This is a genomic window from Bacillus sp. DNRA2 (assembly GCF_012843265.1).
GTDB lineage: Bacteria > Bacillota > Bacilli > Bacillales > Cytobacillaceae > Bacillus_BU.
In genome coordinates this window covers 1-84,926 of the sequence record NZ_JABAIT010000020.1, presented here as the reverse complement: position 1 = coordinate 84,926, position 84,926 = coordinate 1, and the positions used below count along the sequence as shown (strand labels likewise).

92 protein-coding genes, 1 pseudogene, 2 riboswitches and 1 other annotated feature are annotated in these 84,926 nt (G+C 38.4%); of the genes and pseudogenes, 77 read left to right on the top strand and 16 right to left on the bottom strand.

From position 1 onward, the window contains the following. The first annotated feature begins 237 nt into the window (after positions 1–237). The 13 genes from HHO41_RS16440 (at position 238) to HHO41_RS16380 (ending at position 12,584) form a co-directional block, all read left to right on the top strand. Positions 238–702: a cytidine deaminase gene (locus tag HHO41_RS16440; RefSeq protein WP_169100608.1), complete on the top strand. Its 465-nt coding sequence runs from the start codon at positions 238–240 to the stop codon at positions 700–702. Then, on the top strand, positions 695–1,615 hold the full coding sequence (gene era, locus HHO41_RS16435; RefSeq protein WP_169100606.1) for a GTPase Era: 921 nt from the start codon (positions 695–697) through the stop codon (positions 1,613–1,615). The genes HHO41_RS16440 and era overlap by 8 nt, the downstream gene beginning before the upstream one ends. A 200-nt stretch (positions 1,616–1,815) precedes the next feature. After that, positions 1,816–1,959, top strand: coding sequence for a YqzL family protein (locus HHO41_RS16430; RefSeq protein WP_169100596.1), 144 nt, complete (start codon positions 1,816–1,818; stop codon positions 1,957–1,959). A gap of 32 nt (positions 1,960–1,991) precedes the next feature. After that, entirely contained in the window at positions 1,992–2,750 is a 759-nt protein-coding gene (recO, locus tag HHO41_RS16425) for a DNA repair protein RecO (protein ID WP_169100595.1), read from the top strand. A gap of 39 nt (positions 2,751–2,789) precedes the next feature. After that, positions 2,790–2,960, top strand: a binding site (T-box leader). Positions 2,961–3,021: 61 nt separating this feature from the next. After that, a complete protein-coding gene (locus HHO41_RS16420; RefSeq protein ID WP_169100594.1) occupies positions 3,022–4,404 on the top strand; it encodes a glycine--tRNA ligase in 1,383 nt (460 codons plus the stop codon). 243 nt (positions 4,405–4,647) lie between these two features. Next, on the top strand, positions 4,648–5,280 hold the full coding sequence (gene ccpN, locus HHO41_RS16415) for a transcriptional regulator CcpN (RefSeq protein ID WP_169100628.1): 633 nt from the start codon (positions 4,648–4,650) through the stop codon (positions 5,278–5,280). 29 nt (positions 5,281–5,309) lie between these two features. Further along, entirely contained in the window at positions 5,310–6,128 is an 819-nt protein-coding gene (locus HHO41_RS16410; RefSeq protein ID WP_169100593.1) for a pyruvate, water dikinase regulatory protein, read from the top strand. 345 nt (positions 6,129–6,473) lie between these two features. Further along, positions 6,474–6,944: a YaiI/YqxD family protein gene (locus tag HHO41_RS16405; protein WP_169100626.1), complete on the top strand. Its 471-nt coding sequence runs from the start codon at positions 6,474–6,476 to the stop codon at positions 6,942–6,944. A 20-nt stretch (positions 6,945–6,964) separates the two neighbouring features. Continuing rightward, positions 6,965–8,773, top strand: a complete 1,809-nt coding sequence (gene dnaG, locus HHO41_RS16400) for a DNA primase (RefSeq protein WP_169100592.1) — start codon at positions 6,965–6,967, stop codon at positions 8,771–8,773. A 37-nt stretch (positions 8,774–8,810) separates the two neighbouring features. Next, positions 8,811–9,938, top strand: a complete 1,128-nt coding sequence (rpoD, locus tag HHO41_RS16395) for an RNA polymerase sigma factor RpoD (RefSeq protein WP_169100591.1) — start codon at positions 8,811–8,813, stop codon at positions 9,936–9,938. Positions 9,939–10,294: 356 nt separating this feature from the next. Then, positions 10,295–10,654 carry a cytochrome c550 gene (gene cccA, locus HHO41_RS16390; RefSeq protein WP_169100590.1) on the top strand — a complete coding sequence of 120 codons (360 nt, stop codon included), beginning with the start codon at positions 10,295–10,297 and terminating at the stop codon, positions 10,652–10,654. Positions 10,655–10,759: 105 nt separating this feature from the next. Continuing rightward, a complete protein-coding gene (locus HHO41_RS16385; RefSeq protein ID WP_169100589.1) occupies positions 10,760–11,482 on the top strand; it encodes a tRNA (adenine(22)-N(1))-methyltransferase in 723 nt (240 codons plus the stop codon). After that, the gene (locus tag HHO41_RS16380; protein ID WP_169100588.1) at positions 11,469–12,584 is read left to right on the top strand and encodes a Nif3-like dinuclear metal center hexameric protein; all 1,116 of its coding nucleotides are present in this window, start codon (positions 11,469–11,471) and stop codon (positions 12,582–12,584) included. The genes HHO41_RS16385 and HHO41_RS16380 overlap by 14 nt, the downstream gene beginning before the upstream one ends. 42 nt (positions 12,585–12,626) lie before the next feature. Here the strand turns inward: HHO41_RS16380 and HHO41_RS16375 are convergent, their stop codons facing one another. Together HHO41_RS16375 and HHO41_RS16370 are read right to left on the bottom strand one after the other, a co-directional pair. Continuing rightward, on the bottom strand, positions 12,627–13,565 hold the full coding sequence (locus HHO41_RS16375; protein WP_169100585.1) for a 4-hydroxy-3-methylbut-2-enyl diphosphate reductase: 939 nt from the start codon (positions 13,563–13,565) through the stop codon (positions 12,627–12,629). A gap of 81 nt (positions 13,566–13,646) precedes the next feature. Then, entirely contained in the window at positions 13,647–14,393 is a 747-nt protein-coding gene (locus tag HHO41_RS16370) for a YqfQ family protein (protein WP_248278507.1), read from the bottom strand. 187 nt (positions 14,394–14,580) lie between these two features. Between HHO41_RS16370 and HHO41_RS16365 the strand changes: the two genes are divergently transcribed. Next, on the top strand, positions 14,581–15,900 hold the full coding sequence (locus tag HHO41_RS16365) for a DEAD/DEAH box helicase (RefSeq protein WP_169100584.1): 1,320 nt from the start codon (positions 14,581–14,583) through the stop codon (positions 15,898–15,900). A gap of 27 nt (positions 15,901–15,927) precedes the next feature. Beyond that, positions 15,928–16,821 carry a deoxyribonuclease IV gene (locus tag HHO41_RS16360; RefSeq protein WP_169100583.1) on the top strand — a complete coding sequence of 298 codons (894 nt, stop codon included), beginning with the start codon at positions 15,928–15,930 and terminating at the stop codon, positions 16,819–16,821. 44 nt (positions 16,822–16,865) lie between these two features. Here the strand turns inward: HHO41_RS16360 and HHO41_RS16355 are convergent, their stop codons facing one another. Next, positions 16,866–17,126, bottom strand: coding sequence for a DUF2624 domain-containing protein (locus tag HHO41_RS16355; RefSeq protein ID WP_169100582.1), 261 nt, complete (start codon positions 17,124–17,126; stop codon positions 16,866–16,868). A 168-nt stretch (positions 17,127–17,294) separates the two neighbouring features. On the opposite strand from HHO41_RS16355, the gene HHO41_RS16350 reads away from it, so the two are divergent. Genes HHO41_RS16350 through zur form a run of 3 tightly spaced genes read left to right on the top strand, consistent with a single transcriptional unit; the run spans position 17,295 to position 19,344 of the window. Continuing rightward, positions 17,295–18,080, top strand: coding sequence for a metal ABC transporter ATP-binding protein (locus HHO41_RS16350; RefSeq protein ID WP_169100581.1), 786 nt, complete (start codon positions 17,295–17,297; stop codon positions 18,078–18,080). After that, the gene (locus HHO41_RS16345; RefSeq protein ID WP_169100580.1) at positions 18,077–18,919 is read left to right on the top strand and encodes a metal ABC transporter permease; all 843 of its coding nucleotides are present in this window, start codon (positions 18,077–18,079) and stop codon (positions 18,917–18,919) included. Before HHO41_RS16350 ends, HHO41_RS16345 begins: the two co-directional genes overlap by 4 nt. 14 nt (positions 18,920–18,933) lie before the next feature. Further along, positions 18,934–19,344, top strand: coding sequence for a zinc uptake transcriptional repressor Zur (zur, locus tag HHO41_RS16340; protein WP_169100579.1), 411 nt, complete (start codon positions 18,934–18,936; stop codon positions 19,342–19,344). A gap of 68 nt (positions 19,345–19,412) precedes the next feature. Here zur and HHO41_RS16335 read toward each other — a convergent pair whose 3' ends face one another. Next, positions 19,413–19,985 carry a 5' nucleotidase, NT5C type gene (locus HHO41_RS16335; protein WP_169100622.1) on the bottom strand — a complete coding sequence of 191 codons (573 nt, stop codon included), beginning with the start codon at positions 19,983–19,985 and terminating at the stop codon, positions 19,413–19,415. A gap of 151 nt (positions 19,986–20,136) precedes the next feature. Here HHO41_RS16335 and HHO41_RS16330 point away from each other — a divergent pair, with 151 nt between their 5' ends. Then, entirely contained in the window at positions 20,137–20,520 is a 384-nt protein-coding gene (locus tag HHO41_RS16330; protein ID WP_248278506.1) for a hypothetical protein, read from the top strand. A gap of 62 nt (positions 20,521–20,582) precedes the next feature. On the opposite strand, the gene ispG is transcribed toward HHO41_RS16330, so the two are convergent. From ispG to HHO41_RS16315, 3 genes are all read right to left on the bottom strand, one after another. Beyond that, a complete protein-coding gene (ispG, locus tag HHO41_RS16325) occupies positions 20,583–21,680 on the bottom strand; it encodes a flavodoxin-dependent (E)-4-hydroxy-3-methylbut-2-enyl-diphosphate synthase (RefSeq protein ID WP_348981303.1) in 1,098 nt (365 codons plus the stop codon). A gap of 120 nt (positions 21,681–21,800) precedes the next feature. Further along, a complete protein-coding gene (locus HHO41_RS16320; RefSeq protein ID WP_169100576.1) occupies positions 21,801–22,136 on the bottom strand; it encodes a hypothetical protein in 336 nt (111 codons plus the stop codon). A gap of 89 nt (positions 22,137–22,225) precedes the next feature. Further along, positions 22,226–22,996, bottom strand: a complete 771-nt coding sequence (locus HHO41_RS16315; RefSeq protein WP_169100574.1) for a DUF1189 domain-containing protein — start codon at positions 22,994–22,996, stop codon at positions 22,226–22,228. A gap of 173 nt (positions 22,997–23,169) precedes the next feature. On the opposite strand from HHO41_RS16315, the gene HHO41_RS16310 reads away from it, so the two are divergent. After that, entirely contained in the window at positions 23,170–23,652 is a 483-nt protein-coding gene (locus HHO41_RS16310; protein ID WP_169100571.1) for a DUF456 domain-containing protein, read from the top strand. A gap of 50 nt (positions 23,653–23,702) precedes the next feature. Here the strand turns inward: HHO41_RS16310 and HHO41_RS16305 are convergent, their stop codons facing one another. Beyond that, positions 23,703–24,398, bottom strand: a complete 696-nt coding sequence (locus HHO41_RS16305) for a Crp/Fnr family transcriptional regulator (protein ID WP_169100569.1) — start codon at positions 24,396–24,398, stop codon at positions 23,703–23,705. 355 nt (positions 24,399–24,753) lie between these two features. Between HHO41_RS16305 and HHO41_RS16300 the strand changes: the two genes are divergently transcribed. From HHO41_RS16300 to HHO41_RS16190, 23 genes and pseudogenes are all read left to right on the top strand, one after another. Beyond that, positions 24,754–25,362, top strand: coding sequence for a superoxide dismutase (locus HHO41_RS16300; protein WP_169100567.1), 609 nt, complete (start codon positions 24,754–24,756; stop codon positions 25,360–25,362). A gap of 120 nt (positions 25,363–25,482) precedes the next feature. After that, positions 25,483–26,709: an MFS transporter gene (locus HHO41_RS16295; protein WP_169100564.1), complete on the top strand. Its 1,227-nt coding sequence runs from the start codon at positions 25,483–25,485 to the stop codon at positions 26,707–26,709. A gap of 163 nt (positions 26,710–26,872) precedes the next feature. Continuing rightward, a complete protein-coding gene (locus HHO41_RS16290) occupies positions 26,873–29,014 on the top strand; it encodes a peptidoglycan D,D-transpeptidase FtsI family protein (RefSeq protein WP_169100562.1) in 2,142 nt (713 codons plus the stop codon). A 222-nt stretch (positions 29,015–29,236) separates the two neighbouring features. Continuing rightward, positions 29,237–30,196, top strand: coding sequence for a PstS family phosphate ABC transporter substrate-binding protein (locus HHO41_RS16285; protein WP_169100560.1), 960 nt, complete (start codon positions 29,237–29,239; stop codon positions 30,194–30,196). Positions 30,197–30,321: 125 nt separating this feature from the next. Further along, positions 30,322–31,278 (top strand): phosphate ABC transporter permease subunit PstC, encoded by a 957-nt coding sequence (gene pstC / locus HHO41_RS16280; protein ID WP_169100558.1) that lies wholly within the window; start codon positions 30,322–30,324, stop codon positions 31,276–31,278. A 3-nt stretch (positions 31,279–31,281) separates the two neighbouring features. Beyond that, positions 31,282–32,166, top strand: a complete 885-nt coding sequence (pstA, locus tag HHO41_RS16275; protein WP_169100556.1) for a phosphate ABC transporter permease PstA — start codon at positions 31,282–31,284, stop codon at positions 32,164–32,166. 77 nt (positions 32,167–32,243) lie between these two features. Then, a complete protein-coding gene (pstB, locus tag HHO41_RS16270) occupies positions 32,244–33,017 on the top strand; it encodes a phosphate ABC transporter ATP-binding protein PstB (RefSeq protein WP_248278511.1) in 774 nt (257 codons plus the stop codon). 50 nt (positions 33,018–33,067) lie between these two features. Then, complete coding sequence (gene phoU / locus HHO41_RS16265) at positions 33,068–33,727, top strand: phosphate signaling complex protein PhoU (protein WP_169100552.1); 660 nt, start codon at positions 33,068–33,070, stop codon at positions 33,725–33,727. Positions 33,728–33,923: 196 nt separating this feature from the next. After that, entirely contained in the window at positions 33,924–34,397 is a 474-nt protein-coding gene (locus HHO41_RS16260) for a DUF4912 domain-containing protein (RefSeq protein ID WP_169100550.1), read from the top strand. Further along, positions 34,394–35,671, top strand: coding sequence for a glycosyltransferase family 4 protein (locus tag HHO41_RS16255; protein ID WP_169100548.1), 1,278 nt, complete (start codon positions 34,394–34,396; stop codon positions 35,669–35,671). Before HHO41_RS16260 ends, HHO41_RS16255 begins: the two co-directional genes overlap by 4 nt. Before the next feature lie 21 nt (positions 35,672–35,692). After that, on the top strand, positions 35,693–36,334 hold the full coding sequence (locus HHO41_RS16250) for a hypothetical protein (RefSeq protein ID WP_169100546.1): 642 nt from the start codon (positions 35,693–35,695) through the stop codon (positions 36,332–36,334). A gap of 61 nt (positions 36,335–36,395) precedes the next feature. Further along, entirely contained in the window at positions 36,396–36,545 is a 150-nt protein-coding gene (gene rpmG, locus HHO41_RS16245) for a 50S ribosomal protein L33 (protein WP_015594975.1), read from the top strand. A gap of 65 nt (positions 36,546–36,610) precedes the next feature. Further along, complete coding sequence (locus tag HHO41_RS16240) at positions 36,611–37,177, top strand: 5-formyltetrahydrofolate cyclo-ligase (RefSeq protein ID WP_169100544.1); 567 nt, start codon at positions 36,611–36,613, stop codon at positions 37,175–37,177. Beyond that, entirely contained in the window at positions 37,119–37,955 is an 837-nt protein-coding gene (locus tag HHO41_RS16235; protein ID WP_248278505.1) for a DUF92 domain-containing protein, read from the top strand. Before HHO41_RS16240 ends, HHO41_RS16235 begins: the two co-directional genes overlap by 59 nt. 71 nt (positions 37,956–38,026) lie before the next feature. Then, positions 38,027–38,983, top strand: a complete 957-nt coding sequence (locus tag HHO41_RS16230) for an L-lactate dehydrogenase (protein WP_169100542.1) — start codon at positions 38,027–38,029, stop codon at positions 38,981–38,983. Between the two features lie 100 nt (positions 38,984–39,083). Then, the gene (locus HHO41_RS16225) at positions 39,084–39,275 is read left to right on the top strand and encodes a hypothetical protein (RefSeq protein WP_169100540.1); all 192 of its coding nucleotides are present in this window, start codon (positions 39,084–39,086) and stop codon (positions 39,273–39,275) included. A 297-nt stretch (positions 39,276–39,572) separates the two neighbouring features. Further along, positions 39,573–41,117, top strand: coding sequence for a rhomboid family intramembrane serine protease (locus HHO41_RS16220; protein ID WP_169100538.1), 1,545 nt, complete (start codon positions 39,573–39,575; stop codon positions 41,115–41,117). 397 nt (positions 41,118–41,514) lie between these two features. Then, on the top strand, positions 41,515–42,963 hold the full coding sequence (locus tag HHO41_RS16215; protein WP_481747101.1) for a spore germination protein: 1,449 nt from the start codon (positions 41,515–41,517) through the stop codon (positions 42,961–42,963). 113 nt (positions 42,964–43,076) lie between these two features. Further along, positions 43,077–43,289 (top strand): YqgQ family protein, encoded by a 213-nt coding sequence (locus HHO41_RS16210; protein WP_169100535.1) that lies wholly within the window; start codon positions 43,077–43,079, stop codon positions 43,287–43,289. Positions 43,290–43,294: 5 nt separating this feature from the next. Continuing rightward, positions 43,295–44,266, top strand: coding sequence for an ROK family glucokinase (locus HHO41_RS16205; RefSeq protein ID WP_169100533.1), 972 nt, complete (start codon positions 43,295–43,297; stop codon positions 44,264–44,266). A gap of 155 nt (positions 44,267–44,421) precedes the next feature. After that, entirely contained in the window at positions 44,422–46,275 is a 1,854-nt protein-coding gene (locus tag HHO41_RS16200; RefSeq protein ID WP_169100531.1) for an LTA synthase family protein, read from the top strand. 53 nt (positions 46,276–46,328) lie between these two features. Continuing rightward, positions 46,329–47,213, top strand: a pseudogene (locus tag HHO41_RS16195) (M14 family metallopeptidase); the annotation flags it as partial. 193 nt (positions 47,214–47,406) lie between these two features. Further along, on the top strand, positions 47,407–48,552 hold the full coding sequence (locus HHO41_RS16190) for a YqgU-like beta propeller domain-containing protein (RefSeq protein ID WP_169100529.1): 1,146 nt from the start codon (positions 47,407–47,409) through the stop codon (positions 48,550–48,552). Between the two features lie 80 nt (positions 48,553–48,632). Here the strand turns inward: HHO41_RS16190 and HHO41_RS16185 are convergent, their stop codons facing one another. After that, positions 48,633–48,809, bottom strand: coding sequence for a DUF2759 domain-containing protein (locus HHO41_RS16185; protein ID WP_169100527.1), 177 nt, complete (start codon positions 48,807–48,809; stop codon positions 48,633–48,635). A gap of 272 nt (positions 48,810–49,081) precedes the next feature. On the opposite strand from HHO41_RS16185, the gene HHO41_RS16180 reads away from it, so the two are divergent. Then, a complete protein-coding gene (locus HHO41_RS16180) occupies positions 49,082–49,714 on the top strand; it encodes an MBL fold metallo-hydrolase (RefSeq protein WP_169100525.1) in 633 nt (210 codons plus the stop codon). Positions 49,715–49,870: 156 nt separating this feature from the next. Further along, positions 49,871–50,971 carry a class I SAM-dependent methyltransferase gene (locus HHO41_RS16175; protein ID WP_211171193.1) on the top strand — a complete coding sequence of 367 codons (1,101 nt, stop codon included), beginning with the start codon at positions 49,871–49,873 and terminating at the stop codon, positions 50,969–50,971. Positions 50,972–51,011: 40 nt separating this feature from the next. Here the strand turns inward: HHO41_RS16175 and HHO41_RS16170 are convergent, their stop codons facing one another. Together HHO41_RS16170 and HHO41_RS16165 are read right to left on the bottom strand one after the other, a co-directional pair. Then, a complete protein-coding gene (locus tag HHO41_RS16170) occupies positions 51,012–51,254 on the bottom strand; it encodes a DUF2626 domain-containing protein (RefSeq protein ID WP_169100523.1) in 243 nt (80 codons plus the stop codon). Between the two features lie 226 nt (positions 51,255–51,480). After that, positions 51,481–52,182 carry a helix-turn-helix transcriptional regulator gene (locus HHO41_RS16165; RefSeq protein ID WP_169100521.1) on the bottom strand — a complete coding sequence of 234 codons (702 nt, stop codon included), beginning with the start codon at positions 52,180–52,182 and terminating at the stop codon, positions 51,481–51,483. A 414-nt stretch (positions 52,183–52,596) separates the two neighbouring features. On the opposite strand from HHO41_RS16165, the gene comGA reads away from it, so the two are divergent. From comGA to HHO41_RS16120, 9 genes are read left to right on the top strand one after another with little or no spacing between them, the layout of a single operon-like run. Continuing rightward, positions 52,597–53,667, top strand: coding sequence for a competence type IV pilus ATPase ComGA (comGA, locus tag HHO41_RS16160; protein WP_169100519.1), 1,071 nt, complete (start codon positions 52,597–52,599; stop codon positions 53,665–53,667). Beyond that, complete coding sequence (gene comGB / locus HHO41_RS16155; RefSeq protein WP_169100517.1) at positions 53,660–54,688, top strand: competence type IV pilus assembly protein ComGB; 1,029 nt, start codon at positions 53,660–53,662, stop codon at positions 54,686–54,688. Before comGA ends, comGB begins: the two co-directional genes overlap by 8 nt. Positions 54,689–54,712: 24 nt before the next feature. Further along, positions 54,713–55,018, top strand: a complete 306-nt coding sequence (gene comGC, locus HHO41_RS16150; RefSeq protein ID WP_169100515.1) for a competence type IV pilus major pilin ComGC — start codon at positions 54,713–54,715, stop codon at positions 55,016–55,018. Continuing rightward, a complete protein-coding gene (gene comGD, locus HHO41_RS22665; RefSeq protein WP_169100513.1) occupies positions 55,018–55,458 on the top strand; it encodes a competence type IV pilus minor pilin ComGD in 441 nt (146 codons plus the stop codon). Before comGC ends, comGD begins: the two co-directional genes overlap by 1 nt. 31 nt (positions 55,459–55,489) lie before the next feature. Further along, positions 55,490–55,771 (top strand): hypothetical protein, encoded by a 282-nt coding sequence (locus HHO41_RS16140; RefSeq protein WP_169100511.1) that lies wholly within the window; start codon positions 55,490–55,492, stop codon positions 55,769–55,771. Continuing rightward, positions 55,722–56,192, top strand: coding sequence for a competence type IV pilus minor pilin ComGF (comGF, locus tag HHO41_RS16135; RefSeq protein WP_248278502.1), 471 nt, complete (start codon positions 55,722–55,724; stop codon positions 56,190–56,192). The genes HHO41_RS16140 and comGF overlap by 50 nt, the downstream gene beginning before the upstream one ends. Further along, positions 56,192–56,572 carry a competence type IV pilus minor pilin ComGG gene (gene comGG, locus HHO41_RS16130; protein ID WP_169100509.1) on the top strand — a complete coding sequence of 127 codons (381 nt, stop codon included), beginning with the start codon at positions 56,192–56,194 and terminating at the stop codon, positions 56,570–56,572. The genes comGF and comGG overlap by 1 nt, the downstream gene beginning before the upstream one ends. Before the next feature lie 15 nt (positions 56,573–56,587). Then, on the top strand, positions 56,588–57,082 hold the full coding sequence (locus tag HHO41_RS16125; protein ID WP_169100507.1) for a shikimate kinase: 495 nt from the start codon (positions 56,588–56,590) through the stop codon (positions 57,080–57,082). Positions 57,083–57,135: 53 nt separating this feature from the next. Further along, a complete protein-coding gene (locus HHO41_RS16120) occupies positions 57,136–57,315 on the top strand; it encodes a YqzE family protein (protein WP_169100506.1) in 180 nt (59 codons plus the stop codon). Between the two features lie 61 nt (positions 57,316–57,376). Here the strand turns inward: HHO41_RS16120 and HHO41_RS16115 are convergent, their stop codons facing one another. Continuing rightward, entirely contained in the window at positions 57,377–58,186 is an 810-nt protein-coding gene (locus HHO41_RS16115; protein WP_169100504.1) for a YqhG family protein, read from the bottom strand. Beyond that, on the bottom strand, positions 58,164–59,852 hold the full coding sequence (locus HHO41_RS16110) for a DEAD/DEAH box helicase (RefSeq protein WP_169100502.1): 1,689 nt from the start codon (positions 59,850–59,852) through the stop codon (positions 58,164–58,166). The genes HHO41_RS16115 and HHO41_RS16110 overlap by 23 nt, the downstream gene beginning before the upstream one ends. Positions 59,853–60,025: 173 nt before the next feature. Then, positions 60,026–60,116: riboswitch (glycine riboswitch) on the top strand. A gap of 3 nt (positions 60,117–60,119) precedes the next feature. After that, positions 60,120–60,204, top strand: a riboswitch (glycine riboswitch). 111 nt (positions 60,205–60,315) lie between these two features. Between HHO41_RS16110 and gcvT the strand changes: the two genes are divergently transcribed. From gcvT to gcvPB, 3 genes are read left to right on the top strand one after another with little or no spacing between them, the layout of a single operon-like run. Then, positions 60,316–61,422 (top strand): glycine cleavage system aminomethyltransferase GcvT, encoded by a 1,107-nt coding sequence (gcvT, locus tag HHO41_RS16105; RefSeq protein WP_169100500.1) that lies wholly within the window; start codon positions 60,316–60,318, stop codon positions 61,420–61,422. A gap of 22 nt (positions 61,423–61,444) precedes the next feature. Beyond that, on the top strand, positions 61,445–62,791 hold the full coding sequence (gene gcvPA / locus HHO41_RS16100) for an aminomethyl-transferring glycine dehydrogenase subunit GcvPA (RefSeq protein WP_169100498.1): 1,347 nt from the start codon (positions 61,445–61,447) through the stop codon (positions 62,789–62,791). Further along, positions 62,784–64,244 (top strand): aminomethyl-transferring glycine dehydrogenase subunit GcvPB, encoded by a 1,461-nt coding sequence (gene gcvPB / locus HHO41_RS16095; protein WP_169100496.1) that lies wholly within the window; start codon positions 62,784–62,786, stop codon positions 64,242–64,244. The genes gcvPA and gcvPB overlap by 8 nt, the downstream gene beginning before the upstream one ends. 132 nt (positions 64,245–64,376) lie before the next feature. Here gcvPB and HHO41_RS16090 read toward each other — a convergent pair whose 3' ends face one another. Both HHO41_RS16090 and HHO41_RS16085 read right to left on the bottom strand, forming a co-directional pair. Next, a complete protein-coding gene (locus tag HHO41_RS16090; protein ID WP_169100494.1) occupies positions 64,377–64,523 on the bottom strand; it encodes an FbpB family small basic protein in 147 nt (48 codons plus the stop codon). 216 nt (positions 64,524–64,739) lie between these two features. Further along, positions 64,740–65,120, bottom strand: coding sequence for a rhodanese-like domain-containing protein (locus HHO41_RS16085; RefSeq protein ID WP_169100492.1), 381 nt, complete (start codon positions 65,118–65,120; stop codon positions 64,740–64,742). A 187-nt stretch (positions 65,121–65,307) separates the two neighbouring features. On the opposite strand from HHO41_RS16085, the gene HHO41_RS16080 reads away from it, so the two are divergent. The 4 genes from HHO41_RS16080 (at position 65,308) to HHO41_RS16065 (ending at position 71,434) form a co-directional block, all read left to right on the top strand. Then, a complete protein-coding gene (locus tag HHO41_RS16080) occupies positions 65,308–66,144 on the top strand; it encodes a lipoyl protein ligase domain-containing protein (protein ID WP_169100490.1) in 837 nt (278 codons plus the stop codon). Positions 66,145–66,488: 344 nt separating this feature from the next. Next, positions 66,489–69,053 (top strand): vitamin B12-dependent ribonucleotide reductase, encoded by a 2,565-nt coding sequence (locus HHO41_RS16075; protein WP_169100488.1) that lies wholly within the window; start codon positions 66,489–66,491, stop codon positions 69,051–69,053. A gap of 395 nt (positions 69,054–69,448) precedes the next feature. Next, entirely contained in the window at positions 69,449–70,474 is a 1,026-nt protein-coding gene (gene splB, locus HHO41_RS16070; protein ID WP_169100486.1) for a spore photoproduct lyase, read from the top strand. A 75-nt stretch (positions 70,475–70,549) separates the two neighbouring features. Next, a complete protein-coding gene (locus tag HHO41_RS16065) occupies positions 70,550–71,434 on the top strand; it encodes a patatin-like phospholipase family protein (protein WP_169100484.1) in 885 nt (294 codons plus the stop codon). A 23-nt stretch (positions 71,435–71,457) separates the two neighbouring features. Here HHO41_RS16065 and HHO41_RS16060 read toward each other — a convergent pair whose 3' ends face one another. After that, the gene (locus HHO41_RS16060; RefSeq protein ID WP_348981301.1) at positions 71,458–71,847 is read right to left on the bottom strand and encodes an SA1362 family protein; all 390 of its coding nucleotides are present in this window, start codon (positions 71,845–71,847) and stop codon (positions 71,458–71,460) included. A 475-nt stretch (positions 71,848–72,322) separates the two neighbouring features. Between HHO41_RS16060 and HHO41_RS16055 the strand changes: the two genes are divergently transcribed. The 16 genes from HHO41_RS16055 to HHO41_RS15975 all read left to right on the top strand — a co-directional run bounded on the left by HHO41_RS16055 (position 72,323) and on the right by HHO41_RS15975 (position 84,605). Next, entirely contained in the window at positions 72,323–72,838 is a 516-nt protein-coding gene (locus tag HHO41_RS16055; RefSeq protein ID WP_169100480.1) for a YqhR family membrane protein, read from the top strand. A gap of 84 nt (positions 72,839–72,922) precedes the next feature. Then, positions 72,923–73,984, top strand: a complete 1,062-nt coding sequence (locus HHO41_RS16050) for a M24 family metallopeptidase (protein ID WP_169100478.1) — start codon at positions 72,923–72,925, stop codon at positions 73,982–73,984. A 23-nt stretch (positions 73,985–74,007) separates the two neighbouring features. After that, complete coding sequence (efp, locus tag HHO41_RS16045; RefSeq protein ID WP_169100476.1) at positions 74,008–74,565, top strand: elongation factor P; 558 nt, start codon at positions 74,008–74,010, stop codon at positions 74,563–74,565. Between the two features lie 256 nt (positions 74,566–74,821). Then, the gene (locus HHO41_RS22435) at positions 74,822–75,259 is read left to right on the top strand and encodes a PCYCGC motif-containing (lipo)protein (RefSeq protein ID WP_348981300.1); all 438 of its coding nucleotides are present in this window, start codon (positions 74,822–74,824) and stop codon (positions 75,257–75,259) included. Between the two features lie 10 nt (positions 75,260–75,269). Next, positions 75,270–75,923, top strand: a complete 654-nt coding sequence (locus tag HHO41_RS16030; RefSeq protein WP_169100470.1) for a c-type cytochrome — start codon at positions 75,270–75,272, stop codon at positions 75,921–75,923. 415 nt (positions 75,924–76,338) lie between these two features. Further along, the gene (locus tag HHO41_RS16025; RefSeq protein ID WP_169100468.1) at positions 76,339–77,388 is read left to right on the top strand and encodes a hypothetical protein; all 1,050 of its coding nucleotides are present in this window, start codon (positions 76,339–76,341) and stop codon (positions 77,386–77,388) included. A gap of 14 nt (positions 77,389–77,402) precedes the next feature. After that, positions 77,403–77,861, top strand: a complete 459-nt coding sequence (locus tag HHO41_RS16020; protein WP_169100466.1) for a cytochrome c maturation protein CcmE — start codon at positions 77,403–77,405, stop codon at positions 77,859–77,861. Positions 77,862–77,883: 22 nt separating this feature from the next. Continuing rightward, positions 77,884–79,866 (top strand): heme lyase CcmF/NrfE family subunit, encoded by a 1,983-nt coding sequence (locus tag HHO41_RS16015; RefSeq protein ID WP_169100464.1) that lies wholly within the window; start codon positions 77,884–77,886, stop codon positions 79,864–79,866. A 1-nt stretch (position 79,867) separates the two neighbouring features. Continuing rightward, a complete protein-coding gene (locus tag HHO41_RS16010) occupies positions 79,868–80,377 on the top strand; it encodes a cytochrome c-type biogenesis protein (protein WP_169100462.1) in 510 nt (169 codons plus the stop codon). An 11-nt stretch (positions 80,378–80,388) separates the two neighbouring features. Beyond that, positions 80,389–80,760 carry a hypothetical protein gene (locus tag HHO41_RS16005; RefSeq protein ID WP_248278501.1) on the top strand — a complete coding sequence of 124 codons (372 nt, stop codon included), beginning with the start codon at positions 80,389–80,391 and terminating at the stop codon, positions 80,758–80,760. After that, on the top strand, positions 80,757–81,773 hold the full coding sequence (locus HHO41_RS16000; RefSeq protein WP_169100460.1) for a hypothetical protein: 1,017 nt from the start codon (positions 80,757–80,759) through the stop codon (positions 81,771–81,773). Before HHO41_RS16005 ends, HHO41_RS16000 begins: the two co-directional genes overlap by 4 nt. 25 nt (positions 81,774–81,798) lie before the next feature. Then, positions 81,799–82,503 (top strand): ATP-binding cassette domain-containing protein, encoded by a 705-nt coding sequence (locus tag HHO41_RS15995; RefSeq protein WP_169100458.1) that lies wholly within the window; start codon positions 81,799–81,801, stop codon positions 82,501–82,503. Continuing rightward, on the top strand, positions 82,500–83,180 hold the full coding sequence (locus tag HHO41_RS15990) for a heme exporter protein CcmB (protein ID WP_169100456.1): 681 nt from the start codon (positions 82,500–82,502) through the stop codon (positions 83,178–83,180). Before HHO41_RS15995 ends, HHO41_RS15990 begins: the two co-directional genes overlap by 4 nt. A 2-nt stretch (positions 83,181–83,182) precedes the next feature. Then, complete coding sequence (locus tag HHO41_RS15985; protein WP_169100454.1) at positions 83,183–83,941, top strand: cytochrome c biogenesis protein; 759 nt, start codon at positions 83,183–83,185, stop codon at positions 83,939–83,941. A 12-nt stretch (positions 83,942–83,953) separates the two neighbouring features. Further along, positions 83,954–84,076, top strand: coding sequence for a CcmD family protein (locus HHO41_RS15980; protein WP_169100452.1), 123 nt, complete (start codon positions 83,954–83,956; stop codon positions 84,074–84,076). Between the two features lie 22 nt (positions 84,077–84,098). Further along, positions 84,099–84,605, top strand: coding sequence for a TlpA family protein disulfide reductase (locus HHO41_RS15975; protein WP_169100450.1), 507 nt, complete (start codon positions 84,099–84,101; stop codon positions 84,603–84,605). The last annotated feature ends 321 nt before the right edge of the window (positions 84,606–84,926 follow it).

The window sequence follows — 84,926 nt, the reverse complement described above, 5'->3', positions numbered from 1 at the left end:
TCTTGATAAACATTGTAACATTTGGTAAGCCGTATGCCTTAATAGGGCACGTACGGTTTGATAAGGGGGAAGCCTCGAGAGAGGTTTCCCTACTTTATTCTTGTGTTAAGATTTTTAGGCGATATTTGAAATGCGATGTGAATTTAGATAAAATAACAGAACAAAGTAGTGCATAAAGTAGAATGGATAAATTTTTGGAAAATTCAAATTTTTTGTAAAGAATTTTGCCAACAAACGATGAAAAGATTAATAAAATACGCTAAAATAAAAAGACAGCATTCCTGTTATGAAAGGAAAATGGTTGTGAATCAAAAACAATTAATTGAAGAAGCAAAAGTAGCAAGAGAAAAAGCGTATGTTCCCTACTCCAAATTTAAAGTAGGGGCAGCCCTTTTAACAGAAGATGGTAAAGTTTATCACGGCTGCAATATTGAGAACGCTGCGTATAGTGTTACAAACTGTGCTGAGCGTACAGCTTTGTTTAAGGCGTACTCAGAAGGTGACACGAAGTTTAGTAAGCTTGTTGTCATCGCTGATACTGAGCGCCCTGTCTCTCCATGTGGTGCTTGCCGACAAGTGATTTCAGAGCTTTGCCCTAAAGACATGGTTGTCGTTTTGACCAACTTAAAGGGAGACATCCACGAGATAACTGTTGAGAACTTGTTACCGGGAGCTTTTTCATCGGAGGATTTACATGATTAATGAAGTAGAAAGTAAGGAATTCAAATCTGGGTTTGTCTCTATTATTGGCAGACCGAATGTAGGGAAATCAACATTTTTAAACCGTGTGATTGGGCAGAAAATTGCCATCATGAGCGACAAGCCGCAAACAACGAGAAATAAAGTTCAAGGGGTCTTAACCACTGACGATGCCCAATTAATTTTCATTGATACACCTGGAATTCATAAGCCTAAGCATAAGCTTGGTGATTTTATGATGAAAGTGGCAATTAATACGCTTAAAGAAGTCGACTTAGTGTTGTTTATGGTAAATGCGGAGGAGGGCTTTGGACGCGGAGAAGAATTTATCCTTGAGAAGTTTCAAGGGGTCAAGACACCGGTTTTTCTAGTCATTAATAAAATTGATCTGATTCATCCTGATAAGCTATTAGAAGTCATTCAATCTTACAGTGAGAAATTTAGCTTTACGGAAATTGTGCCGATTTCGGCATTACAGGGAAATAATATAGAGCGAATCCTTGAACAAATTAAAAAGTATTTGCCTGTTGGACCTCAGTATTATCCCGCTGACCAAGTGACAGATCATCCAGAACGCTTTATTATTACAGAATTGATTAGAGAAAAGGCTCTTCATTTAACACACGAAGAGATTCCACATTCCCTTGCTGTTGTAATGGAAAAGCTGGATCGATCATCGGAAAAGAACATGATCCATGTCATGGCGACGATTATTGTTGAGCGAGATTCACAAAAGGGGATCATTATTGGCAAACAAGGAAAAATGCTTAAGGAAATTGGAAAACGTGCAAGAGGCGATATCGAAAATCTTCTAGGTTCTAAAGTGTACCTTGAACTCTGGGTAAAAGTTCAAAAAGACTGGCGCAATAAAATGGGTCAACTTAGAGACTTTGGTTTTAGAGAAGATGAGTACTAAATCACTGCAATTGCATAAGTTAAATATTAGACAACTAAGCTAACAACAATATTTACATTATTAGCAACGAAAGGAATTTATGCATTGTACCGTTTTACAATATTTTCGTCTCATGATTTTTGAATGTAAGGCTAAGATAATTGTAAAGGATTTGGGATTAAAAACTGTGCTAGTTGACAATTTGAAAGGTGGGGTTTTCGATGTTGGAATTTACCTGGAAAGTATTTTCGAATACAGGTAATATTGACACCTATCTTCTTTTCAAGGAGCTTGAAAAAGATAACCAAGAAATACCCGGTGAACAGGATGACGAGCTAGCAGAATTAGATTTTCCCATCTCATAGGTTTGTTTCGTTGCGATGGATGGTGACTGTACATGCTTCAAAAATGTGAGGGCATCGTCATTAGAACAACGGATTATGGTGAAACCAACAAAGTGGTCACTTTATATACACGTGAATGGGGAAAAGTCGGAGTGATGGCACGAGGAGCAAAAAAGCCGAATAGTAGGCTTTCGGCTGTCACCCAACTTTTTACATATGGATACTTCTTAATCCAAAAAGGTAAGGGACTTGGAAGTCTCGAGCAAGGTGAGATGATTTCTTCATTGCGTTCGATTCGCGAGGATATCTTTCTCACTGCTTACGCGAGTTATATTGTTGATTTAACAGATAAAGCCACGGCTGATGAAAAAAAACCTAATCCTTTTCTATTTGAATTGTTATACCAGACATTGACGTTAATTAATGAGGGTTATGATTTAGAGATATTAACCAATATTTATGAAATGAAAATGCTTGATCTGTTTGGATTGCATCCATGCATAGATCACTGTTCAGTTTGTGGTAATACAAACGGGCAATTTTCATTTTCAGTCCGAGAAGGCGGTTTTATTTGTCATCTTTGCGTAGAACGCGATCCTTATGCGATAAAGATTTCTCAAGCAACAGTGAAGTTGCTAAGAATTTTCTATTACTTTGATTTATCCAGATTAGGAACAATTGATGTGAAGTCAGAGACAAAGTTGCAATTAAAAAAGGTGATTTCAGCGTACTATGATGAATATTCAGGCCTCCATTTAAAAACGAAGAAATTTCTCGATCAAATGGATAAAATGCGTGATATGTTAACTTGACAACGTTACAACTATCGATTAACATCTAAATTAAATTTAATAGTTGTTGAGAAGGAAAGGAGTACTTAACTTTCTTTATTGAAGCGAGTCTAGGATGGTGTGAGCTAGATATAAAGCGTTAAGGAAGGGCATTCTGGAGCAACTGATTAGAAAGTGGCTGCGAATATGCAGCAAATAGGGTGGAACCGCGGGTTAACTCTCGTCCCTATGCATTCATGCATAGCGACGAGAGTTTTTTATTTGACTAAAAATTTGTAAAGGAGTACATACGATGAGCGTTTCTATGGAACAAATTGTTTCACATGCAAAGCACAGAGGTTTTATTTTCCCAGGGTCTGAAATATACGGAGGCTTAGCAAATACTTGGGATTACGGTCCGCTAGGTGTTGAACTAAAAAACAATATTAAACAAGCATGGTGGAAAAAATTCATCCACCAATCTCCTTATAACGTAGGTTTAGACTCAGCTATCCTAATGAACCCAAGAACATGGGAAGCATCAGGCCACATTGGTAATTTTAACGATCCGATGATTGACTGCAAAAAATGTAAAGCGAGACACCGCGCTGATAAACTTATTGAAAATGCACTTGATGAAAAAGGAATTGAAATGGTGGTTGACGGCCTTCCGTTTGAAAAAATGGAAGAACTCATCGCTGAGCACCAAATCGCTTGTCCTGATTGTGGAGCCCAAGATTATACAGGAATCCGCCAATTCAATCTAATGTTTAAAACACATCAAGGTGTTACGGAAACTAGTGCAAATGAAATTTTCCTTCGTCCAGAAACTGCACAAGGTATTTTTGTTAACTTTAAAAATGTGCAAAGGACCATGCGTAAAAAGCTTCCATTCGGTATTGCTCAAATCGGAAAAAGCTTCCGTAATGAGATCACTCCAGGAAACTTTACTTTCCGCACTAGAGAATTTGAACAAATGGAACTTGAATTCTTCTGTAAACCAGGTGAAGAACTGCAATGGTTTGATTATTGGAAGCAATTTGCTGAGAAGTGGTTAATGTCCTTAGGTATGACTAAAGAAAATTTGCGACTTCGCGATCACAACGAAGATGAACTTTCGCATTACAGCAATGGAACAACTGATTTCGAATACAAATTCCCATTTGGATGGGGCGAGCTTTGGGGTGTTGCGTCTCGGACAGATTATGATTTAAAGCAACATATGGAATTTTCCGGAGAAGATTTCCACTACTTAGATCAGGAAACAAACGAGCGCTATATCCCTTATTGTATCGAACCATCATTGGGCGCTGACCGCGTAACATTGGCATTCTTAATTGATGCTTATGATGAGGAGCAACTTGAGGATGGTACTTCAAGAACAGTGATGCACCTACATCCAGCTTTGGCACCATTTAAGGCGGCAATTTTACCGTTGTCGAAAAAGCTGTCTGAAGAGGCTAAAGAGGTTTATAATATGCTTGCTGAGCACTTTTTAGTGGATTATGATGAGGCTGGTTCGATTGGTAAACGATATCGTCGTCATGATGAAATTGGTACACCATACTGCATTACCTTTGACTTTGATTCTAAAGAAGACAAAATGGTGACAGTTCGTGATCGTGATACAATGGAACAATCACGAATTCCAATTGCTGAATTGGTTCAATTTATCCAAAATAAAGTGTCATTTTAATATTAAAAAGCGGTTTTTTGCTCATCCACATGAGCAAGCCGCTTTTACTCTTTTCAAAATAGCGTGACATTTTCTTTACTACCTTATACTTGAGTGAAAAAGTGAGGAAACTCGTACTTTTTCGTTAATATTTAAGCTAAACCCTTGTTTCTTAACTCTTCATGTCCGATAATTAGTATATAATATTTTTAATTAGTATAACCTTTAATCATTATGGATACTTATATGGTTTTAAACAGGGTGGTGAGGACAATCGAACTGAATAATCGTCAAGAACAAATACTTCAGATTGTAAAAGAAAATGGACCAATAACTGGTGAAAATATCGCAGAACGGTTAAATTTAACTAGAGCAACACTAAGACCTGATTTAGCCATTTTGACAATGGCTGGATATTTAGATGCCAGACCAAGAGTAGGTTACTTTTATACAGGAAAATCAGGAGTACAATTACTTACTGAGAATTTAAAAAATATATATGTGAAGGATTATCAATCGATCCCAGTTGTAATCAATGAGAGCGTCTCAGTTTATGATGCGATTGTTACAATGTTCTTAGAAGATGTCGGAACATTGTTTGTTGTCGATCAAAATACGATTTTGGTAGGAGTGTTATCGCGCAAAGATTTGCTTCGCGCAAGTCTTGGGAAACAGGAATTAGCTGCGCTCCCGGTTAATATCATTATGACTAGAATGCCGAACATTACCGTATGCCAAAAAGAGGATTTATTAATCGATATTGCGGTCAAACTAATAGAAAAACAAATTGATGCCCTTCCAGTTGTTAAAGAGACAGAGAAAGGCTATGAAGTAATTGGCCGAGTGACAAAAACAAATATTGCAAAGGCCTTTGTCGCTCTTGCATCTGGTGAATAAGGTCTACCCTTAGGAGTTGGTATAGAGGAATGAGTAGGTTACCGATCATATACGTCGTATCCGATTCGGTCGGGGAAACGGCCGAGCTTGTTACAAAAGCGGCAATCAGCCAGTTTAATGGCACAAGTGTAGCGATAAAGCGATTTCCTTATGTAGAGGACTTTGCCCATATAGATGAAGTGATTTCATTAGTGAAATTGGACCGTGGTATGATTGCTTACACATTGGTAAAGCCTGATATGCGCAAATATATGAAAGAGGTATCAGAGCGTGAGGGAATAGCCGCTTCTGATTTAATTGGGCCTTTAATGGACCAAATTGAAGAATATAGTGGGAAAACTCCGCTTCATGAACCAGGCCTTGTTCGAAAATTGGATGAGGATTATTTTAAAAAAATAGAAGCAATTGAGTTTGCGGTTAAATATGATGATGGACGTGACCCTCGCGGGATTATTAAAGCCGATATCGTACTGTTGGGAGTTTCACGAACGTCTAAAACCCCGCTATCACAGTATTTAGCCCATAAACGGTTAAAGGTAGCGAATGTTCCAATTGTCCCTGAAGTGGAGCCGCCAGATGAAATTTTCCATCAGGCCCCGCATAAATGCTTTGCATTAAAAATAAGTCCGGATAAATTAAACCAAATCCGCCGTGAACGTTTAATCTCGCTTGGACTAAATGACAATGCGAGCTATGCCAATATTGAACGCATTAAAGAGGAACTAGCCTTTTTTGAAAAAGTAATTGAAAAAATTGGCTGTCCAGTCATTGATGTAACCAATAAAGCAGTGGAAGAAACAGCAAATGTATTATTGAACCTGTACCAAAAGAAGGTACAAGGACAATAAATGTAGAATATATATTAAGGGCTGACCCAAACCGGTGTCAGTCCTTTACATTTTAGGATGAATACGATTTAGAGAATATGTCGATAATCAAAATGTTTAAAGTAAATATTTTTCAATTATAACTTTTTTTCAAAAAAGCGATGGAAAAATCGGAAATGATGTACTATAATAAAAAATTGTGATAAAAAGTATTGGAAATAGGTTTAGACTTGATTGTGAACGAATAAACTATTTATTGTGATATGTCAAGGGAGCTACTCTGAAAAAAATCGACATGATTCTCTGTTTAAAAGTTATTGCTAAAAGAAGGAATATGTGGAGTGATGTAGAATAATTAGTAATAATATTAACAAACCGACTGTTTTTGTCGATGCTGATTCCTGTCCTGTCAAACAAGAAATTCTTCACATTGCTAATCATTTTCAGATTCAAGTCATATTTGTTGCATCGTATGCTCATATGTCCAATCATCCACCAGAGGAGTGTTGGGTTTATGTTGATAATGAGAAAGAAGCAGCAGATTTATATATCCAAAATCATATAAGCAAACGGGATTTCGTCGTTACTCAGGATATTGGACTTGCGTCAACACTTCTGCCGAAGGAGGTTTCAGTGCTTTCCCCTAAAGGGTTGGTGTATAAAGAAAAAGATATGGACTCTGCTTTACAAATGAGATTTCTTTCTGCAAAAGCACGCCGACAAGGACAATATGGGAAAGGACCAAAGCCTTTTTCTAATGATGATCGGCAAAGATTTATTAATCAATTTACCGAGCTCTTAACTGCTAGTAGCTCATTAGGATTTTATCATTCCTAAACAAGGGATGGAGTTGTAATATGGCAGAAATGATTGCCGAAGAAAAAATTAATCAGATTCGTCAAACTGTTGATATTGTTGATGTTATTAGTGAATATATTCAATTGAAGAAGCAGGGACGAAATTATTTTGGATTATGCCCGTTCCATGGTGAAAATTCACCATCCTTTTCTGTGTCGCCTGATAAACAAATTTTTCATTGCTTCGGCTGTGGTGCAGGTGGTAATGTATTCACCTTTCTTATGGAAAAGGAAGGATTAACCTTTGTTGAAGCAGCTGTAAGACTGGCTGCCCGTGCAAAGATTGATTTAGAAATTGAAACAAATTCACAGATAAAATCCATTCCGAAAGATTTACAGTTAATGTTGGATGCTCACGAGCTATTACGTAAATTTTACCATCATTTGCTTGTAAATACAAAGGAAGGTCAGGAAGCTCTGGAATATTTAATGCAGCGTGGTTTTACGAGGGACTCAATTGATAAATTTCAAATTGGTTATGCGCTTGCCTCGTGGGATTACACCGTAAAGCTATTATCAAGCAAAGGTTACTCAATTGAATTGCTTGAAAAAGCTGGCTTAATTACCAGACGAGAACGGGATGGCTCAGCACTTGATCGTTTTCGAAATCGGATTATGTTTCCGATTTTTGATCGAAATGGAAATACGATTGCTTTTTCCGGGAGATCACTCGGGGGCGATGACCCCAAATATCTAAATAGTCCTGAGACGGCAATCTTTAATAAAAGTAAAACTTTATATAATTATCATTTAGCAAGGTCACCGATGCGAAAACTGCAGCATGCTGTTCTTTTTGAAGGCTTTGCTGATGTTATCGCGGCCGACCGTTCCGATGTAGTTAACGGCGTTGCCACAATGGGTACGTCATTGACAGAAGATCATGTTGAAATGCTCCGCCGCAATTGTCAAACGATTACGATTTGTTATGACTCTGATAACGCCGGAATCGAAGCTGCATTTCGGGCGGGGACGATGCTTTCAAACGCTGGATTGAATGTTTTAGTCGCCATGATGCCAGATGGATTTGACCCTGATGACTACATCAAAAAGTTCGGAGGAGAAAAATTTTCCAATGATGTAATAGGGGCAAGTGTGACGTTCATGTCCTTCAAATTTCTTTATTTCCGGCGCGGAAAAAATCTGCAACATGAAGGAGAACGACTCCTTTACATCGAAGAAGTATTAAGAGAAATAAGCAAATTAGAAAAAGCTGTGGAACGAGATATTTATGTCCGACAGATTGCTAACGAGTTCTCATTATCCCTTGATGCATTGATCCAACAATTGGACTCATACCGGGGGCGAAATAATCGAGAGAATAGTGGCAATCAGGCCCAACCAGTACGACAACAGCAGCTAATGGTTAAACGACCAACTCAACAATTGAAGCCTGCTTACCATAATGCTGAAAGGCATCTTCTTGCTCATATGTTAAAAGATAATGAGCTGGCATTTAAAGTTCAATCACTTCTTTCAGGAAACACGTTAAACATTGATGAGCATCAAGCAATATTTACCTACTTACTGGGCTATTATGAAGAAGGAAATCCGCCTGATTCTAGTCTATTTATTAATTTTATCCAGGATGAACGATTGCGGCGAATTGTAACTGATATTGAGATGATGTTAATCAATGATGAATTAACGGAAAAGGAATTATCTGATTATATTAAACAGGTGTTGAATTATCAAAAAATGTTAAAGATAAAAGAAAAAGAGGCAGAAAGAACGGAAGCAGAGCGTCAAAACGATTTTCTTAAAGCAGCACGCTTAGCAATGGATATCATCCAACTGCGTAAGTCGCTATAGATTGTAAGATCTTTGATTTTTGGAAGGAGGGGGACATATGGCTGAAAAACCAGCCCGTTCAAAAGAGGTCGATACTGAGATGACCCTAGAACAGATAAAAGACCAGTTAACTGCAACTGGTAAAAAAATAGGTGTCCTTAATTATGATGACATAGCTGAAAAATTAGCTCAGTTTGAATTAGATTCTCATCAAATGGATGAGTTTTATGAATTTTTGGGAGACCAAGGTGTAGAATTAGTTGGAGATAGTGATGATGAGGATCCTAGTCTTCCTGACCTTTCCAAGGGAGATGAGGAAGAATTCGATCTTAATGATCTCAGTGTCCCTCCAGGTGTTAAAATTAACGATCCAGTTCGTATGTATTTAAAAGAAATTGGTCGGGTTGATCTTCTTTCCGCAGAAGAAGAAATCAAATTAGCAACACGTATTGAGGAAGGTGACGAAGAGGCGAAGAGACGCCTTGCTGAAGCAAACCTTCGTCTAGTAGTTAGTATTGCTAAACGTTATGTTGGTCGTGGTATGCTATTCCTTGATTTGATTCAAGAAGGAAACATGGGTCTGATTAAAGCTGTTGAAAAGTTTGATTACCGCAAAGGCTTTAAGTTTAGTACGTATGCAACTTGGTGGATCCGTCAAGCAATTACCCGAGCAATTGCAGACCAAGCCCGAACCATTCGGATTCCAGTTCATATGGTCGAAACAATCAACAAATTAATCCGTGTTCAGCGTCAATTATTGCAAGATCTTGGTCGCGAACCGACTCCAGAAGAAATCGCAGAAGATATGGATTTAACTCCTGATAAAGTTCGTGAAATCTTAAAAATTGCCCAAGAACCAGTATCTCTCGAAACGCCAATAGGGGAAGAGGATGATTCCCATCTTGGAGATTTTATCGAGGATCAGGATGCAACTTCACCATCAGAGCATGCTGCGTACGAATTATTAAAAGAACAGCTAGAAGATGTTCTTGATACCTTAACAGATCGTGAAGAAAATGTACTTCGTCTCCGTTTTGGTTTGGATGATGGGCGCACTCGTACACTTGAAGAAGTAGGAAAAGTGTTCGGTGTTACTCGTGAGCGTATTCGGCAAATTGAAGCCAAAGCGCTTCGTAAATTAAGACATCCAAGTCGTAGCAAACGTCTCAAGGACTTTTTAGAATAGAAGCTAAAATAGTTTACTTCGATAAGAAGTAAGCTATTTTTTTTAGTAAAAGGAAACTCTTTTCATCCCTTTCCATTATTTTACTGAATTGTCTTATTGTTTGCAAATGGGTTCGAGAAAAGATTATTTAACAAAATATTTTGAATATTTAAATAATAATTTCTTCTTTATTATAAACCTAAATGTAAGCGTATTCAACATCGAAGATTGCTGAATAAATCAGATTATTTTCAGATTATTTGTCATTTCCTGTGATAAAGTTAACTTTAGGGCTTTTCCTATTTTGAATTTTCAAGTAAAATAATAGTTGCTTGTAATATTTATTTATTGATTGTTATTACATAGGAGGGGTTAAGATGAATCGTAATCCGATCATCCCATTTGTGGTCATCATGGTTTTTGGAATTGGCCTCATGTTTTTACTTTCATTCAAAGGGTTGGGGGACCAAAAAGAAGTTGCGAAAGAAGCTGCTAACGGCGGCAAAACAGAAGAAGTGGCAGCAGCAACTCCAGAAGACCTCTACAAGAAAAGCTGTGTAGCCTGTCACGGAGCTGATTACAGTGGTGGAGTAGGACCAACTTTAAAAGGGGTAAGCAAGAAACGAGATGATGCTTATATTAAAGACATCATTACTAATGGTAAGAATAATATGCCACCTGGATTAGTTAAAGCTGATCAAGCTGACGACATGGTTAAATGGTTAAAGAAACTTTAATAACAATGAGAAAGTCCTTTGCATATGCAAAGGACTTTTTCTATACTTAGGAGAGTGAATGGCGTACATAATCGAATATGGTAAATGAAAGTGTGGGAACAGTTAATGAATACAGAAACATTATCGCAGCGCTTGCAAGCGGTTGTTAAATACATACCTGAGGGATTTAAAGTAGCTGATATTGGCTCAGATCATGCATATCTTCCTTGTAATGTAGTCAAGCGGGGGATCAGTCCATTTGCCATCGCTGGTGAAGTTGTCAAGGGACCGTTTCAATCTGCAGTTAAACAGGTTAAGCTGGAAGGACTTGAGTCACAAATATCGGTACGCATGGGCAATGGCCTTGAAGTTATCAATACCGGGGAAGTAGACTGCATTACAATTTGCGGAATGGGTGGAACGCTTATTTCAACTATTTTAGAGGCTGGGAAACAAAAGCTTCATTCTGTTAAACGCTTAATCCTTCAACCAAATGTTGGTTCAAAAGCTGTCCGATTTTGGTTGTATGAAAATGGTTGGAGCTTAATCGCCGAAGAAATTCTTGAAGAAGACGGAAAAATATATGAGGTCCTTGTTGCAGAGCAAGGCGATCCAAAATTCGGATATAATGAAGATCTTGATGCAGGTTTCTTGTTTGGTCCATATTTAATGAAAAATCAATCTGGTCCATTTAAACTAAAATGGCAAGGTGAACTAACAAATTGGCTCAGAATTCTCACGCAATTGGAGCAAGGCGCAGCAAATTCTGAAATTGAAAATAAAAAACAAGAAATCCTTATGAAAATAAATTTGGTGAAGGGGGCGCTAAACATCAATGAAGAAAGTTAATGGTTTTGAAATCATTCAGTTATTTGAACAATTTTCCCCTAAGGAATATGCGATGGAGGGTGATAAAATCGGCCTCCAGATTGGTCGTCTCAATAAGCCAGTCGAAAATGTTATGATTACCTTGGACGTTTTGGAAGACGTTGTCGATGAAGCGATAGCAAAAAACGTTCAATTAATTATTGCTCATCATCCACCGATTTTTCGTCCAATACAAAAGCTAGTGACGGATACACCGCAAGGTAGAATGCTGGAAAAATTAATCAAGCATGATATTGCCGTTTATGCAGCTCACACAAACTTAGATGTTACCCCTGGTGGCGTTAATGATTTATTAGCAGAAGCACTTGGGCTGGAAAATGTGGAGTTACTCGCCCCTACATATGAAGCGAAGCTGAAAAAGTTAGTCGTTTTTGTACCAAAAACACATAGTGAGATAGTTAGAGAGGCACTTGGGAATGCTGGTGCAGGCGCAATTGGAAACTATAGCCATTGTTCATTTTCAGCAGAAGGCACAGGTTACTTTTTGCCAGGTGAACATACAAATCCTTTCATTGGGAAAACAGGGGAAATCGAGGCTGTTAGTGAGGAGCGAATCGAGACGATATTCCCTTCTGCCCATGAGAAACGTATCTTGACGGCAATGTTAAAAGCCCATCCATATGAAGAAGTGGCATTTGATATATACCCATTGGCCAATAAGGGATTAGAACTAGGGCTTGGCAGAATTGGGACAATTTCGGAGATGACGCTTAGCCAATTTGCGCAGCTTGTAAAACAAACATTTGGTGTAAGTGGAGTCAGGGTGATTGGCGACCTAAATGCAACCGTTAAGAAGGTGGCTGTTTTAGGTGGTGACGGAGGCAAATACTGGCCTCAGGCGAAGTTTAAAGGAGCAGATGTATATGTGACCGGAGATATGTATTATCATGTTGCCCATGATGCTATGGTTGCAGGCTTGAATATCGTTGACCCTGGACATCACGTTGAGATGGTCATGAAGCAAGGGGTTACCAAGGTCCTTACAAATAAGTGTGCCGATAAAGGGTACAAAGTTAACGTTTTTCCATCTGAGTTGGTAACCGACCCGTTTCAATTTTTATAATATACCAAAAGAGGCTACCCGAGGGTCAGCCTCTTTTTAAGTTTAATTTTTAATTTTTGGTAAAATTTTATTTAATGGCACCTTTTTTTCTTTTTGCCATGTTGATTTGTTCTCCGGATCGAACTGTTCAAGAAAGGTAATAACCTCTTTTGTAATCGGTGTTGGTGTTGAGGCTCCTGAAGTTACCGCGACCGTCTTGGCGTCCTTAATCCAGTCAATATCTAATTCAGAAATATCCGCAATTCGATAGGATTTGGTATTAGCTATTTCTTCTGATACTTGTGCAAGGCGATTAGAGTTATTACTTTTTGGATCGCCAACTACAATCGTCACATCCGCTTCACCTGCTTGCTGGGCTACAGCCTCTTGGCGAACTTGGGTTGCCATACATATTTCATTATGAATTTCTGCATGAGGATATTTTTCCTTCACTTTTTCCATGATGTGCTTGACATCCCACTGGCTCATTGTCGTTTGATTGGTTACGATGATTTTATCGGAATCAAGGTCCAATGCTTCGACATCCGCTACTGTTTCAACTAAATGAACAGCTTGTGGAGCTACTCCGACTGCACCCTCTGGCTCTGGATGCCCTTTTTTACCGATATAAATAATTTTGTAGCCTTCTTTTTCTTTTTCTAAAATGAGTGTATGAGTCTTTGTGACATCTGGACATGTTGCATCAATCGTTACTAAGCCTTTTTTCTTAGCTAGCACCCGTACTTCAGGTGAGATGCCGTGAGCTGTAAAAATAACAGTTCCTTGATCAACCTTTTCCAAGATTTCCAAGCGGTTTTTTCCATCAAGTGTGATGATTCCTTCCTCGGCAAATGCATCTGTGACGTGCTTGTTATGAACAATCATGCCGAGAATATAAATCGGACGAGGTAATGATTTATCTAAAGCAGCATTGCGTGCAACGACCATAGCATCAACAACGCCGTAACAATATCCGCGTGGTGAGATTTTGATGACTTTCATGAATTAGTTCCCCCTATTAACTTGTTCTATTTCTACGAAATATTATAAAGGACTATTTAGGAGAATTCAAAATCTCAAGGCCTAAATATACATTCTTGGAAAAGAACGTCGCTCTCTAAGCCCATCCGAACTGCTAGATTCTTCTATTTCCTCTGATTCATTCCAATCATTAGACTTGGAATTTCTCGAACCATCTGCATCTCTACTGCTGCTTGAAGTCGTTATCATTTCTTTGCTTGAAGCATTATTGCTGCTCTCTAAATCATCAGAACTACTGCTTTCCTCAACTTCACCAAGACTGGATGATTCCTCAATTTCTATCGTACGATCTTCCTCTACTTCATCATTTGTTGAAGTGTCACCCTTTAACCCACGATAGAGGCGCCACATCGCCGGTAGATTTTTAACAATTGGCCCGTATTGTGATACAAGTGGGCTGATTTGTTGAATGGCACTTAAAATCTGCTGTGTATTATTAAGAAAGCCTGAAATGGCTGTGGGGTTCGTTAATGATTGTAATATTGACCCACCTGAGGCCGCTTTTCCCGCCATACCACTCACTGCACTTGGCCCCATGCCAAGCATGCCGCCACCCATTTGCGGTGCTGTTTTACCAAACAGTTTTGCTAATAGACCTCCGCCACCTCTAGTTTGCATTTGTCCTTGTGGTCCCATTGGTCCCATTTGCCTGAATCTTCTCATTTGCATCGAAGGATACGATGGATTCATTTGTTGATTCATCATAGGTCTATACATCGGCCGGGGAAACTGATTAGCTGGAGTGCGGGGATTTCCCCAGTTCTGAGGCATTTGATATCTATTCACCATCGATTTTCCTCCTTTCTTACAGACGCTTTTCTTTACTTTATGCAACGAACCCAGTTTAGGTTAGGCAGATAGAAAAAATAAATAATCATGAGAGGATGAAGGAGCTTTTTAGTGATAAGTGGTGTTTTATTGAAAACTTTATTATAATTACATGATGGAAGTTTTAGCGAAGATGAAGGAGAAAAGTATGAAAAAATCAAAATTTGATCGTTATGAATTAAAACCGTTTATTATGGATGCGATACATGACTTAGGATTTCAGGAGCCAACCGAAATCCAAGAGCGGATTATCCCGTTAATTTTAAAAGAAGAAAGCACAATTGGCCAATCACAAACGGGTACGGGTAAAACTCATGCCTATATCTTGCCAATCCTGCAAAAAATTAACCCAGCTCGCCGGGAGGTTCAAGCGGTTATTACCGCACCCACGCGTGAATTGGCAGACCAAATCTACCGTGAAATTCTTAAAGTAACGGCTCATTGTCACCCAAATGAAGAGATTGTCACAAAAGTATACATGGGTGGAACCGATAAGCAAAGAACAATCGAAAAGCTGAAGGTGCAACCACATATTGTTGTTGGGACACCAGGCAGAATTAATGATTTGATTAAAGAACAAGCACTTGTCGTGTTCACTGCTGATATCCTTGTTGTGGACGAGGCGGATTTAGTGTTGGATATGGGCTTCGTTGAAGATGTTGATATGATCGCTTCAAGAATGGCTGAAAGACTCAACATGTATGTATTTTCGGCAACGATTCCAGAGAAACTTAAGCCATTCTTAAAGAAATATATGGAAAATCCAAAGTATGTCCATATTGCACCTAAGCATATTGCCGCAGAGAAGATTGAGCATCTCTTGCTCCCATCACGCCATCGCAATAAAATCGAATTAACTTATACAGCATTAAAACAATTAAATCCATACTTGGCGATTGTTTTTACCAATACGAAAAGGACAGCTGATGAAGTTGCTGATGCCCTGTTGCAAAAAGGGATGAAGGTTGGCCGCATCCACGGCGATTTAACACCACGTGAGCGGAAAAAAGTGATGAAGCAGATTAAAGACCTGGAATTTCAATACATCGTGGCGACAGACCTTGCAGCACGCGGAATTGATATTGAAGGCGTTAGCCATGTGATGAACTATGAGCTTCCAGATGATCTTGATTTTTACGTTCACCGAGTAGGAAGAACAGCTCGTGCCAGCTTTTCCGGGATAGCATTAACAATCTATGAACTATCTGATGAGGATGCGTTAAACAAGCTTGAAAAAATCGGAATCAAGTTTAAAAATATCGACTTGCAAAAGGGTGAATTTATCGATATTGGCGAGCGCAACAAGCGTAAAAATCGCCAAAAGAAAGCTGACGAGGTTGCCGGTAAGGCGAAAGCATTTGTCCGTAAGCCTAAAAAGGTTAAGCCAGGCTATAAAAAGAGAATTCAAGCTGAAGTTGAAAAAATAGAGAAGCGCGAAAGACGACTTAATCGCGGCAAGAAAAAATAAAGCACAAGAAAGGGAGAGACAGGTTTAATGTTGAAAATTGGATCACATGTATCAATGAGCGGCAGTAAAATGCTGCTTGCAGCAAGTCAAGAAGCAGTTTCTTACGGTGCCAATACTTTTATGATTTATACCGGTGCTCCGCAAAATACGAGACGTAAGAAAATCGAAGACCTGAATATTGAAGAAGGTCGAAGACATATGGAAATCAATGGTATCGATGAAATCGTTGTTCATGCCCCGTATATTATCAATATCGGTAATACAACCAATAGTTCAACGTTTGAGCTCGGTGTTAATTTTCTCAGAACGGAAATTGAGCGGACTGAAGCGTTAGGGGCAAAACAAATCGTTCTCCATCCAGGTGCCCATGTTGGCGCAGGTACTGAAGAGGGCATTAAGAAGATTGTCGAGGGATTAAACGAGGTTTTGACCGGGAATGAAAAGCTGCAAATTGCCCTTGAGACAATGGCGGGCAAGGGGAGCGAATGCGGTAGGAATTTTGAAGAATTGGCAATGATCATCGATGGTGTGAACTATAGTGATCGTCTATCCGTTTGCTTTGATACTTGTCATACTCATGATGCAGGATATGATATCGTTAATGACTTTGATGGAGTGTTAAATCAATTTGATAAAATCATTGGAATCGAACGGTTGAAGGTACTTCATATCAATGATAGTAAAAACGAGCGTGGCAGTCACAAGGACCGCCATGAAAACATCGGGTTTGGTAAAATTGGTTTTGAGGCTCTGAACTATATTGTTCATCATCCACAGCTAGCAGTTGTACCAAAGATTCTTGAAACGCCGTTTGTTGGTGAAGATAAAAACAATAAAAAAGCCCCATACAAGCATGAAATAGCGATGCTTAGAGGCAAGCAGTTCAATGAAAACCTGCTTAATGACATTATCCAGGACTAGTAAACAAGCAAAAAGCTGTGAAATTCACTTCACAGCTTTTTTTATTATTTGGTAAACGTTATAAATAGCTTGTTGATTTCCTTTGCGGTTTCTGGCCCGGCAATTTTGGCGATTTCCTTTATGACCTGAGCACGTTCAGTATCATTGAAAATATTTAGCGTTGTACTTCTTAAGTATTGGGCGATTAATTCAGCCTGGTTTTTTGAAAGATTGACGTTAAATTGATTTGCATACTTTAATAACTCATCTCGAGTAATCGTTTTAAGTTTATAATTGATGATGTTTTCAAAAATTTTCACTTGCATCACTCCCCCTTTATTAGCCTATGAAAGAGTCAGTGAAATTGTGCCAATATTCTCTCGTGTTCGCTTATATGTTCCAGCTTTACAGTTAATAATGGTTTACAAGCAACAGGTGTTATTGTATACTACAACATGTTAAATCGGAATGATTCTGATATACGGGTGGTCATAATGAGTCAACAACAATCTATTGTAAATATACAGCATGTTTCCTATCGTTATGAAAAGGAAAACGTCCTTGAGGATATAAGTTTATCAATATATAAAGGTGCCTTTTTGGGGATTGTCGGTCCCAATGGTTCTGGAAAATCAACTCTGTTAAAGCTCATTCTTGGGCTTATTAAGCCACAGTTAGGTGAAATACAGTTATTTGGTGAACAAATTAATCGCTTTAAAGATTGGCACAAAATCGGCTACGTTTCACAAAAAGCCAATTCCTTCAATACCGGATTTCCAGCAACGATTTTTGAGGTGGTAGCTAGTGGCCTAACAAAGAAAATTGGCATGTTTCGTCGCCTCTCAAAACAAGATCGGGAGAAAGTCATATCGGCTATCCGTATGGTTGGGATGGAGGCGTTTCTTCGTCAAAATATAGGCGAGTTATCCGGTGGCCAACAGCAAAGAATCTTTATTGCTAGAGCTTTAGTTAGTGAACCAGAAATGCTCATTTTAGACGAACCTACAGTAGGTGTTGATGCAAAGAATGTTGCTTCTTTTTATGAGTTGCTAAATCAATTAAATAAAGAGCAAGGCATTACAATGCTAATGGTTACCCATGATATTGGGGCAATTTCTGACAAGGTAACCCATGTTGCTTGCTTGAATAAAAATCTTCATTTTCATGGTAATACTCGGGAGTTTGAACAGCTTAAATTAGGTGAGATGACCGAATTTTATGGACACGATATTCATGTTCTTTCCCATGACCATGCGCATACTGGGGGAACAAGTAGATGATTTCGGGATTATTACATTATGAGTTTTTACAGAATGCGTTTTTTACAGGAATTATTATTGGAGTAATGGCTCCGCTTTTAGGCGTGTTTATTGTTGTGCGCCGATTATCACTTATAGCTGATGCATTGAGTCATGTGACTTTAGCTGGAATCGCTGCCAGCTTGTTTATTTCAAAACAATTTGTAGGCCTTGCCAATTTAAATCCGCTTTATATGGGGATTGCATTTTCGGTTACAGGTTCGCTGTTTATTGAAAAATTACGGAGTGTATATAAGCACTATCAGGAATTGGCTATTCCGATTATTTTGTCAGGTGGTATTGGTTTAGGGGTTATTTTTATATCATTGGCTGACGGTTTTAATACAGATCTGTATAGTTATTTATTCGGGAGTGTTAGCGCAGTTAGCCGTTCTGATTTGTGGACCATTCTCATTATTAGTATTTTTGTCATCGCGATAGTGATTTTTTTATACAAAGAATTGTTTTTGCTATCATTTGATGAAGAGTACGCGAAAGCATCGGGAATTGCTTCCAAAAGCGTTCATTTTATTTTTATCGTCATGGTGGCTTTAGTGATAGCCGCATCGATGCGAATAGTTGGTATCCTGCTAGTTTCATCTTTAATGACTTTGCCAGTGGCGGCGAGTATTCGCATTGCTAAGGGCTTTAAACAAACGATTTTTTATTCAATTCTGTTCGGAGAAATCGCTGTTTTGGGTGGTTTATTTAGCTCCTATTATTTAGATTTAGCACCGGGTGGAACCATTGTTGTGTTAGCAGTATTCATTTTAATTTTAACCATTATGATAAAAAAACTAACAAATTTACGTCCTGCTTAATTGGGGTGATTTATATGAATGTAACAGAAGCATTAGATTTACTGAAGGAACAGGGCTTTAAGCATACGGGCAAGAGGCAAGAGATGCTCCAACTTTTTGCGGAGCATAATAAATACTTGACCGCCAAAGATGTTCTTGATGCTATGAAGGATCGATATCCAGGCTTAAGCTTCGATACGATTTATCGAAATTTATCATTGTTTGTGGACCTAGGCATTTTTGAAATGACTGAGCTTTCTGGGGAAAAGCATTTCCGCTTCACTTGCTCCCATGAACATCACCATCACCATTTTATTTGTTTGGAATGTGGAAAAACAAAGGAAATCGCTGCTTGTCCAATGGTAGGTATCATGGAAGATTTAAAGGATTATGATATTTCGGGTCATAAATTTGAAATATATGGACGCTGTCCTGATTGTCATTAACGAAAAAACAAAAACACGGCAATTCTCCTAGTAGAGGAATTGGCGTGTTTTTTTGTTTGAAGAAATGGTTAGCGGTTATCCTTAAGCCAGTTTTCGACCCAAGCATAGGCCTCTTGCCAATGATTTACTCTGATAACACCGCTTGGAATCGGTTCTTGATTATAAGGGGTATTAAAAAGAATGACCGGGATTTGACACTCCTCATGAATCATGACTGCATTATCATGCTTATCCTCAAAAAACAAATCCACTTTGTACTGCTTTGCTGCTTTGATTTTATCGTGTGACCCGATTAAATCAATGTGATCAAACCGTAGGCCATTATCGATAAACCACTCCTTGGTTATGTCCAACAAAGAGGTTCGTCTTGCGCTTATGAAAAACATTTCATGCTGCTGCTCCCATTTGTGTAATACCTCTTTTGCGCCTTTGGCAAGAGGGGAGTTAGCATAAATTTCTGGCTCAGTTTCGTAAAACCATTGTGCAAGGTGCTCGCCTGGAACATTTACGAACGGGGTCAAGTCATATTGGGTAATATCATCAAGCGTCAATTGTAAATTAAAGGATGAATTAAGATAAGGCAGTAAGGCCGCCGGGCAGGTGACGGTACCATCAATATCTATTCCAAAACGTTTTTTAATGTTTCTCACTCCCATTTTTTAAAAATGAATCTTTTGTTTTTCCTATATAGTAAAAAATTCTACAATAAAGTTAAACATTGTCATAGTGAAACTTTCAAAAATCGCAAACAATATAACTGCTCCATTAATGAAAGCGAGGGATCAGCTCAATATGGCAGATGGAAGATTATTTGGAACTCAAACACAAGGGGCCATTGATGACAACACTGTTGATATACAGCATCGTCTACCAGCACCTGATTATATTGAAGAAACCTCAGCAGAAATTGCAGCACCCGTTTCATTTGGAAATACGTTCACAGACCGTAGCACAAACGAGCGAGGAGATACACAGACAGCTGGAAAAGGAATTGGTATCGCTGCCTTAGCTTTATCAATTATTTCCTTGTTTGTATTACCGATTCTCTTTGGTGCAGCAGGAATCATCTTAGGGTTTGTTGCGCGTCGAAGGGGAGCAGAAGGCATGGGAAATTGGGCAATCGGGATTGGAGCCATTTCAATCATTGTCGGTATGTTCATTCTCCCGTTCTTTTAAAATTTCTTCATTGTGGAGCAACAAAAAAAACGCTTGGCACAAGTGCCAAGCGTTTTTTTATATTAGCTTTGAGCTGCTTCAGTGGCTTTTTTGGCAAAATATTCTTCCGCTACTTGATCGATTTCTTTTTTCAATTCTTCGACCATAATCTCTTCTGGAACTTTACGAACGATTTTCCCTTTGCGGAACAATAAGCCCTCACCTCTGGCTCCAGCGATGCCTATATCAGCTTCACGTGCTTCGCCTGGTCCGTTTACCGCACAACCAAGTACCGCGACTTTAATTGGTGCTTTGATTTTTTGGATATATTCTTCTACTTCGTTTGCAATACTAATCAAATCAATCTCAATTCTACCGCAAGTTGGACAGGAAATCAGCGTTGCTGCATTAGAAGATAGACCAAATACCTTTAATAGCTCACGAGCCACTTTCACTTCCTCAACAGGATCTGCGCTTAAAGAAATTCTTAGTGTATTTCCGATGCCTTTGCTTAATATTGCTCCTAAGCCGGCGGCGCTTTTTACCGTTCCAGCGAACAATGTACCGGATTCAGTAATCCCTAAATGGAGCGGATAATCAAAGGCTTTTGCAGCTTTTTCGTATGCTTCAATCGCCAAAGGTACATCGGATGCCTTCATTGAAACAATAATATCGTGGAAATCAAGATCCTCCAGGATTTTGATATGATGGAGTGCACTTTCAACCATACCATCTGCCGTTGGATATCCGTATTTATCTAATATCCGCTTTTCCAAGGAACCGGCATTGACACCGATGCGAATCGGAATACCGCGTTCTTTGGCTGCTTTTACTACAGCCTCAACCTTTTCGCGTTTTCCAATGTTACCTGGATTAATGCGAATTTTGTCCGCACCACCCTCAATTGCTTTTAATGCTAATTTATAATCGAAGTGGATATCAACAACTAAAGGGATATTAATGCGCTTTTTGATTTCTGCAATCGCATTGGCTGCACGCTCATCAGGACAAGCTACGCGGACGATTTGACATCCTGCTTCCTCAAGCCGTTTAATCTCCGCCACAGTTGCTTCAACATCATGTGTTTTTGTCGTGGTCATACTTTGAATCACGAGCTCATTATTGCCACCGATCGTTAAATTCCCAACTCGAATTGGACGTGTTTTTGTACGATGTATTATTTCACTCAATAGTGGTCGCTCCTTTAAATAATTGAATGTTTTATAAGAACATTCTAGTTAAGTTCACTTAATTATTGTATCAATGAATGCCTATCAATGACAACAATTTGCAAATACTCATCAGTCAGATTCCTGATAAGTTGGAAATTTATAGGCTTTACCAATTTGGATTTCTTCAGGTGGGATTCCGTCATTTAGTTTTTTAAAATCAGAAATGACCTTTGAAATTGAAACAGGAAGAGGTCCATCTGATGTTTTTTCGACAATAGTCAGAACGGTGTCTCCGGGTTTTACCTTTTTTTCTTGATATGGAATATTGATTTTTGGTGAGGTTGAGGCAGGGATTGCATCTTCCTCGGATGTTTTTTCTGGTAAAGCTACGGTCCCCTTAGTCAAATCGTAATAAATTGCGTACAGGACTAGAACAGCGATGAGTGCGATGACGAGTCGTTTCATTATTAGGACACCTCTCCATAATGGAAGTTTGTCCCATATATATGTGTGTTTCAGAAATTTTAGAACAAAAAAGCGCCACTCCGGCGCTTTTAAGCATTTTTTGATTGAGGTATTTCTTTTACCGCTAAAAATAATACCAGATAACCAACTATCCAATTCAAGAAAAAGCCACCAGGTACAGTTGTGTGTAAAGCATTCATGATGGTAAAGAATAAGGTTGGTAATGTTACGCTATAAGCTGACATCCGCCAAAGTTGTCCATAGTTTAGTCTTCTTCTCGTCATGTTTTTGATGAAGAGCCCAAATACCGCTAAAATTGAAATTTCGATAAATTTTACACCCGATGCAAAAATATAATTCATTAATACCATCAAAGGAATAATGATGAACAGGGACGAATCGACCTTTTCAATTAAGTCAAGCACGTCACCTTTGCTAAGGGTAAAACTTTCAAACATTGAATATGGATAGGTTTGGGTATTTTCTGCCTGTACCAGGACAAATTCATCCTTTAAAATACCTATTCCAAACTCAATATTCTTTAAATCATTTGCATTGGCATCGCCAGTTGAATCAAACAAGATCACAAAATCATCTTTTGTGACTGTTATCGGTTTATCAGCATCTGATTTGAGTTGTCCATTTTTAATAGTAAAATCGGGTATGTCAGATTGGACAGTATTTTTTACTTCACCTAGAACGTTAGTCATAGATGCGCTTAAAAAGTAAATCGAAGGTATAATCGAGACAAGCGTTAGCAGAAATACAAACAATATTGTTTTTCCGATTCCTTGAAATCGGGTTATCGCTATATCCTTTGGGGAATAGCAGCTTTTAATTAATTGCATAAAAACATTCATTATGTATCCACCTCTTTAATATTCAACCTCTATTTTAGACTCCACGCTACTGATTGTACAAGAAAACTGCAATTTTTAGCTAATAAATGCTTATTCAAAAGCGGTATGTTTCTATCTTTGGTGCTAGCCAAGTGGTAGAATAAGACAAGAATAACTTTCTTTTGGAGGTTTCTATGTCAATTTTTATTTGGTCTGTCATTATTGCCTTGTTTGCAATTGCCTTTGTAGGCTTAATCTATCCCGTAATTCCAAGCGTGTTATTTATTTTGGCCGGATTTATCCTTTATGGCTTTTCAGTTTCATTTGAACCGTTTAACTGGTTGTTTTGGGTGATTGAAGCACTCTTTGTCGTTCTGCTTTTTGGAGCAGATTATCTTTCCAATTTGATTGGTGTGAAGAAGTTTGGCGGAAGTAAAGCTGGTGTGTGGGGCAGTACAATTGGGTTGTTGGTCGGGCCATTTATTATTCCAGTGGTCGGTATTATCCTTGGGCCATTTATTGGTGCGGTGATAGCGGAATTACTTGTTCATAAGAAGGGGTTTAAGGAAGCGCTAAAAATTGGCTTCGGTTCGGTTGTCGGCTTTGTCAGCAGCATCATTACAAAAGGAATTGTCCAAGCGGTCATGATTGCCTATTTTCTATTTTTGGTGTTATAAAAAAATGTGCCCTTGCATTATGACAGGGCACATTTTTGTAAAACAGAATGCTAATTTACACCGCAAATTTCATACGGACAATTTTGACAATCAACGTGATTTTTCAAATAAGCCAAGTCCTTAACCGTAAATTTCTGTTGGCGGTAAACAAGTACATCCTTTTCGCGAAGTTCTTTTAGTAAACGCTGGATGACTTCTCGGGTACCGTAGGTTAAGTTGGCAAGTTCCTGATGGGTTAGCGGAAGATCGATTAAAATCCCCTCGTCTGTCATGACTCCATATGAATTACATAGGCGGATTAAGATTGAATATAAACCACCTTTTTTACCGTGCATAATGAGGTCTTGGCATTTCATTTGGGCTTTTAAATATCTTGTGCTCATCCAATGACTAAAGGTTTGAAGGGCGACTACATCCTTCTCAATCATTTCCTCGAATTGTTCACGCTTTATCATTAGCATTTCACAATCTGAAATTGTCTTTGCGAAGAAATGGTAGCGTGGAGACGGATTGAAAATTTGATATTCAATTAATAATTCTTCACCGCTGAGTATCTTTAAAATGAATTCTTTTCCTTTTAAATGTACTCTTCCAACGGCGATAGTCCCTTTTAACATAATATATACGTGTTGGACAGGATCCTTTTCTTGAAAAAGCATGGTGCCGGCTTTTATTTTTTGGACAGTTTCTTTGTTGCTGAAATTTCTAATCATGACTTGATAAAGACTATTACTTGTTTTTATCATTATCCTCACCTCTAAGAATGCCTTCACCTTGATTTAAAAGAAAAGTAAGCATCATGTCAATAATGAGTAAAGGTGCAAAAGACTGCATAAGGCAGCAAAATTATGCGAAAGCGACAAAAATCATAGGCAGTTCAAGGATTCTAACAATCGTGACAAATTTCCGAATCATTGTATTGTTGTCGTATAAAATTGGTAGATTCGGAAAATATAGTGAAGGTTGATGAGCTTATCATTTGCCTGGAGTTTTTAACTTTGGTAAATTGTAAATGTAGTGCTTTTAAAAATATTCTTATTTAATAATTCATTAAGAATATTGTAAAAGTAATTTTATTGTTACATAAGGAGGAAATTAAAAATGGCTTTTGAATTACCACAATTACCTTATGCATATGATGCATTAGAACCACACATTGACAAAGAAACAATGAACATTCACCACACAAAACATCACAACACATATGTGACTAATCTTAATAACGCTTTAGCAGGAAATGAAGAACTTCTTAGCAAAACTGTTGAAGAAGTAATTGCTAACCTTGATGCAGTTCCTGAAGCGATTCGCACTGCAGTGCGCAACAATGGTGGCGGACATGCTAACCATTCACTATTCTGGCAGCTTCTTTCTCCAAACGGTGGCGGTGCACCAGCTGGTGAACTAGCTGATTCAATTAACGCTAAATTTGGTAGCTTCGAAGCCTTTAAAGATGAGTTCACTAAAGCGGCTACAACCCGCTTCGGTTCTGGTTGGGCATGGCTTTCTGTGAGCAACGGTGAGTTAGAAGTTTCCAGCACTGCTAACCAAGATTCTCCAGTAATGGAGGGCAAAACGCCAATCCTTGGATTAGACGTTTGGGAGCATGCTTACTACTTACATTACCAAAACCGTCGCCCTGATTACATCGGTGCGTTCTGGAATGTTGTAAACTGGGATGAAGTAGCAAAACGTTACGCTGCTGCGAAATAAGCTAATAACGGATGAGAGCAGTACTCCACCAAGTGGGGTACTGTTTTTTTGTATGATTATTTCGTATATCTCGATTGTTTTTGTGAAAACTACCCTTAAGGTAAAAGGGGAGTTTTTTTTATGAGTAAATTAAAACAATTGATTGGTGATCTGGAACTGACACGTGATTTTAAATTCTTGCTGATTATTGGTGGCTTATATGCAATCAGTACTTCACTTTCAAACACATTTGTAAATATTTATTTATGGAAGCAGTCAGGCCAATTTTCTGATATCGGATTGTACAATCTGGCTGTGGTTGTGCTCCAGCCGATTACATTTATTTTAGCAGGCAGGTGGGCCAAGAAAATCGATAGGGTTATCGTGCTTCGAATAGGGGTTTCCTTTTTAGCTCTATTTTATTTGGCTGTATTGTTTTCTGGTAAAAACGCCTCAGCCTTATTACTTGTTTTAGGTAGCCTATTAGGAATTGGCTATGGATTTTATTGGCTTGCTTATAACGTATTAACCTTTGAAATTACCGAGCCGGAAACGAGAGATTTTTTTAATGGCTTTCTAGGGGTGCTCACTTCAGTAGGTGGTATGATTGGTCCGATTGCTGCTGGATTTATCATTTCTCGTTTAAAAAACACGATTGGTTATACGACTGTGTTCGGGCTTTCGCTAGGCTTGTTTTCATTGGCGGTTTTTTTAAGTTTCTTTTTAAAACGGCGACCATCGCAAGGCAGCTATTGCTTCCTAAGAATTTTAACTGAGCGAAAGAACAATGTTCATTGGCGCTTGATTACCAATGCCCACTTTTTCCAAGGCTTTCGTGAAGGGACCTTTGTGTTTATTATTTCGGTATTTGTATTTATTTCGACAGGGAGCGAATTGGCGTTAGGGACGTTTGGGCTGCTCAATTCAGGTGTATCCTTTCTTGCCTATTTTTTTGTGTCACGATTTATCAAAGAGCAACATCGAAAAAAATCAATTCTGATTGGCGGAATTATCCTCTACGCCTCAATCTTTCTCATTGTCTTTGAGATTACTTACCCTAAACTTTTGGTATATGCAGCAACGATTGCGGTTGCCTATCCGTTGTTATTGGTCCCGTATATGTCAATGACGTATGATATCATTGGTCGTGCCTGGAAGGCCGCTGAAATGCGAATTGAGTACATAGTTGTGAGGGAGATTTTTCTGAATTTAGGGAGATTTGTCTCGATCGGGTTATTTTTAGTCGCAGTAACATTTTTTAATGAGGAAAAAAGCATTCCGATTTTGCTGTTAATTATTGGTGCCGGGCATAGTTGTATTTACTTTTTTATTCGTAAAATAAATCTATCTCAGATGCGAAAGGCATAAAAAACGGACGATTAACCTCGGTCCGTTTTTTTTGTATGGAAATAAAAATTGTCAGGAAATTACAAGAGAAGCATAGCAAAAAAAACGTTTTTCTTTTACAATGGTAGGAGACTTATTTCGACTACGATCTTGAACGTTTTTATATAAAAGGAAGTGCTTGATTTTGAAAAAACAAAAAAAGAAAAAAACACATGTGCCATTTCGCTTAAATGTAATGTTTTTTGTTGTATTTATCTTATTTTCGGCATTAATACTGCGGCTTGGCGTTGTCCAAATCGTTTATGGTGATGATTTTAAACGTGAAATTGAACGAACAGAGGATGTCACAATCAATAATCCAGTCCCACGAGGGAAAATGTTTGATACCAGTGGAAAAATCATTGTTGATAATATCCCGTTAAATGCGATTACTTACACAAAATATCAAGGTACTGATACGAAGGAAATGCTTAAAGTCGCTGAGAAATTAGCAACTTTAATTCAAAAAGACACAAATAAAATCCAGGAGCGCGATAAAAAAGACTTTTGGATTATGAAGCACCCGAATCTGGCCAAAAAGAAAATTACCAAAAAAGAATGGGACAAGTTTGAAGCAAAAGAGTTAACAGATAAAGAAATTTATAAACTTCAACTTGAAAGAATCACTCCTGAAGAAATCAACAGCTTCTCTAACGAAGAACTTGAGGTTTTGGCAATTTTCCGTGAGTTCAATAGCGGTTATGCCCTAACACCGCAAATCGTTAAAAATGAAGGGGTAACTGCTGAGGAATTTGCTGCTGTTAGTGAAAACTTAGAATCACTTCCTGGGGTTGATACAACAACGGATTGGAAGCGGACATATGCATCTGATACGTTAATTTCTGTACTGGGTAAGGTTACAACGTCTGATGAAGGACTACCGTCCGAGCAACTTGATTATTATTTATCGAGAGATTATAACCGTAATGATCGAGTTGGAAAGAGTTATATTGAAATGCAGTATGAGGATGTGCTTTCTGGACAAAAGGCAAAGGTTCGTAATAAAACCGATAAAGCTGGTAATGTGCTAAGCGCTGAAGTCGTTTCTGAGGGGAAACGAGGGAAGGATCTTGTTTTATCGATTGATATGGAACTGCAGTTAGCAGTTGAGAAAATTATTGAAGAAAACCTGAAGTCAACAAAAGGAATGGCCGGGACTGGTTTTCTCGATCGGGCTTACGTTGTATTAATGGATCCAAATACTGGTGAAATCTTAACGATGGCCGGAAAGCGAATAGTAAAGGATCCTGAAACCGGAAAAACAGAAATGCAGGATGATGCACTTGGTACGTTTACGACTTCTTACAACGTGGGTTCAGCAGTCAAAGGAGCAACAGTCCTAACTGGCTATCAAACCGGTGCCATTTCACCAGGTACAGTTTTACACGATGGTCCTTTGCAAATTAAAGGTACACCGGTGAAAAAATCTTGGACAAACATGGGTTCCGTTAATGATCTAAAGGCACTGGAGCGTTCATCAAACGTCTATATGTTTAGAACAGCGATTGCGATTGGGAAAGGTAAGTATGTTCAAAATGGCCCATTATCACTGGATTCTAACGCTTTTAATACAATCCGTGATTCGTTCAGTCAATTTGGACTCGGAGTGAGAACGGGAATTGATTTACCGAATGAGACTGCCGGCTTTAAGGGACAAGATAAACGGCCAGGTTTCTTACTTGACTTAGCGATAGGTCAGTATGATACGTATTCAGCGATGCAATTGGCACAGTATGTTTCGACAATTGCTAATAACGGTTATCGAATTCAACCACACATTGTGAAAGAGATTCGTGAGCCTGTATTAGATCAAACTGAGTTAGGGCCAATCACGAAAGCGATCACGCCAAATATTTTAAATCGTGTTGATATGAAGGAAGATTGGATAAAACGTGTTCAGCAAGGATTTCATTTAGTTATGCATGGGGCCCAAGGAACAGCAAGAGGATTCTTTGCAGGAAAACCATATGATCCAGCGGGGAAAACCGGTACCGCACAGGCCTTTTATGATGGTCCTGACCGTAAAAAATATGGGAAAGAGCCACCAGAAGTAATGAATTTAAGTCTAGTCGGTTATGCACCGTTTAATAGTCCTGAGATTGCGATGTCTGTACTTGTGCCTTGGGCCTACACACCAAGCGCAACTGATACCAGAACGAACTTAAACATCGGTCAGCAAGTTATGGATACGTATTTTAACTTAAAAGCAGCACGTCAAGCAGCTGCTCAGCAAAATCCAGACCCTAACCAAAATGTCACTCAAGAAAATCAAAATGCAGCACAGTAATCCTTTAATAAGAAATTGTCTCAATTTGAGGCAATTTCTTTTTTTTGGGGAATTATAAGACAAGTATCATTCTTAAAAATCGTGATTTGATATTTTTTGACAGAATCACCCAAAAATCGTTGGAATTTACAAAACCTTTACAGTGGGTTAAAACCAGATTTACAGTGGAAAGGTATATTCGATATAGAGGTTAGATAAACAAATACCTTAGGGGGATAAATAATGAAAAGCTTTAAAAAAATTAGCTTATTTATGTTAATTGCATCGGTAATGATTTTTACAGCTGCGTGTGGTGGGAACGATTCAGCTGATAAAGGAAATAAAAAAGAATTAGAAGGTAGTGTAATGATTGACGGTTCGGGTACTGTTTATCCGTTTATGGCTAAAATGGCTGAAAACTATATGACAAATGAGCAAGAGGGCGTTTCAGTTGAAGTGAGTCGGGCAGGAACATCAGCTGGTTTCAAAAAATTCCTGACAGAAAACGGGACAGACTTTAACAACGCCTCACGTGTCATCAAAGATGAAGAAAAATCTGAAGCTGACAAATTAGGCATTGATGTTCAAGAAATGAAGGTTGCTTTAGATGGGATTACCATCGTTATAAATAAAGATAATGATTGGGCTACTGAACTTACAAAGGAAGAAGTTATCGACATCTTTCTGGCTAGCAAGAACAAGAAAAAATGGTCAGATGTAAGACCAGACTTCCCAAATGAGCCAATTAAAACCTATGGTCCAAATGAAAATCATGGGACGTATGAATTTTTCTATGAAACCATCCTTGGTGAACAGGACTTAGTTAAAGGAATCAATCTACAGCAGGATTATTCAACATTAGTCGATCTTGTTTCTAAAGATAAAAATGCAATTGGTTTCTTCGGATATGGATATTATGCAAGTAATAAGAATAAGCTTGCTGCCGTGAAAGTGGATTTTGGTAAGGGTCCGGTTGAACCATCACTTGATACAATTGCGGAAGATGGAGAATATGCACCATTTACTCGTGCGGTGTACACATATTTGAATTTGAATAATGCGAAGGAAAAGCCTGAGGTACTAGATTATGCAATTTACACGATGGAAAACGCTCAGGATGTTGCTAAAGAAACAGGCTTTGCGCCATTAGCTGATCAAGATGTAGAGAATACTCTTTCAACACTTAAAGGTCTTAAAAAATAGACATCTGGTTTAATCGGCGAAGATGAGAAGTGAATTCTTCTCATCTTCTGTATGTTTTTGATGATGTACGGCTTAATAATTACATCCTTCGAAACACCATAAATAGATTGAAGGGAGTTTAGGAGATGGAACAAACTCTGATTGATGAAAAACACAAAAGCCTCAATGTTCAACAAATGATACAAGAAAAGAAAAAATCTTCTAGTGTAACGAATACAACTGAAAAGCTAATTCCAGGGATATTATTTGGTATTTCGGCAATATCTGTTTTAACAACGATTGGAATTCTGATTACCCTTTTAACCGAAACAGTTCATTTCTTTGCGAAAGTATCTTTTTTAGATTTTTTCACAGGAACAGAACTCAAGCCGCTTGGTGACCATGCTGTTTTTGGTGTGTTGCCACTATTAACGGGAACTTTACTGTCGACCTTAATCGCCATGCTTGTTGCGATTCCTATTGGTTTAATGACAGCCATTTTTTTAAGCGAGTATGCGTCAGAACGACTTAGAAAAATATTAAAACCAATCTTAGAAATTCTTGCTGGAATTCCAACTATTGTTTATGGATTCTTTGCTTTTACATTTGTAACGCCACTATTACGATCGTTTATTCCTGGTTTAGAACCAACGAATATTTTAAGTCCAGGTTTAGTGATGGGAATTATGATTATTCCATTAGTCGCTTCACTTTCGGAGGATGCGATGAGCTCTGTTCCAAATTCGATGCGTGAAGGTGCTCTTGCACTAGGTGCTACTAAGCTTGAAGTAACGTGGAAAGTGGTTGTCCCAGCTGCTATTTCTGGAATTATTGCCTCTTTTGTTCTAGGTATTTCTCGGGCAATAGGAGAAACGATGATTGTTGCTATTGCAAGCGGAAGTTCGAAAGTTTTCACTTTTGATATTACCCAATCTATGCAAACGATGACTGCTTATATTGTTGAGGTAACAGGTGGAGAAGCTCCAGCTGGATCAACACTCTATTATAGCCTTTATGCTGTAGCGATGACGTTGTTTGTGTTTACGTTAATCATGAATATGATTGCCCAGTATATTTCCCGTAAGTTTAGGGAGGAATATTAAATTATGAAGTATATTGACGATGTAAAAACTCATAAAAGAATGGAGTCACGCCTAGTTACAAACAACGTGGCTAAGGGTTTATTCTTTCTATCGACTCTTTTAGGTCTAGTTGTTTTGGTCATCTTAATTTATCGTGTCATTGATCAAAGTGCTGGCTGGATTAGCCTGGATTTTTTGACGAATAAATTATCTACTGATCCCCAAAAAGCAGGGATTATGGGAGCGATATTAGGTACTGTCTGGTTGATGCTTGTCGTTGCACCAGTCACGATGATTTTAGGAGTAGGAACCGCTATATATCTAGAGGAATATGCCAAAAAAGGAAAATTGCAATCTTTCATCCAAACCAATATCTCAAATTTAGCTGGTGTTCCTTCCGTAGTATTTGGAATTCTTGGTTTAACAGTATTTGCTAGAGGAATGGAATTAGGTTCTGTTGTATTAGCAGGAGGATTAACAATGGCATTATTAGTACTTCCTGTTGTTGTTGTATCAAGTCAAGAAGCAATCCGGGCAGTCCCTCAGTTTTTACGGGAAGCATCCTATGGGATGGGGGCAACGAAATGGCAAACGATTAAAAATGTCGTACTGCCAGCGTCAATTCCTGGAATATTAACAGGCGTTATTTTAGCGCTTTCAAGAGCAATTGGTGAGACAGCACCGCTCGTTGTTATTGGAATACCTGCATTGCTTATTCCACTTCCAGATGGGATATTTGATCGATTTACGATTCTTCCGGTACAAATTTATTACTGGACAACAGATTCTGCGCTGGTTGCAGAATATGCGAATCTGGCCGCAGCAACGATCGTTATTCTGTTAATCGTTTTATTTGCCATGAATTCAATCGCGATATTAATTAGAAATAAATTTCAGAAACGCTATTAAGTTTAGGAGGGTTAATGATGGTAGTTGTTGTAGGTAATGAGAAAATAGACGAAAAGTCTCCTAAACAAGGGGGCATTATGTCAAGGAATGAAGATAAGAAGATTGTTTATCATACAAAGGATTTAAATCTTTGGTATGGAGAAGGTCATGCATTAAAGAACATTAATCTCCCGATATATGAAAACGAAGTGACGGCGATCATCGGTCCTTCTGGTTGTGGAAAATCAACCTATATTAAAACTTTGAATAGAATGGTTGAACTGGTTCCTGGTGTTCGTGTCTCTGGGGAAATACTATACCGAGAGCGCAATATTTTTGATAGGGATTTTCAAGTTGAAGAATTAAGAACTCGTGTTGGTATGGTGTTTCAAAAGCCAAATCCGTTTCCAAAATCTATTTATGAAAATATTGCTTATGGGCCGAAAATCCATGGGATTAAAAGTAAAAAAGTCTTAGATGAAATCGTTGAGCAGAGTCTTCGCGGTGCGGCAATTTGGGATGAGGTAAAGGACCGGCTACATCAAAATGCATACGGCCTGTCAGGTGGACAACAGCAGCGGATATGCATTGCTCGATGCTTGGCGATCGAACCTGATGTCATCCTTATGGATGAGCCTACAAGTGCGCTAGATCCCATTTCAACGCTCAAAGTGGAAGAGCTTGTTCAGGAGTTGAAAAAGAATTTCAGTATTATTATTGTGACTCACAATATGCAGCAAGCTGCGCGTATTTCTGATAAAACAGCCTTCTTCTTAAATGGGGAAGTCATTGAATACGATGATACAAATAAAATCTTCTCAACCCCTTCTGACAAGCGCACCGAAGATTATATTACTGGACGATTTGGATAATTTATTATCTATCAATCGAAGCTTCAACTGAACTAAGGGGGTACAACATAATGGTTGTTAGGGAAAGATTTAACGAGGATTTAAAGGAACTGCAAAATAAATTACTAGAAATTGGGAGATTTTCGATCGATGCTCTTGGAAAATCGCTCGAGGCTTTGGAGACCGCAAATGTCGAATTAGCCTTGAAAATCATGGAGGATGATACAGACGCTGATTTGATGGAAGAAGAAATCAATGATTTTGCGATTTTGTTAATTGCCAAACAGCAGCCAGTCGCAATTGATTTAAGACGAATTATCGTGGCGATAAAAATTGCCAATGACATAGAACGGATTGCTGATTTTGCCACTAATATTGCCAAGTCGGCGATTCGCATAGGCAATGAGCCGCTGATCAAGCCGCTTGAGCACATTAAGCAAATGCATGAAATTACCGCGAAAATGTTGCTGCTTGCTCTTGAGGCATTTAATGAGGAAGACATTAATAAAGCAAAACAGGTTGCTGAAATGGATGATCAGGTTGATGACTTATATGGTCAAGCTATCCGTGATTTGCTTGAAATTAATCAAAAGCACCCTGAACATATGGCACAGGTGAACAATCTTTCATTTGTGTGCAGATTCTTAGAGCGAGCAGCCGATCACGTTACCAATATCGGTGAGCATGTCTTTTACCTCGTAAAAGGAAGACGATACGATCTAAATAAATAACAACCAAGACCAACTTGAAAAAGTTGGTCTTCTTTTTGCTTCGAAATTTTCTACAGAGAAATAAAAAATCCACAATCCGACAAAAAGCGTTTATTGAGAAGGTTTACTAACAGTGTTAACATTAAAATGTAAGAAAATATTCATAATTTAAAACATTCAATTATATTCTAATAGGTTAAGAAAAGAGGAACATACCATGATGACCGAGGATGAACTATCCGTAACGATTCTTACAGAAGAAAAGATTACTGTTGCCTGGAGGCTGTCAGAGCAGCGGATGAACTTTGTTGCTTCTTACTTTGGAAAGCCTTATGATAGCTTTCGCACGGCGCTTCGTATATACGATATTACAGACATTGACTTTAACGGAAATAACGCTCATCTTTTTCATGAGTTTATGATGAAAAAAGGCCAGAATGATTGGAAAATTAAAGGACTTAACGCTAATCGCCATTACTGCCTTGAATGGGGGATTCATTTGTCTGAGACAGAATTTTTCCCACTACTACGTTCTGTTCCGTTTCAGACACAGTTTGACAGTAACGTTGATTTGCCAGTCTCAAAAAATCCTCTTAATAAACAAAGCAATCATGCTCTTCCGCAGTGGTCTGAACATGTTAGTACCTATAGCTACTATGAGACCGCGGCTCTTAAGGGGGATGGAAAATGATTGATCAAAATGGAGTAAATGGTCTTACAAAACTAGAGACCGATTTACTTATTCCCAGTGAAACGATTCATCCTGATAACTCAAAAAGGCAAAAGATTCTTATTTTAACTTGGGAATTTCCTCCAAATGTCATTGGGGGTCTTGCACGCCATTGCCACGGACTTGCACGAAGCCTCGTTAAGGCAAATTATGAAGTCCATGTTCTGACGACCAAGCTTTCAACTACCCCAAATTTTGAAATAGTAGATGGAATAAAGGTTTTTCGTATTACCCCATTACATGAACAAGAAGCAAATTTTCTTACCTGGATTGCCGGCCTTAATCTAGCGATGATCGACAAAGTAAAGGAGTTAGCCCGCGAGCATCAATACGGTTTGATACATGCTCATGATTGGCTTGTCGGGACGGCTGGAATCTTGTTGAAAAGTGAATTAAGCATTCCACTTATCACAACGATTCATTCGCTAGAGCAAGGACGGAATGATGGGATCTATACTGAAACACAAAAATTTATTGATGATAAGGAACGCCAATTAATTCACGGGTCTGATCAGATAATTGTATGTAGTGAATTTATGAAAGATGCCTTGCTTCAGCAATTTTCTGCAAAAGAAGATCGTTTATCGGTTATTGCAAATGGAATTGATCCAGACTCAGCAGAAATTAACGAATTAACCATCTTAAGTAAAAACATACCGCTAAATTCTAATAAACGTTTGATTTTTTCAATTGGAAGACTTGTAAAAGAAAAGGGATTTGATGTGCTGATAGAAGCAGCTCCAGAGCTTTTAAAACAATATCCTGATTTGTATTTTATTATTGCAGGAAAAGGGCCGATGGAAAACGAGTATCAAAGACTCATACGAGATAGAGGCCTAGAAAACATCGTATTTTTAATCGGCTATGTGGATGATAGCAACCGCAATCTATTATTTAACCAATGCGAAATTGCCATTTTTCCAAGTCTGTATGAGCCATTTGGGATTGTCACTTTGGAAGCGATGATTTTTGGAAAGCCGACGATTGTTTCGAATACTGGGGGTTTAAAAGGAATCATCGATCATGGAAATACTGGACTGTTAATGAATCCTGGTGATAAACGTAGTTTAGTTAAACAGGTTCAAGAGATACTAGACAATCCTCCTAAAGCAAAACAACTTGGCGAGAATGGTAAGAAAATCGTCCAGCAATTATTTAGTTGGAAACGAATTGGTTTAGAAACGAAACGCGTATATGAGGAAACCATTATGAAAAGTAAATATTTCCAATCATAATCAAAGAGAGGGTGACAATTCGTGAGACCGAAAATAACAAGCAGTTTTTCGATCCGACTAAAACGGAATTCCAGCCCACATTCACGACTTCAAACCATCTTAATACCGAAAATCGGTTTATGGATTGATGGGAAAACCTTTTGGATTAAAAGCGGAAATGAAAAACTAATTCCAGAAAAGCAAATTTCAGTTCGTGTTAATCAACGGGCCATTCATTCTAAAATAAAACTATTTGATATATTTGTGACAAATCATAATGAAAAGATGCGGAAATTAAAGATTATTGTCATGCATAGCTTTGAACGTTTTTCTCAAGATGATTTGACGTTCTTTTCACCGATTGAAAAAGTCATTTATCATTTGGCCAAGCGGACCATGTATTTAGTTAATGGACATATGAACGGAAATGTGATTAAGGATTATACAGTTCAACCAATATGGAATGTGTATAGTGATAAATTTTGGAAATGTCCTAATAGTGGAACCTTGAATTTTCAACCGATGGCTCATGGACCATCAAACAGTTTGTTTACATTTAATATGGATATACCGGGCTCACAAACAAAATTGGCTAATACTTGGATGATCGCTGGAGAGTCCAAAGAAGAGCTCATCCATCTAAATAAAGCTGTTTTAAAAAATCACACTAGCTTTTCAATATGAAAAATGATATTATAGAAAAGTCGTATGAACGAACTAGTATTATGGTTTGGAGGGAAATTCTATGCGCGTGAACATTACGTTAGCTTGCACTGAGTGTGGAGATCGTAACTATATTTCAACAAAAAATAAACGTAACAACCCAGATCGTCTTGAGCTTAAAAAATATTGCCCAAGAGAAAAGCGTACAACAGCACATCGTGAAACAAAATAAGCAGTGGGGCTTCCTGCTGCTTTTTTTGTTGTCTAAAAATATACTGGTAGAGAAGGGGAGAGAGAATGGATAAAAAACAACTTCGCAAGCAAATGAAAGATATATTGTCCTCAATCACCAAGCCGCAATATGAAGACCAATCATATCGTATTGCCCAAACCCTGTTTCAGGATTCAGATTGGTTAAATGCGAACACAATCGGCCTAACCATTTCAAATCCTCCTGAAGTAGATACATATCAAATCATCAGAAAAGCATGGGAACAAAACAAAATAGTCGTTGCCGCTAAATGCAATCCGGCTGACAAATCGCTTCAGTTTCGTAAGCTAGAAACCTTTTCACAGCTCGAATCGATATTCTTTGGACTGTATGAACCGATTGAGGTCATGACAAGCGAAATTCCGATTGGTAAAATCGACCTTTTGCTTGTGCCAGGTTTGTCCTTAAATAAACAGGGATATAGACTCGGATTTGGTGGTGGATATTATGATCGTTTTTTGCGAAATTATCATGGTTCGACGATATCATTAGCCTTCGACGTGCAAATGGTTGAGGACATACCGGTAGAAGGACATGATTTACCCGTTGCCAAAATCATCACCAATCATGAGGTTATTAGAACAAATGGATGATATTTTTATTTATGGTCTGATTATCATTGGTGCGTATGGAGGTTATAAGCAAAGGCTTTTAACCCGTACAGGGGGAGTTGCTGCTGCTATAGTCGGGGGTGCTGTTGCACTCGGCTTTGGTTGGCGTGGTTTTGTCGTATTAGGGATGTTTTTCTTTACCTCTAGCTTCTGGTCGAAATATAAACGATCCAAAAAAAGAAAGCTAGATCAAAAACTTGAAAAGGGTTCTCAGCGTGATTGGCTTCAGGTTGTCGCAAACGGTGGAATTGCAGCCATGACTAGTTTGATGTTCGCTTATGATCATAATCAACTGTGGTTAGTGGCATTTGCCATTGCCAGTGCCAGTGCCAATTCTGATACGTGGGCTTCGGAAATTGGCACATTAAGTAAGCAAAAGCCATTTTTTCTTAGAACTTTTAAACGTTCCGAAAAGGGGACATCGGGTGCAATCAGTTGGCTTGGAACGAATGCAAGTCTTGCCGGTGCGTTGTTGATTGCCGTCATGGTTTATTTGCTTTTTGAAATAAGTATTTTTCAACTCCTATACATTTTTCTATTCGGCTTCCTCGGCAACGTATTCGATACACTCCTCGGAGCTTTTCTGCAAGTTGCCTATCGTTGTTCTATCTGTCAGTCGGAAACTGAAAAGAAGACTCATTGCAATCATCCAAGCCGAAAAATCAGAGGGATATCGTTCCTAAATAACGATGCAGTCAATTTACTTTCGGGCCTTCTTGCAGTGATAAGTGGTATATTATGTTACTTTTATATGTTGTAATGTAAATCGACAAATGAATTTTTCAATGTTGGATATAATAATAAAGTAATCCTATTTGGGAGGTTCATGAGATGAGACATCATGTAAATCGAGTAGCTTTAATTGGGACGGGCTTTGTTGGCTCAAGTTATGCTTTTGCCATGCTAAATCAGGGTGTTGCCGAGGAATTTGTAATGATAGACTTAAATAAGGAAAAATCTGAAGGAGACGCAATGGATTTAAACCATGGACTTCCATTTGCACCTTCAGCAACAAAAATATGGTTTGGTGACTATTCAGATTGTAAAGATGCTGATCTTGTAGTTATTTGTGCAGGAGCTAACCAAAAACCTGGTGAAACACGACTCGATCTTGTTGAAAAGAATTCAGCAATCTTTAAAGGAATTGTTGGCGAGGTTATGGCTAGCGGTTTTGATGGCATTTTTCTTGTCGCAACAAACCCTGTTGATATTTTAACGTATGCAACATGGAAATTCTCAGGATTACCGAAAGAGCGGATAATTGGCTCAGGAACGATCCTTGATACGGCGCGATTCCGTTATTTACTTGGGGATTATTTTAAAGTTGATCCGCGCAATGTTCATGCCTATATTATAGGTGAGCATGGGGATACGGAGTTACCTGTTTGGAGTCATGCTGATATTGCTGGACGGCCTATTTCAGATTGGGCAAAGGGCAAAGCTGACTTCAAGCAAGAAGATTTAGATGAGCTGTTTATTAATGTCAGAGATGCTGCTTACCAAATCATTCAACGTAAAGGGGCTACTTTTTACGGGATTGCAATGGGGCTTGTCAGAGTCACAAAGGCCATTTTACAAAATGAAAATTCGGTCTTAACTGTTTCAACTTATTTAGATAACCATTATGGACAGAATGATGTGTTTATCGGAGTGCCTGCAGTTGTTAATCGAAACGGAATTCGTGAAGTGGTCGAAATTAGTTTAGATCAAACGGAGCAGGAGAAGTTTAACCATTCTGCCAGTGTATTAAAAAATATTATCAGTTCAATCTCGAGTTTCCAAAACTAAATTTATTTAATACCAAAGGCTGCCGAAATCGGTGGTCTTTCTTGTTTTAGGATATTTTTTCATTGTTTAACCCAAAATAAGCACAGGAGGGATGATTAACATGAAAACATTAACGTCCATTTTTATGATTGGCTTGGCTGGTTTTTTAGCGATCAAGAATCGCTATCGAATTCTTAATTTGTTGCTTGGCAGTGGATTCACCCGCCGCCTCTTTGTCGGCTCGATTCTCAGTATGCCTGGGGTTCGAGATAAAATGATGCAAACTATGTTTTCTCGCCCAGCTGCAAGGTAAAAGACTCGATTGTTTTCGGGTCTTTTTTACGTGTAAAGAAAGTATAAGTATTGAACAAAGTTTAGTGTCTAGCTCCAGGCGCCATCGGCTCGAGGTCACAAGCCAATCCGTCCAGAAGGTAAAAGGCAACCTTCCGGCCGGCTCGACTTGTGCTTGTCGCCGATAACCGGGCGCCTTACGCTTTTCTTAGTTGTTAATCCTTAGGTTTCCAAATGAATATAGTTTATAATATGGAAGTATGATTGACCTTAACAAAACAACTTGATTTTCCGTTGTATAGAGAAAGTAGGGGAAACGGTGAATTCCAATGAAGATTATTTATTTTGGAGGTTGGCGAATTACTTCGTAACGGAGCATAACTATCGTTTACTGCAAATGAAAGGAAACGATTGGGAACTCTGGCTTGAAAATACATCGATTAAAGGGGCACAAATCATTCGTTTACTGCGCCATAACGTCGATTGGAGCAATTGGATGCAACGAGATATTGAAGCCATTGCAAGTATCGCTGAAAGATATAGAAAGCGGTATTTGAGAGGGGAATTACAGATGGTCAATGTCTATCTAACCCCTAATCCTCCTGTCGACGATTATCAGTTTCGGATTGAAAAAGCTTACCAAGTACCCGGTAGCAAGAAGACCAACGTCCAAACGGTGTTAGTGCAGTCAAGCAAGCTTGAGGATACAATTGCTCAACTTTCAGATTTTTTCACGCAACCAATACCGATTACGATGGAGAAGGATTATGATTCACAAGAAATCTTGACTTTGAAGCAAGCAACACTTGAATTTTTAGTAAAAAAAGCAAAACAGGAAAAAGCCATTTTTCACAATGGTAAACCGCGTTTTACATATGTATTTTTACTGTTGCAAATTGCCGTTTTTATCCTGATGGAATTCATGGGGAGCAGTACCAATTCAGCGACACTCATCAAGTTTGGCGCTAAGTTTAATCCGCTAATGTTAGAAGGAGAATGGTGGCGCTTTTTCACACCGATTTTTCTGCATATTGGTTTTTTGCATCTTTTTATGAATTCGTTGGCATTATTTTATATGGGTCCACTCGTGGAACGAATTTTTGGTAATGTCCGATTTATGTTCATATACCTTTTGGCTGGTTTCTTTGGAACACTTGCTAGTTTTGTGACAAGTCCCAATATGTCAGCTGGAGCAAGTGGTGCAATATTTGGCTGTTTTGGAGCGCTTTTATATTTTGGTGTGATGTACCCGAAATTATTTTTCCGAACCATGGGGATGAATATCCTGTTTGTGATTGGATTGAATTTGGTATTCGGTTTTACAGTTCAGGGTATCGATAATGCGGGGCATATTGGTGGTCTCGTCGGTGGATTTATCGCAGCTGGAATCACTCACTTTCCAAAAGCACGGAAGCCATTACTGCAAGGACTCTTTACAATTATTAGTGCAGCCTTGATTTTCTTTGGACTGCAGTATGGTTATGGTGAATCAACAAGAGTATTAGATGCTCATTCAAGTTTTGTATTAGCGCAGATGTATGTGGAAAAAGAGGACTATGATCAGGCCTATACCGTGTTAAAGGATGTTAAAGCAAGTGGAGATGAAAAAGCTGATTTACTGTTTTTATTGTCATACGTGGAAATTCAGAAGGGAATGACAGATGAAGCTGAACAGCATTTATTAAAGGTCACTGATATCGACCCGACTTTCCATGAAGCATTTTACAATTTGGCTCTTTTAAATATAAATAATCATGAGTTAACCAAAGCGAAGGAAAATGCTAAAGCCGCATCGAAAATTGAACCAGACAAAAAAGAATATAAGAATTTACTGAAAGAAATCGATGGATATTTGACGCAATAATTGCTTATGAATATAGGATTCTATTTGAATTGGATGAAGCCGACAAGAATTATGTTGGCTTCATCTTTTTTAGTCTGCGTTAAACATGAATGTTGATTTCCGCTGCAGGCACTTCGCGCACCTTAGGGGCTAGTTGGGAGCCTCCTCGGCGCATTCGCGCCTGTGGGGTCTCCCATACCAGCTACTCCCGCAGGAGTCTTCGTGCCTTCCGCTCCAATCAACTTGCGTAAAATCAACACTAAGCTAAAACACAGACTATTTTTCAGTAAGCATTCGTATTTTCTAGGAAATAAAACTGGTATGTTTTTCCTTGTTGTTGTCGATGATGGATATGTAATATGTAAAAAACATGTACTGACAAGGGCTAGGGGGATTGGCAGGGATGACAGATAAACCAATGAAAAATCCTGTGAAAAAGAATTTTGATGAAAATATATCCTTTTTAAAAACAGAACTCGGAGTAGGTAAAAGCTTTGATGTGATTCAGCTGGATCTCGAATACGCTGGGCGTAATATGACGCTTTTTTTAATAGATGGTCTCGTAAAAGATGATCTCCTCCACCTTTTAATGAAGTTTTTAGCAAAGCTTGAAAAAGAAGAGCTTGAGCCTAATGCGCTCGAGAAATTGATGAAAACCAATCTTCCTTATGTTGAAATAGCTACAGAGGATGATTTGGATAAGGTTGTTGATACCGTATTAGCTGGACCGACGGCATTGGTTATAGATGGAATTGACCAAATCATTTTGATTGATGCTCGGACCTATCCCGTTCGTGGTCCACAAGAGCCGGACATTGAGAGAGTCGTGCGTGGCTCGCGTGACGGCTTTGTTGAAACAATCGTGTTTAACACAGCTCTGACAAGACGAAGAGTTCGCGACCGAACACTGCGAATGGAATATTTACAAGTGGGGAGACGTTCGAAAACCGATATTGTCATTTGTTACATCGATGACATTGCCGACCCGGAAATCGTCAAGCAGGTGAAGGACTCTATATCAAAAATTGATACCGATGGTCTGCCGATGGCTGAGAAGACGGTAGAGGAATTTATTTCGGGGCGACATTTCAATCCCTATCCGGTTGTACGGTACACAGAGCGCCCAGATACGGCAGCAACTCATCTGTATGAGGGACATGTACTTGTTATGGTGGACGGTTCACCGAGTGTAATGATCACTCCAACCACGTTCTGGCATCATTTACAGCATGCGGAGGAGTACCGAAATAAACCTGTCATTGGTGCGTATTTACGCCTTGTTCGCCATTTTGCAGTTTGGGCATCGATATTTTTATTACCAATCTGGTATTTATTTGCGATTGATCCTGAATTGGTTCCAAAGAGTATGGCGTTTATCGGACCAAATGAGCCGGGTAAAGTTCCCCTTTTGCTGCAATTTTTATTAGCGGAAATTGGGATGGATATTTTGCGGATGGCGGCGATTCATACGCCTTCATCATTGGCAACGGCACTTGGACTTGTGGCGGCATTGATGATTGGACAGGTTGCTGTTGAGGTAGGATTATTTACAAACGAAGTCATTTTGTATTTGGCGGTTGCCGGTATCGGGACATTTGCTACACCAAGCTACGAAATGTCACTCGCAAACCGTGTGATACGAATTGTGCTACTGATTTTAACAGGAATGTTCCATGCTTACGGAATCATGATAGGCATTGTCTTATTCATTATCATGCTGGCAAGAATGAATTCGTTCGGAGTCCCTTACCTATGGCCATTTATCCCTTTTAATTATCGGGCATTCCGTGACGTATTATTCCGTGCTCCAATCCCGTTAAAAAATAGAAGACCACGCTTTTTGCATCCAAAGGACCCAGACCGTTAAGAATCAAAGGTTTAGGTCCTTTGATTATGTTAGCACGATGCACGTTATATCGCTTGAGCCCTTTTCTCGTTTGCTTTATAATTTGAGTTGAATGAGGAATGTGGGGTAGAGCAATGAAAACAATTTATGATATTCAACAATTTTTAAAACGCTTTGGTACGGTTATTTATGTTGGAGACCGATTGGCGACGCTTGAACTCATGGAGGAAGAAATTAAAGAGCTTTATTTTTCAAAATTAATTGATAAAAATGAACTTCAAGTCGCACTCCAGGTTTTACGTCATGAAATTCAATTTGAAAGAGAACAAAAAGAAAGAAACAGGTGAGGGACTTGACCGAAAAATGGATCTTTGGCGTTGACCTGGGTGGTACCACAACAAAGCTGGCTTTTGTCACGCAAGCAGGGGAAATCATCGAAAAATGGGAAATTCCCACTGAAGTGAAAAACGAAGGCAGAAATATTACGAAAAATATTGCCAGAGCACTTGAGCAAAAGCTGTTTGAACTAGGGAAAACAAAAGCGGATCTACTCGGGATTGGGATGGGGGCACCTGGCCCAATTGATCTTGAAACAGGAATGATTTACGAAGCGGTGAATTTAGGTTGGAAAAACGCCTATCCACTGCAAGAAATCATGGAAAAAGATACTTCACTTCGGACGATCATAGATAATGATGCCAACTGTGCCGCATTGGGTGAAATGTGGAAAGGTGCCGGTAATGGTGCGAAGGATGTTGTGTGTGTCACGCTAGGAACCGGTGTTGGCGGGGGCGTCATTGTCAATGGCGAAATTGTCCAAGGTATCCATGGTGCTGCAGGTGAAATTGGTCATACAACCGTGATCATAGAAGGTGGAGCACCATGTAACTGTGGCAAAACAGGCTGTCTCGAAACGGTCGCATCGGCAACTGGAATTGTGAAGATTGCCAAGTACTATTTGCTTCAAGCGGGTGTTAAGGAAGAGGAACTCATAAAGCTCTATCGGAAAACAGGGATTGTCACGGCAAAGGACGTGTTTGATGCAGCAAGAAATGGAGACTCAACTGCAGTGAAAGTTGTTGATGAAGTAGCGCGCTATTTAGGGCTCGCTTTATCAAATGTAGCCAATACATTGAATCCGGAGAAAATCGTCGTCGGCGGTGGTGTTTCCAAGGCTGGTGACGTTCTGTTGACACCTGTTAGGGAGTATTTTGGGCGTTATGCATTCCCGCGAGTGGCAAAATCAACCCAAATTGTTTTGGCGACACTTGGTAATGACGCAGGAGTCATTGGAGCTGCATGGCTTGTATTGAATAAAAAATAGCAAAAAAACTCGTCTTGTAGGCGGGTTTTTTTTTATAGTCAAATCATCCAAAATATTGAAACTTTTTCGGTTGCTTTTTCGTCTTTTTATATAGAAATACGTATATGATAGAGTTAATATACATAGTACAAGCTTAATGATTAGGAGGTGCACCTATGCTAAACAAAATACAGGCAAAACAGCCGATGATTTATATTGCGGCTCTATTGCTATGGATAAAAACTTACATCGTCTATAAAACTTGTTTTGATATAAAAATAGATAATATCATTCAAGAAATCATATTGTTGATTAATCCACTTAGTTTTCTATTATTTATTTTTGGCATTAGTTTGTTCTTAAAGGAAACGAAACGAGTTCGCTACATTCTGATGGCCCATTTTTTATTGTCGGCTTTGTTATTAGGGAACGTACTGTTTTATCGGTTTTTTAATGACTTTTTAACGATTCCGGTACTGTTCCAAACAAGCAATTTAACCGATCTCGGCAGCAGTTTTGATGAGCTCCTAAAAATCACTGATTTGTTTTTCTTTACTGACTTTTTTATTTTACTTGCACTTACAAAATACAATCCAAAGCGCTTTCGGTTTATCCATTTTACCAAACAGGAACGTCGGATTTATTTACTCATCGCCCTTGCAATCGGCTTTTTTCATCTGGGGTTAGCGGAGACACAGCGACCGCAATTATTAACAAGAACTTTCGATCGGGAAATGCTCATCAAAAACATCGGTGCGTATAACTACCAGCTTTATGATGTGTTTTTACAATCTAAATCTTCCGCCCAACGGACGTTGGCCGATGGCAGTGAATTAGTAGAAATTGAAAATTTCATCAATGCCAATTATAAGGGGATTAATCCGGAATTATACGGAGCAGCTAAAGGAAAGAATGTAATCTTAGTTTCGATGGAGTCAATGCAAAATTTTGTCATCAACAAAACGGTCAATGGTCAAGAAATTACACCTTTTCTAAATGAATTTATTAAGGAAAGCTATTACTTTGATCAATTTTATCATCAAACTGGTCAGGGAAAAACATCGGACTCGGAGTTTATTGTTGAAAATTCACTGTATCCGCTTAGCAGAGGGGCGGTCTTTTTCACTCACGCTGCCAATGAATACAATGCGACACCTGAAATTTTATCGGAAAATGGTTATTTTACGGCTTCTCTCCATGCCAATAATAAAACGTTTTGGAATCGCGATATCATGTACAAGTCTTTGGGGTATGACCGCTTTTATGCAATGGAAGACTTTGATATAAACGAAACAAATTCGATTGGCTGGGGACTGAAGGATCGTGAATTCTTCGAACAATCGATCCAGCACTTACAGGAAATGCCACAGCCGTTTTATGCAAAATTTATCACGTTAACCAATCATTTTCCGTTTGAAATTGCGGATGAAGATCGGTATATTGAACCATTTACTTCAGATGATGACACGGTTAACAACTATTTTGTAACGGTCCGATATACTGATGAAGCATTGAAGCACTTTATAAAGAAATTAAAGGATGAAGGTTTATACGAGAACAGCATCATCATTCTTTATGGAGACCATTATGGAATTTCTGAGAATCATCACAAAGCGATGAGTGAGTTTCTAGGAAAAGAAATTACACCATTTGAAAGTACACAGCTGCAAAGGGTGCCGTTTATTATTCATATCCCAGGTCAAACGGGTCAAACGATCTCAACTGTATCAGGTCAAATTGATGTGAAGCCAACGCTTCTTCACTTGTTGGGAATTTCGACAAAGGGAACCATTCAATTTGGGGATGACTTGTTTGCGAAAAATCGAGATGAGTTTACCGTGTTAAGGGATGGTTGTTTTATTACAAAGGATTATGTCTTTACAAAGGATACTTGCTATCGCAAGAATACTGGTGAGGCTAGCGATAAAACTAGCTGTGAACCATTTATCGAAGCAGCAAAAACAGAGCTTGATTTTTCAGATAAAATTATTAATGGTGATTTGCTACGCTTTAGTCGGAGCGAACAGTAGTAGCGGTATTTTTCTCATTCCTTTTCATAAAGTGTATTGTGGGAAGGAGGAATCTTGTGGATTGCCAAAAAAAGTATGACTCTCGTGTGTTGTTCCAAGATTTGGCCATTTTAAAGGAGCTGTACCCATTTATCAGAGTGAAACACATTGGAAAATCAGTCCTTGGAACACCTATTCCAGAAATTAAAATTGGTATGGGTGGCGCGAAAAAAGTTCACATTAATGCATCCTTTCATGCAAATGAATGGATTACCACATCGGTGATCATGAAGTTTGTTAATGATTATCTAATAGCTTTAACGAATTGGCAAACTATTAATGGCCTGTTTATGCTGCCGTTTTATCAGCGCGTTGAGCTTTCAATTGTTCCGATGGTCAATCCAGATGGAGTAAACCTCGTCATTAATGGTCCACCTCCAGATTTAGCGGAGGAATTGGTTAAAATTAATAATGGACGTATTGAGTTTACGGCTTGGAAGGCTAATATTCGTGGAGTTGATTTAAATAATCAATTTCCAGCAAAATGGGAAATTGAAAAGGAGCGTAAAGAGCCTAAGGGTCCAGCTTCACGCGATTATCCTGGCGATGCTCCGCTTACGGAACCTGAGGCTGTGGCGATGGCGAAGCTTTGCGTTGAGGAGAAGTTTGATCGCTTAATTGCGCTCCATACCCAAGGCAGTGAGTTCTATTGGGGATATGAAGGATTTGAGTCTCCCGAATCTAGCGAGATTGCGAAAGAATTTGAAAGAGTCAGTGGCTATAATGCAGTTCAATACGTCGATTCTCACGCCGGTTTCAAAGATTGGTTTATTCAAGAATTCCGTAAGCCAGGATTTACAATTGAACTGGGAAAGGGAATTAATCCACTCCCGCTGTCACAATTTCCGCAAATATATAAACAGGTCCTCCCGCTTATTCTTGCGGCCTTTTACAAATAAAAAATAGAATTTTGTGAAAACATCTTGTCTTCTATTCGCGTTTTCATTATTATTAATATCACTGTGATTAAATTGAAATGATAAAAAAGCCGATTTGATGCGGCTTTTTTATCGCCATTATTAAAGGTTTTGTGAAACTTTTTTTGGCGTATTTCGTACTGATATATGTAGGAAAAAAAAGGCGGGTGTGGAAATGGATTGCAGATGTAGAAAAAGTTTACCATATTTTGTTGGAATATTTCTGATTTTTTTATCCATTTCACTCTTAGCTGCTTGTAATAATGAAAAATCAGCAAGTAGTGACAAAGCTAAAAAATCAGCTCGTCGTGAGACCACTTATACTAAGGCGTCAATTCAAGCACCCCTTCAAATTGCCGAAGGGGAGTTTAGTAAAGTAGTCGGTTGGCTGAATGATGAAACGATCGTTTATATCACAAATACAAATCAGAACTCAAATGTATATACATATCATTTACTGTCGGGAAAACAGGAGAAAATTTTCGAAAGTAAGCTCCCCATTATATCTGCTTTCATTAGCCCTGCGCGGGATAAAATTTTGCTTCATGCATCCTCAGGTCTTACCGAGGGAAGCATAACGGTGATTGATCAAACGGGAACTAAGCTTGTTGAAAAGTCAATCACGTCAACTGAATTAAATTTTGTTTGGAACCCCTATGATGAAAATCTTTTGCTTGTCACAGCTTTTAACGAGCAATGGGAATATAACGTCTCTTTATTGAATATTGAAACGAAAAAATTGACGGAAATGAAATTTATCAACCAGCCATTTGTCAATTGGAATGCAAAGAATGAAGTAATTTATCTTAATTGGGATTTGAATAATCCGAGCTTTTTTGCCCCACTTGTAAAACAAAAGATTAATGGTGCAAAGGAAGAAACTCTTGATTTGGAAAATGTATTTCAAATCTATGCCTACCGAAATTGCCTGTTAACGATTGAGGTTGATGAAAAGACTCCTGACCAATCAGTGTACACGTTTTTATCTGAAGACAGTAAGCCAATTGCATCCTTTTCAATTCCGCACCTAACGAGATTTTCCGATTGGCTTGTCCCTGAACACACATTTAACCAAGCTCGAAACGAGTTTTATACATTGAGGCCGAAGTCTAGTGGTGCTGCAGATACGTATAGGGAGGGCTTTCAATTGGTGCGTTATCAGCTTGATCGTAATAACGGGGAGGAACTACTCCTTGATGGCTTAGAAAACAAACCAATTAGCGTTTCTCCTGCTGGTGAATTCTGTTTATATGGTCATCAGCTTGAAAATATAATTATCCTTGATACAAAGGAACTTGTATCATTAGTAGTTGATAAATAAAGAATGCTACAAAAAAAACGGACTGAAGTAATCAGTCCGTTTTTTTTGTTTGAATAAGTATAAAAATCCAAACGTTTGAATTAATGAGTTCCAGTCGGGAAACCAGAGTTTAAAATCGTCATCACTGCGAACCAACCGAATACGACAAAACTTCCAGCTCCGAAAATTAAGCCAAGAATATTTTTGTTTTTTAATGCCGTGAATGATCCATAAGCAGCAAGCAAGCTAACTAATGCAAAAATTATGACCAATCCCATGAACATAGCCCCCTTTTTCGTTTGTTGGTGAAGAATGATACTATACATAGCATTCTTCAGATGTCCCTCTTCGTATGTAATATCCTAAATATTCACATTCGTTTATATTTTATAGTTTTTTTTTCTGTTTGTCGAGGTCAAAAAATTTTGTTTGCGATAATTGTCACATTACTTATTTTTCCTACCAGTGAAATTAAGAGTAGGTTTCTTTTACTATAACAAATAAATATTGTAGAATAAACATAATTGCTTGATGATTTGGAGGTGTTTAAATGGAATGGAAGCAGATTCCACTTGGACCATTACAAACTAATTGTTACTTATTATTGAATAATGATAATTGTTTGGTTATCGATCCCGGTGAAGAAGGCGATAAATTAATTGGTATTATCGAATCATTGCATGTTAAGCCGCAAGGGATATTGTTAACCCATGCTCATTTTGATCATATTGGTGCTGTCGATGTGATAAGAGATCATTATCAAATTCCAGTTTATGTTCATGAGAAGGAAGCAAAATGGCTTTTAGATCCGGCTTTAAATGGATCACAGTTTTTCAGTGTGGGTCATTTAGTAAGGATCAAGCCAGCTGATGTTTTCCTAACAGAAGAGAAAATTCATACAATTGGAGATTTTAGCTTCCGTGTATATGAAACACCTGGACATTCACCAGGTAGTATTTCAGTCTATTTTGAACAGGATAAATTGGTGTTGGCAGGGGATGCTTTATTTAATGGAAGCATCGGTCGAACCGATTTATCGGGTGGAAATTATCAGGAACTCATCAATAGTATTCATGATAAATTATTAGGATTGCCTGAGGAAACGATTGTATTATCGGGACATGGACCGAATACCACAATTGGAAAAGAAATGGATAGTAATCCGTTTTTGAACGGTTTCTAGTAAAGGTAAAAAAAACCCTTCTCATAGAGAAGGGTTTTTCTGGGGGGATGTTCTATTAATATGGGAGGGGATAAAGTTAAGCTACTATTAACGATAATACAAAGTTAACACTATGTCAACGGTGTTAACTTGATAAATTTTGAGAGAAGTGATAGTTTGAAAGAATTACTTAAGCAAAAATTACTAGCATTACCTAATAGAATGATTTCTTATGCAGAATTTATGGAATTGGTACTTTATCATCCTGAACATGGCTATTACATGAAGGAAGGTCAGAAAATTGGCCGTGACGGTGATTTTTATACCACCAGTAATGTTTCGGATCTTTATGGAAGTATGGTCGCCAAATGGTATAGGGAGATTGCATTACAGTTTGGGATAAAGCCGGAGATTTGTGAAATAGGTGCTGGTACTGGAAGATTTGCGCAAAGCTTTATCAATGAGTGGCAGCGGGATTGTTCAGTTCCACTAAAATATACAATTGTTGAGACAAGTCCCTATCATCGTAAAATTCAACGTGACAAGATCCAATTTAATGAGCAAATAAAACAGATAAGTAGTCTCGATGAATTAGAGCCCTTTGAGGGACTGCTATTTTCAAATGAATTGGTAGACGCCTTACCTGTACATGTGATTGAAAAACAGGCAGGCGCGCTGTTTGAAGTCATGGTGTCAATCGATGGTGATAAGCTTGTTGAGGTAAATGTTCCGCTAAACAATGAATACATTTTAGCTTTTATGAAAGAGCAAGAGCTCGACCTAACAGAGGGACAGCGGATTGAAATACCTGTAGCAATGTGTGAGCTCATTTCATCGCTTTCAGGGGTATTAACAAAGGGTATTGCTCTGATGGTTGATTATGGGTATACAAAGGAAGAATGGTTGGAACCTACACATAAAAATGGGAGTTTAAGAGGGTATTATCAACATCAGATGATTGCAAATGTGTTGCAGAATCCTGGGTTAATGGATATTACCAGTCATGTTCATTTCGATGCGTTCATTGACTATGGGGAGAAAGCAGGCTTTACGTTCATTGAAAAATTACGTCAAGATGAATTTTTCCTGGCAATCGGGATTTTGAAGGAGCTGCAGGATCACTTCGATCCCAATCCGTTTTCGGAACAAAGTAAGCGCAATCGGGCTATCCGCAGCTTGATTATGCCGACAGGACCTAGTCCGTCCTTCCGTGTTGTCTTACAACATAAGGGATTATTGGCCTTTGAAAATGCGTGGGTGGAAGCGAAGCAAAAATAAAAAAGCGATGGAAGCCCATCGCTTTTTTGCGTACTCAATCTTAGTGAGTTACGCCCGGTACCATCATAAAGGTTGACCAGTATGTAAATCCTACAAAGAAAACCGTTAAATATGCACCGAAGACGTAAATGTACATACGTTCGGACAATTTTAAGTAACTTAACAAAATGAAAAATCCAGTCTGACCGAAGAAAATTAAGGACGTTGTAAACATATCACCTAAATAAAACATAACTGCAAAAATACCAGTCCAAAAACCTAATACTCTATACATGCGATCCATCGGTATCCCCCCTTTTACCCCTATTGTCCATCATTACATTATTATAAATCAAATGTCGAAAAAATCAAATAAAATTTAGATTTTTAAAGTTAGAAACCCCATCTTTACTTCGTCTCCGAAAAAGATGGGGTCTCATGGTATAAATGCTATTTTTTTGTATCTTCTGACAGTTTAGGCACTACGACAAACTCTAATTTTTCTCCATATTTAAACTATGGGTATAAGACTAAATGGTTACTAATGCCTGATAGCTACAAGAGTGGCAGCCGGTAATTAAATTTTCTTTTTCAATCAATTCGATGGATGTGAAAAGCGATTCAAACATGCCCTTTAAGAATTGAAAGTGCATACTGCATACGGCTTCTCTATGATCAATCGCTACTTCTTTAAAAGGACAATTAAAGATTTCAAAGTAAATTTTTGTATGATCTTCATTTGCTTCAAAATCAGGATAAAATCCTGCTAAAGTGGCAGCACTTTTAATAATATTCAACTTTTGATCAAAAGTAAGCTCATCGCTAACCTGGTGCTGTGAAGCTACTTCTTGTTCAATCAATTCTGCACCAAATCGTTTTCCTGTAAGATAAAGTGCTTCTTTTCCTGCCTCACCTAAACTCATCATCGTTTGTATCGCAATATTAGCTAATAGCTGGTAGTCGCGATATGGGAAGTTAAGTTGAATAACATCATCACTTAGACGATATAGTCTACTTGGTCGTCCCCCTTTTCCTGTTTTCTTAGTTTCAGATACAAGCATATTTACATCTTCAAGCTTCGATAAGTGAAGTCTTGCTACGTTTGGATGGATGTTGAAGTTGTCCGCAATTTCTTGAACTGTAACTTCTTGATGACGTTTAGTAATGTATTGATAGATATAATAGCGTGTTGGATCTGATAAAACATTAGTAATTTTTAATGTTTGCTCCATCAATGTTCACCTCAGAACTACATAAGTTTATTTTATTATAATACAGCCATTGGAAGTTGGGAATGAGGTTTCCAAGGTTAACACTATATGTTTATAAAAAGTTCACAATAAAATGTCGAAATATTGAACAGGAGAAAGCTGTTATATAAAAGGAGAAGCTTGTAATGAAAGGTTTTTTATCGAAAAATGCAAAAACTGTTATAATTGAATTTCTTAGGAAATAAATGTAGAAATATGGCAGATTTGGAAAATAGGGTGTCTATACACAGTACTTACCAGAGATATATAAGGTGTAAAACAAGCTTTATTTTTATATAGTTCACGAATTGTTCAATATTATTTGTCATTTTATAAAGGATTTGCCCAAGCATTAGCGAAATTTACTGTCATCAAGAAAAAGGTGGTGATAGCAATTTGAACTCGATCGAGCAATTAGCCGAAAGAGTCATAACTAATGCAGTACGAAGCAATGCAACTGATATCCACTTCCTCCCACGAAAAACTGATACACTCATCCAACTAAGAATCGGAAATAAATTGATTCCGACGTTCACGATCCCACGTCAAGATTGTGATCGACTCATTTCTCATTTTAAATTTACAGCATCAATGGATATTGGGGAGCGAAGACGACCTCAAAGCGGTGCCTTTTCCTATGAGGTCAACGGGCAAATCATTGGTCTGAGACTATCGACATTACCTGCAAGCAACTCAGAAAGTCTCGTCATCCGGCTTTTACCACAAGGGCAGCAATTTCCACTACACCAACTTTCGTTATTTCCCACAATGACAAGAAAAGTAATCGATCTCCTTAAGCTTTCTCATGGACTTATCATATTCACCGGGCCAACTGGATCAGGTAAAACTACCATGCTTTATTCACTTCTGAATCAAACCTCCCATATTTTCCATCGAAATGTCATTACATTGGAAGATCCCATTGAAAAAGATTATGATCAAGTCTTACAAGTTCAAGTAAATGAAAAGGCAGGTGTGTCTTACACAACTGGACTGAAAGCGATACTTAGACATGATCCAGATATTATCATGGTTGGGGAAATAAGAGATAAAGAAACGGCACAAATTGCTGTTAGAGCAGCGTTAACAGGACATTTAGTATTAAGTACACTCCACACTCGCAATGCCAAGGGTGCAATTTTCCGCTTACAGGAATTTGGGGTGAATTGGCAGGAAATCGAACAAACTCTCGTTGCGGTAACGGCCCAACGGTTGGTGGAATTGACCTGTCCGTTTTGTATTGATGAATGTTCACCGCATTGCTTTTCGTACGGACGCTTTAAAAGGGCTAATATCATGGAGCTGTTAAGTGGAAGAGCATTACATGCCGTCCTACAGGAAGTAAGCGGTAGGAAGCCATTAGCTCCATATCCTTATCGAACGTTGAAGGATTATATGATTAAAGGAATTGCTTTAGGTTTTATTAAACAATCGGAATTCGAACGCTGGGTGTATCAGGATGAATAAGAAATGGACTACGGAACAACAGGCCTTGTTTTTGCAACGAACTGGTGAACTGCTTTCCCGTGGCTTTACGCTTAGTGAAGCAATTGAAAGCTTAACGTATTATTTTCCTAATCAACATCAAGCGGCGATAGAGTCCTGCATTATGGAGTTAAAGGAGGGATTTCCGCTTTATCAAATCTTAACGAAATTAAGCTTTAATCACTCTTTAGTAGGGTATGTTTATTTTGCTGAGCAGCATGGAGATTTAGCTAGAGCCATACTTGATGGTAGTGACTTCATGCTTAAACGAAATCAAGATATAAAACGAATCTTGAAAATGTTAAATTACCCAGCAGTGCTTTTCTTCATTACGGGGTTATTGTTCTTTTTTGTGGAAAGGGTCTTAATGCCTCGTTTTTCTTCTATTTTTGCATCGATGAATCTTCCGCCCAATATCTTTTCGAAAATTATCTTCCAAATAAGCAATCTTTTACCTACCTTTTCGATAGGCGTATTTTTCCTTCTCTTACTTAGCTTTGCCTATTATTATTTTCACTTTCGCAGGCTTTCGGTGTTTGAAAGAAGATCTAAATTAGTGAAACTACCGTTTATCGGGAGGTTTTTCAAAATTTGGTATACCCAATATTTTGCTGTGCAAATGAGCTATTTATTATCAGGCGGTTTATCGGTTTTGGAAGCATTGGTGTTGTTTGAAGATTTCGAGCAGCAGCCCTTTTATGGAACGATTTGCAAAGATGTGCGACGGGATTTATCGAGAGGAGAACGGCTAGAGGTGATTCTTGAAAAGGTTCAAGTGTTTGAACGTGAGCTTGCACATATTGTGAAGCATGGTTTGGAGAGCGGGAAATTACCCGATGAATTGGCCTTTTACAGCAAACATTGCATTAAGATTTTAGAAGAGAAAACGGAAAAGGCACTGAAAATTATTCAACCATGCTTGTATTTGGGAATTGGATTGATAGTGGTTTCTTTGTATTTAGCCATCATGCTCCCGATGTTTCATATGCTTAAAGGCATTTAATCTATTGTGTTGGAGGAATAACTTATGAAAAATCAAAAAGGTTTTACACTAATCGAAATGATGATAGTTTTGCTTATTATTTCAGTGTTGTTAATCATTACCATCCCCAATATTGCTGATCAAAGTGCAAATATCAATGATAAGGGTTGCAAGGCATATGTAAAAATGGTCGAAGCACAAGTGCAGTCTTACAAAATGGAAAAAAATACTTATCCAGATAGTCTTGAGGTTTTAATTACCGATGGATATGTGAAAGGAGAATCTCCATGTTCAGGTGTGACCATTACAATTGGGGCAAATGGCAAAGTCACTACAACGCCTGAATTGTAATGAAATTGAATGAAAAGGGTTTTACACTTACAGAAACATTACTCGTTTTCTCGGTATTCTTATTGATTTCTTCATTTCCCCTCTTTTTCTTGAACCCACATGCTTCTTGGCCTGAAAAGCAATTGTTCTTTTCACAGATTAAATCGGACTTGTTTTTTGCCCAACAGTATGCCATTTCTCATCAGACCGTAGTAAGGGTCAATATCATGTCGGAAAAAAATTATTATTACTTTCGAGAAAATTATAATGGGGCGATTATTCTCGAGAAGCAATACTCGAAGGAGGTTAAGGTTACTCCTGGAACGATGCCGCTATATTTTGAAATCACAGCTAATGGAAATCTCAATCAATTTGGGGCACTTTTTATCAGAATTGACGGGGAAACGTATCGGATGGTGTTTTTAATTGGAAGAGGGCGATTTTATGTTGTGAAGGAATGATGGTTATTTTTTAGCGGAATTACTGTTGTCCATGTCCACATGGCTCATCATAACATGTGCATTGCTTCCTCAAGTCTTGCTTGTTTGGGATCAATCTTCAAGGCTACAGCAAGACAAGACAGCACTTCACCTCTTATATGATGAATTGGAGCGGGGGATTGATGAGAGTGTAACTACAGGTACACGGACGGTTCAATTGAATGGAACGGCATATGAGGTAAGCTGGAGTGAGGGAACGTCAAAAACCGAGGTGTGTGTAAGGCATGAAGATGAAAATAAAAACGTTTATCAAAAATGCCGCTCTAAGGAATAATCATGGTTTTACACTTGTCGAAATGCTCGTGGCCTTTTCGGTTTTTACCGTAATCATAAGCTTCGTTCCGATGATGCTTTCAACAATTAACCGAGAGAAGCCGATTGAACAGAAATTGCAGCGGCTCGAATGGGAAATTTTTATCAGTCAAATCAAAAAGGAAATCAGAATGAGTCAGTGGGTTACGATAACTCCACAAAGATTGCAGCTCGAAAAAGATGGTGAGATGATTATTTATGAACGTTACGGTACAAATCTCAGGCGGCGAGTTGATAATAAGGGACATGAAATTATTTTGCAGCAGGTCCAGTTTTTTCAGTTTGAAAGGCTGTTGAATGGGATTTTAGTGACGGTGACAGATGTAAATGGCTATGAATACCGAGAGGAAATACGCTTGTTATTGAAGGATGTGGTATCGTAGTGAGATTAAACGAGCAAGGCTTCACTTACCCATTAACTCTATCTATGCTGTTATTAACATCCACTTTTCTGATCATCTATACCGAACAGTATATAAATGAGAAAAAAATCCTTAAAGAAACTGAAACCATTTTAAAGACAGAATATTATTTTCTATACTGTGTAAGGAAGGTAGAATCGAGTTTGCAAAATGGTGAGCAAATGCTATCCAGTGGAGAGTTTTTGTTGCAGGACGGTAGGATGAATTACGCAATAGAGGATTTGGGAAGCACTTTGAAAATCACCTTTAACCTCAAGTTGAATTCAGGTGAGACGCTAATTGGATTTGCTTACTATAACAAAAGTGTAAAAAAGATGATAAAATGGGTGGAAAAGAATTGAACAGGGGATAGAAAAGTGCAAGCTATATATTTAATTGGATTAATGGGAGCAGGGAAAACAACGGTGGGCAAAGATTTGGCCACAGCGCTTGGTGTTTCCGTTATCGATATGGATGCGGAAATCGTATCTCAAGAAGGGAAGAGTATTAATGACATATTTGCCGAGAATGGTGAAGCATATTTTCGTGACTTAGAATCAACATTCATAAAAACACTACCTCTTGAGAATGCAATCATCACGACTGGAGGCGGAATTGTCATGAATGAGGCCAATCGGCAATGGATGAAGGAGCATGGCTTTGTGGTATTTTTAGATGCCAATCCTGCAGAAATTCTTGAAAGGTTACAAAATGATCAGTCGCGCCCTTTGCTAAAGAAGGATAAGGAAACTGCGCTATTTGAGCTTTATAACCAGCGTCTACCACTTTATCTTGATTGCTGTCATATGAAAATTGATACGACTGGGAAAGATATTCCAACCATTGTCAAAGAAATTATTGCTCGTTTCTAACCAATAAAAATTGGACATACTGTTATCGGAAGTAGATAACGGAGGAATGTCCAATGAAAACAAATGATTATGTTAAATATATTACCCAAACCTTTGTGAAATATATCGACCAGCCGAGAGATGTTCGAAAAAAGCATAAGATCGATCGCAAGGTTACAAAGGAACCGTTTTTATATCATTGGTTTGGGGTGATTCCGTACGCCTTATATACAATGTTCAAACGGAAGCATTAGCTTTTTTGGAGACTCGCTTGTTGCTGGTCTCCTTTCTTTATTAGACTCGAGGTAGCTTGTTTTAGTGCGTGATTTTGTTGTGAATGGCTGCATCAGTTAAATAAAAAAAACCACCATTCACAATCGAAATCGTAATCTTTGGCTCGTATTGTTCCTGTAGAGCTTGTTTTTCTGTTTCAAACGCTTCTTTATTTTCAACATCCTCATAAAAATGTTCGAGTAAATCCAAATCCTGCTTCCATCTTTTTCTTGCTTCGTCAGCCCAATTGTGATTATCGGACTCAATCATCTTTTTTATATACTGTTCGATGCGGATTAAACCACTTTTCGGCATCACTAATGGTGAAAGCGTGAAAGAATAGTCTGGAATTTTTGGTGTCAATGAAAGACTTAATAGCAAATCGTGGAACTCGGTCACCATCATACCGTTGATTAGATTGAGACCGATTGATTGGAAGATATCGCGCTTTCGGTCACATTGATAAGAGATTTTCAAATTTAAACCAAGCCAAGGGTATAAGGGTGTATTCTTCCCGATTACATGTGAATGTTTTTCATATAATCGAATGTATCCTGCAAGACTTTTTGTCGATTTAAAGATTTGATGGAGACGAGGTGAGCCAAAATGGATTGTTTCTCCTTTCAAATCTTGTGGCGCATCCTGATTGTTAGTTATCAAGGTTAGTTTCATTGGATTAGGTGTACCACCGGTTTTCTCAAGATAATGCCAATAAAACGGCCGATTCATTAATTCCTTGTCTAGCTCTTTTGTCAGTTGAACGACCATATAGCCCTGGTTATTTTCCAAGATTTCACAATGATTCGAATGAAAATATTGCTCCAAAAAATTATGAATTTCCTGCTGCTGCATGAGCTTCACCCGCTTTCATTTGTTGTGCAAATTGGATCATTGAGGTAAGATTCTCCATTTTTATTCGCATTTCGCCTTCTGAAGCTGAATTTCCAAATATATCAACCATATGTTCATCGAAGTTGCCAAACTCCAATTTTGTTAAAATATCATCCAACTCACCAATCACCTTTTCGAACAGATGAATTTTTTCATAAAGGAGTTTCAAAATATGCTCCTCGACGGTGTCACTCGTTGCAAAATTATAAATCATCACATCTTTTTCTTGACCAAGGCGATGGATCCGTCCAATTCTTTGCTCTAGCCGCATTGGATTCCATGGGAGATCAAAGTTAATGATATGATTGCAAAATTGCAGATTAATTCCTTCACCACCTGCTTCTGTTGCGATTAGCACTTGAGCATTTTTCTGAAACAATTCACGCATCCAATCTTTTTTGCCACGTTTGAAGCCACCGCGAAATGGAACAGATGTAATACTATGCTGCCGTAGAAACCATTGCAGGTACAATTGGGTGGCGCGATATTCGGTGAAAATAATCACCTTGTCGTTGATTGATTGTATTAGTTCAAGGGCTTTATTGGCTTTAGAATTCGTTTGAACAGCATTCACCTTTTCAATCAAACTGTGGATGATTTCCGTAAAATTAGGCGTAGGATCTTCCTGTTTGGCTAACATGTTTTTCAAGGTCAGATAGACTGCCTCCCGACTACTGCAGGCCTCACGCTGTAAAGTCATTAAGGAAAATTGACTAGAGGACAGCCAGTTTCCTTCAGAGCGTAACGAGAGGATGGATTCGTATAAGTCACGTTCCTCTTTTGTAAAATCAATCACCATCGTTTCAACATGCCGTTTCGTCCACTCAATTCCTGTGTCAGCACGACGGTTGCGAATCATGACTTTATTGACCAGTTCCTTTAAATGCTGATCATCATTTAGCGAACGACTATCCCGTTTATATTTTTCATAAAAGTTAGCTTCATTGCCTAAATGACCTGGTTTTAATAGCGATACTAAATTAAAGATTTCTTCAATCCGATTTTGAATCGGGGTTGCTGTGAGGAGCAGACAAAATTTCTTTTTTAAGTTTTGCACGAATTCATAGTTTTTAGTTTTATTATTTTTCAGCTTGTGAGCCTCATCAATAATAATTAAGTCATAATTTTGATTAAAAATAATTTCACGATGTGGACTTCGTTTGGCCGTATCAATCGAAGAGACAATCACATCGTATTGTTCCCAAACGTAGCTTTTTCGTTGGGAAACGGCTGGAATAAAGAACTTTGAGTTAAGTTCCTGAACCCATTGTGTCACCAATGAAGCTGGAACTAGAATTAATACTTTTTTGACTAACCCGCGAATCATATATTCTTTTAAAATTAAACCTGCTTCAATCGTTTTTCCAAGTCCAACTTCATCAGCTAAGATGGCTTTACCGTTCATGTTTTCGACTACCTGCTTGGCAACTTCAAGTTGATGCGGGAGCGGCGTTAATTCTGATAGATGCTTTGGAGCCTGCAGGCCTTCGAATTCAGGAATGATGGTGTGTGCTTCTACTTCAACTGCTAATTTATATAGCTCCCAATTTGCCCATGGACCATCATTTTCCATCCTTTGCAAAAATTCATCCTTCCAGGAGGAATCAAATATGATTTGCACCGACATTGTTTACAGCTCCTTTATTTTTCATCTATGTATTGCTCAACTAAGCCTTGAAATGATAGGATAAAAATATTAATAAAGTTTAAAATTTTTACATATTAATTAATCTAGAAATTGGTTTTTCATGATGTATTTGGGTATTATCCTACCCAAATCCCAAAAAAATATTGGTGCGGATGATGATATGGGGAGAGACTACTAGTGTAGCGCCGAAGGAGCAAGCTAAAAAATAGCGAATCTCTCAGGCAAAAGAACTCATATGGGACGCAGCTCTGGAGAGTGCTTCGCATCATGTTGAAGCCACCAAAGGGGAAAGCCGGTTTTTTTAGGTAAACTTTCAGGTGCCAGGACAGAGACCAACCGTTGGAACAACGGGAGGCCTCTGTCCTTTTTGTTTTTCATGAAAAACCCAGTGTTTACACAAAATAATCAGGTTGCTGAGAACTCTTTATCGAGGAGGAACAAGATGACACATTTAAAACGAACACCTTTATTTGAAGTTTATAAGCAATATGGCGCAAAGACGATAGATTTTGGTGGATGGGAGCTTCCTGTTCAATTTTCCAGCATAAAAGAAGAACATCATGCCGTCAGAACAAAAGCTGGTTTATTTGATGTATCACATATGGGCGAAATAGAAGTAACAGGACCAGAAAGTCTTTCTTTTTTACAAAAAATAATGACAAATGATGTGTCAAAGCTAACGATCAGCGGTGCACAATATACGGCCATGTGTTATGAAAATGGTGGTACAGTGGATGATTTGTTGATTTATATGTTAGCGGAGGAGCATTATTTGCTGGTGGTAAACGCCTCAAATATTGAAAAGGACTTCCAATGGTTAAACGAACATTTGGAAGGTGACGTTCAATTAGTCAATTTATCACAGCAGACAGCCCAGCTAGCTCTGCAGGGTCCTGCAAGTGAACTGGTGTTGCAAAAGCTCTGTCCTAACATAAACTTAGCTGAAATTGCCCCGTTTCGCTTTCAAAAAGATGTTGAGGTAAATGGGATAAAGGCGATCGTGTCAAGAACCGGTTATACCGGAGAAAACGGATTTGAAGTATATTGTGATGCAAACTGTGCCGTCAAGCTCTGGAATGATTTGTTGGTAGCTGGTACAGACGAGGGAGTCATCCCATGCGGTTTGGGGGCAAGAGATACGTTAAGATTTGAAGCCGTGCTTGCTTTATACGGACAGGAATTGTCACCGGATATTTCCCCGTTAGAGGCTGGTATCGGTTTTGCTGTGAAAGTTAATAAAGAGGCTGATTTTATTGGTAAAGCAGTTTTAAAGCGTCAACGTGAAGAAGGTTTAGAACGGAAGCTTGTTGGTGTAGAAATGATTGACCGCGGCATACCAAGACACGGCTACCCAGTTTATAAGGATTCCGAGAATATTGGCTTTATTACGACAGGAACTCAATCTCCTTCTTTAAAAAGAAACATCGGTTTAGCGTTACTAAATGTCGAACATACCACAATAGACGAAGAAGTTGATATTGAAATTCGCGGAAAACGCTTAAAAGCAAAAATAGTGGCAACACCTTTCTATAAAAGCGCATCGAAGTAACGATTTATAAGGAGGATGAATGATGAAGCACCGTTACCTACCTATGACTGATCAAGATCAAAAGGAAATGCTTGCTACCATTGGTGTAAATTCGATTGATGAATTATTCAATGATATACCAGAAAAGGTTCGCTTTAAGGGAGATTATCAGCTAAAACCACAATTATCAGAATCCGCATTACTTAAAGAAATGACTCGATTAGCCGCTAAAAATGCTGATTTAAAGAGCCATACTTCATTCCTCGGGGCAGGTGTGTATGATCACTACATACCGACGATTGTCGATCACGTGATTTCACGTTCTGAATTTTATACTGCCTATACACCTTATCAGCCTGAAATATCACAAGGTGAGCTACAAGCCATCTTTGAATTTCAAACGATGGTATGTGAATTAACAGGAATGGATGTTGCGAATTCCTCTATGTACGACGGGGGAACAGCTTTGGCAGAGTCAGCGATGCTGGCTGCTGGTCAAACCCGGCGTAAAAAAGTCCTCGTATCAAATGCGCTTCATCCAGAAGCAAAGGAGGTCTTACGGACTTATGCACATGGGCAACATATTGAAGTAGTAGAAATTCCATATGTTGATGGTGTAATAGATTTAACTAAACTAAACGAACTTTTAAATGATGAAATTGCAGCAGTGATTGTCCAATACCCAAATTTCTTTGGAAGGATTGAACCACTAAAGGAAATTGAGCCAATCGTTCATGCTAAAAAAGCGATGTTTGTGGTTTCTTGCAACCCGCTTGCTTTAGGGGCATTAACACCTCCGGGAAAATTCGGTGCAGATATAGTTGTTGGGGATGTTCAGCCATTTGGTATTCCAACCGGATTTGGTGGTCCGCATTGTGGATATTTTGCCGTCACAAGTAAGCTCATGCGCAAGGTTCCGGGCCGGTTGGTCGGGCAAACAGTTGACGAAAAAGGTCGGCGGGGATTTGTGTTGACCTTACAAGCGCGCGAGCAGCATATTCGACGCGACAAAGCGACCTCTAATATTTGCTCTAATCAGGCATTGAATGCCTTGGCTGCTTCAGTTGCCATGACTGCACTAGGGAAGCAAGGGGTTAAGGAGATGGCGCTTATTAATATGCAAAAAGCCCATTATGCCAAACAGACATTCCAAAGCGCGGGCTTTGAAATTGTGTTTGATGGGCCAAGTTTTAATGAGTTTGTTATTAAGTTGAACAGACCAGTAAAAGAAGTTAATCAATATTTGTTAAAAAAAGGGATTATTGGTGGCTATAATCTCGGTCGTGATTTTACAGAACTTGCAGAACACATGCTAATTGCCGTCACAGAAATACGAACAAAAGCAGAAATTGATGAGTTTGTTAAGGAAATGGGGGATTACCATGCTTAATCACGATCAAGCGCTGATTTTTGAAAGTAGTACACCAGGAAGAATCGGATATAGTTTACCGGAACTGGATATCCCCGAAGTAAATGTGGAGGAGTTAGTCCCACAGGAATATTTACGTAAAGAAGCTGCGGCACTTCCTGAAGTTTCTGAGCTTGATATCATGCGGCATTTTACAGCCCTTTCAAAGCGTAACCATGGTTTGGATTCAGGCTTTTATCCATTAGGTTCTTGTACAATGAAGTATAATCCGAAAGTAAATGAAGCAGTTGCTCGTTTTAATGGCTTTGCCCACCTGCATCCGTTCCAGGATGAAAGCTCTGTGCAAGGAGCACTTGAGCTTATGTATGACTTGCAGCAGCATTTAAAGGAAATTACCGGAATGGAGGAAGTCACTTTGCAACCTGCTGCCGGTGCCCATGGTGAATGGACTGGGTTGATGTTAATTCGCGCTTTTCATGAAGCAAATGGAGACTTGTCTCGGACAAAGGTCATTGTCCCAGATTCTGCACATGGTACGAACCCTGCTTCAGCCACGGTCGCTGGTTTTGAAACAATCACTGTTAAATCTGGTGAAAATGGACTGGTTGATTTAGAGGATTTGAAGCGGGTAGTCGGTAATGATACTGCAGCGCTGATGTTAACTAATCCGAATACGCTCGGTCTTTTTGAGGAAAATATCGTTGAGATGGCCGAAATTGTCCATGGTGCTGGTGGAAAATTATATTATGATGGTGCAAATTTAAATGCGGTCCTTGCGAAAGCGCGGCCGGGAGATATGGGCTTTGATGTGGTTCATTTGAACCTCCATAAAACATTTACTGGCCCCCATGGTGGTGGTGGTCCGGGATCTGGTCCTGTTGGTGTAAAAAAAGAACTGATACCGTTTTTACCAAAGCCGGTTATTGTGAAAAAAGACGAAGAGTTTGTATTGGATTACGAGAGACCGCAGTCAATTGGACGTGTTAAGCCTTTCTATGGCAACTTTGGCATTAATGTACGTGCCTATACTTATATACGTTCGATGGGAGCAGAAGGCTTGAAGGCTGTGACAGAATATGCAGTGCTGAATGCTAATTATATGATGCGCAGGCTAAAGGAGCATTATGATTTACCGTTTGATAGGCATTGTAAGCACGAATTTGTCTTAAGTGGAAGAAGGCAGAAAAAGTTGGGTGTGCGAACCTTGGATATTGCTAAGCGTCTATTAGATTTTGGCTATCATCCACCTACGATTTACTTTCCATTAAATGTTGAGGAAGGTATGATGATAGAACCAACGGAAACAGAGTCTAAAGAAACACTGGATGCCTTTATTGAGGTGATGATTCAAATTGCCAAGGAGGTCGAGGAACAGCCAGAAATGGTTCAGGAGGCTCCTCACCATACTGTTGTGGGTCGTTTGGATGAAGCGTTGGCTGCACGCAAACCTGTGCTACGATATCAAGAATCTTAAATAAACATAATGAAAAGCCAGTTGCAGATTTAGTTTGCGACTGGCTTTTATCATTTTATATTCATTATGATCACCTAGTATAAAAAGCAGTTTACATTATTATTAGAGAATGCTTTTTAACTGTTCGATTTGTTAATTTGATTGACTATCAAATGTGTCCTTTAGATGCTTTTCTTCAATTTTCCTCTCGATACGATCCATTTCATATGAACTGTTTTTAATTTCGAGTCGATTTTGAATAATGAGTTGTTGAAAATTTTTGCGAATTTTTCTTTTCATCGTTCATCACCTCCTATACGGCAAGTATAACAAAAGAATTAACTTTTCAAATAACATAAATATTACGAAAAATCGAACATTATCGAATATTGTAGAATATACTGATAATTTATAATGAAACTGAAAAAATTGCAAACAAAAAGGCTGATCCTGTCGAATCGGCCTTTTTATAAATCTGGTTCTAGGTCATTTCCAGCCTGGAACCTTCGCTTAATTTTATTTTGCTTTTATTTTTCCAGACCATTTTTTGAATCCACCTTGGAGGTGTGAAAGGTCTTTGTAACCTTTTTTATATAATAATTGCGCAGCACGTCCACTGCGTGTGCCGCTTTGGCAATACAGATAAACCGGTTTATCTGGGCGGATTTCCTTTAAGCGCATCTTTAATTGCGATAGCGGAATGTTTCTCGCACCAAGTATGTGACCTGCTTCAAACTCGTTTGGTTCGCGCACATCGATTAATTGTGATTTTCTGTAACCGGCACGAAAATCTTCTTCTGTTAGTGTTTTAACAATTTTTCGCTGATAGAGCCAGGTGAATACCGAGTAAATAAGAAAGGCTCCAATCATTATCAATAGGAAGTAAAGTGTATCCAATGTTTCTGCTCCTTTCAAGCTTTCATAAGCCAACTATAATTATATATTTGTCAGTGTCAAAGAGTAAAGAATATCGCCGAAAAACTTTTTGGGGAAAATTGTCCAATCACGTAAAGTTTTGTGTAAAGTAAGAAAGTTTTGTTACACTAATTCATAAGTGATTAATAATATAAAGGTGATGTTTAAGGTGGAAAAACCATTGTGGAATTTTATTGATTCGGGAGACTGCACTCCCGCCTTTAATATGGCTTTAGATGAATTACTGTTAATATGGCATAGTGAAGGGAAAATTCCGCCAACGATCCGATTTTATGGTTGGAATCCTCCCAGTCTTTCTATTGGCTATTTTCAAAAGGTTGATCGAGAAATTAATATGGATGCTGTGGTTAATTATGGTCTTGGCTTTGTCCGTCGCCCAACAGGTGGTCGTGGTGTTCTCCATGAAGATGAGCTGACTTACAGTGTGATTGTGAAGGAGAACTATCCAGGCATGCCTACGACGGTAACAGAAGCGTATCGTTTTATATCTGAAGGGATCTTACACGGCTTTCAGTTACTAGGATTACAAGCTGAATTTGCCGTTCCTCACAGTGAAACAGATAAAGAAGCGTTAAAAAATCCGCGCTCGGCGGTTTGTTTTGACGCACCAAGCTGGTATGAATTAGTGGTTGAAGGTAGAAAGGTAGCTGGAAGTGCCCAAACCCGGCAAAAGGGAGTGATTCTTCAACATGGTTCGATTTTATTAGACCTCGATGAAGACAAATTATTTAGCCTTTTCAAATATCCAAATGAGCGCATAAAGGAACGAATGCAGCTTGCTTTTAAAAATAAAGCTGTGGCGATAAATGACATCAGTCGACATCCGATTACGTTAACAGAAGCCAAGGAGGCGTTTAGGCAAGGTTTTTCTGAAGGTTTAAATATCGCATTCGAACAATATGAATTAACACGAGAGCAGTTAATAGAGGTGCAAGAATTGGCACAATCGCGCTATGAAAGCAATGACTGGAATTATAAAAGATAAAAGCGGATGCGAATGCCCGCTTTTTTTATGTGTAGGTTAATTTTCTGATAATAAATTCTGCAACCGTGGAATTTTGTTGAAATTTTGTGTTTTTCGCTGATAATCTATACTTTACTCTTTTATTCTCACGGAAATAGATGATTATAGGTTTGACAAAATAATGGTTTTTTGAATTTAACACAATATGTAGTAGTGTCGAAAATAAAAATAACACTATATATTGAATTCGTTTCTTGGTTGTGATAACTTTATCTTGAATTAAAAAACAACTAGATTTGCAGATTTTTTAATGAGAATTTTTATAGCAGACTAAGTAGAACAATTTATTTGAAGGAGATGTGATCATGTCTGTTGTGCTACCACAAAAAATGAATATGAACATTGAGAGACTGAACGAGGATATCCGATTATTTCCGCAGGTTCATCCGATTACCTCGGAAATGAACATTACCCACAAAGGGGTTTCAAGGCTAGTTATGCTGGATCGGTACACGTTTAAAGATACAGAAAAAATTACCCTCACAGCTGGAGACTTCGTCGTTCTCACCATAAAAGAAGATCCAAAATTCCCGGCACGCGGACTTGGTTTCATTCTAGATATTGATTGGGAAAACAAAACAGCCCAAGTTTTAGTAGATGAAGAATTCCGGGGAGTGTTAGATGATCCGGAAGAAGTAGCAACTGGTGTAATCAAACGTCCACTTGATGTGATAGAAAAGCCGCTAGAAATTTACTATGAGCAAATTGCGAAGCGGAATGCCACTGGACTTGCTTCTGTTGAGACTACGGAAGAGAAGCGTAAAGAATGGTTCGATAAATTCTATCAAGAACTTGTCAACTTAAACTTCATTCCAGCTGGACGCGTTCTTTACGGAGCAGGTGCAGAAACTGAAGTAACGTTCTTTAACTGTTATGTTATGCCATTTGTACCGGATTCACGTGAAGGAATCTCGGAACACCGCAAACAGGTCATGGAAATCATGAGCCGCGGTGGTGGCGTAGGAACGAACGGTTCAACTTTACGTCCACGCAACACACTGGCAAAGGGCGTAAACGGTAAATCATCTGGTTCAGTATCCTGGTTGGATGACATTGCGAAATTGACGCATCTTGTTGAGCAAGGCGGGTCCCGCAGGGGTGCTCAGATGATTATGCAAGCGGACTGGCATCCTGATATTATTGAATTCATTATTTCAAAAATGCAAAACCCTAGAATTTTGCGTTTCTTGATTGAAAATACACAAGAAGAACTAATTAAAAAAATCGCTAAAGATAAGCTTAAATTCACTCCACTTACTGAGCAAGAAAAGGCAATGTATCAAGGGATTATTAATTACAAAAACATTCCAGGATATGGTGGTTTTGATTTACAAATTATTGCTGATGCTGAGGAAAAGCTTGGTGAAGGTGGAACGTACAGCGTTCACAACTCAGAGTTCTTAACAGGTGCAAATATATCTGTTTGCTTGACCAAAGAATTCATGGAAGCAGTAGAAAATGATACTGATTATGAACTTCGTTTCCCTGATGTTGAAAGCTATGATACTGAAGGAATGAAGAATTATAACGAAGAATGGCATAAAGTTGGCGACGTTCGTGAGTGGGAGAAACTTGGTTATAAGGTTCGTACTTACAAGAAAATCAAAGCAAAAGAGCTTTGGAATCTAATCAACATTTGCGCAACTTACTCTGCAGAACCAGGGATTTTCTTTATTGATAATGCAAACGACATGACTAATGCTCGAGCATATGGTCAACAGGTAGTAGCAACAAATCCGTGTGGCGAACAACCACTTGCACCTTATTCAGTCTGTAACCTTGCAGCAGTTAACCTTGCTGAAATGGCTGATAAGGAAACAAAAACGGTTAATTTTGAAAAATTAAAACGTACGGTTGAAGTTGGAGTACGTATGCAAGATAACGTTATTGAAGCAACTCCATACTTCCTTGATGAAAATAAAACACAAGCATTAAGTGAGCGCCGTGTTGGCTTAGGCGTTATGGGCTTACATGACTTGCTAATCTACTGTGAAACTGAATATGGTTCAGTTGAAGGCAACAAGCTAGTCGATGAGGTGTTTGAAACTATTGCTACAACTGCATACCGCACTTCTGTTGAACTAGCAAAAGAAAAAGGAAGCTTCCCATATTTAGTTGGAAATACAGAAGATGAAACAAATCGTCTTCGTGAAGCATTCATCAACACTGGTTTTATGAAAAAAATGCCTGAAGATGTTCGACAATCGATCTTGGAAAATGGAATTCGTAATTCACATTTACTAACTGTTGCTCCTACAGGTAGCACTGGAACAATGGTCGGAGTTTCTACAGGCCTTGAGCCTTATTTCTCATTCTCTTATTACCGCAGTGGTCGATTAGGTAAATTTATTGAGGTTAAGGCAGATATCGTACAAGAATATTTAGATAAACATCCAGAAGCGGATCCTGATAATTTACCGAACTGGTTCGTTACAGCTATGGAGCTTGCGCCTGAAGCACATGCTGATGTTCAATGTATTATTCAGCGCTGGATTGACAGCTCTATCAGTAAAACAGTTAATGCACCAAAAGGTTATAGCGTTGAGCAAGTAGAAAAGGTGTATGAGCGACTATACAAAGGTGGCGCTAAAGGTGGTACCGTTTATGTAGACGGTTCACGTGATAGCCAAGTATTAACGTTAAAAGCTGAAGAGAACAGTTTTGAAGAAACAAAAGAAATGCTAAAAACAAAAGCTAAGCACAACCATGTTGTCCTTGTTGATACGGTAATTGAACTCCGCAAAACAAACGTGACAATCGGTTCTGAAGTAGGTAATACTTGTCCGGTATGCCGCAAAGGAACAGTTGAGGAAATGGGCGGCTGCAACACATGTACAAACTGCGGTGCTCAATTGAAATGCGGACTATAATAATTAGAATTAGAGGGGGATTTTCCTCCTCTTTTTTTGATTTGACTTTGAAGATGCTAAAATACAGAACTCATTGGCAGAGGAACAAACTTTGGAGGACATAGAATCCTCTATTTCCCACGAAAAGCACAAATTGAAGAATGTTGCGGACATACAGTTCTCTATTTACAAAAATACTTCCTTTAAAAAGGGATTTGACAGCAAATAAAGGAACCAATGTCCGCAAAATAAGAAAAACCCCGCTTTTTCCGAAAATAAGAGCGCTGGAGTCCGCAAATAGACAAACCAAGACCAATCAAAATAATCCACGTATCTGGAAACATTTTTCTCTCCCCTCTTTTCGCAACTTTGCCCATACTACAAACATCAATACCGACGAAAAGAGGACAAATACCATGGAACCATTCATCCCGCAACTCGTATTTATTGAGCCCCAGGCACTCGAATACCCATTAGGCCGAGAACTCCACCAAAAGTTCACCGACATGGGAATTGAAGTCAGAGAAACCACCTCCCACAACCAAGTCAGAGGTATTCCCGGTGATAATGAACTGCAGCAATACCGAAATGCCAAATCAACTCTTGTTGTCGGCATCAGAAGAACACTTAAATTCGATACCTCAAAGCCATCTGCTGAATATGCGATTCCACTTGCAACTGGCTGCATGGGTCATTGCCACTATTGCTATTTACAAACAACCCTAGGCAGCAAGCCATACCTTCGTACGTATGTTAATTTGGACGAAATCTTTGCCCAGGCCCAGAAGTATATCGATGAACGTAAACCGGAAATAACCCGATTCGAGGCTGCCTGTACGTCAGATATAGTTGGGCTTGATCATCTCACCCATTCGCTCAAAAAAACAATCGAATTTATTGGACAAACTGAGCTAGGTAGATTGCGTTTTGTGACGAAGTTTCATCATGTTGATCATTTGTTGGATGCAAAGCATAATGGTAAAACACGCTTCCGCTTTAGCGTCAATTCTAGGTATGTCATAAAAAACTTCGAACCGGCAACCTCCACATTTGATGAAAGGCTGGAGGGAGCCAGGAAGGTCGCCAATGCAGGTTATCCGCTTGGGTTTATCGTTGCTCCAATTTACATGCACGAAGGGTGGCAGGAAGGCTATTATGAGCTGTTTGAACGGCTGAGCCACGCTCTTGAAGGTGTTAACATAAAGGATTTGAGCTTTGAATTGATACAACACCGCTTTACTAAACCAGCGAAAAAGGTAATCGAAAAAAGATATCCAAAAACGAAGCTGGAAATGGATGAGGAAAAGCGAAAATATAAATGGGGTCGCTATGGAATTGGCAAGTATGTATATCCTACAGATGAAGCCCAGGATCTTGAACAAAGCATACGAGGGTATATTAATACGTTTTTCCCGACAGCTACAATTGAATATTTTACTTAAATAACATGTACACCGTACTATTTTTACTAAAAGCCGCTTAAAGATGTAACAAGGAACATCGATAGGGGGACTTTTATGTTAATAGACGGTGTTTTTTCTGGAGGAGGAATTAAAGGATTTGCCTTAGTCGGTGCGTTAGAGGAGGTTGAGAAGCACGGCCTCGTTTTTAAACGTGTCGCCGGAACGAGTGCCGGTTCGATTATCGCTGCATTAGTAGCTGCTGGTTACAAAAGCCACCAAATCTTTGAATTACTTGAAGAGCTAGACTTGAAAATGTTTATGGACCCCCGTAAGAGTATCATTCCATTTGGACTTCTTAAATGGCTCTTATTTTACTGGCGCATGGGGCTGTATAAGGGAAATCAATTAGAGCAGTGGCTTACCGAAAAATTAGCGCAAAAAGGTTTAAATACGTTTGCGGATTTGCCAACGCAAACATTAAGAGTAATTGCCTCTGATTTAACCAACGGTCAGATGTTGGTTTTACCAGATGATTTACCTAAATATGGTATTATTCCAGAAACGTTCCCAATCGCCAAAGCCATTCGGATGAGTTGTAGCATTCCGTACTTTTTTGAACCGGTAAAATTAAAATCGAATGATGGCGTGAGTGTAATTGTTGATGGTGGAGTATTAAGTAATTTTCCAATGTGGTTGTTCGACCAAGACCATGTAATGAAAAGCAGACCAGTACTCGGAATGAAACTTACGAGCCGATCCAACGAACTTAAAAAAAATAATGTTAATAATGCGATAAATCTTCTTGAGGCTCTATTTGAAACGATGATGAAGGCTCACGATTCACGATATATATCCAGAAAACTCGTCAAAGATATCATTTTTATTCCGACCGAGGGCATTTCAGGTATCGATTTTGAACTCACTAATAGTGAAAAGGAAAAATTAATGAAACTAGGTAGAGATAGTGCATCGGACTTTCTTAAGACATGGTCATATTAAAAAGAGCAAAAAAAAAATCGAGGTCAAAAAGAGGCTCGATTTTTCTTTTTTCCTTTTTTTCCATCGATTACAGTTAAATGTGCATTGGAATGTTTCTTTGGACGAATACTTTTTTTGATGGTGGTAATGGCTGATGAAGTACGGCGCGGACTCACACCTGCATCCTTGTGATTCAAACGCTTTTTTGATTTTTTTGCTGCCTTGATAAACGCCCGCTGCTCTCGCTTCTCAGGGTTAGAATGGTAAAACCTTTTGACAATAAAATAAACTACAACACCCACGACTAGGATGACAGCTATACCTTTAATAAACCCAATTGGATTGGAAATATAACTACTTGCAACCCCGATTGCTGCCAAAATCATGAGCCCTAACACAATAATAAATGAAGTTTGATTTTTCAAGAAAGCCACCTCCCTAAGAGCATAATAAGCATAATTTACCAATTTTAAACTATGATGACATATACTTTATTTTATTTCTTCGGAAACATTTGCATTTTTAGTTGCTTTCTCTCTCTCTAAATAGCCCCCACTCTGTCTGCATTCGGATAGTTTCAGAAAATTGAAACGAATTATAGGACAGTAATGCATCCAAAGAAAAGTAATGATGATGGATTCAAACTGCACGTTTTTTCAACAAAGGTATTAGTTATTCTATGCAAAGAGCTACGAAAAGGAACCCAACAATTTGGAAATTCGCTAAAATTGCTGATGAAATAGGAAAAACATTTCCTACTCTATTTTATTCTACTAAAAAACCGATAAAACCTCTAGGTTGGAGGAAAATTCTTTTTTTTAATTAATGAAAATATTCTTGTTGTTAATTTGCTCTGTATTGCAATTGATTATATCCATGTGGACATAATAGCTAATGGAGGTGTTGAAAATGGCGGAAGATCAAGCAAAATTGGAGCAATCACAACGTGAAAAGCCATTATCTTTTTTTGCAATGGTTATGACCATTGGTTTTGTTGGGGGGCTGGTTTGGAGTACAATCGCCTATTTTGCCTACATATTTAATTTTACCGAAATTCGACCAAATGTAATCATCGAGCCGTGGACGATTGGTGCTTGGAAGGAGCAGTGGCTCGGGACCGTCATTTCGATTATTTTGATGGGGCTTATCTCTATCGGTGCTGCAATCCTTTATTATTCAACGTTACGTAAATTTAATAATTTGTATGTGGGTATGCTTTACGGTGTATTATTATTTCTTTTAGTTTTTCTAGTGCTTAACCCGATTTTTCCTGGTATTCGCCCATTTACTGAGTTACCAAGAATGACCATCATTACTTCTGTCTGTATATATATCTTATATGGAGTTTTTGTTGGATATTCCATTTCATATGAGGAAAATGAAATTCGAAAGATTGAAAGTAAAAAAAGTCAGGTCGCAAGTTAAGTTGACCTGGTGGTTTGTTAGAATTTTTTTGTGATAGAATAAATATGCATAATCTGATCAACATGAAAGGGAGAGGAATGGAATATGGAGAAACTTAACAAATTACGTTCGAAATTTGATGATCTTGGTATTGATGCTTTACTTATTACAAGTACTTATAATCGGCGCTATATGACTAATTTTACCGGAACAGCAGGTGTGGCGTTGATAACAGCAAATCAAGCGTTGTTTATCACAGATTTCCGTTATATTGAACAAGCAACCAAACAATGTGAAGGTTTCAAAATTATAAAACACGGACCTTCCATCATTGCGGAAATTGCCAGTCAAATAGAGCAATTAGGAGTTCATAAGCTTGGATTTGAGCAAGACTTCATTTCTTTTTCTACATATAGTGAATATAAGGCTGCGTTGAAGGCGGAATTAGTCCCAATTTCAGGCATAATTGAAAAGTTGCGCTTGATTAAGACCGAATCAGAGATTAAGATATTAAAGGAAGCTGCAGACATAGCTGATGCGGCATTTAAACACATATTAGATTTCATTCGCCCTGGGCTTACTGAGCTAGAGGTGTCAAATGAATTGGAGTTCTTTATGAGAGCAGCAGGTGCAACATCATCATCCTTTGATACGATTGTCGCAAGTGGACAACGTTCTGCATTGCCTCACGGTGTTGCAAGCGATAAAATCATTGAAAAAGGCGATATGATTACACTGGATTATGGTGCGTATTACAAAGGATATGTTTCTGATATTACACGAACCATTGCACTTGGCGACCCAGACCCTAAGCTAAAAGATATCTATATGATTGTATATGAAGCACAAATGCGTGGGGTTGAGGGAATTAAGCCAGGAATGACTGGAAAAGAAGCGGATGCGCTAACAAGGGATTACATAACTGAAAAAGGTTACGGTGAATATTTTGGTCATTCGACTGGACATGGCATCGGACTTGAAGTTCACGAAGGGCCTGCTCTTTCCTTAAGATCGGACCTGAAGCTTTTACCAGGGATGATTGTAACTGTAGAACCAGGGATTTACATCCCGGGTCTTGGTGGAGTTCGGATTGAAGATGACATCATGATTACAAAAGATCATAATGAATTGCTGACGCACTCGACAAAAGAACTAATGATTCTTTAATTGAATTTAGGAGGATTTTTCGCATGATTTCTGTTAACGATTTTCGTACAGGCTTAACAATTGAGGTTGATGGAAGTATTTGGCGTGTAATGGATTTCCAACACGTAAAACCTGGTAAAGGAGCTGCATTTGTTCGTTCAAAGCTTCGTAACTTACGTAATGGTGCCATTCAAGAGAAGACATTTCGTGCTGGTGAAAAAGTAGCAAAGGCTCAAATCGACAACCGAAGAATGCAATACCTTTATGCAAGTGGAGACCAACATATCTTCATGGATAACGAATCTTATGAGCAAATTGAACTAGCAGCATCTACAATTGAATACGAATTGAAATTCTTAAAAGAGAATATGGAAGTATCAATCATGATGTATCATGGTGAAACACTTGGTGTCGAGCTACCTAATACAGTAGAACTTGAAGTAACTGAAACTGAGCCTGGTATTAAAGGTGATACTGCTTCAGGTGGTACAAAACCAGCAACTGTTGAAACTGGATTAGTCGTACAAGTTCCTTTCTTCGTAAACCAAGGAGACCGCCTAATCATCAATACAACTGATAGCAGCTACGTATCACGTGCATAATCATATTTATTAAAAAAATCCTTCAATGGTCTAAACGACATTGGAGGATTTTTTTGTACAAAAAAAGTATTCTAGTATATGATGTTCTGAAAATAGATAAATTATTTTAGAAAAATTTTGTGAATGAGGTATATTTCTTCACTAAATAGTAATAATTAAAATGATTTTAGTAAGTTTTATGTTGTTAAAATATTTTTATGTGATGTTATGAACACCTAGATTACACCTATATTATCAACGTTGAAGGAGGACAACAGTGAAACGACTTGCTTTTATATTGGTAATTGTGTCGATGATCGTCTTGGCAGGCTGTGGCAAAGATGAGAAGCTTACCCTCGATTCAAAGCACAAGGAATTACCTGACTACGTAAAAAATACATCAGAACTAATTCAAGAAACGTACATCATGGCTGCAACCTACCCAGAGGTACTAGCATCTGTGCCTTGCTATTGTGGTTGTGGTAGTACTGACGGACACGTTAGTAACCTTGATTGTTTTGTTGGCGGAATGGATAAAAATAATGCAGTCGTCGAATGGGATCAAATGGGGGTCGCCTGAGACGTTTGTGTAGACATCGCCCGTGAGGCGGTAGAGATGAATAAAGACGGTAAGAGCCTAAAAGAAATTAATAGCTATATTACTAAAAAATATGAAGATTTTGGGGAACCCACACCTACTCCTACACCTAAGTAAGGGGAATAGTATGAAGAAAATCTTAATCGGTATCTATATCTTAGTTACAATTGGAATCGTCGTCGTTATTAGTAATAGCAGTTTATTAACAAAAAAGGATGACAAAGCGATTGCCGCTGGAGAAAAAATCTATCAGCAGCAATGCTTCGCCTGTCATGGAGATGATGGAAAAGGATCAGGTGCAAAGGAAGGAACGGCAATCAATAATCAGCACTTCCTAAATACTTATTCTGATAAGGATCTCTATAATCAGGTGAAATATGGAAGAGACGGAACGGTCATGCCTGCCTATGGTGCGAACTTAAGTGAAGAAGATTTGAAAAATGTCGTTGCTTATATGCGCAATTGGCAAAAGAAATCAATTGAACTTGAAGCACCTGAAAAAATTAGTGGGAATCCGGAAAATGGGAAAAAACTATATGACGTTTTCTGCGCAACCTGTCACGGGATGGATGGTGCAGGTAAGAAGAAAATGGGAACCGTCCTAACTAGTCCGCAAAAAATACAGTATACAACTGATCATCAATTGTGGATTAGTACGGCGTATGGACGTGAAGAAACAAGAATGGCACCGTCACTTGAAGGTGCAGATGGGATTAGACAACTTAGCAAGCAGGAAATAAGCGATATTATCACTTATATCCGTACGTTACCAAGTAAATAATGATAAAAACAGCTGACGTTGATTGGATGTCAGCTGTTTTTGTGTTCGGATCAATTGTATGAACAGAGGAACAAAATCATATTTGTCATGAGCGAAACTGTTGAATTAATTATTTTTTCTAAAATTATTTGTAATAAAATATTCGAAAATCAACCACCTTTACAGTGATTTATTATATTAATATTCCATTTGTAATCCTTGAAACAAATTCAATCATTGATAATATTTTATGAGGAATTAAGTTATCAATATAGTAAATGTGAATGTTTTTTGATTTTTTTTTGACAAAAAGCATAAGATTTTTGCTTTTAACAAAATGTTCACCTGAACAACACCGCAAAGCATCCAGAAAAGATTATAGTTTTTCTAAGGGGATTATAGTAAAAACAGTTTTGTTTTCACGAGGAGGAGTAAAATGCTTAAGAGATTAGCATCATTTGTTATTACTGCATTATTAATAGCAGCGTTCATTCCAAGCGTAAGTGCTGCCGGAGATTTCCCAACAGAGAAATTCCCATATAAAGAGATGCAAATTCAGGTAATGCCAGAGTTTGACTATCCAGAAAACTGGCCAAAAGATCAGCCTTCATTATTGTTGGGTTATTATGGAACCTTTACCAATAATACAGGTGAAGATTTTACCGGGGAAGTCGAGTTTAAAGCACCAGTAAACGATAAAAATTTTGAAATTTATCTTGTAGCCGAGTTTCCTAACGAAAAGGATCCAGAAGTACAACGACCATTTGAAATTAATAAAGATAAAGGTGTTGTTACCTGGAAACCGGCAGAGCCAATTAAAAAGGGTAAAACCTACAGCTTTGTAGTTGAATTTTACACTAGCGACATTCAAGTCACTGATACAAAAAAGTTTACATTTAATTATGTAAATCCAGCTGACACAGAAAGCTTAGATATCATTGTTTACGCACCACTTAAGTCTAAAGACTTTAAAATAGAACCTACTGCAACAAGTACAACAGATAGTGAGTACGCAGAGAAACTTCATGTCTATCAATATACTAATAAAAAGCAAGGGGAAGCAGTCAACATTACTGCATCCTATGTTAAAGAAGATAATACTTCAACACTGAAAACAGTGAGTGAACAAAATCCACCAAATGATGAAAATCATAGTGGTGTAAATGGACAAAGTGCTACTGATCAAGTCCTCAATAATAACAAATCAGATAAACCTATCATCGGAACAAGTGGAGCAATCATCATTGGTATTTCCGTTATCATTGCTGGTGTATTTGTGTTCTTAGGTTTAAAAGGGAATCGTAATAATTCAAAACCGTCTGGACCGGCAAGCAAGAAGGCTGTCAAAAAGCCAACTAGAGGTAAGTCAGTTCAAAAAATCGATAAAAAAGATTTAACTGATCATAAAAAGAAGCTACGAGCAAAGTTAATCAATGGCGAAATTGATGAAGAAACATACGAAAAAGAAATAGAAAAATTGGGATAAAGGGGAAACGAAAAATGAAGAAAAATACAATTGTCATGCTTGGTGGGTTTATCATTGCTGGTGCGATTATTTTCCTTCTTATGGCCGCAACTCCTGGGTCAAGTGGAGTAGAGCTTAAAATGGATGAACTTTTAAAAAATCAAGAAAAGTACCGTGATGGTTATTTTGTAACAGTTGAGGGATTACTAATAGAAGATTCTATCAAATGGGACGCTGACAAAATTGAACTTAAATTTGATGTAAAAGATAACGATGGCAATGTGATGCATGTTATTCACAATGGTGTAAAACCAGATAACTTCTCCGAAGGAGTAATCACGATTTTACAAGGTGCACCAACTGAAAAAGACACATTTGTGGCAGAAACTGTGAAAACACGTTGTCCATCAAAATATGAAGGTCAAGATATGAAAAACTATGACCCTGATACACACAAAGAAAAACTAGATCAGCCTTCCAGCGAAGAAGAATAGGCCAAGAAAAGAAGGTGACGTAATGTATTTATTTGCTAACGCAACGATTTATGTAGGGTTTGCACTAGCGATCTACGCTTTATTAATTATGACTTATGGTATTGCTACAAAGAATCAAAAATTCATTAACAGTGGAAAGGGCGGAGTTATCGCCCTTCTTGTAACTTCATCATTTGCAATGCTTTCGCTATTTTATTTATTAGGAACATCTGCGTTTGAGTATAAATATGTTGCTGATTATACAAGTAGTGACTTACCACTTATTTATAAATTAACAGCGTTATGGGCAGGTAACGGCGGTTCACTTTTACTATGGACATTTTTCCTAACGCTGTATACTGTGATGGTTACATTTTCACGCAAAATGAAAGGGAATCCGATGGTTCCTTACATTGGTTCAATTTTATTAGCAAACGGAGTTTTCTTCTTCTTCATCTTAGGATTTGTGGCAAATCCGTTTGAAATTACGGCACAGGTACCAGTTGAAGGTCGAGGCCTTAACCCTATGCTACAAAACCCGGGAATGATTATCCATCCGGTTACTCTTTACCTTGGATATGTAGGATTAGCAGTGCCATTTGCCTTTGCAATGGCTGCTCTTATTTTGAAAAATACTGATGATTACTGGATTAAAATGACAAGAAGATGGACCATTATCGCTTGGTTATTCTTAAGCTTAGGTAATATCTTCGGTGGTCAATGGGCTTATGTTGAGCTTGGTTGGGGTGGATACTGGGCATGGGATCCTGTAGAAAATGCATCATTCATGCCTTGGTTAACAGCGACTGCTTTCCTTCACTCCGTCATGATTCAAGAACGTAAAAATATGTTAAAAGTATGGAATATCAGCTTAATCGTAATATCGTATGCGCTAACTTTATTTGGAACATTCTTAGTACGAAGCGGTGTCTTAACATCAGTACACGCATTTGCGGATTCGAATCTTGGACTTTATTTCTTAATCTTTATGGGTGTAGCGGTAATTTTTGCAATGTATGTGTTAATGAGCCGTTATAACTTAATTAAACGCAGTGCAGGTCAATTTACTTCTTATGTTTCAAAAGAAAGCAGCTTCTTAATTAATAACTTGCTATTAATTGGTTCAGCATTTGCTGTATTCTGGGGAACTATTTTCCCATTAGTTTCAGAAGCAGTTCGTGGAACAAAGGTTACAGTGGGGATTCCATTCTTTAACCAAGTACAAGCTCCTATCCTTCTATCAATGATGTTTGTGATGGCGGTTTGTCCGCTACTTGCTTGGCAAAAATCAACGCTTAAAAATCTGAAGAAAAACTTCTTAATTCCAGCGGCAATTAGTATTGTAGCCATGGTTTTAATGGTTGTTCTCGGAATGCAAAAAGCATGGGCTGTCATTGGTTATGGGGTCATTGTGTTATTGTTTATTACCCACTTCTTAGAGTTCTATCGTGGGGTAAAAGCTCGACGTAAAATGACTGGTGAGAACCCAATGGTTGCTCTATATCGTCTGATGACGAAAAACCGCAGACGTTATGGTGGTTATTTAGTACACTTTGGAATCGCCTTCATTACAATGGGTATCATTGGTTCACAAAACTATGATTTAGAAACAATGAAAACCGTAAAAATTGGTGAAGCAATCGAGATTAAAGACTACAAGCTTGTGTATGAAAAGCTTGATCAACGAACTGAAGGTATTAACGATATTGTATATGCAGACTTGACTGTATTTAAAAATGGTGAAAAATTAGGTAATTTCGAGCCTGAAAAAGTCTTCTACGGCAACTGGGAACAACCTTCTACAGAGCCAGCTATTCACGACATGCCGATGGAGGATTTATATATCGTACTAAGCGCATGGGAACAAGATGGTCGTGCAACTTTCATTGTAAAAGTTAATCCAATGATGAACTGGATGTGGGCTGGATCATTCCTGATTGTTATTGGATCACTCTTTGCGGTTTGGAATGGCAAGTATGGCAATATTACACCAAGATATACCGGAGTAACGAAAGAGGTGTCTTAACATGAATAAAAAAATTTCGATTGGGCTCCTTCTTATCTTGTTTATTTTTCAAGGCGCATTCGCAGTACTTGGTGCTGAAAATAAAACAATAGATTTGAAATCACCAGAATTTAAAGCAGTCGCTTCACAATTTTTGTGTACATGTGGCTGTGGACAAGATCATTTTGCGTGTGACATGGCTGGCTGTAAGAACACCGAAACGTTCAAGGCAGAGCTAGTAGACATGATGGAAAAAGGTATGAACAAGGATGAAATCCGTGAATATTACGTGAAAGCACTTGGTGAAGAAATCCTGACTGCACCGGAAAAAAAGGGCTTCAGTTTAGCTGCGTGGATTCTGCCGTTTGCAGCAATTGGTGGTGCTGGAACAGGCGTATTCTTCGTCGTTCGTAAATGGGTGAAGAAAAATGCCAATGGCCAAGATATGTTGGATGACCAGCTTGAGAATGATGAAGTCGAAGAAGAGATTTTATCTAGCATTATTGAAGAGGAAAGAAAAAAGTATTTGTAGGATGTGATCATATGGAGATTTCGATCATCTCGATGGTATTAACAGCCGTTCTTGTGCTAAGTAGCTTGTTTCTTGTATTGGCTCCATTCTTTAAATGGGATAACTATTTATCATTCGCTGGTGAAAAGCAAGAAACGATTACCGATAAAGAAGCTTTACTCACAACGTTAAATGAAATTGAATTCGAGTATAAAATGGGTAAATTATCTGAAGGCGATTTTAAAAACTTGAAAAAGCAGTATGAAACAGAAGTATCGAAGATTTTAAAATCAGAGGATAGAAGTGTAAAAGCAAAAGTAAATTCAAGCGTTATGGCTGATGTGGAAAAAGAAATTGAGGCAGCACTTAAAGCTAAACGCGGCAAAAAGGAGGCAGGGAAATGATTAAAAAAATCATTATTCCCCTGCTTGGGTTATTATTAATTCCTTGTTTGGCATTTGCAAATGGCACTGACAAGCTGGGTGTCGAAATGCAATACATTGTAGTATCACCGACCCAAGATGGATCAACGCAAATTATGGATATGGTTAGTTATAAAAACCTAACCAATGAGGAATATAAGGGAGACGGGAAATCTGAGGGAGTTATTTCAGTAACTCTCCCAGAGGGTGCCCAAAACCTCAAAATGCTTGAAGAATCGATTAAATATAAGGAAACAGACAATGGTTTTGTAACAACTGAACCTATTCCTGCTGACAAATCGATTACTGTACCATTTACTTATTCAGTACCTAAGGGCCAGGATATCGCCATTACCTTTAATCTCCCTGTTCCGATGTACCAGGTGTTAGTTCCAGAAGGTATGGGAAGTGTTGAGTTTAAAGATGTAGATGCCCAGAGTCAAGGCTTCCTTAGCATTGATGAGAAAAACTACTTTACTTATACTGTTCAAAATATCCAAGCAAACCAGACCATTACGCTTGCCTATAACAAAGACGTTCAACCTCCTTCGGAAGGTACAAACACAGATGGTACTCAATCTGAAACAAAAGATGCGACAGATAGCACGAAAAACGGCTCGGTAGGAAATGTAACTAAAACAGCTCCAGATTTCCATAATCCAGGGCATTTACGGATGTGGGAGCAATCAGCTTTGAAGGGTTTTGATCCTCATATTTTAATGATTGTTTTAGGTACTATTTTAATCGCCGGAATTGGCTACTTTAGTTATTTTAAATTTAAGAATCGTGCGTCATCTAAAGCAATAGATGACAAAGATGAGCAAGCTTTCAAATTATTGATGGCAAAGCAGAAAACGATTTTAGATAAAATTTTGGAATTAGAAGAAACACTAGAAAAAGGGCAAATATCAGAAAGTGATTATCAAGCCAAGTTGGAGGCCTATAAACAACACCTAGTACAGGTTAAGTTAAGCCTAAATCAATTTGTTGAGTAACAACTGGTAGGGGGAGGGCCTCTAAGTGATTCAAATAAAAAAATTGATCAAGCAAGCTGATACAAAGTTAATTTTACGAGGCATTGACCTGTCGATTGAAAAAGGTGAAACGGTTGCCATATTAGGTCCTAACGGAGCAGGTAAAAGCACACTATTAAAGGTAATTGCAACACTAATTAAACCGACAAGCGGTGAAGTGAGAATTAATGGATTTGATTTAAAAAAGAACGGAACAGATATTAAAAAGCTAATGGGGTACCTCCCCCATTCTAGCTTGTTATATGAACACTATTCTCCACTTGAAAACCTTGTTTTCTTCGGGAATTTATACGGGGTGCAGGATGTTGAACAAAAAGCAATTAAGCTTGTGAAAGATGTTGGACTTTCCTTCTTTTTAAAGGAACCGGTGAAAAACTTTTCACGGGGGATGATTCAACGGACAGCGATTGCTAGAGCTATCATCCATGATCCTGAATTACTTCTCTTAGACGAGCCACATACAGGGTTAGACCAAGGGGCTATTTCAATTCTAAATGATGTGATTATTTCAATGAAGAAAAAAGGTGCAACGACCTTAATGGTTACTCATGATTTTAAACAAGCAGCAGATATTTGTGATCGAATCATCATTGTAAAGAGTGGGAAAATAGTGGATGACTTTAAAATTACTGAAAACCAAATTGACTATGTTTCCAAAAAATATCTTGAACATACGGAGGGTGAGTTATGAGCTTATTAAAAAACGCCCTCTATATCGCCCAAAAAGATTTATATTCAGAGTTAAAAACAAAACAAGTTTTGGCAACTATGATTATATTCGCTGGGCTAACGATTTTAGTATTCAGCTTTGCGTTTGATCCATCGAATAACACAACTAGAGCCGTAATACCCGGTGTTATCTGGGTGATAATTGTTTTCTCAGGAATACTAGGTTTAAATCGGTCATTCCTCTCAGAGCAAAAGAATGACACCATGCAAGGGTTACTCATTTCGCCTATGGAACCTGCTAGTATTTATTTAGGGAAATTTATGGCTAATTTCTCAATGATGTTGATCGTAGAACTAGTAGCGATTCCGTTTTTGTTTCTATTATTTGATTTTAAATACATTGGTAGTTTACCTTATTTTTTCTTTGTCTTATTTATTGGAAGTTTTGGATTTATCAGCATCGGAACTTTCTTAGCTTCACTTGCAGCAAATTCTAAAAGCAGTGAAATGCTGTTACCACTTCTATTGTTTCCTGTGACTGCCCCTATATTAATTGGAGCTGTTCAGGCGACTAGAATTATTTTAACAAATCTTGAGAAGTTGCCAGATGCAATTGCCTGGATTCAATTAATTGCAGCCTATGATGTTATCTTCTTTGTACTTTGTTTCTTATTAATTGAATATGTCTTGGAGGTATAAATATGAGCATGAAATTATCTAAGGAGCAGGCGGCAGTTAAGCCCGTTCCACCAACTGTTGAACCGCCATCCAAACTTCAAACAATTTTGGGATGGGCATCAATTGTCATGTTAATCGCGGGGTTATCTCTGGTATTTTTCTATGCACCAACTGAAAAAGTGATGGGACTAGTTCAAAAGATTTTCTTCGTGCATGTTCCAATCGCTTGGATTGGTTTCGGAGCATTTTTCGTAACCTTTATCTTTAGTATCCTTTATTTAGTAAAAAGAAAAAGAATTTATGATACTTACGCATATGTCTCTGCAGAAATTGGCGTTGTTTTTATCACGCTTGTATTAATAACAGGGATGATTTGGGCGAAATCTTCGTGGAATACTTGGTGGGCATGGGAGCCGCGCTTAACAACTTCCTTAATACTTTGGTTCATTTATGTTGCTTACGTGATGATTCGCCAAATGGATGGAGTTTGGGAAAAGAAGGCACGTTTAGCGGCTGTATTTGGAATTATCGGTTTTGTAGATGTACCGATTGTATTTATGGCAATACGTTGGTGGAATACTAAATTTCATCCAGTTGTTTTTGGAGAAGGTAAAGACCAATCAGGTGGTGGAATTGAACCTGAAATGCTAGTTGCTCTCCTTACAATGATCGCTTTTACTACTGTTCTGTATTCTTTCCTTCTTGTAAGAGGAGTTTCGTTTGAAAAGCTTAAAATCAAGGTTGAACAATATAAAGAACAGGTAAGAGAATCGATTAAATAAGGAGGAAACAAAATGGAATACATGATTGCTGGATATGTCATTGCGAGCATCGCTATTCTTGGTTATGTCTTGTTACACAGCGTGAGACGAAAAAAGCTTCAAAAAGAAATCGAGTTCTTAAAGCAACTAGATTAGAAAGAACCGGGGGAAGTTTTGAATGAAAAAACCAAGTGTTAAAATCATCGTCTTAGCAGCAGTTATTGGCCTTTTTATATATTTTGGGATATCCCTTGCAACAAAAGGTGAATACACAGGTGTTGGCGAAAAAGCTTATGCATTTGAACTAGAAGATATTAACGGTAAAACGACGAAGCTTAGTGATTTTCCAAATCAGGTAGTTATTGTAAACTATTTTGCTACTTGGTGTGGGCCTTGCGTTGATGAAGCACCTGAACTTGAAGCATTTGAAAAGGAATATGGAGATCAATTCAAATTATTGATTGTCGATCTTGGCGAAACTCAAGATCGTGTAAAAAAGTTTGTTAAAGAAAATAAAACAACTTCCACCTATTTATTTGACTTCAATAGAAAAGTTTCAAAGGAATACAATGTGGTTGGACAACCAGAAACTTTTGTTATTGACAAACAGGGCATTATCCGCGAGCACTATATTGGACCAATCACAAAAGATGATTTATATGATCTGGCTGCTAAATATCAATAATCTTTCTATTAGGCTGAGTTAAAGTTTAGTTTTTCGCAGGTTGATTGGAGTGGAAGGCGCGAAGACTCCTGCGGGAGCAGCGGGACAGGTGAGACCCCGCATGAGCTTTAGCGACGAGGAGGCTCACCGCCCGCCCCTAAGGTGCGCGAAGTGCCTGAAGCGCAAATCAACATTCATGTTTAACACAGCCTTATATTAAACACAGTGCATTGTGCACTGTGTCTTTTGTGCGCTTGGCAGCGTATCGGACTAACGGGTGAAAGTCCCGAACACACCGTTTGTGGCGGAAGTGTATAGCTGACAGGTAGTGCGTGTCCGTGA

Excerpts from the sequence above, each read along its gene's own strand:
- HHO41_RS16320 (WP_169100576.1), bottom strand. The coding sequence starts at position 22,136 with ATGAAACGACTCGTCATCGCACTCATCGCTGTTCTAGTCCTGTACGCA.
- HHO41_RS16170 (WP_169100523.1), bottom strand. The coding sequence starts at position 51,254 with ATGGATCGCATGTATAGAGTATTAGGTTTTTGGACTGGTATTTTTGCA.
- HHO41_RS16180 (WP_169100525.1), top strand. The coding sequence starts at position 49,082 with ATGGAATGGAAGCAGATTCCACTTGGACCATTACAAACTAATTGTTAC.
- splB (WP_169100486.1), top strand. The coding sequence starts at position 69,449 with ATGGAACCATTCATCCCGCAACTCGTATTTATTGAGCCCCAGGCACTC.
- comGC (WP_169100515.1), top strand. The coding sequence starts at position 54,713 with ATGAAAAATCAAAAAGGTTTTACACTAATCGAAATGATGATAGTTTTG.
- HHO41_RS16185 (WP_169100527.1), bottom strand. The coding sequence starts at position 48,809 with ATGGGATTGGTCATAATTTTTGCATTAGTTAGCTTGCTTGCTGCTTAT.
- HHO41_RS16075 (WP_169100488.1), top strand. The coding sequence starts at position 66,489 with ATGTCTGTTGTGCTACCACAAAAAATGAATATGAACATTGAGAGACTG.
- HHO41_RS16420 (WP_169100594.1), top strand. The coding sequence starts at position 3,022 with ATGAGCGTTTCTATGGAACAAATTGTTTCACATGCAAAGCACAGAGGT.
- HHO41_RS16285 (WP_169100560.1), top strand. The coding sequence starts at position 29,237 with ATGAAAAGCTTTAAAAAAATTAGCTTATTTATGTTAATTGCATCGGTA.
- zur (WP_169100579.1), top strand. The coding sequence starts at position 18,934 with ATGAATGTAACAGAAGCATTAGATTTACTGAAGGAACAGGGCTTTAAG.
- HHO41_RS16030 (WP_169100470.1), top strand. The coding sequence starts at position 75,270 with ATGAAGAAAATCTTAATCGGTATCTATATCTTAGTTACAATTGGAATC.
- HHO41_RS16255 (WP_169100548.1), top strand. The coding sequence starts at position 34,394 with ATGATTGATCAAAATGGAGTAAATGGTCTTACAAAACTAGAGACCGAT.
- HHO41_RS16385 (WP_169100589.1), top strand. The coding sequence starts at position 10,760 with ATGAATACAGAAACATTATCGCAGCGCTTGCAAGCGGTTGTTAAATAC.
- HHO41_RS16010 (WP_169100462.1), top strand. The coding sequence starts at position 79,868 with ATGAATAAAAAAATTTCGATTGGGCTCCTTCTTATCTTGTTTATTTTT.
- HHO41_RS16165 (WP_169100521.1), bottom strand. The coding sequence starts at position 52,182 with ATGGAGCAAACATTAAAAATTACTAATGTTTTATCAGATCCAACACGC.
- HHO41_RS16065 (WP_169100484.1), top strand. The coding sequence starts at position 70,550 with ATGTTAATAGACGGTGTTTTTTCTGGAGGAGGAATTAAAGGATTTGCC.
- HHO41_RS16310 (WP_169100571.1), top strand. The coding sequence starts at position 23,170 with ATGTCAATTTTTATTTGGTCTGTCATTATTGCCTTGTTTGCAATTGCC.
- HHO41_RS16365 (WP_169100584.1), top strand. The coding sequence starts at position 14,581 with ATGAAAAAATCAAAATTTGATCGTTATGAATTAAAACCGTTTATTATG.
- rpmG (WP_015594975.1), top strand. The coding sequence starts at position 36,396 with ATGCGCGTGAACATTACGTTAGCTTGCACTGAGTGTGGAGATCGTAAC.
- HHO41_RS16020 (WP_169100466.1), top strand. The coding sequence starts at position 77,403 with ATGAAGAAAAATACAATTGTCATGCTTGGTGGGTTTATCATTGCTGGT.
- HHO41_RS16200 (WP_169100531.1), top strand. The coding sequence starts at position 44,422 with ATGCTAAACAAAATACAGGCAAAACAGCCGATGATTTATATTGCGGCT.
- HHO41_RS16360 (WP_169100583.1), top strand. The coding sequence starts at position 15,928 with ATGTTGAAAATTGGATCACATGTATCAATGAGCGGCAGTAAAATGCTG.
- HHO41_RS16225 (WP_169100540.1), top strand. The coding sequence starts at position 39,084 with ATGAAAACATTAACGTCCATTTTTATGATTGGCTTGGCTGGTTTTTTA.
- HHO41_RS16215 (WP_481747101.1), top strand. The coding sequence starts at position 41,515 with ATGAAAAATCCTGTGAAAAAGAATTTTGATGAAAATATATCCTTTTTA.
- HHO41_RS16410 (WP_169100593.1), top strand. The coding sequence starts at position 5,310 with ATGAGTAGGTTACCGATCATATACGTCGTATCCGATTCGGTCGGGGAA.
- HHO41_RS16120 (WP_169100506.1), top strand. The coding sequence starts at position 57,136 with ATGAAAACAAATGATTATGTTAAATATATTACCCAAACCTTTGTGAAA.
- HHO41_RS16235 (WP_248278505.1), top strand. The coding sequence starts at position 37,119 with ATGATTTACCCGTTGCCAAAATCATCACCAATCATGAGGTTATTAGAA.
- HHO41_RS15980 (WP_169100452.1), top strand. The coding sequence starts at position 83,954 with ATGGAATACATGATTGCTGGATATGTCATTGCGAGCATCGCTATTCTT.
- HHO41_RS16330 (WP_248278506.1), top strand. The coding sequence starts at position 20,137 with ATGGCAGATGGAAGATTATTTGGAACTCAAACACAAGGGGCCATTGAT.
- HHO41_RS16430 (WP_169100596.1), top strand. The coding sequence starts at position 1,816 with ATGTTGGAATTTACCTGGAAAGTATTTTCGAATACAGGTAATATTGAC.
- HHO41_RS16015 (WP_169100464.1), top strand. The coding sequence starts at position 77,884 with ATGTATTTATTTGCTAACGCAACGATTTATGTAGGGTTTGCACTAGCG.
- HHO41_RS16300 (WP_169100567.1), top strand. The coding sequence starts at position 24,754 with ATGGCTTTTGAATTACCACAATTACCTTATGCATATGATGCATTAGAA.
- HHO41_RS16380 (WP_169100588.1), top strand. The coding sequence starts at position 11,469 with ATGAAGAAAGTTAATGGTTTTGAAATCATTCAGTTATTTGAACAATTT.
- HHO41_RS15990 (WP_169100456.1), top strand. The coding sequence starts at position 82,500 with ATGAGCTTATTAAAAAACGCCCTCTATATCGCCCAAAAAGATTTATAT.
- HHO41_RS16005 (WP_248278501.1), top strand. The coding sequence starts at position 80,389 with ATGGAGATTTCGATCATCTCGATGGTATTAACAGCCGTTCTTGTGCTA.
- rpoD (WP_169100591.1), top strand. The coding sequence starts at position 8,811 with ATGGCTGAAAAACCAGCCCGTTCAAAAGAGGTCGATACTGAGATGACC.
- gcvPA (WP_169100498.1), top strand. The coding sequence starts at position 61,445 with ATGAAGCACCGTTACCTACCTATGACTGATCAAGATCAAAAGGAAATG.
- HHO41_RS16375 (WP_169100585.1), bottom strand. The coding sequence starts at position 13,565 with ATGAAAGTCATCAAAATCTCACCACGCGGATATTGTTACGGCGTTGTT.
- HHO41_RS16260 (WP_169100550.1), top strand. The coding sequence starts at position 33,924 with ATGATGACCGAGGATGAACTATCCGTAACGATTCTTACAGAAGAAAAG.
- HHO41_RS15985 (WP_169100454.1), top strand. The coding sequence starts at position 83,183 with ATGAGCATGAAATTATCTAAGGAGCAGGCGGCAGTTAAGCCCGTTCCA.
- HHO41_RS16115 (WP_169100504.1), bottom strand. The coding sequence starts at position 58,186 with ATGCAGCAGCAGGAAATTCATAATTTTTTGGAGCAATATTTTCATTCG.
- gcvT (WP_169100500.1), top strand. The coding sequence starts at position 60,316 with ATGACACATTTAAAACGAACACCTTTATTTGAAGTTTATAAGCAATAT.
- recO (WP_169100595.1), top strand. The coding sequence starts at position 1,992 with ATGCTTCAAAAATGTGAGGGCATCGTCATTAGAACAACGGATTATGGT.
- HHO41_RS16240 (WP_169100544.1), top strand. The coding sequence starts at position 36,611 with ATGGATAAAAAACAACTTCGCAAGCAAATGAAAGATATATTGTCCTCA.
- era (WP_169100606.1), top strand. The coding sequence starts at position 695 with ATGATTAATGAAGTAGAAAGTAAGGAATTCAAATCTGGGTTTGTCTCT.
- HHO41_RS16110 (WP_169100502.1), bottom strand. The coding sequence starts at position 59,852 with ATGTCGGTGCAAATCATATTTGATTCCTCCTGGAAGGATGAATTTTTG.
- HHO41_RS16350 (WP_169100581.1), top strand. The coding sequence starts at position 17,295 with ATGAGTCAACAACAATCTATTGTAAATATACAGCATGTTTCCTATCGT.
- cccA (WP_169100590.1), top strand. The coding sequence starts at position 10,295 with ATGAATCGTAATCCGATCATCCCATTTGTGGTCATCATGGTTTTTGGA.
- pstA (WP_169100556.1), top strand. The coding sequence starts at position 31,282 with ATGAAGTATATTGACGATGTAAAAACTCATAAAAGAATGGAGTCACGC.
- HHO41_RS16295 (WP_169100564.1), top strand. The coding sequence starts at position 25,483 with ATGAGTAAATTAAAACAATTGATTGGTGATCTGGAACTGACACGTGAT.
- pstC (WP_169100558.1), top strand. The coding sequence starts at position 30,322 with ATGGAACAAACTCTGATTGATGAAAAACACAAAAGCCTCAATGTTCAA.
- HHO41_RS16230 (WP_169100542.1), top strand. The coding sequence starts at position 38,027 with ATGAGACATCATGTAAATCGAGTAGCTTTAATTGGGACGGGCTTTGTT.
- dnaG (WP_169100592.1), top strand. The coding sequence starts at position 6,965 with ATGGCAGAAATGATTGCCGAAGAAAAAATTAATCAGATTCGTCAAACT.
- HHO41_RS16190 (WP_169100529.1), top strand. The coding sequence starts at position 47,407 with ATGGATTGCAGATGTAGAAAAAGTTTACCATATTTTGTTGGAATATTT.
- HHO41_RS16000 (WP_169100460.1), top strand. The coding sequence starts at position 80,757 with ATGATTAAAAAAATCATTATTCCCCTGCTTGGGTTATTATTAATTCCT.
- HHO41_RS16370 (WP_248278507.1), bottom strand. The coding sequence starts at position 14,393 with ATGGTGAATAGATATCAAATGCCTCAGAACTGGGGAAATCCCCGCACT.
- pstB (WP_248278511.1), top strand. The coding sequence starts at position 32,244 with ATGTCAAGGAATGAAGATAAGAAGATTGTTTATCATACAAAGGATTTA.
- HHO41_RS16090 (WP_169100494.1), bottom strand. The coding sequence starts at position 64,523 with ATGAAAAGAAAAATTCGCAAAAATTTTCAACAACTCATTATTCAAAAT.
- HHO41_RS15975 (WP_169100450.1), top strand. The coding sequence starts at position 84,099 with ATGAAAAAACCAAGTGTTAAAATCATCGTCTTAGCAGCAGTTATTGGC.
- efp (WP_169100476.1), top strand. The coding sequence starts at position 74,008 with ATGATTTCTGTTAACGATTTTCGTACAGGCTTAACAATTGAGGTTGAT.
- HHO41_RS16140 (WP_169100511.1), top strand. The coding sequence starts at position 55,490 with ATGTCCACATGGCTCATCATAACATGTGCATTGCTTCCTCAAGTCTTG.
- HHO41_RS16210 (WP_169100535.1), top strand. The coding sequence starts at position 43,077 with ATGAAAACAATTTATGATATTCAACAATTTTTAAAACGCTTTGGTACG.
- gcvPB (WP_169100496.1), top strand. The coding sequence starts at position 62,784 with ATGCTTAATCACGATCAAGCGCTGATTTTTGAAAGTAGTACACCAGGA.
- HHO41_RS16025 (WP_169100468.1), top strand. The coding sequence starts at position 76,339 with ATGCTTAAGAGATTAGCATCATTTGTTATTACTGCATTATTAATAGCA.
- HHO41_RS16305 (WP_169100569.1), bottom strand. The coding sequence starts at position 24,398 with ATGATAAAAACAAGTAATAGTCTTTATCAAGTCATGATTAGAAATTTC.
- comGB (WP_169100517.1), top strand. The coding sequence starts at position 53,660 with ATGAATAAGAAATGGACTACGGAACAACAGGCCTTGTTTTTGCAACGA.
- comGF (WP_248278502.1), top strand. The coding sequence starts at position 55,722 with ATGAAGATGAAAATAAAAACGTTTATCAAAAATGCCGCTCTAAGGAAT.
- HHO41_RS16355 (WP_169100582.1), bottom strand. The coding sequence starts at position 17,126 with ATGCAAGTGAAAATTTTTGAAAACATCATCAATTATAAACTTAAAACG.
- HHO41_RS16055 (WP_169100480.1), top strand. The coding sequence starts at position 72,323 with ATGGCGGAAGATCAAGCAAAATTGGAGCAATCACAACGTGAAAAGCCA.
- HHO41_RS16345 (WP_169100580.1), top strand. The coding sequence starts at position 18,077 with ATGATTTCGGGATTATTACATTATGAGTTTTTACAGAATGCGTTTTTT.
- HHO41_RS16050 (WP_169100478.1), top strand. The coding sequence starts at position 72,923 with ATGGAGAAACTTAACAAATTACGTTCGAAATTTGATGATCTTGGTATT.
- HHO41_RS16315 (WP_169100574.1), bottom strand. The coding sequence starts at position 22,996 with ATGAATGTTTTTATGCAATTAATTAAAAGCTGCTATTCCCCAAAGGAT.
- phoU (WP_169100552.1), top strand. The coding sequence starts at position 33,068 with ATGGTTGTTAGGGAAAGATTTAACGAGGATTTAAAGGAACTGCAAAAT.
- comGD (WP_169100513.1), top strand. The coding sequence starts at position 55,018 with ATGAAATTGAATGAAAAGGGTTTTACACTTACAGAAACATTACTCGTT.
- HHO41_RS16440 (WP_169100608.1), top strand. The coding sequence starts at position 238 with ATGAAAAGATTAATAAAATACGCTAAAATAAAAAGACAGCATTCCTGT.